The organism is Mesorhizobium sp. 113-3-3, assembly GCF_016756495.1.
Taxonomy (GTDB): domain Bacteria; phylum Pseudomonadota; class Alphaproteobacteria; order Rhizobiales; family Rhizobiaceae; genus Mesorhizobium.
In genome coordinates, this window is record NZ_AP023243.1 from 6,092,397 (window position 1) to 6,207,739 (window position 115,343).

Genomic DNA, 115,343 nt, shown 5'->3' on the forward strand with positions numbered 1-115,343 from the left:
ACAGAATGCCGAGATAGAGCGGCTTGGGCAGGATCGAAGCAGGCAGATAGCCAAGCGCAAAACCCAGCAGCGGGAACAGGCCAAAGGTCGTCAAAAGGATCACCAGGTGCAGGCGCCAATGCATCAGGCCGGCGACGACGACATCGCGCGAGAGCCTCGCGCCATGCAGGAAGAACAGCAGCGCCACGGCAAGATTGGTCGCGATCGCGAACCATCCCGCGAATGTCCCAGTCGCGGGCGCCACCGACGCAAGCGCGACTGTGCACAACAGGAGGATCAGAAAGGTGTCCGGCAGAAAGCGGCGCATGACATGTTTGCTCCAGAACGGCGGCGCCGTCTTCTCGCGCATTGCGAAACAGGATACAAGGAATAACAGTTATCGGTATCTGAGATATCAATGCTCGACCTGGTCCAACTGCGCAGCTTCGTCACCGTCCAGCAGATGGGAAGCTTTACCTTCGCGGCCGAGAGGCTGGGGCTCGGGCAATCCACCGTCAGCCAGCACATCAGCAAGCTTGAGGCCGCGCTTGGCAGGCAGTTGCTTGCCCGTGATACGCACAAGGTGATGCTGACGCCGGACGGCGAAGCCCTGCTCGGCCATGCCCGGACCCTGTTGTCCATAGAGGGGCAAGTGCAGGCGTTGTTCACCGCGCAGCGGCTGCGGGGCACCTTGAGGCTCGGCGTATCCGAGGACCTGGTGACGAGCCGGCTCCCGCTGGTGCTGGAGGATTTCGTCCGGTCTCACCCATCCGTCGATCTTGAACTGACCGTCGCGTTGAGCGGCGTGCTCTACCAGATGCAGGACAATGGCGAGCTCGATCTCGTTCTGGCAAAGCGCCGGCTGGGCGACAGCTGTGGCCGGTTCGTCTATCGCGAGCCGCTTGTCTGGCTCGCCCGCGATCCGGAACACGTCCTGTCGCTCGCGGCCTTGCCGTTGATTGCCTTCCCGGCGCCCAGCGTCACGCGCAGCATTGCGCTGGAAGTGCTCGAACGGCACCGCATGCCGTGGCGCATTGTCTGCACATGCGGCAGCCTGAGCGGGCTGACAGCCGCCGCCCGCGCCGGCATGGGGGTTCTGGTGCAACCGCAAAGCATGTCGCCCTCGGGTTTGAAAGAGATCCCATCGGGGCGCCTGCCGCCGTTGGAGGATGTGGAATTCGTCCTGATCCCCAGCAAGGGCGCCGACAAGGCACTCGTCTCGGCGCTGACGGAAGATATCCTGACCAAGGTGAGAGGCTTGCGCTGACCTTGCTAATATAATTTGGTGATCTCAGGCGAACGAAGATATGGATTTGACATGGACCTGGATCCTTCGACGCTAAATCGGGCGCTGCCGCTGCGCGATCAGATCTATCACAAGATCCGCAATCTGATCGTCGTCGGACAGATGAAGCCGGGTGAAGTCATCAACGAAGTGGCCATCGCCGAAGCGCTCGGAGTCTCGCGCACGCCGGTGCGAGAAGCGGTCAAGCGCATCAGCGATGAAGGCCTGGTGAAAATCCTGGCTCAGACCGGCACCTATGTCGCGCCGATCAGCCGCGCCGACCTGGAAGAAGCCTATGTCATCCGCAGGGCGCTGGAGATGGAAAGCGCCAGGCGCGCCGCCGCCAAGTTGACCCCGGCGTCCGCCGAACTGCTGGAGGACAATATGGCGGCGCACAAGCTCGCCATAGCGCGCGGAAGGTTTGCCACCGCGATCCAGCTCGACGACGTCTTCCATCGCACCATTGCCGAGATCTGCGGCCTGCCGATGATCTGGCGGGCGGTCGACATCTCCAAGGCGCAGATGGACCGCGGCCGCTATCTCGCCATTCCCAAGCCCGGCTATGGCGAACAGACGATCGAGCAGCACCAGGCCATTCTCGACGCGCTGAAGCTCCACGATGCCGAGGCCGCCGCGCGGGCGATGGAGAATCATCTCGAGACGTCACTTCGAAACACGCTCGAAGTCGCCGCCGAGCTTCTCGGCTGACGCTCGCCATTGATCTCAGAAGTCGCGTCGTCCCTCGTTCATCGCGTCGACGCGCGCTCAAGCACTCCTGCGCGTCCTCGGCATCCGAACGTCATTGAACGTGCCTACGTCAGTCGTGCTCGCGTCGTGCGCGGCGTGGCGAGGAGCAGGCTCGTTTCGCTGCCCGTGATTCCGGCGATCAATCGGATGCGCCGCAGCACGGCATCGAAATCGGTCAACGAGGCCGTCCCGAGTTCGACCACCAGATCCCACCGGCCATTGGTGGTATGGATGGTCGAGACTTCCGGGAAGCCGCCCAGTGCCCGGACCACGCGGTCGGCGGCGTGGCCCTCGATCTCGATGAGCATGATGCCGCGGATGCGCTGATCGACGGCGTCGGCGCGCAGGACCACCGTGTAGCCGATGATGTCGCCCGAACGTTCCAGCCGCTCCATGCGTGCCCGCACCGTGGCGCGCGAGACGCCGAGATCGACGGCGAGGTCGGATACGCTGCGCCGGGCGTCATGCCGCAGCAAGGTGACGAGCCGTTCGTCCAATGCATCCATCGGGATTACCATTTTGATAAATTCTTCCGCCATTATGATAGATGATGCTTCGCGGATTGCCAATTCTACCTGTTCATATTGCCGGCTCGCCATGGTCTGCTGTCGCCCATTCGAACTTTGGCCGCGGGAAAGACAATGCGTTGCAAGATCGTCGGGGCGCCGGTGCAGGACGGCGCTGGCAGAATGGGCTGCGAAATGGGGCCGAGTGCGCTGAGGACGGCAGGGCTTGCCGAGGTGCTGTCCGGCCTCGGCCATGTCGTCGAGGATATGGGCGCCGTCCAGGCCATGCCGGTGAAACGCGTCGTGCATGGCAACCTCGCCCTGAAGGCCTTGCCCGAAATATCGGCCTGGACATCAGCCATCGCAGCGGCCGCCTATGCGGCGAGCGAGGACGCCATGCCGATCTTTCTCGGCGGCGACCATTCGATCTCGGCCGGTACCGTGTCGGGTCTCGCCCGCCGCGCCGCTGAGGCCGGGCGTCCACTGTTCGTGCTGTGGCTCGACGCGCATCCGGACTTCCACACGCTGGACACCACCGCCAGCGGCAATCTGCACGGCGTTCCGCTCGCCTATGCCAGCGGCCAGCCCGGTTTCCATGGCTACTTTCCGGACCTGCCGGCGGCGGTCGACCCCAAGCGTATCTGCACCATGGGTCTGCGCAGCGTCGACCCGGCCGAGCGCAGCGCGCTCAACCAGGCGGGCGTGACCGTGCACGACATGCGCGCCATCGACGAGCATGGCATCGCGCCGCTGCTGCGCGCCTTCCTGGCGCGCGTGTCTGATGAGAATGGGCTGCTGCATGTCAGTCTCGACGTCGACTTTCTCGACCCGTCGATTGCACCGGCTGTCGGCACCACGGTTCCCGGCGGTGCGACGTTCCGCGAGGCGCATCTGGTGATGGAGATGCTGTCCGACAGCGGCCTCGTCTCCAGCCTCGACCTGGTCGAGCTGAATCCTTTTCTCGACGAGCGTGGCCGGACCGCGACGCTTATGGTCGACCTGACGGCGAGCCTGATGGGCCGCCGCATCATGGACCGCCCGACCCGCAGCCATTCCGGGAGCTTTTGACCATGACCACGGCAAAACTGAACATCGTCCCCTTCGTCAGCGTCGACCGCATGATGAAGCTGGTCATCACCATCGGCGTCGAGCGCTTCCTGACGGAGCTCGCCGGCTACATCGAGGAAGATTTCCAGCGCTGGGAGCTTTTCGACAAGACGCCTCGCATCGCCTCGCACAGCCATGACGGCGTCATCGAGCTGATGCCGACGAGCGACGGGCGGCTCTACGGCTTCAAATATGTCAACGGCCATCCCAAGAACATGCGCCAGGGTCTGCAGACGGTCACCGCCTTCGGCGTGCTTGCCGATGTCGGCAGCGGCTATCCGATGCTGCTCACCGAAATGACGATCCTGACCGCGCTGCGCACCGCCGCCACATCGGCCGTCGCGGCCAAGTACCTGGCGCCGCGCGGAGCGCGCACCATGGCCATTATCGGCAACGGCGCGCAGTCGGAATTCCAGGCGATCGCGTTCAAAGCACTGACCGGCGTCGACCGGCTCAGACTCTATGATATCGATCGGTCTGCTTCGCAAAAATGCGCCAAGAACCTGGCCGGCATGGGATTCGACATCACCATCTGCGAAACCGGGCAGGAAGCGGTCGAAGGGGCCGGGATCATCACGACCGTCACCGCAGACAAGCAATGCGCCACCATTCTCACCGACAACATGGTCGGCGCCGGCGTCCACATCAACGCCGTCGGCGGCGATTGCCCCGGCAAGACCGAACTGCACAGGGACATCCTGCTGCGCTCCGACATTTTCGTCGAGTTCCCTCCCCAGACACGCATCGAGGGCGAGATCCAGCAATTGGATGCCGACCATCCGGTGACCGAGCTTTGGCAAGTGATTGCCGGCAAGACGCCAGGCCGCCGGGACGCCAAACAGATCACGCTGTTCGATTCCGTCGGCTTCGCCATCGAGGACTTTTCGGCGCTGCGTTATGTGCGCGATCAGCTGCAGGCTACGGGCCTCTACGAGGAGCTCGATCTGCTGGCCGATCCGGACGAGCCGCGCGACCTCTATGGCATGCTGCTGAGAGCGGCCATGCAGACCGCGGCATAATAACAACCGGTGAGCTGCCGCAGGCGATCCCGCAGGCGTTGATAAGTGACTGCGCTCTTGTCGATCGTCCCTTCGACGAGATGAAAGACCATCGGCGTTGCCGTCATTCGTCGTGCTTGCGAAGTGATCCTGGAGAGCGTGCGTCCGGCGCTGGCGAGTCTGCGTCGTTAGCCGCGTGAAGCCCCCGACGAACAGTTCGTTCGAATGATGCGCTTGCGTCGGCCCGGGCGCATGTTGAGGCAGCCGGCAAACCAAAACACACCCAACAGCCGGTTAGGCCCGGCCGCCTGATGCCCCCCTACAAGAGGCTGTCGGGCCGCTTGATCTGTCTGAGGCTTGCACGCGAAAGCGCTCCTGACTGCCTCGCGTGCCGACAAGCGAGCGGCGCTGGGGTCCACGCAGCAAAAGACGTCAATATGAACACGAGAGGGACCATCCAACGCAAAAGCCATCCTCGGTGACCGGCGACCGCCAAACAGACGACTTGCTACCGCTTAAGCACTGAATTGCCATCAACTGGCATCGTTTGATTGCACGAAGACGCGGATCCGATCTCTCGATACAGAAGGAAGCTCAGTCCGCGCCTTTCTGGGTCCAGGCATGCGGAAAGGGGATGCAGGGCATGAAGTTCCGGGATCTGATCAGACGTGCCGACAACAATGTGGAGAGGTCATTCGAGGATCTCGAAGCTGACTTGGCTAATGCCGTCGACGAGTGCCTTGGTCTGGAGGACCTGTCAGCGCTGGCAATGGACGATGTCGCGGACGAGCCGCCAATCCCAGACGACAACAGCGAACAGGACCACGGTGCGCAAGCCGAGGACGATGCGGGCACCGACGACGCCCGCACTCCCGAACCCGTGCGACGGCTGACCTCTCATACGCAGAGCCGCATGGCTGCCTTGAGTTCCTTTGACGGGCTGTTTCGCGATGCGAAGCCCCATTTCGAGGAGATCAGCGCGAAGCTGTCCGAGATCGCGAGCACACATCAGCTGACCTTTGAATTCTTTCACATCCTTCATGCCGACATTCTCCGCGCCAACGAACTGGAGCTGGCGAATCTAAACCTGACGGCGGAGCAAAAGAGCCTGTCGGACAAGCTCAATGATCTGAGCCGGAAGCAGTATGAGCGTGAAAGCATGGTGGAGGCCTTGCAGCAGCGCGAGGCAAGCCTGGTTCAGGACGGCGAGGCGCTTCGTAGCGCCTTGGCCGCGGCAAGGCTGGAACTCGTGGAGGCTGCGAACACCAACGCAAAAAACGAAGCGGAATTCGGAGACCTCACAAACACGCTTGCCGCCGCAACCGTCGAGGCCGACAGGCGCGCGCGCGAGAACAGGCAGCTGCGTGAAAAGAATGTCAGCCTGTCGATCGACCTGGAAAAGGCGCTGAAACGGGAGGACGAGGCGCGGCACAGACTGGACGCCTTCTCCACGCTCCATGCCAACGAAGCCGCGCGAAATTCCGAAATGCTTGGTGCGCTCGGCAAGAGCGAAAAGGAAGCGACACGGCTCCACACCGCGCTCGAGGCCACCCAGGCGAAACTGTCGGAATTGACGGAAACCGCCAGGATCATGGAGGCGGACAAAGCCGCCGAGCTCGAACGCAGCCGTGCCGAGATACGAGGATTGCGTTCCGAAATTCAGAACCTCAATTCGCGACTGGAGCACGCATCGAACGCAAACAGCGAGGCCTCGGCCGAGATCGCCAGGCTCAAGCTTCAATGGAGCGACGCCGTGGCTGAAAAACAGGTGGCGGACGAAAGGTTGGCGGCACTCACCAAGGAGGCCGAAACCGACAAGCTGAACCTTTCGAAGATAACCGCCAATTTCTCACAGCTTTCGCTGCAGCGGGCCTCCGATCAGATACAGCTCGATATCCGCCGGCAGGAATGCGAAGATCTGCGGGCCGAAATTGCGTCAGTCAACGCCCGGATCCGGGAATTGCTGCCCTACGAGAGGCTCCATGGCGCCACGAACGCCTTGCCGCATAAGAATGATGTGGCCAAGCTACAGGTGACGGCGGAGCGAACCGCGCGTACGGCTCGCCGCGTTCGTCGGAGGGCGCTCACCGCGTCGTAGGAGGACGAGCCAGCCGGTCGTATTTGCGGCTTGCTTCCAACCGTTCGTCACGTCATTGGCGGAAAGCCCTGGACATCTGATCCGTGAGAGGCTTCAGCAGATAAGACCAGACGCTGCGTTCGTCCGTGCTTATGTGAACCTCCGCCGGCATGCCGGGTTTGAGCACCTTGGCATCGGTCAGGCAGGCCGCCTTGTTCTCGACGTTGATGCGCGCCGAGAAATACGAAAGCTGTTTTTGCTGGTCCTTGATCAGATCCGCCGAGATGCGCTTGACCGACCCCTGGCAAGCAGGCGTGGTGCCGGCATCGAAAGCCGGAAACCGGATCGAGACGCGCTGACCTGGACGAACGTCATCTATGCGCGACGGAGGGATCAGCGCGTCGACGACGAGGTTGTCGGTGTCGGGGACAATCATCATGATCACCTCTCCCGGAGCGATTACACCGCCGATTGTATGGATAGCCGATTCCTGCACCGTTCCGGATTGCGGAGCGCGGATGTTGGTTTTGGTCAGTTCGTCTTGAGCCACGACCTTGCGCTCGCTGAGTTCGGTCTGCTTGGCTTCCGTTTCACGAAGTTCGCTCGTGACTTCGCTGCGCCTTTGCTCATCCAGCTGAAGAATTTGCAGTTCGGTCTCGCTGACCCGGGCCTGTGCCTCAGCGACCGCCGCCGCGAGGCGTCCTGATTCTCCGTGCGCTCTGGTGGCATCCAGTCTGATGTTACTCAGTCGCTCCTTGGACACCAACTTCTTTGTATAAAGCGCCTGGACATCGCCAAGATCTCCATCCAGCAGGACCACGGACTGGTCTTCCGCGGCCTGCTGCGCCTTGAGGCCATCGATCTGGCGTTCGAGCTGCTTCGAGCGGCTTTGCAACTGCGCCTTCTGCCCCGTCAACGCCGTTGCGCGGCTTTCGAAGAGGGTGCGCTCTCCCCTCACCAGTGCAGCCAGTTCCGGGTCGCCCATCCGTGCTTGAAGGTCGGACGGAAGCTGCATTTCCGGCAGGCCTTGCCGCTCGGCCTCCAGCCGCGCAAGCCGGACGGTCGCACGATCAAGATCCTCACTGACTATTTGCAGGTTGGCCCGCGTCAGCGTGTCGTCCAGCCTGGCCACCACATCGCCAGCCCGCACGTGGTCCCCATCTTGCGCGAAGATGCCGCCGATCGTGCCGCCGGTCAGATGCTGGACCTTCTTTATGTTGCTTTCGACCACCACGGTGGCAGGCGCTATCACCGCGCCGGCGATCCTGGTCAAACCCAGCCAAAGCCCGCCGCCGACAACCAACATGGCCGTGACCGCCGCGCCCAGGATCAGGTTGGACCTGATATCATCCCGCGCCTCGGCCGCCTCGGCCCTTCGGCTCCCGTTGTCGATCGGAGCATATGAAACCATTGTGACGTCAGACACGATTCAACACCTTACGCATGGCCACTCACCCCTTTCTGCATCGGAACAACCGACGCCGGCCGTTCGGCAGGCGAAGGGAAGGGCCGGATCACATTGGCCAGGACCTCCTCGCGCGAGCCGAAGGAGTGAAGCATCCCGTTCGACATGACGAGCACCTTGTCGATATTGGTGAGGGCAGAAGGACGGTGCGCAACAATGATGACGATGCCTCCACGTCGGCGCACCCCCAGGATCGCGCCGGCCAGGGCGGCGTCGCCGTCGACGTCCAGGTTTGAATTCGGCTCGTCGAGGACGACCAGGAACGGGTCGCCATAAAGTGCCCTGGCAAGCCCGACGAGTTGCCTCTGTCCGGCCGACAGGGCTGCTCCTCCCTCGCCTACGCGTGTTTGAAACCCGTTCGGCAGCCGCATGATCATCTTGTCGACGCCGGCGGCCCTGGCAGCCGCCAGCACACCCTTGGCGTCGTCCTTGCCGCCAAATCGCGAAATGTTGTCGGCAACCGTCCCGTCAAACAGTTCGACGTCCTGCGGCAGGTAGCCGATATGGGCGCCAAGCTCTTCCGGGTTCCATTGGTCGAGCGAGGCTTCGTCCAGCCGAACCCTTCCGCGAGCTGGCTGCCACACTCCCACCAGCGCGCGCACAAGTGTCGTTTTCCCAGAACCGCTCGGGCCGACAATGGCCATTCCCGTGCCCCCGGACAGGCTAAAGCTGACATTGGCCACTGTCGGTTTTTGCTGGCCCGGCGGCGCTATTGCCAAGTCCTCGACCGCAAGCATCGCCTGCGGGCGCGGCAGTTCCATAGGTTCCTCATTTCCCCCGACGGCAGCCAGCGCCGTTGCCAGTTGGGAATAGCTTTGCCGGAAGGCCGCGAAGCCCCGCCAGTTTGCGAGCGCGGCGTCAACCGGAGCCAACGAGCGGCCCAGCAGTATCGAGGATGCTATGATGACGCCCGGAGACGCTTCCCCGCCGATCACAAGATAGGCGCCCAGTCCCAGAACAGAGGACTGCAAGGCCATGCGCAGCGCCCTCGAGAGCGCGCCGGTGGCACCGACAATGTCGGAAAGCCGTTCCTGGTGCGTGAGATAGGCGTGATTGATGTCGCTCCAGCGGCGGGCAAGCCGCCCGGAAAGGCCCATGGCGCGCACAACCTCCGCGTTGCGGCGCCCGGAATCGGCAAGATTGCGTTGCGACACCAGTGTCTCGGACGCGCGCGCAGCGGATGCGCGGCCAAGGACTTCCGCGATCACCGTGAGCAGCACGACAACAATCGCACCGCTTGTTGCCAGCAGGCCGAGCGCGGGATGCAGAAGATAGATGATCAGCAGATAAAACGGTATCCACGGCGCGTCGAAGATGACGGTCGGCCCCAACCCTGAAAGGAAGCCGCGGATCTGATCCAGATCACGCAGCGGCTGTATCCGGTTCGCATCCTGCCCGCCGATAAGCGGCAAGGACAGCGAGAGGCCAAACACCCTTTGCTGCAGATTCTTATGGAGACGATTGCCTATTCGAACCAGGAGGCGGAGGCGCACGAAATCCAGCAATCCGTAGACCGCGTAAAGGCCCAGCATTCCGATCGTAAATCCGACAAGTGTCGGAACGCTCTGCGAAGGCAAAACGCGGTCGTAGACCTGCAGCATATAGACGGAACCGGTCAGGGCGAGAAGGTTTATGACCGCCGAGAAGACGCCGACACCTACGAGCCCGGGTACCGCGCCCAGCATGGCGCCACGCAGATCGGGCGAACGTATCCCTCTGGAGCTCATGGCTTGCGACCTCCGGTGAGAAATCGTTGCGCAAGCTCGCTGGCCCCGTTGGCCACGGACAATTTTTGGGTTTTCAGGAGCGTATCCCTCTTTACCTTCTAATATTACGCCCCACTAACGTACTTGGCCTTCGTTCAAAATGTAGCGAAATCGTGACGCCAGCCCGGGAAACACGAATCTGACGCATTAATTCAGGGGAAAACCGCCGTTTCAGGGGATAACAAGAAGGTTCTGGCGGTCACGCTCCAGGCCGTGAGAGCGACGCCATGGCGTCGCTTTGGGGGTGAGTCGCGCCTTGCGCAAACGCCTCCGCGGCCGTTTTCACGGAGCCATTCGAGTGAGCGATCCCCTCTAGCGCTTCTTCGCGACAACCAGGAAATGTTGAGCCAGTTGTCCAGGAATGCGAAGGGTCCTGGACACCTTCTCGAAGGGTTCCATCAACGCTTCACAGACCCCTGGCAACAGGTTTCCCGGCCGAGGCAGATAGCCGTAAGGTATCATCTCCTCGACGAGAAACCCCGACGCGGTCAGGAGTTCGCTGAACCTCGCTACGCTTAGCGTGTGGCGAATTGTGCGTCTAAACGACCGATTGAGCAGCCGGCAAACCAGGCCGATGGGCGAAGTCGCATTCATGTGAACGTTGCACACGAGTCGCCCGCCATCCTTCAGATGCTCATTGATTGCCTTGAGCGCATCCCGCTTCAGCTGATCCTCTGCGTTCAGGAAGAAGCGAAACGCGGTTGTGACGTCGAAGGTCTCGCCGAGGGGCTGTGTTGTCATATCGATGTGAACCAGTCTCACATTGGGCGGAACCTGCGCGCAGTCGAGCATGGATTTGGAAACGTCGGCGCCGACCACCTCGCCGAAGAGCACGGCTGCAACGTTGGCGATGCGGCCTGTTCCGCATGCGAAATCGAGGCAGGTTCGGCCGGCCCCGCCCATTGGGCGAAGAACGTCCATGATCAGAGGCTTTTCGATTTTCTCCCAAAGCGCGCCATAATAGCCGGACTCATGCGTTTTGTTGTAATGCGCGCCGTAGCCCGGGGCGCAATGGCTGGCCCTGTAGTCGTCCGACACCCGGTCGCCCTGCGTGTGGATCTGCTGGTTGGACGTCAGTTCCCGCCAAATTCCAGGCTCACCGTTCCGCGGCTTGGCTTGCGAAAATCGCGCTGCCAAAGGCGTGTCGAAAGCGGACTGAGCCATTTGAGCCGCGTTCGTCGGCGGCACCGGCTTCATCCCTTGCCTGGAATTGAGCCTCACCTGTATCTCCCGTGCGGTTCTGTTCGACTGCCCGGTCGAACAGTAAGCACCCCCCATTCATTTTTTCGGACTGCGACTGAGCGGCCTATTCGATCGCCGCGCTTTGCAGATCGCTGCTGAACCTGGCTTCGACGGTGTCCCCAGGCATCACGACCGTATCTTCGTCAGCCGACAGCTTGCGCCATTCATCGCCGACCTTGCGGACGATCGTGACCTGAGCCCGGATTGTTTCGCCGGCAATCGGCAATGGCTGGGTGGATGCCCCGGTCGGTTGCAGCTTCTCGCTGGCGGCGTGGAGCCTGGCGGTGACATCGGCCAGCCGCGCGTTGGTTTCCTTCAGATCCGTAAGCAAGGCAATCTTCTTTTGATTGTCATTGCGTTCGTGCTGCCTGACATAGTCCTCCTGCTGGCGCCGCGCTCTCATGAGCTCGACCGTGGTTTGCAGTGCACCGCTCGACGACAGAAGCAAGGCGCGCCTGACATCGGCGAGCCGGGTGTTGGTCAGATTGCCTGCGTCAAACGCCTTGGTTACCTTCGCCAAATCTTCCTGATCCGCCTTCACGCTCTCGGCCTCGACCTGTTCGCGCTTCTGCAAAATCTCGATTTGATCAGCCGCATCTTTCTCGCCCTTCTCGAGAAAGGCCTGCTCCTGCTGGAAATCGCTCAGCGCAATCTTCAGCCCGTCAGCTTCAGCCTGGGCGATCGAGGCTCCGACGCTGGGCGACAGGGGCGACCCCTGCGGCGTCTGCTTGTCGAAATCCGCCTGCCCCTGAAGTTCGGCGCGGACACGGGCAGCGTGAAAATAGTCTTTGGTGTAATCCCCCCAAAGTGTCTCGTAATCGCGCCTGAGATCGACCGGATCGGGTCCGGTCTGGCCTGCGCGTGACCGCAAGAGGCTGAAGCCGCCGGAGACGGCAAGCGCCTGCCGTACCGTCATGAGCGGACGGTAGGCCTGTTGTCCCGGGGTGAGCACGTCGCCCGTGACGTAGATCGGGCGGTAGTCCACGATGATGGCGGTCACGTCGTCTGGCTTGACGACGACCATCTGCCCCCGCCCATCGGCCAGGCGCGCGTGAAAAATCTTGGTCGGCAAAAGCGCTTGCATGCGCGTCTGCAGTTGAGACGCCGTCAGGCCTGCGACCATGACCATCCCGACTTCGGGAAGAGCGATATTGCCGTCCATCTGGACCACGGCACGCTGGGTCCGATCCGGGATTGGCGCTATCCCTATCTCGACGGTATCGCCCGGTGACAGTTGATAGGGCTCGGCTTCGCCGGCGGCGGCCATCGATGTCATGGACATCGCGGCGATCGCAGCGAGAACGGTTCGTTTAGCGAAGGCCATTTGCGACAATCTCCTTCTGGTTCTGCACCGGCTCCAAAGGCCATCCGACACGGGTAACGAAATCGTATACCGGGCCACCGGGCACACCCCAATTGCTCGACCAGACCACCTGTGAGCCGTCTGGCGACGGCGAGCCATGCGTCTCGCTCCAGTAGTCGAAGTGGGCGTTCTGCGTGTCCACGATACGGCGGACCTCTCCGCTGCCGTCCAGACGCAGCGCAATGACCTGCTGCGCGTAAGGCGCCCAATCCGGGTGCTGCGATACTTCGGCTGGCGTGCCGCCATAGCTCAGAAACACCCAGCCGGGCCTGTCCAGGGACCTGAGCGACGCATGCATGGCCTCGCCATATTTCATCAGCGCGGTGACCTTGCCATCGGCCAGTCGGCGCTTGATCACCTGATATTTGTCGGGATCCGATTTGCTGATCCCGACAGAGATTTCGCTGCCGTCGGCATCGACCGTCATGTCGCCGTGACCGGGCCGGTGGTGCTCCATCCACTTCTGGCGCAAGACGCCGTCGATGGAGAAGATGAAGGTCGGCTCATGGTCGTCCGACAGAGCCTGTGTGCACACAATGTTGAGCCCGAGCGGGGAGATCGAGCAAGAGCCGGTGGTTCCTGGAAGCTGGGTAAGATCGATGTCCGGGAATTTCCGCCGCTCCTTGAGGTCGTAGCCAAACACCACCGCTTTGCCGTCATTGCGCGTTGCGCGCACCGCAATGCGGTTGCCGTCGCGGCTCGGATTGCCTTTGTTGGGCCCGAACTGAAGCTTGCTGTAGGCTGCCGAGGTGAACACGACGTCTTCGTGATCGGTGCGTGGCGCCCAGGTCGAGATCTGCCGGCCAGCAACGCAGATCATCAGCTCGGGATCTTTGGGATGCCATTCGCATTCGGTCGAGCGGTCGCGGTGGAACAATGGAACGTAGGTGCGCCCGTCGAGAAAGCACATGCCACCGCAACCATTGACGATCAGGAGAAGGCTCTGGTCGGCATTCCAGGCCTGTGCGCTCGAGTAACGGTGGGTGCAGTATTTCTTCCCGCAGACACCCGCGAGGCCGAGAATTCCGGGCTCGGTGATCCGTACGAGAACCATACCGGACCACGGATCCGTCGTTTCGCTCAGATAACCCGGCAGGTTTTTTGCCACCAGTGTGGCCGACGGTTGCGATGCGCTGCTTTCGCGACCGCCGGCCATATAGATACTGGGGAACATGGCACCGGCTATCAACAACAGTGCCAACATGTGTCGGCGGTGCAGGGTCATGTCATGTAGCCCATTTCGCGCCGCACCCGGCCTTCGCTAAGGCGCGCGCGCCACCACGCGATCGTTCGCTCCAGGCCATCGCGAAGGCTGGTCTGCGCCCGCCATCCGGTCTCGCCTTCAAAGCGCGAGGAATCGGCGAGCAAGGCGCGAACCTCCGAATTTTGCGGCCGCAGACGCCTTTCGTCACGATGGACCGGTTTCTTGGAACCGCTCAATTCCAGGACAAGGTCCAACACGTCGGAGATGGTCGCGGCGCGTTGGCTGCCGGCATTGTAGGCCTGGCCGAATTCGAGCCTGGCCAGGCCCGCGGTCAGGAACGCTGCCGCAGTGTCTTCGACAAAGGTCAGGTCGCGGATCGGGCTTGTATCGCCGACCATGATCGCCGGGCAATTCGCATCGAGGGCCTGCCGGATGATGGTCGGCACGATCGCGCGCTCACTCTGGCGCGGGCCATAAGTGTTGAAGGGCCGCATGATGACCACGGGAACATCGAACGACCTGGCGTAAGACTCGGCCATCATGTCTGCGCCGATCTTGGATGCCGAATAGGGTGACTGTCCCTGTAACGGATGCGCTTCACGGATGGGCATTGTCTGGGCGGTTCCATAGACCTCGCTCGTGGAGGTATGCACCACCCGCTCCGTCTCCCATTGACGCGCGGCTTCAAGAACGTTCACCGTGCCCAGGATGTTGGTTTCGACATAGGACTGGGCAGCCGCATAGGAATATGGAATCGCAATGAGCGCGGCCAGGTGAAACACGACGGCCTGGCCACGCACGATCCGGTTCAGGAACGCGCAGTCGCGCACGTCACCGCGGACAAGCTTCAGCTGGCTGCGGATCTTGTCCGGCAAATCGTCCAGCCATCCATGGCTGTCGAAGGAATTGTAGAGCGCCAGAGCCGTGACATCCGCGCCGTTGCGGACGAGCGCTTCAGTGAGATGCGAACCGATAAATCCATCCGCGCCCGTCACCAGAACTTTCTTGCCGTTGTAGCTCATGACTGCGCATTCCCTTGGCTGACTGGAGCGCTTTCCTTTTGGGGTTCATACGTCGATCGGCTGCGATGGAACCCAGCCGACAACCGCCAGCACGCCGCGCGCCATCCACACGATGTCGGAGACGATGGTACGCTGCGGATAGTAGGAGAGGTCGAGCCTGGCTTTGGCGGGGAACATAACCTCCCGATAGAACAGGATCGGATCCGTGGATCGGGGAAAGAAATGCGCCTCGTGCCGGAAGAGCACCTGGGTTGGCCCCAGCAGGCCAGGCTTGAATTGCAGGACGGCCTCGAGGCCGCCCCGGAAACAATCGGCGAAAGCCATGCTCTCGGGTCGCGGCCCGACGATCGCCATCTCGCCTTTGAGGACGTTCCACAGCTGCGGCAACTCGTCGAACTTCGTTGCCGCGAGGAACCGGCCCACCGTCGTCATGCGGCTGTCGCCCACGACGGTCAGTGCGAGGCCTTGGGGATCGCAGTTCACACCGAACTTGCGAAATTTGTACATGCGGAAGGGTCGGCCGCCAGCGCCCATGCGGGTCTGTGCGAACAAGATCGAGCCACCGCCTTCGAGCAGAAGCGCTCCGGCGATCAAAAGCATCAGCGGTGCAAATATGATGGTCGCGGCGCCCGCGACCGCGAGATCGATCGAGCGTCTTACAAAGCCGTGAGCGGGGCTTGAGACGAAGCTCCGCTGAAGGGAAACATCGAACGCGTTCATGCGGCAGTTCCTGTTTGGGCGCCGCCTTTGAGTGCGCTTGCGAGTGCAGCCACAACCGCTTCGGCGACCGGCGACGTGATCTGGGGATGCAGAGGAATTGTCAGCTCTCGCTGAGCAAAGTCCTCTGTGCGCGGCAAGGCAACGCCGGGGAAACGCTCGCGATAGTACGTCATTTGGTGCACCGGCGGATAATGAATCGTGGTCTGTATCCCCTGCTCCCGCAGTTCGTCGATAACCTCCTGCCGCCTCGCGTAGCGCGGCAGGAGAACCGGCATTATGTGGTGAGCCGACGTGCGGGGTTCGCTGAAGGGAATGGTCACGGCCGGGCAGTGTTCGGCGATGAGGCGCCGGTACAGGACGGCCAGGATACGCCTGATTTCGTTCCACTCCTGCAGGTTTTGCAGCTGGACCAGGCCAATCGCCGCCCGCATCTCGTCCATGCGGTAGTTGAACCCGAGCATCGTGACATCATATTGCGGGGTACGACTGTTCAGCCGCTGATGCGTCCCACTGGTCATCCCGTGGCCGCGGGCCTGGCGGATCTTGTCGAGCAGATCGGGATCACGGGCGATCACCGCGCCCCCTTCCGCCGTTGTCATGTTCTTGTTGCCGTAGAAGCTGAAGGCAGCCGCGGCGCCGAACGTTCCCACCTCCCTCAGGCCGGGCGCATGCGCGGCGTCCTCGATGATATGGAGCCCTCGAAGCCGGGCGAACCGCTGCCAGTGTTCCCGATTGGCGAGATAGCCCGCGAAGTGAACGAGAATGACCGCCTTTGTGCGTGGTGTGCACCGCGCTTCGGCTTCCGCGAGCGACATCAACGGTACGTCGACTGACTCGATATCGACAAAGACGGGGGTAGCCCCAACATAGAGCACCGCATTCGCGGTCGCCACGAAGGTCAGCGACGGGACCAGTACTTCGTCGCCCGGTCCTATCCCCAGTGCATGCAGGATAAGATGAAGTGCGGCGGTGCAGGAACCAACTGCCACGCAATCTCGCGCGCCATGCATGTCGGCAAAGGCCAGTTCGAATGCCCGCACCTGTTCCCCCATGGTAAGCCAGCCGCTGTCAATCACCTTTGACAGGGCTGCCTTCTCGGGTACGCCTAGGATCGGGGCGCTCACCAAGAGCATCTTGACCTCCTAAAAATCCTTACGGTGGGTTCGGCCTCTACATCCGGATTTTCATGCGGCCGCAGCCGCGACCTCGATCGAGGTCGACTGCTCTTCCCAGGCAATCGCCTGCGCATTCTGGAAGTCATCGACGCGACCGATGTCGAGCCAGAGACCGTCATGCTTGTACACGTGCACGGTCGTGCCGCCCTGCATCATCTGCAGCATCAGGTCATCGAATCCGAATGGGATGCCGGAAGGAATGAAGCGCAGGACATCCGGGTTCATGCAGTAAATTCCCATGCTGACGAGATGGGAAAGCGTCGGCTTTTCCCGGAAGAGCTGAACGGCATTGTCGATCTCGTCGATGACGCCGAAGTCCATCTTGATGAGACGGCAGGCCGTGGCGATCGTAACCGGGTCCTTGTGCATGCGGTGCGCGGCCACGAACCGGCTGAGGCTCAGGTCGGTGAGAACATCGCCGTTGAGCACGACAAATGTGTCGTTCAGTTCATCCCTGATCAGAGAGAGAGGCCCGATGGTCCCCAATGGCTCCATTTCCTGCGTGTACCTGATCTTCAGATTCCATTGCGATCCGTCGCCGCAGACGCTGCGGATCAGATGCCCGAGATAACCGGTCGTGATATAGACCTCTTCGATGCCGTTGCGCCGCAGCCACTTCAGAAGCAGCTCAAGAACAGGCCTGGCCCCTATCGGCATCAAGGGTTTCGGCAGGACCGACGTGAAGGGCCGAAGGCGTGTACCCATCCCGCCACATTGAATCACCGCTTTCATCCGATCCTCCCTGATTTGCAGTTGGCTGTGTCCGGGCATTTCGTGTTCGAGCTCATCTGGACCTGGCATCCGTCCAATCCGGCTCGACCCTCGGCGGCAATCCGAACATCATATTTGAAGCGTATGTGACAGCCGGGGCGGCTGTCGTCGTGCATTCGAATGGTACCGATCCAAAGCGTTTCCGGTATTAGATAACCGCTTGATCAAGGACCGACCCAAGCATCCGGACCTGGCCATGAGACCAATGAAGCCGAACGAATCTTGCGATCAAAAAACAGTGATCCGCCACGTGCCGGAACAGGCCTGCGCACCCGACGGGCACTCGATGTCGCTCGGCAGGCAGGCACGGGACGCCAGCGTTAAAAAAAATAACGACGCGTTTTCGAAAATTAGTATTATATTAGTCATTCGTGATGTGCGTGGGTTGGGACGCTGCGAACATCACGGTGATGCGATGACCAGCGGTAGGCCACGACTTCAGGGATCACCGCGGTTCCGACCATCACAAAGGAATGGGAGGTTCCAGCGGATATTCCCGTCGGGAACCGGGTAACGCGTTGGGGTAGTTCAATGTATCGGATCGTCATCGCCGACGATCACGGCTTGTATCGGCGCGGCCTCCGGCTGGCACTTATGGCTGGAATTCCAAGCGCCGAAATATTCGAGGCCGCGTGTTTCGATGCTGTGGTCAATCTTCTGGAGGAGCAGGCATCGATCGATCTCGCGATCCTCGACCTGAACATGCCTGGCCTGTTTAACCAGGAGGTGCTCAGCGACGTTCTCTCTGCGTATCCCGACACACGTTTTGCCATCGTTTCCGGGGACGATTCCCGCTCGGAAATCCTGACCGCTCTTTCGATCGGGCTTCACGGCTACATCGTCAAATCGCAGAAAGACGAAGAAGTCGTGCTGGCGGTGAATGAGATCCTTGCGGGGCGGATCTATGTACCATCACTCTTGTCTCGCACGTCTGCCGACCAGAGATCGTATGCCGCCCTGCCCTCGGCGAAAAATCCAATCCGTCAGCGCGTGGGCTCAAGCGATCTTGGCAGACTGACATCGAGGCAAAAGGACGTCCTCAAGCTGATGGCGGAAGGGTACTCGAACAAGGAGATCGCCCGCAATCTGGACATTGCCGAAGCGACAACGAAAATCCACGCCGCCGCCATTCTGCGCGAGCTCGGGGTGCGAAACCGGACTGAAGCAGCCGTTTTGCTGCAAAGCTGGCTGTCGAGAAATGTGAGTTGATGTTGCCGCCGAAGCAGGGTCGTTCGGGGCAGCATGCGCTACAATTCAATTTCCTTCCGCGATATCCGCAACGAATATCGCAGCCCATATTCCGATATTTCCAATTTCGGGGAATGCCCGACAAGCGGCGTGCCGTCCACGCCGATTATCATGGACCCGAACCCGTGGCGCACGACGTTTGCGTTCTTCCGACGTCCAGATTCCACCCAATCGAACATGAGATCGTCGCCTGCGCCGTCGGATGCGAATTGCCACTTGACCTCGACCTTGCCTTGAGAGTCACGCAACGCGCCGTGTTTCACCGAGTTTGTCGTCAGTTCGTGAAGGATCATCGCAAAGCTCTCGGCAACGCCACTTGGAACCGTGAGTGAGGGGCCGCTGATCGATATGTCCCGTGTCTCCTTGAAGGGCTGCAATTCCTGAGCCACGAGATCGTGGAGCATCCCCGACAGGCTGGTATGACGAGACAGGATGAGATGCGTCGCTTCCAGCGTTCTGATCCGATCGATCAGCATCTCCTTGTATTTGGCAACGTCGTTCTCGGGAACATTGATCATCCTTACCAGGGCCGTGATCACCGGGAACAAATTGCTGAACCGATGGCGGTCTTCGAGCATGATGCGCTCGCGCTTCTTTACGGCGGCGCGAAGAAGCGTGGTCTGCCGACGTTCGGTCAGGTCGGCCGCCACCCCGATGCGCACTGCGCGGTCGCCATGTTCTTCCTGCCGTCCGCGCAGAGCAACCCAGCGTACGTGCCCATCCGTCCGCCTGACACGAATCTCGACGTCGTAGTTCACCGCCGATGAGGGTTTTGCCGGGGCAGCCAATTTCGGCCAGTCGGCCGGATGGATCACGGCCGAGAGTTCCTCCAGAGGGCGGACGGGCTTGGAGGGCAGGCCAAGAATGTCCCAGAACTTGCCGGAGCCCGCGACTGTCCCCTCCTTGATATCTATTCGCCACGTGCCCAGGCGTCCGGCCGACAGAGCGAGATCGAGCCATTCCTTCTGAGCCCGAAGAGCCTCGCGCGCGGCTCGCCGCTCGGAAATATCGTCGACCACCACGAACACGCTCTCGGTGGATGCCTCGTCAGGCCGCGACGAGGACAGCGACATACGGGCCCAGAATGCCTTGCCGTCCTTGCGCAACACGCGAATATCGGCCGCGGACGACGCGGCGCCATTGTCCAGATCTTTCAACAAGGCCCGCACGGCATCTCGATCCTCGGGAAGAACGAGCCCTTCCAGCTTCAGCCGGGCAAGTTCCTTTTCTCCGTAGCCGGTCATCTCAAAAAGACGCCTGTTCGATTGCAACAGTTCGCCGCGTCGATTGGCATTTGCAAAACCCAAGGCCGCGCGCTCGAACGCCCAACGATAGCGGCTCTCGGCTGCGTCGATGGCGGCGAGCCTCGTTTCTGCAACCTCGAGCGCGCCTTGCAAATCCTGTCGCAAGCGGTGGAACACGGACGCGACCAGGCCGCCCGAGACCAAAAGGAAGATGGCGCCGGTCCAGTCTTCCGCGGAGAGTTGGCCATTCAGGACGCGTCGCATCCACAGACCGGCGGCGGCCATGAGAAGCGTTGCGGCGATGGCAACCAAACGTCCCTCAAGATAAACTATAACAATAATTATGGGAATTAGCGCAATAAATGTTACGCCCTGGCCAAAATATATTGTATTTATTGCCTCAAATACTACCGCCGCCGCAAGCACCAGTAGAGAAGCTACATGAGCCAACGGGGTGTTTGACATGTTCGATTTGAGCCAGCGCAGGTAGGAGCCCATACGCCAGACTACAACCTTCTATCTAGTTCGTCGAGACTAGGCCTCGCCGGGACAGCCTAATACCACTGCCGGATTGCCACGCCTTTGCCGGCGAGTAGAATCACGGTCGGCAGGGCTCTTCAGGAAGGCATATTCAACTAACGCTGCGGAACAGCCTTCCGCAGATCTCTCCAGTTGTGTCGAAATTTCAAACTAAGGGAGCGCGTTCCTCGTCGATATGTAGGGTTTAAATCAAGTAAATTACGCACAATTTACTTGGGTCGGTAGCAACTAGGGTTGGGGTAGAAGCGATGACACTGATCGAGAGGCGCAACGAGACCGTTGCGGCCAGCCAATACATTGTACTCAAAGATGTTCGTCACACACGTCCGATAAACCTGTCGGATCGACCGGACGCCAAACCTGGCGGACCACAGCGACGCAGTTTGGAATCCATAACCGGCATGCTTGACCGCATCGGCTGCGGCTATCTCGTGCTGGACCGCGACCGGAAAGTCATCGAATGGAACGCAGCCGCGCAGGACACGCTTGAGCGCCAGGGCGAAGCGGCCGACACGGCCGTCGAGCTGTCCGCGGGGCTAAGGCGGCTGGTCGCGAATGTTCCGGTCCATTTCCAGCCGGGCTCCCTCTCATGGGTGGTGATCCGCAGCAGAGGCGACAGGCCCGTGATCCTGAATGAGACGGGCGTCGTCACACCCGACGGCACGAGCATCGTCGCATTGCTGGACCGGGAGAACACATCGGCGGCCAACCCTCAGACCTTGCAAAGGATGTTCGGTCTGACCAGCGCGGAAACGCAGCTGGCGTTGCGCCTGGCGCAAGGCGATGCGCCCCTGGAGATCGCCCGCAGCTGGCATCTCAGCCGCACCACGATCCGCTCCCAGCTTGCCTCGCTGTTCGCCAAGACCGAGACAAGGCGTCAGGCTGAACTGGTGGCTCTTCTGGGGCGCATTTCGGTCCTGCCATGAAATAGCGATTTCGGCGGGCATCAGGACCCGCCAGAATTCATCAAACCGAGACATATGCCATGGCATCGCGGCTGCACATTCTGCGGCCGCGGTCGCGCTGATGGCAAAACTCGCGGTGCCATCTCCAGCCCTTCGACGCACCATCGAACTCAGGCGGAGCGCGGACTTTCGCAATTGGAGTAACTTGCCATGGGCGAAACAAATTCGGCGGTCCACGGGTTGGCGGATGCCGCGCGTACGCGGTCGGATGGAGCTGTCTTGAAACTTGCGCGCGCGGGGCCGATCATCGTCACAGGTGCCGCCGGATTCATCGGGTTTCATGTCGCGTCGCGGCTTTTGCGGCGCGGCCTTGTCGTCATCGGCGTCGACAATTTCACGCCCTACTACGACGTCGGGCTAAAGGAGGCGCGATTTGCGCAACTCTGTGCCGAGCCGAGGTTTACCCCCATGCGGATGGACCTGGCGGACCAGGCGCTGGTGAAAGCCCTGTTTTCAGACTTCAAGCCATCGCACTTCGTGCACCTCGCCGCCCAGGCCGGGGTGCGTTATTCGCTCGCCGACCCGCATGCCTATGTGCAGTCGAACATAGTCGCGTTTCTCAATGTGCTGGAGGGCTGCCGGCACGCCGGCGTCAGCCATCTCGTCTATGCCTCGTCGAGCTCCGTCTACGGCGCCAATCGAAACATACCGTTTTCCGAGCACCATGGCGCCAGCCATCCGGTCAGCTTCTATGCCGCGACCAAAAGCGCAAACGAATGCATGGCGCATTCCTACAGCCACCTGTTCGGCTTGCCGGTGACCGGATTGCGCTTCTTCACCGTCTATGGTCCCTGGGGCAGGCCTGACATGGCGGTCTATACGTTCACCCATGCCATCGCCGAGGGGCGGACGATCGAGATTGCCAATGCCGGCCGCGTATGGCGGGATTTCACCTATATCGACGACATCGTGGAGGGCGTGGTTCGCGTGCTCGCCGCGCCACCTCGTCCGGATCCGGACTGGGACAGCCGCGCGGCTGATCCGGCCACCAGTTCGGCGCCATATCGGATCTACAATATCGGCAATGACCGGCCCGAAGAAATCAACCGTCTGATCGCGATCATCGAGACCGCCCTCGGCCGCCGCGCCCTTCGCGTCAACGTACCTTTGCCTCCAGGTGACGTCCTGAAAACCCGCGCCGACGTCAGCGATCTCCGCCGTGCCGTCGGCTTCGCACCGGCGACGGCACTCGAGGACGGCGTGCAACGTTTCGTGGAATGGTATCGGGATTTCCATGCAAGCCCCCTCGACCGGGAACGACAAGCGTTCGTTCGGGCATAGGCGATGGCACGACGGCCGGACGACTGGCACAACACCGGTTCATTTGTCCGGGCTTACGGCTGAGGGCATGGGACCAGCGGCCGCGCGCCGATCGATACGCCGGCGCCGTCACGAAGACATCATCAATGGATCGGCCGCTTCATTTGCCGGCCCTCAACAGCCAGTTCCATTGTTGGCCGCCAATCGCGCTCAGCCTGATCGAGAGCACGGCAGACACCAGACCAGGCAGGATTTTCAGTCGCTTGCCGATATAGACGGCCATGGCAACGTTCCAGATGGCCAGGGCAAGCGCGACACCGACAGCGGCGCCAATTGGGCCGTATATCTCGACGCCCACGGCGCAGGCTATGATGTTGGCCGCCGCACCGGCGATCATGGTCGTTGCCGCGGCCCATTCGTTTCCGGTCATCGCCAGCAGATTCTGCTGAGGCCCGCACAGCGCAACAAAAACATAGCCCAAAATGAGAACCCGCGCGATCGGCGCTCCGGCAGCGAAGCCCTCGCCGAAGAAGGCCAGGAACGGCTCGGCAATCAACATCATCGGGATGGCCACCACGATGGCGCCGCCCGCGGACAGCAAAGTTGCCCGCGCGAACAGCTGCTGCAGGCCTTTTTGATCGCCCCTGGCATGCAGATCGGCTGCCGTAGGCGAAAACATGGTAGCGACAGCGATGCGGGAAAGTCCCACAAGCATCGCCACGTTCAACGCCAGGGCGAATATACCGGCCTCGCGAATATGGTTGGTCCAGCCCAACACCAGAACGCCGGCGCGACTGACGAAAACATCGAGACCGGTAATGAGCATGAGCGGCGGGACGGCAAGCCACCATCCCCTCGGTTCGTAAGCGGGCTGAGCCTGCCGCAGGCCAGGTGGCTCGAGCTTCCTGGCGGTGATGAACACCAGCCCGACCGTAATGGCGGAACTTGCCAGCACCGCCAGCATCACCTCCGGCGCGTGCACCGCCCACAATCCGGACTTGGCCATGATCGCCACCAGTATGAGCAGCAGCCCGTCTCGCACGATGCGCTCCGGCAACAGCGCCGAGACGACGCCGCCGAAGGCACGCACCAGCGTGGCGCCAATGGCATAGGCGGTAATCAAGGGCACGGCCGCCATGCCAAGCAAGATGCTTAGCTCAAGTCCTCTTTGCGTATGATCCGGTTGCGCCTGCTCTGAAAAGAAGAGGACAAGGCCAGCACCCGCCATCCCGAACAGCGTCGCCGCTAGAAGTGATCTCTGCAGGGCGAATTTTATCACCCCTCGCGCCAGATCAAGCCTGCCATTGGCTCTATAGGCGGGCACGAAACGCAACAATGACACATTGAAACCAAGCGTCGCCAGATAGGCGAGCACGGAGGTCCAGGCCAGAACGTAGGCATAGATGCCGTAGTCGCGAGGTCCGATGAGGCGAGCAATGGCCAGCTGTGCAAGGCTGGTCAGCCCGGCACCTCCGATATAGATCAAGAGGGCGAAGACGCTCGCCCTCGCGAGCCGCGAGCCGACGTCCTTGTTTCTCCGAGGTGTGGCCGTTGGAACACCACCGGCGGGATGGCCCGGAGACTTCCGAGACACGCGACTATCGATAAATCCGGCATGCGCAACGGGTGCGCTTTCCTGGTCTCGATTTGCGCATGCCTTATCCATCCGTGAAAGCGCGGAAATGACTTGCTTCTCGACCTTACAAATACTTTTGAGGCCTGATTGACTGTCGGCGTTCTCGGCGGAAAAGACTTTTCGGCCAGAAATCGCGAGGAGATCGTTTATGGATTCGAACACGCCGAAGGAGCTCATGTTGACGTTCAAGTCGGCCTCGAAAATCCGTTCCGCCGGCGGCTCGTTCTCCATCCGCTGCCGCAGGCGGCTCTCCACGACCGCGGACGGCACCACCAGCCTGACGGTTAGGTCGGCCGGCGGCGCGAGGCTGAGCGCCTTTTCGAGCGCTTCGCGGTCGGTGCCTCCATTGAACATCGCCAGCGATCCAATCGCCTGAACGTATCCTTGATCGAATATGACAATTTCCGGTGATTTCTTCGCGGCATTCCAGCGACGCGAGAGGTGCAGGATATATCGCCAGATTCGGGCGCGCCATATTCGCTTCTTTGGCGGTATCAGCCTCACCATCGACAACGAACCGGAAATATCGTCCAGTCGCCCGATTGACGAAAGCAATATTCCCGCGGTCGAAAATAGCGCCGATACTATTCTTGAGACGAACAGAAAGATGCCAAGATCGAAGCTCCCGGCCCTGGTGCTGGGCTTGTAGCTGAGAGCGACCTTGGCGTTATAGCCTTTCCCACGCAGCTGCTCGGCGAGCGTATGCGCAAATGTTGTTTTGCCGGACCCTGGCGGTCCGAAAAATTCAATGATCATTCTGAGACAGGCCGGGTTGCGGGAACGCAGTGGTTCCCTGTGGCATTTCTTTGAAGAGCGGAGACGACGGTCCTCATCAAACCCTCTCCAACAGAAGGTCTGCGTTGTCCTCGAACCTGGAACCGGCGTACCTCTTCAGGTTCACTTGGGTAAGGACACTCCCGACTGGAACGGTGACGGATCCACCGGCCCGGAGCGACTCCAGAACACCACGGGCGATGCTGCGCCTCGTCTTGGCCCAGCGAACGGCAAAAAGCACCGCATCGGCCCAGCGCTTCAGGAGCCTGGTCTCGGGGCCTCCAAGTCCCAGCGGCCCGTTGATGATGACGACGTCGTAGACCGAGAGCAGTTCTTCGGTGAACTGGGATTTGTCGACCGTGGACAGAAGCGTCAGCAGATCATCCGAAGGTGCTGGGGCAGCCATGAGATCGATGCCGATTTCCGGCATTCTCGTGATTGCGTCCTGGAGCACGCAGCGTTCACTCACATAGTCGCCAAAGGAGTTGTGAGCCTTGATGGTGCCGAATTCGCCACGAAACTCGTTCGTAAGGCGCGTGTCCTTGCGGTCGAGGTCGAGGAAAAGCACCCTTCCTCCCAGTCGCGTTGCCGCCAGCGCCAGGCTCCACGCCAACTCTGTCTTGCCGTCGTCAAGGATGCTGGACGTCACGAGGATCATATGCGGCGGCTGCCCCCTTCCCTGAGTTGGCGCCGCGGTGACCAGAAGGGATGTCGCGGCACGACTGAACGGCGAGTTCTGCTGGCCCAGAACCAGATGCCGCAGCTGTCTGGCATGGAGTCCCGAAACCTTGGGAAGCAGTCCTACGCACGGGATTCCAAGTTCGGCTTCGGCTTCGGCTTCGCCGCGCAAGGTCTGGTTGAACATGTTGCGGACCAGGACGAAGACCGCCGCCATCAGGCCAAACACGATCATGCCGGGTGGAACCAGGAAAATTCTCGACAGGGTCTTGGAATTTGACGGCGGCCATGCCGTCGACAGGACCGCTACACCTGGCGAGGGAGCGGCGATGCGCCGTATCAGATCCTGCTGCCGTGCAAGGAGTTCATTGTAGTGCTGCGTGACGATGGCCACCTGCGGCTCAAGGGCACGCAGGCCGGAAAGTTGATTCGCGGTGTCGGCGACGGCCGAATCTTGCACCCTCTTGCGGTCCTCGAGGGCCGCAACCTGGGCGCGGTAGACGTTTGCCTCGGCGGCGATGCGCGCGATGCCCTGTTCTATTTCAAGGGAGATCGCCTTGCCCAGAGCGTCGTCCGCAGTCGTGCCCGACTGGCGCGCCACGAGATCGGCCAACACGGGCGACCCGATTTCCTCGGCGATGGCCGAGACGGGCGCGCCCGCCTTTCGCAGATCCTCGATATGGCGAAGACGCGATTCCGATGCGGAAAGATTTGCCTTCGACAAGAAGATCTGTCGGCCTAGCTCCGCTGTCTCATTGGCTGCGTTGTTGGCCGCACTTTGATCGACAGCGCCATGCGTCAGCCGGTACGTCTCCAGCCGATCCGTCGCGTCGACCAGATCCCTTTGTACTTGCGGCAGGCTGGCGACCAGCGATTCCAGTTCGCGCTGATCCGATGCACGCCGTTTCTGTACGAGATCTTCGATGTAAACCTGAGCAAATATGTTCGCGACAAGCGCGGCACGCGCCGGACTGGCATCGGTGAAGCCAATGGTGATGACGCGTGAGCGCAGCTCTTGTCCGACCCTCATACCGCTCCACAGCGTCTTCAACGCGGCGGCATCCGCGGCTTCCGGACTTTCCGCCGCGGGCTTGCCCCGCGACCAGATCCGGTTCAGCAGATTGCCCACGAACGAGCTTCCGGTGGGTGGAACGGCACTGATGCCGCTTTTTGCGGCGATGTCGGCTGCCTGCGGTTGACGCAATGCCGCGAGAACCCGACGCAGATGGGCTTGCGACGAGAGCATCGTCAGGTGGTCATCGATGCTCGAATCCAGCGAGTCCTGAGCGGTCGCCGTGGCGTTCGAAGTGCCGGTGCTTGGGGCGTCGATGATGATCTGGGTCGTCGCCTCGAACAGCACCGGGCGAGCAAAGCCCGCGAGGCCGGCCAGTATGCCGCCCAGCAGGGCGACGGCAAGCAGGAGCCATTTTCTCGTCGCCAGGGTGACGACGAGTTGATGGAAGGGAGACGGCGGCTGCACGGGCTCGCGTGGCGGTCGCCTCATCCGCGGATTGGTGTCGAGCGTGGCGACGGCCATTTGCGTTGCACGCGGAAGCCTGGCGCGGCTGGCTATGGAACCTTCCATCTCAATCCCCTGTCAGTTCGATATCGTAAGAAGGACGGGTTGCCGGCACCGATGGCCGCATGGCTTCGTTGCGCCATGCTTGGAACATCAGCAGCGGCCACAAGTCGCGGAAATGATCCTGGTTTCCTTGCAGATGATCGCGCCAACATGCGTCGACCTTCGCAGAGTCGATGACCCCGTCTCCGGAGCGGCGTGTCGTGGCAATGATATCCGATGCCCAGTCGCGCAGGGGGCCTCTCAGCCAGGCTCCGACCGGAACGTCGAAACCCTGCTTGGGCCGATCCACCAATCGGCGCGGTACATAACGATCGAGGAGCTGGCGAAGTATCCATTTGCCCTTGCCGCTTCGGACCTTGGCATTGGTTGGCAGGCGCCAGGCGAATTCGACGACGCGATGGTCCAGAATCGGGCATCGCCCCTCGAGGCTGTTGGCCATGGTGGCGCGATCGAGCTTCACCAGGATGTCGCCGGGGAGATAGCCGGTCATGTCGTCAAACAGGAGGCGTGACAGCAGGTCGTCGAGTTGTGCCGCGCTGGCATTGGATGCCGCTGGCTTGTGATGAAGAAGCTTGTTGGTCGAAGATTCCGTCAGCCGCTGAAGCAGTTGGTCCTCGTTTGCCGCCTCGAACAGGCGGGCGAGGCGGTTCAACCGGTCGCCGCGCAATCCGTGCCGCATGGTCGCCGAAAGCGGCAAGCTGCCGAAGATGTCTTTCTGGGAGGCCTGGGCCAGCAATCCAGCCCCGGCCGCCAACATCCGGCGAAACGACGACGGCAACTCATGCTGCCTTCTGAGGCGGGTTGCGAGGAAATGGCGGGAATAGCCCGCGAAGCACTCGTCGCCACCATCGCCCGACAGAGCCACGGTTACATGTCGCCGGGCGAGGCGCGACACCAGCAGCGTCGGTATCTGCGACTCATCGGCGAACGGCTCGTCCCAAATTCGCGGCAGCTCCGGAATGACCTCAAGCGCCGCGGCCGGTGAAAGATGCAGTTCCGTATGATCGGTGCCCAGGTGCCGCGCGACCGCGGCCGCATGGGGAGCCTCATCGAACCCGCTCTCGCCGAACGCTATGGTGAACGTGCGAACGGGCGTCCGGGACTGTGCCTGCATCAGGGCTACGACCGCCGAGCTGTCAATCCCCCCCGACAGAAAGGCGCCGAGCGGTACATCGGCAATCATGCGTTCCTTGACGGCAAGGCGAAGCAGCCTGTCGAGCTCGGTCGTAAGGTCCTCGTCGCTGCCGGTGATCGGATCCCGCTGCGCCTTGCCGGCGACATCGGCCAGCGACCACCAGCGGCGAATGCGATGCGCGAGCGTTCCGGCACCGCGGCCATTGGCGAAATCCGCCGCCGTCACCGACAGGACCGAACCGGGCGGCAGCTTGAACACGCCCTCCCAGATGCAACGGTCATCCGGCACCCACCCTTTCGAAAGCATCATCGCAGCCGCATCGACATCGAGTTCAGGGCTGAAGCCCGGAAAACAAGTGATCGCCTTCAGCTCCGAGGCGAAGACGAGCGCTTCACGTGTCGAGGCGACATAGAGCGGCTTTTTGCCCATGCGGTCGCGGGCGAGGTGAAGAATCCGGTCCTTCAGATCCCACAATCCGAAAGCGAACATGCCGGCGAAGCGCTGGAGTGCCGCATCGAGGCCCCAGCTCTCGATCGCGCAGAGCATGACTTCCGTGTCGCTGGTGCCGCGGAATTGGTGGCCCGCCCCTTCCAGTTCGCGGCGCAGATCGCGAAAATTATATATTTCGCCATTGAACGTAATGACATACCGGCCGCTCGCGGAGTGCATCGGCTGGCGACCCGCCTCCGACAGGTCGACAATGGCCAGACGCCGGTGGCCGAAGGCGATCCCGGCTTCGCGGCTCGTCCAGAATGCCTCGCCGTCAGGCCCGCGATGACGAAGGGCCATCGTCATCGGCCCGATCGACCTGAGCGCGTTCGTATCGGCGGCATCGGGCGCCAAGAGAATTCCGGCGATCCCACACATTCTAATATCTCCTCCGGCGAACGATCGCGGGGATCGCCTGCGGCTTTCCAGCGACAAGGGAGAGGGTCAGACAGAACCACAGGATCGGATGACGGATGATCAGGTGCGGTGCACTGAAGACAGCGATCGATGCCACGAGCGCCACGAGGGCGTCCTGTCTCGCACGCCAGGCGGACCAGCCGGCCGAGCCGAGGATCCACAGCAGGGCCAGGACCGAAATCAGGCCGCCCTGAGTGTAGAGATCGAGGATCGTGCTATGGGCCTCGAAAGGCCGCGGCAGAAACTGCTGGTTGACGATGGGGGGACGATCAAGGTGCGGGCCTGGTCCGAGACCCAGCGACCCGGATCTTGCTCCCTTGTTCAATGCCTCGTCCCAAAGGTAGAGGCGAAGTGCGGCGGTTTCCGCGGTCGCTTCCCCGCCCTTGTCCTTGGTGAGGCTCTTGGCGAAGTCTTCGGCGCTGGCGGCCTCGCTGAGGGCGTAAGGCGCGATGGAGATTGCCAGCGGAACGAACGCAATCGTGAACAGGAGGGCAAGTTGCCGTGAAAGGCTGACCTTGCCGTCGCTTGTCAGCCATGCCCGAACCCGCAGTCCCAGAAGGATCAGGCAAGCCAGGACCGTCGTATAGAGATAGGTATCGCTCTTTGTCAGCCGACCGACATAGAAGGTGAGGATCAGGCTGCACAGCGCAAGGCATCTTCCCCAGTTATTGCTGGTGGTTGTGGCAAGATGCAGGGCCAAAGGACCGAGGAGCGCGCAGTAGAGCGCAAGCTGGTTCGGATTTTCAGACCAACCGGAGAAGCGGTCCCAGTACCAGGGGTGGACGCCAGACTGATGGATCCAGCCGAAACCAACCCCGACCTGAATGACAAAGCCAGCATTCGCGACAGCGATCATCCACCAGGCGATACGGCGCAAACGGACAGCCGCGTTGGGCTCCGCGGCAGCCAGGCAGGTGACGCAGGCCAGCAGCACGTAGGCCATCGTGTCATGCAACAACGGATCGAGGAACAGTGTGGTCGTCAGAAAGCCGACGATGGAGCCCACGCCCAGGGCAAGCGTCAGGATCACCCAGAAAAGGGCAAGTTTGGTGAGGGCCGGCGTAACCTCCAGTCGGCCGCCGGCAAGAACCCGCGTGATCGACAGCAATATCCAGAGCGAGAGGAACAGTTCGCTGTAGCCGAACGGCAGCCCCGGGATGCCGAGTTGCACCGCGTAGGACATCACGATGCCGATGGCCAGGATCGCGTCACGGATCATTGCCGCGCCTCACCCAGTCGAGGGGCCCGCGCACCCTCTTCCCTCACGATCGCGGGTGCGGGCCGAGCAAGACTGCCGCGGTATTTGCCACCGAGGACGGTCTTGTACAGATCGCAGTACTGGTCGACGACCCACGACAGCGAAAAGCGTTCCCGCACGAGGCCGACCGAACGGCTGCCCATGATCTTGCCGCGGGCGCGGTCGGACAGAAGATCGATTATTCTGGATGCCAGGCCATCGGCATCGCGCGGCGCGACGAGATAGCCATTCCAGCCATCTTCAACGACGTCATTGCAGCCGGGCATCCTCGAGGCGACGATTGGCAATCCCGACAATCCCGCCTCCAGCAGGACGCGCGGAACACCCTCGCGATACTGTGTTGGAAACGCGAACAGATCGGCCATGCCAAGGAGAGCTGGAACATCCCGCCTTGGTCCCAAGGCGACGACGTAAGGGGCATATTGCTCGATATCGGACCTGCTGACTGCGAACGGACCTTCGGAGTCCTGCGGACCGACAAGCACGAAACGTGCATTAGGCCTCTCGGAGAGGACGCGGGGAACCGCCTTGATCAGGGTCGGAATCCCCTTCTGGCGAGTCAGCCGACCGACAAAGATGATGACTTCGGCCGACTGAAGCCCAAGCGCCTCGCGCATCATGGCGGCCGAAGGGCCACGATACCTTGCTGTCGAGAATGCGCTCGGGTCGATGCCGGAGCTCCGGATCAGTCGCCCCTTGCCGCGGCCCAGCAGCCGATAGCGCTCGAAGAAGGCCTGGTCGTCGCGATTCTGGAAGACCGTCACGGCTGTCCAAAGCGACGCCAGTCCCTGCAGGCCACAAAAGACCGGGCGCAGCGCCAACGCCCGCGGTTGCCGTGACGAGAACGTCCAACCAAGCCCATTGATGGTGCGGATGACCGGAACCTGCCCGCGTACGGCCAAAGGGGTCAGGAGGTTGGGCTTGGTGTCGAAACTTTGAACAATGTCCGGACGCAATTCGGACATCAATTTACGGATCGCGCCGACAGCGCCCCATTCTCCACCGCCAGTGGCAAAGCGGTCGAACCCAAACCGCCGATGCGGAATGCCGTAAGGTGAAAAGGCGTCTCCGGCGTCGCTCGAGACGGCAGTGACCCGAAAGCCCCTTTCACGCAGTGCCAGAAGGAACGGAATTCTAAGCCGGTGATCCTCGCCTCCAATGCAAACCAGATGCGGACTCATCCTGTCCCTCCTGGATGCCGGCAGAATCCCAACCGCGCTAAACCGCTGGCCCTATGACCTGTTTTCATGGCCCGGTTTCATCGCCCCAGTACGCACAACACCCAGGTTTCACGCTAGGAGCAGGCTCACGCGTTGTCCTCGTCTGTTTAAATGAAGCAAGGGGTTGGGCGATGCGGCGATGTAGCGGCAACGGCCGCCGGATCGATGAGTTGAACTGGAACTCATTCGTTCTAACGATGCCACGGTCAACGGGGTCGCGTACGACACGGCAAATCCAGTCAGCAAACAAGGGGGCTGTGTTGGAAACGTCGGGGCACCCGCGTTTAGAGAGCCGTTTTCCACGCGCCTTGCCATCCGTTGGGGGACCGACAACGGATCAAGATGTTGTGATGGCCCGCAACATCAGCCCTCCAGACGGCTTCACATGGAAACGGGCCTCCACCCGCCCTCTGGACATGGACGGACCAACCAGCCGTCCCTTCCCGCGGATGGGCGACGACTTCTCCGAAAAGTCGGCGTTCTCGCACCTCGAGCGGACCGTCGAAAAATACCCGGACAAGATCGCGATCAGCGACGGCTCCACATCCCTCAGCTTTTCGGAACTGCTCAACGCAGTCCAAAACCTGGCAAGTGCGATTGCAGGTTCGGCCCCACCGGGCAAGGCGGTCGGTATCCTCATCGGAAATACACTTTGGTATCCGGTGGCCATGCTCGCCGCCATGCGTGCCGGCAGGCCCGCCGTGCCGTTGAACCCCCGGGATCCATTTCAGCGCCTCGCCGCGATTGCCACCAGCGCGCGGCTGGCTGCGATCATCAAGCCAGGGCCGGGCAAACCGGCAGACTGGCCGGATGCCCCCTCGCTTGAATGGATCGATGCGGCAAGTTGCATGGCCGCAACGCCGGATGGCAGCCTGTCGGCGTTGCCGTCCGACGTGTCGGTCGATGCTCCTGCAATCGTTCTGTACACCTCAGGCAGCACCGGGGCGCCGAAAGGCGTCGTGAACAGCCAGCGGGCGATCCTCCAACGCGTTCAGCAATATGTGGATGCCTGCCACTTCGGCCCCGACGACGTATTCATGCCACTGACTGGGCCTGCAACGATCGCCGGATGCCGCGAGATGATGACGCCGATGCTGTGCGGCGCCACATTGTACCTCTCGGATATCGAGAGCGCCGGTATTCGCGCCGCCCGCGACAATTTTCAGAAATGGCGGGTAACGGTCGTCTATCTCGTGCCAGCGCTGCTGCGTGTGTTGATGAATGGTTCCGCGCCCGACACATTCTCTTCCTTGCGGATCGTGCGGGTCGGCGGAGAAAAGATCCTATGGTCCGACATCGATCGGCTTCGCGGCAGCGTTCCCGAGTCCTGCCTCGTCCAGATCAGCTATTCGTCCACGGAAACGACCGGCACGCAATGGTTCCTGCCGAGGGGCTACCAAGAGCGCGGCGCAACGGTGCCCGTCGGCTTCGTGCTGCCCGGCATCGAATACACCATCGTGGATGAGGACGCATGCGAGGTCGCCCCGGGCGATGAAGGAGAGTTGCTGATCAGAGGCAACTACACCACGCTCGGCTACTGGGCGGATGGAGAAAACGTCCCTCTTCAGGCGAACTCCGGCAACCCCTGGCTTCGAACCTTCGCAACGGGTGATCTGGTCAAGATCGACGACACCGGAATGATGTGGATCGTCGGACGAAAGGGACGCCAGATCAAGATAAACGGGAGGCGGGTCGAACCTGCCGAACTGGAACTCGTCCTGCGCCGGGCGCCTCGGGTGGATGATGCTGTTGCGGTGGTGACGGACGCGAACGAACTGGTGGCCTTTGTCGTCCCCGCGAGACCGGCCGGAAGCGAGTTCATTGCCGGACTGCGCGACCTGATCAGGGCGGGCCTGCCGCCGGCTGTTCACCCGACGCGACTGCACAGTGTTGCCGAGATACCGCGGCTCAAAGGCGGCAAGGTCGACGGTGTCACGCTGCGGGAACTGGATCGCGCGCTGAGCGCGCAAGAGAACACGCCTATCGCCCGGCAAGCGGCCAACCCGCTCGATGTCGAGGGCACCGCGGCGGCCGTATGGGAGAGGATACTCCCGGGCAAAAGGGCGGCTGGCAGCCGCTGGGACGATGCCGGTGGCGATTCACTGAAGCTGCTGCAATTCGTCATGGAACTTGAGACGGCGCTGGGGCGGGAACTCAACCTGGACGCCTTCACCGTCGGGATGAGCTTCGCCGATGTCGTCCGGGCAGCGTCTCCAGGGCAAGACACAAGCAACTCGCTTGTCGAGGTTTCCGACCCGAGACCTGTTCTGTTCATCGTGCCCGGATCGATCGGCTATGGTCCGAGCCTGGCGGCCTTCGGTGCCGAGATGGGCGATGTCGCCAGGGTTGTTGCCGTGCGCTATGGGGATTTGAACGATCTGCTGAAGGGACATGGCACGATACCGCGGATGGTGGATGCGGTTGTCGACCAGATCAGCCAGGTCCAGCCCGATGGCAATGTGAAACTGATCGGTTATTCGCTTGGCGGCGGCGTCGCCTTCGAGGTTGCCGCCAAACTTGTTGCCGCCGGTCGGTCGGTCACGTTCCTGGGAATCCTCGACACCAATATCGGGCCTGGACAGCACAACTATCGTGAAAGACTCGCACGCACCGCCCAGCGCATCCGCACGCATCGAGTGACGGTGGATCGCATGATTTTGCGGGCTCTGGCAAAATTGTTCGCCCAATTTGGTGCCGAGGCTGTGCTTGCGAGGGGCATCGACTGGCTGAAATGGAGGAGCTTCGCCAGAATAAGATTCATCTTGCGCCTTGAGCTGGAAGAAATCCTGCGGATGCGTGCATTTGGTCAGTGGCTGGCGCAGCCGAAGCCCGCATTGCCGATTACCGCCACCCTGTTTCGGTGCAGGCGCACAGGCGTTCCGTCAGACCTTGGCTGGAGTGCTTTCGTCACCGGCCTGAACATAATTCCGATCGTCGGCGGGCACCTGGACATGCTGGTTGAACCCTATCTCAGCCACAACCGTCCGCTGATAGAAAGAGCGTTTGTGGTGAGCGGCGCATAGCCGATGATTCGCGCTCTCGGAGCTGAAATGGACAGGATGCTCGTGCATCCTCCTGACGGATCCACAACAAATCCGGCAGCGATACCGCCATGGCGACAACAGCCTGATCCTGCGTCGCCGTGCTGAAATATCCCTAAACAATCAACAAGTAACAGGACCAGGGCAGCCTTCCCGTCGCGTAGGCTCTCCTTGCCATGATCAAGGATTCTATCAAGGGGCACCGGTATTTGATTTGGCCCTAATATACCCTTTCCAATAGGCAGGCACGGGGCACCACCGAATTGGACGAAGGATATTTGCATGACAACCCTCCACTATGCCTCGGGTGGGTCGGCCTCCGAGGTCGCAACCGCCGGATTCAATCTTGTCGATGTTTCATCCGTGGACGAACTCAACGCTTTGCCGGATGGCACGAAAGGTCTGGTCTGGCTCGATGAAGCCAATGGCGCAACTTCGTCTTTCATTCAGAAAGTCACGCCCTTCATCGGCAATCCGAAGGTGTTCGGCTTCTTCCTCGTCGACGAGCCCGATCCCACGGGCAAATGGGGAACCTATGCCACGGCCGACAACCTGAAGGCGGAATCCGACTGGATCCACAACAACCTGCCCGGCGCCAAGACCTTCATCACCATGATGAACATGGGATCTTCGGAAAATCCAGATTTTTCAAACACTTATAATCCCGCCAACACGCATATCGACTATTACGGCCTGGATCCCTACCCAGTGCGCACCGGCACAAGCACCGTCGACTACAACATGATCGACAGGACCGTAGCCGCGGCGGTCGCCTCGGGCATCCCGCTCAGCCAGGTCGTTCCGGTCTACCAGACGTTCGGCGGCGGCAATTACACCACCGACACGGGCGGCCAATATGTCCTTCCCAGCGTCGCCCAGGAGCAGACCATGCTGGATCACTGGGCCAAGGTGGCGCCATCGCCCGCCTTCGACTATGCCTATGCGTGGGGCTCTCAACAGGGCGACACCGCGCTTGGCAACTCGCCGGAGCTGCAGGCCCTCTTCCTTCAGCACAACCAGAGCACCACCAGCGCGCCTTCGACCGGCGAAGTGACCCCGCCCACCAGCACCGTGCCTCCGCCCACCAGCACCGTGCCCCCGCCCAGCACGGTGCCCCCGACCAGCGACCACACTTTCTATGGCACGGGCGGCGCGGATGTGCTTCACGGCACCACCGGCGCCGACACGATGATCGGCGGTGGCTACAACGACACCTATTATGTCAACAACGCCGGCGACAAGGTGGTGGAACTGCCGGGCGGCGGCAACGATACCGTGCTGGCATCTGTCAGTTATGTATTGTCGGCCGGCTCGGAGATCGAACATCTCGCCACCACGAGCAAGTCCGGCACCCTCCCCCTCAATCTCAAAGGAAACGAGTTCTCCCAAACCATAGATGGCAATGCCGGCAACAACTTCATCAACGGCGGTGGCGGGAAAGACGTTCTCACGGGAAATGGGGGCACGGACGTCTTTGTCTTCAATTCCGCCCTCAAGAACAGCAATATCGACAAGATCACTGACTTCAATGTAGCCCAGGACAAGATCCTGCTCGACCACAATGTGTTTACCGGCCTTCAACCGGGCGCCCTTCCCACCTACAGCGCCCTTCCCACCTCGGCATTCCACGTCGGCAAGGGTGCGCATGACAGCAGCGACCACATTATCTACAACAGTTCGACCGGCGCCCTCTCTTTCGACGCGGATGGCGCGGGCGGCGCACCCCAGATCCAGTTTGCCACTGTTTCTCCGCACCTTGCGCTGACGGCGTCCTCGTTCATCGTAATGTGAGCCTTGGGGAACGTCAGGCCCGATCATGGGGGCCTGACGTTTTCTTGAACACATCCGGCGGAACGAAATCTCTCGAACGCTCGTTAGTCCATCATGAGCGCTCGGGGCATCGAATTCCTGCAGAAGTGGGTGGAGGACAATGTCCCACCCTATTCCAACTCCGATCCGACCCTGGCGGCGAGACTCGCCGACCAGGTGACGGCGGACGCCATCAAGGCGGGAATTCGCCTCGAGGAAATCTCGGAAGAAGTCGGAAGCATGCTGACCACCATGCTTGAAGTGCTCGACCAACGCGATACAAAATGATTGCTCGGCCGGTTGCATTGGCAACGCCGCAGAAGCCCATGGTCGACACACCTGCTGCTCACCGAAGTGCGGTGCCTACCAACTTCATGATTGCCAGCCAAGCCAGTGGTTTGGCCAGTGGCTTGGCTTTTGGTCAAACCGGGACGGTCTCGTGCTGTTCCAAGACCCGCGTGATGACCTTGTCGAGATCGTGAGGTTCAGCACCGTTGACTTGCATCAAGGGCCATCCATCCTGGCGCAAACACTTGCCGATCTCTCTTGAGATATCGGCCTGCCTCAAGCCTTTGTCCACGCCGAGTTCGAACAGGAGGACCTCCAGGAGCGGTTGCTGCGCATGCCGATCCATAAGACGGCGGCGCAAGGTTTCCTGCGGCGCATCGAGCTGGATAAGCAGGTCTGGCCGCGGCAGGAACGCCAGGCAGTCACGAACCACTTCGATGCTTGGAGTTCGCGCCAGCACAACCAGCGCACACAAAGCCTGGATCAAGCCCTCTTCGAAAATGAAATAACCTTCCGATTGCTGCGCCTGACGCCAGGATTCGCACAGCAGGGCGACGTCGACCTTCATGCGCCATGACCATGTGCGGCTTCGCAGCGGGATTGACGCCAGCAGCCTGGCCGCGACACCATCCTTCGGCAGGGTCGACAGCAGGACCGGGCCGGAGGTGGCAATCTTTTTGCCAATACGGCCAATGCCATGGCGTACTTCCGGACCGTCTTCCTGGGCCGACCCATATTCAATCAGGCGATACCCGTTCACTGTCTTCACGTTGATGCCGTGTTTCGCCATCCCCTGGCAGAGGCCGCGAAGAAGTGTGGTCTTGCCTGCACAAGGCGGTCCAAACAACTCGATGATCATGGCGGTATGCCCAACCGTCTCCCAACAAGCAGTCATTCGTCTGCGAATCAAAGCTTAGCCAGATTACAACCCACACCAACGTTCATTTGAATGACCTTTCATATCCGCTGCCGAAGGCACGCGGGATTGGCCCTTGGTAAGCGTTTCACGGTCGGCATCCCGGGCGAACGGCCGTCACAGCAGGGAAATCAGAGAACTTCCGGGAGGCCAAGGGCGGGAAAGCGCTGCCTGAACAAGATCGAGGCATCATCCGAATGATTGATGAAAATATTTCGGTGGCAAGTGATGGTCGACTTTCAGCTTGGTGGGGCCCTGAATGTCTTCAGCGTATTTGCAGTCTGAAGCGGTGGATCAAGATCGACGGTTGGATTGTCGACCGACGACGACCCGCGGATGGTCAGATATTCCCGAATATGCTCTTGACGATGGGGGCCCCCTCGGGCGCCGGTATCAACAGATGGGCGCCGGTTTTGCGGACATTCCCGTCTTCGATCACCTCAGAAACGTCGCCAGTCAATATCCCGACAAGCTCGCGATTGGCGACGGTGCCAATCGCCTGACTTATTCCGAGCTTTTCCGGGCTGTCGAGACATTATCGCACCGTATCGCCGCCGTCGTTCCCGAAAGACAGGCGGTCGGAATCCTTCAGGCCAATTCGACCTGGTACGCTGTGGCGATACTGGCAAGCATGGCGGCCGGGCGGCCTTCGGTTCCGCTGAACATGAGAGATCCGGGCTCTCGGATCATCGAGATTGCGAACGCCGCGCGGCTCGGCGCCATCATAGGCGCTGGAAACGTTCGCCCCATCGATTTGGCGCCGGAAGTCCTATGGATCGATATTGCCGCCGGCGTCGCACCGAACGGTCAGCAGGCATCACAGCAGCCGAAGCTCCCTTCCGTTTCCGTCGATGCGCCCGCGATGGTGCTTTACACATCAGGTAGCACGGGACGTCCCAAGGGCATCGTCAACAGCCAACGCAGCCTGCTGTGGCGGGTCCGGCAATATGTCGAGGCGTGCCATATCAACGCGGATGACGTTTTCCTGCCTCTGACCGGGCCTGCCACGATTGCCGGCTGCCGGGAGATTCTTACGGCGCTGCTGACAGGCGCCACGTTGCATCTTCTCGAGGTGGAAGCGGTCGGCCTGCGCGCGGTCCGCGCTCGGGTTCAAGCCGAAGGTGTGACGATCGCCTATCTCGTGCCGGCTCTGCTGCGGGCGCTGTTGACCGAGGCCCCCGCTGACGCCTTCCAGTCGCTCCGGGTGGCCCGGATCGGTGGCGAGAAGGTGTCCTGGACGGACATCGCGTTGCTGCGCAAGGCCGTTTCGGATCAGTGCCTGATCCAGATCGGCTACTCGTCAACCGAGACCACCGGCTCGCAATGGTTCCTGCCGCAGGATTGGCCGGAGCAGGACGCATCGATCCCCGTTGGCAGGCTGCTCCCTGGGATGGCATTCGCCATTGTCGACGAGGCGGGTCGCAATGTTGGGACAGGCGAGAGCGGGGAGCTTCTGATCAGAAGCCCCTATGTCCTGCTTGGTCATTGGGAGAACGGTGTCGTCGTTCCCGCGCGGCCCGACCCTGACGATCCCGGTGTTCGGGTTTTTGCGACGGGCGACCTCGTTCGGCTGGACGGTGATGGCCTGTTGCGCATCGTCGGCCGCAAAGGGCGCCAGATCAAGATCAATGGTCGGCGCGTCGAGCCCGCCGAGCTCGAACGGGTCCTGCGCTGCGCGCCTTCGGTGGCGGATGCCGTGGCAATCGTAACGCCGGCCGAGGAACTCATCGCATTCGCGGCTCCGCAGCACTTTGCCGGAGCCGCTTTTGCGGAGGAGCTTCGCCAACTCGTCAGAACGACGTTGCCGGCGCCGCTGCGTCCCTTGCGGTTGCACACCATCGCCGAGATCCCCCGCCTGCCGGGAGGCAAGGTCGACCTGGCAACGCTCACCGAAATGGATCGCTCGGAGAGAGAGACGGCGCCAGTCGCCCAGCCGACCACTGCCCGGCCGCTCCCCGTGGGAGGCGAACTGAATACAAGGCAAATCGTGCAGCACGCGTGGATGCAGGTTCTCAACACGGGCGCCGCGGCGGGGAACTGGGATGACGCGGGAGGAGATTCGCTGCAGCTGCTGCATTGCGTCATGGCGATCGAAAGCGCCATCGGGCAAGAGCTCGGCCTCGAGGCCTTCACCGTCGGCATGAGCTTCGACGAGATGGTTGAGGCGGTCGTGTCCGCACAGGCAGGGGAGCAGCGCGCCAAGAAGCTGCATCCTCCGATGCTTTTCCTGTTTCCAGGATCCGTCGGCTATGGTCCGAGCCTGGCTGCGTTCGCAGCCGCCATGGGCAAAGTCGCCCGGGTGAACCCGATCCGGTATCCTGGCCTCGCCGCGATATTGGACGGACACAACAGTCTCGCCGCCATGGCTGCCGCCGCGCTCGGGCAGATAGACCGCGCCCAGCCTACCGGCCCCGTGCGGCTTCTCGGCCATTCGCTTGGTGGCGCGGTTGCGTTCGAGGTCGCCGCGCGGCTTCTGGCAGCCGGCCGATCGGTAAGGTTTTTGGGTATCCTCGACACGAGCCTTCTGGACGAGCCGAGCAACCATTGGGGAACGCTCACCCGCACGTTCCATCGCATTCGCACGAACCGCATTTCCGCCCACCGCATGGCTTGCCGAGCCCTCGCGAAGATCACCGTTGCCATGGGCTGCGAGGCGTATCTCGCGAGGATTCTCGACCGCTTTGCCAAGGGAGAGTTCAGCCCGACAAGCTTCAGAACCAAGCTGGAACTGCAGGAAGTCATGCGGGCGCGGTCGTTCTTCCAGTGGCTGGAGGCACCCAAACCGGCGCTGCCCATCTCCGGCACCTTGTTCCGCTGTCGACGGGAGGGAATGCCCCGGGCCTTGGGCTGGGACAGCGCCCTGGCACATCTGGACGTGGTGCCGATCATGGGCAATCACATCGACCTTGTCATAGAGCCCAATCTTGCCACCAACCGTCCGCTCATCGAGACGGCCGTCGTGCAGACCTACTCCGCGGCCGAGTCTCGCAAAAGGGAGGATCTGTCATCGACGTGATCTCACACTTCAGCAAGGACGCGTTGCTGCTCGATGCCCGTGCGGAGGTCGATCGCATCGTCGACACCTTGCGCAAGCAGGTTCTTGGCACGCTCCATCGTCGCGGCGTGGTTGTCGGCCTTTCCGGCGGCATCGACAGCTCCGTCGTCGCGACCTTGTGCACACGCGCCTTCGGCAAGGACAAAGTCCTGGGGCTGTTCATGCCGGAGCGCGATTCCTCCGGCGACTCGCTCAGACTTGGCCGCCGTGTCTCGGCACAGCTGGGGATTGAGAACATCCTGGAAGACATAGGCCCGGCAGTAGAGGCCGTCGGCGCCTACCGTCGGCAGCTCGAGGCGATCCGGACCGTCGTTCCCGACTATGGGGACGGCTGGAAATGCAAACTGGTGATTGAGCCGGTGCTCGCCAGCAACGGCCTCAACATCACCCGGCTCACCGTCCAGGATCCAGAGGGCAAGGTCGACACGGTGCGTCTTTCGCCAGCCGCCTATCTGCAGATCGTCGCGGCAACCAACTACAAACAGCGCCTGCGCAAGATGACGGAATATTACCACGCCGACCGCCTCAAATACGCGGTTGCGGGGACACCAAACCGTTTGGAGTACGACCAGGGGTTTTTCGTCAAGCAGGGCGACGGAACCGCCGACGTGATGCCGATCGTCCACCTTTACAAAAGCCAGGTCTATCAGCTCGCGGAATATCTTGGCGTGGACGAGGAAATTCGCCAGCGGCCACCAACCACCGACACATTCTCCATGGCGCAAAGCCAGGAGGAGTTCTACTTCGCGCTGCCCTATCACCTGATGGATCTATGCCTTTACGGCCTGAACCATGGGATCGCCAGAGATGAAGTCGCGGCGGTTGCCGGTCTCACCGAGCTCCAACTGCAGAAAGTCTTCAAGGACATCGACGCGAAACGGCGGGCCGCCCACTATCTTCACGCGCGGCCTTTGCTGTCCATGGAAATTGGCGAGGATTGACCGGGGATGTGCGGCATCGCTGGAATTGTGGCGCTGAACGCCGCGGCGGCTTCTCCTTCGCGTGAGGCGCTGATACGGATGGTGGGCGCGCTGGCGCATCGCGGCCCGGACGAGCGCGGCCTTTACCGGGACAAGCGCGCGGGGCTGGCGCATGCCCGCCTGTCCGTCGTCGATCTCTCCAGCGGCCAGCAGCCGCTCGCGGACACAGGCGATACGACCTGGATCGTCTTCAACGGCGAGATATTCAACTATGTCGAGCTGCGCGAAAAGCTGATTGCGCTCGGTCACCGCTTCCGAACCCGCAGCGACACGGAGGTCGCGCTGCACGCGTATCGCGCGTGGGGCGAAGCGGCCTTCGAGCGGATGAACGGCCAATGGGCAATAGCAATCTGGGACTCAATGGCGGGTCGTCTCGTCTTGTCGCGCGACCGGTTCGGCATTTGCCCCCTGCATTTTTGCGAGCATGCGGGCCGGCTTTATTTCGCCAGTGAAGTGAAGGCTATTTTCGCCGCCGATCCGACCATCCCTCGCGCTCTTGATCCCGCCGGCCTCGATCAGACCTTCACGCTCTGGACGGTCGTTCCCCCGCAAGGGGTATTTCAGGGCATCCATGAACTCGTGCCAGGGCATGTCCGCACTTACCAGGACGGCACCGTTCGTGACCACGCCTTCTGGCAACCTTCCTATCCTGAAAATTTCGGATCGCCGCAGGGCGAGTTCACCGGATCGTGCGATGAGGCCGTGGACCGCGTGCGCAGCGCGCTCGAGGCCGCGACGGCGCTACGAATGGTGCGCGCCGACGTGCCCGTCGGCTGTTACCTTTCCGGCGGGCTGGACAGTTCGCTTGTGGCGACACTGGGAAGGCGCTTCGCCGGCCGGCGCTTCCAGACCTTCTCCTTGCGTTTTGCCGACGCCGAATACGACGAGACCCGCTTCCAGCGCCTGGTTGCCGAAGCAACCGGCAGTGAGCACCATGAGGTGGTGGTTTCGCGCAGCGATATCGCCACGATCTTTCCAGAGGTGATCTACCACACCGAACGCCCGATACTGAGGACCGCCCCGGCGCCGCTGTTCCTGCTTTCGAAGCTGGTGCGTGAGCGTGGCATCAAGGTCGTGCTGACCGGCGAAGGCGCCGATGAAATGTTCGCCGGCTACGACCTGTTTCGCGAAGCCAAGGTCCGCCGGTTCTGGGGGCACCAGCCGGCATCGACACGACGCTCGCGGCTGCTGGAGCGCCTTTATCCCTATCTCACCCGCTCGCCGGTGCAACAGCAGGCGATGGCGCGCAAGTTCTTCGGGCGCGGCATCGAGAGCCATGACGCCCCCGGCTTCGCCCACGACACGCGCTGGCGCGGCACCAGCGCCATCAAGCGCCTGTTTTGCGCGGAGCTGCGCGCCGAAACCCAGCGTCATGACACCGTTTCCGAATTGCTCGCCGGCCTGCCCGAGGCGTTCTCGCGCTGGAGCCCGCTTGCGCAGGACCAGTATCTCGAGGTCCAGACCTTGATGTCGGGATATCTGCTTTCCTCGCAGGGCGACAGGATGCTGATGGCCCACTCCGTCGAGGGGCGCTTCCCCTTCCTGGACGATGAGCTCGTGAGCCTCGCGAATTCGCTTCCGCCTTCCTACAAGCTGCGTGTCCTCGATGAGAAGCACGTGCTGAAACGCGTGGCGGAGCCGATCGTGCCCGCCGAGATCGTGACCCGCAAGAAGCAGCCATTCCGGGCGCCCAACGCGCTTTGCTTCGCCGACGAAACCGCACCGGAATATATTCGCGAAGCGCTTTCGGAGACGGCGATACGCAAGGCGAATGTTTTCGATCCGATTTCGGTCACGCGCCTGCTCGGCAAGTGCCAGGCCAGGACCGGCGACGGTGACCTTTCCAATGCCGACAACATGGCGCTCGTCGGCGTGCTGTCGACCCAACTCCTTCACCAGCAGTTTGTCGCAAGCTGTCCCAGTGCAGCGCGCGTGCATGGGCTGAGCGTCGATGTCGACCACGAACATCGGGAGGAGCGCTTGCATGTTGCATGATGCCGTACCCCTGCTGCATGACTATCTCGCGCACTCCGCCGGCCGGCTCGGCGACAAGGTGGCGCTGGTGTGCGGCAAGCAACGTGTCACCTATGGCGAGCTCGAGGCGCGCGCCAATGCGATCGCCGGGGATCTGGCCGCATCAGGGGTGGCACGCGGCGATCGCGTGATGATCTTCGCCGACAACACCGTCGAGACGGTGGTGAGCTTCTGGGCGGTGCTCAAGGCGAATGCTGTGGTGTGCATCGTCAACCCGCTGACCAAGAGCGACAAGCTTGATTATCTGCTCAACGACTGCCGACCGGCGGCGCTGATCACGGATGCGCATCTGCACTCCATCTTCCGCGAGCCGGCGCGCAATTGTCCGTCACTTCTGCGGACGATCGTTTCCGGATCGATCGACGACACCGAACTCTCCCGATTGCCGCAAGCCGTGCGCTGGGAAGCCGCGGTCGCCGCCGGCGACGCACCGCCGTCGCGGCGCTGCATCGATATCGATCTTGCCGCCATCATCTACACCTCCGGCTCGACTGGCGAACCCAAGGGTGTGATGCTGACGCACAGGAACATGATGACCGCGTGCACGTCGATCGCGTCCTACCTCGAGCTTGCCGAGGACGAGGTGATCCTCAATGTCCTGCCCCTCGCCTTCGACTACGGTCTGTACCAGATGATCATGGCGTTTCGCACCGGCGCCCGGCTGGTGCTCGAACGCTCATTCGCCTTCCCGGCGCAGGTGCTTGCGCTGATCAGGCAAGAGAGGGTTACGGGGTTTCCCGGCGTGCCGACCATCTTTGCGGCGCTCTCCGAACTCAAGTCCCTCAGGGACCAGGATTTCTCAAACATTCGCTACGTGACAAACACCGCGGCCGCGCTGCCCCTCAAGCATATTCTCATGCTTCAGGAGCTGTTTTCGAGCGCACGCATCTATTCGATGTACGGCCTCACCGAATGCAAGCGTTGCACCTATCTGCCGCCGGAGGATCTCAAGCGAAAGCCATTGAGTGTCGGGATCGCGATCCCGAATACGGAAATGTGGATCGTCGACGAACATGACAGGCGGGTCGGCCCCGGCGTCGTCGGCCAGCTCGTCATTCGCGGCGCAACGGTGATGAAGGGATATTGGGGCAAGCCCGAGCCTACGGCCAGGAAGCTCAAACCCGGCCCGCTGCCCGGCGAGCAGGTCCTGTACACCGGCGACTACTGCCGGATGGACACGGAGGGCTACCTCTACTTCGTCGGCCGTGGTGATGAGATCATAAAATCGCGCGGCGAGAAGGTGGCGCCGAAGGAAGTGGAGAACGTGCTGATGGATATTCCGGGGGTCCGGGAAGCCGCGGTCATCGGTGTTCCCGACGAACTCCTTGGGCAGGCGGTGAAGGCGTTTGTCGTGATGGAGAACGGAAGAACCATCGGCGAAAAGCAGTTGCAGATGGAATGCCAGAAACGACTGGAGAACTTCATGGTTCCGAAGTCCATCGTCGTCGTGGCCAGCCTGCCGATGACGGACACGGGCAAACTCAAGAAAACGGCCCTGTCATGAGGCGGGGTCGCTAAATCGGTGGTGTCGCCACGGAGGGTGAATTCATGTTGACTGTCAAGGACCGAACCTACAGCGAGCAGATCCGCAGTTTCCTGGTTTCGAATTTCTACGTGAGCGACGTGAAGGCGTTGGTAGACGACACGTCCTTGCTCGATCAAGGCATCGTCGACTCGACGGGAGTGCTTGAGATTATCGGCTTTATCGAGGAGACCTTTGGCATCACCGTCGAAGACAGCGAGCTCTTGCCTGAAAACCTCGATTCCATTCAAGGGATCGAGCAGTACATCATCCGCAAGATGAACTGATCGCCGGCGTAAAACCCGGAGCGGTCCCGCAATTGCTCAGCTGTCCGCACGCTCACGCCTGCGCCTTGGCTTGCCCCAGAACCACCCGGCCCTCGCCCGCTTCGTTCGATACAATGCGGATGTTCTCGTATGCCTTGCTGCGTTCCAGCAGCCCGATCACCTGCCGGTCCTGGCCTAGGCCGACCTCGAAGAGCAGGATGCCGCCAGGCCGCAAGTATCGCGGCGCGTCTTTCACCACCCGCATATGGATGCTCAGGCCGTAAGGGCCGGCCGCGAACGCTTCACGCGGCTCGAGTTCGACCAGATGCGCGCGGTCGCCCTCGAGCCGCTTTTCCGAAATGTAGGGCGGATTGCAGACGATCACGTCGATCGTCGCGTCAAGCTCGAGGCCCGAGAGCGCGTCGAACAAGTCGCCCTGAAGCACCGAAACACGGTCAGCCATGCCGTGATGGGCGGCGTTACGGCGTGCCACGTCGACGCATCCGTCGGTGAGGTCGCTCGCCCAGACACGCGCGGTGGGACTGCGGTGGGCGATGGCACACGCCAGATTGCCAGTGCCGCAACACATGTCGACGATGCGCGGCGCCGGCAGATTCATTTGATGCAAGACACCGAGGGCCGTCGTGCCCAGCAATTCCGTCTCTGGCCGGGGGACGAGCGCGCCGGGCGCGACGAGCAGCTCAAGTCCCATGAAGACGGCGCGGCCCGAGCCATAGGCGTCGGCGACACTGAACTCTTTGCTCATCGCGAACCCCTGACCTTCCCAGTATAGGCGTTCGGCATTCGCACGCCAGTCAAACCTGTCATTGGAGAACCCCGGCAAGCCGCCAGCCGATCAGTCTCTTACATCCATGTCGAGCGCGGCAATGACGGCATTCAGGCGCTCGGCTGTTGGATCGTTCTTCAATCGCCGCAGATTGAAATCGAGGTGTTCCTTCTTGAACATGGAGACCAACGTGATGCCCGCCGAATTCGATGCAAATGCGTAGTCGGCGAGAAACGAGACAGCAATTTCACGGGGACTGCCGCGGTATCCGAGATCGCCAAGAGCGACCAGTATCTCCTTTTGCGCGTTGAACTTCGCGACGATCCGTTCGAGGGCCGAGAATGTCCCGTGCGTTACAAACGTTCTGTGGCGGTGAGCACGCGCCTTCAACTTCCCGAGGTTTGGCTCCAGCGGGGTATTGGCAATCTGCACGAACCGATAAGGCAGCGATTCCTTGAAAGCCGTCATTCCAGCCTCGAGGTCTCCTGCGACCGAAATGGCCCGAGCCTTCCCGTCCTGAACCACGCGCTCCACAGCCCGGATGATATCCTCGCGAACAAGTTCCTCCGCGGTTGGACGGTGCAGCGCGAGGACATCGACATAGTCCGTGCGAAGGCGCCCCAGGCTCTCCTCGACACTTGATCTTATCAACTCCGCGGACAGCGGCACCTTGAAGGGCGTGGGGCGCACTTTTGAGGCATAGCGCTTGAGCGCCGGAGCCGCCGCAACAGCGATCCGCGACAACGGCTTCATCAGTCGCATGGTGGCGGAGGTCTTCGGCGGACGCATGCCAACCTTGGTGCAGACGCAGACGCGATCGCGCTTGCCTGATGCAAATTCGCCCCAGATAGATTCAGCCATCCCGTCGCCATAAGAAGGCGCTACGTCGTACCATGTTACCCCCGCTTCGTAGGCGCGTTCGAGCGTCTCGATCCCCTTGCGAACTCCGATGCGAGAACCAAGCGAAGCACAGCCAAAACCGATACTTGATACGTTGCTGCCGATGGCTTCGACAAAGACCCGCTTCATGGCTAAGACCCGTTTTCATTCCGGCATTAAGCCAGCTGGAATCTCAATGATCTTTTGTCTTTCTGTCAAAGACAGGCATGAAGCGCATCATTCATTTGCTGCTATTGCTGCTGGCGGTCTATCCAGCGCAAAGGCAGCATGGACAGGACTTTGATGATTGGCCCAAGGCCCTTTTGGTGTGCGACTAGGGCGCGCTTGTCACGACCGGCGAGCGGTCCTTCTGCGTCACCGGTGAATGGAACGACATGGACAGCCTCGCGGTGGCGAGAACCCGGTCTATTCAGATCTACAACTCCCTGATGCGAATATCCGTCGCCTCGAAGACGGCGTTGGCAATGGCCGCGGTCACGTTCAGAGCGCGCCGGTTGGCACCGCGCCTGCCGAAATGTCATCGCCGTCCCGGAGCCGTGCGAGTTGACCTGGACCTGTCAGCCGAAGTGCGCGGGAGCGAAGTTCTCGATATCGCCATTCACACGGGAAATGCGCCATGCGGGGGGTCGGAAATCTTGATGATATCGTCGACAGGCAGACCAGTGTGTGCCGCCTGGCGATCAAGCCGCAGTTATTTCCCAAGTGTCAGGTAGAGTTTAGGTAGCATCTCCGTCAATCGCTCGACCGTGGCAATGTTGATGGCATTCCTCTGCCCGAAGATGCGTTCCAAGGAGCCCTCCGGGGTGGAATCCAGGCCGACGCAGAACGTGTTTACGCCAAGGCGGCTCAATCCCTGAACAGCCCTGCGCGCGTCCTCGACGAGGTAGCGGCGGTCCTCGGTATCGATATCTGACGGCTCGCCGTCGCTGACGACGAGCAGCAGCCGTCTGTAGCTGCGCTGTTTGGCGAGGTCGGCGCCGGCGTGCCGGACCGCTGCGCCGAGACGAGTCGAAAAGCCGCTTTGCAACCCCGCCAGCCTTGCTTCCACGAGACCGTCATAAGGCTGAGCGAAATCCTTGATCCGGAAATAACGCACATCCTCGCGCCGGTCGGAACAGAATGCGGCAATGGCGAAAGGATCGTCGAGACCGGACATGGCCTGCGACAAGAGAGCCGCGGCCTGTCGCTCGACGTCGAGCACGGTGTGGCGCCGGTTTCCGACGAGATCGCTGGTGGATTGCGAGACGTCGAGCAGCAAAAGCACAGAGAGGTCACGGCTGCGGCGTTCGTAACGGCCATGGATGCGTGGGCTGGGCGGTTCGCCTATGCGCCGCGCGATCGCGGCGTCGATGCATGCGTCAATGTCGAGGAACTCGCCCTCGGACTGCCGGCGCAGGCGCTCGGCGCGACTCACCTTCGCGGAACGGATCAGCGCGGTGACCCTGTTGGCCAGATCTGTTCTATCGTCGCGCAGCCTTGCAACCTGCGCGGCTGAAGCGGCCTGCGCCGGATACTCCTTGACCGAAACCCAGTCCGGCTGTTCGCGACCGGTGACATAATCGAACTCGCCATAGCGCGCCACCGGCACGCCTTCCATGAGCGCCGGCTGGAGCTCGACACGCCCCGCCTCGCCGTCAGGCTTGTTCTCCTGCTCGGTGCGACCGGGATGTTCGTCGTTCTCCTCTCGCCGGATGCGCGCCGATGACAAGACCTGCTCGGCATCCTGCGCCTGGCTGTCGTCGTCGCCGAAATCCCAAAGGGCGAGATTGTCGTCGCGATAGGGCGGCTGCACGACATAGTTTTTGGGATCGAACTGGACGCGCATCTGGCCGAGGTCATTGCCCAACAGATTTCCGATGCGCCGACTGAGCTGCTGGTCATGAAGCTCTTCCCCGGCAAAGGCTTTGCGCGCTTTGGCGATCCACGGGTTTGGATCTGCATAGGATGGATCGGCCAGTGCTCGCGACAGCCGGGCGAAAAGCGCCGGTGCGGTGACGGCGCTGGACGGTTGCGCGCTGTGGAGGGGCAGGAACAGCCGCGCCAGTCCCGGCAGCTCGAGCATCGCAAGTTGCTCGACGCGAGCATCCTCGATCAGCGACACCAGAGCAACCTGCGCCGGCCTCAATCCACCGACCGGAAAACGGTCACGCGTGAAACGCAAATGCGCGGCTATGTGAGCCGCGGCTGCCCGGTACAGGTGTTCCGCATCGCGGGCTTGGAAGCCTGGGAAAGACGACGGCAGACGCACGATGCCGCCATCAAAGCCTGCCCGCCGACGTGCCTGCTCGGGGGCGTTGGCCGGCGTTTCGCGCAATGGCGGGCTGTCTCCCCACAAGGCAGTGAGGAACGGCCGCAGCCTGGACTCCATATCGGTGAAGCCGGTCTGTCCGCTCGCCCGCTGCAGCCACCGGACGGCGGAGGGGTCCTCCAGCCGGAAGAAGCGAAGGCGCCGCTGCTTATCTCCCTCGGCCATCCTTATGCCGATGCGCGTCCATGTTTGCAGACCTTCCAGGCCTATCTGGGTGAGAAGCTGCGGCGTCTGTTCAAGCAAATGCGCCAGCGACTCGGAGGCTTTTAAACCGACGTCCTCGACAAGTCGCAGCCATCGCAGAAACCCGTCTTCTCCGAGCATTACCGCGACCGAGACCGCTTGCTGCGGGAGCAGCTCAGCCGCGACCCTTCCGGCGCGGATGGCAACTCCCGAAACAGTGCCGGCAAGATCGACAGCCGCCTGCGGCGACACGAGCAGCGCAAGTCGCGGTGACGAGCGGACATAGGCTTTGGCCACCGCCTCGCCATAGCCGGCGCCGGCCAGCCGGCGACAGGCACGAATCCAGGCTGGGTGCAGGTCGCCGGGAAAAGCGTTCCGCGCTTCCTGGCTTAAAGCGTCCTGATGGGCCATGTCGCGTCTGTGCGCATGCTCGACCATCCTAGATGCAGGCCGCGACCGCGGCCTTGAGCGCGTCGCGCATGTCCGGATCGTCGGTTATGGGCAGCACCAAGGCGACTTCGCACGCTTCGGCCAAACCAATGCCGTGTCGGGCGAGCAGTCCGGCATTGATCAGCATGCGCGTCGATGCGCCCTCCTCCAGACCATGCCCTTTGAGATTGCGGGCCCGGTGCGCGATGCGCACAAGCGTCTGCGCGACGGCGCGATCGACGCCGGACTCGGTTGCGACGATCTCAGCCTCGATCGCTTCCTGCGGATAGGAGAAAGCGATGGCGGCGAAACGTTGCTTGGTCGATTCCTTGAGATCCTTCAGCACGCTCTGGTAGCCGGGATTGTAGGAGATCACGAGCTGGAAATCCGGATGCGCCTTCAGCACCTCGTTCCTCTTCTCCAGCGGCAGGATGCGGCGGTCATCGGTCAGCGAATGGATGACGACGGTGGTGTCCTGGCGGGCCTCGACGATCTCGTCGAGATAACAGATGGCGCCGGTGCGCACAGCAAGCGTCAGCGGCCCGTCATGCCACACCGTGCCGTCCGCATCGAGCAGATAGCGGCCGACGAGATCGGAAGCAGTCATATCCTCATGGCAGGACACGGTGATCAGCGGTCGCCCGAGCCGCCAGGCCATGTGCTCGACGAAGCGCGTCTTGCCGCATCCGGTCGGACCTTTCAGCATGACCGGCATGCGCGATGCGAACGCCGCCTCGAACAGCGCCACTTCGTTGCCTACCGGTCGGAAATAAGGCTCGGAAGCGATGCGAAAATCCTTCAGCGCATCGTCCTCGCGCGTTGCCGTCCCCCGATTCATGTCAGTCTCCAGATGCACGTCGCAAAGCCGGGCGCGCCGCGCCCCTCGTCAGGCCGCGGCACTTGGGATGAGCCATCGCCTCAGCGGTGGGCCGCCACTTTGTTGGGGATGCCTTCGATGGGGCTCTCCGGCGTGCCGACAGTCTGGCGGGTCATTGCCTCGACGCGCTCGCGCGTGCCTTCCGGATCCGTGATCCACTGCTTGTAGAAATTGTACGGACATACGGCGTGCCCGCGGGTGTCGTCGCCGGAGTTGATGAGGCCGGTGTAGCCACGATGCAGCAGCTTGAAGAGATGGTTCTGCGACTGCATGTTGCGACGTGCGTCGCGCAGCAGCGAGGTCGAAAGCTGCGCATACTGGATGCCGTTTTCCTCGGTGCCGCATTCGCCCAGCGTGCGTCCGTCGAAGCCGATGATCGCCGAATGGCCAAAATAGGAATAGACGCCGTCGAAGCCGGCCGCGTTGGCGACGGCGACATAGACGTTGTTGGCCCAGGCCATCGACTTCGAAATCAGGATCTGCTGCTCCTTGGCCGGGTACATGTAACCCTGGCAGCGGATGATCAATTCGGCTCCGCGCATGGCGCAGTCGCGCCATATTTCCGGGTAGTTGCCGTCGTCGCAGATGATCAGGCTGATCTTCATTCCTTTCGGGCCTTCCGAGACATAGGTGCAGTCGCCGGGATACCAGCCCTCGATCGGCACCCAGGGCATGATCTTGCGATACCTCTGCACGATCTCGCCCTTATCGTTCATCAAGATCAAAGTATTGTAGGGCGCCTTGTTAGGGTGTTCCTCATGCCGCTCCCCGGTCAGCGAAAAGACGCCCCAGACCCGGGCCTTCTTGCAGGCTTCGGCGAAAATCTGGGTCTCTTCGCCGGGGATGGACGAGGCGGTCTCATACATCTCCTTCTGGTCGTACATGATGCCGTGGGTGGAATATTCGGGAAAGATGACCAGATCCATGCCCGGCAGGCCACGCTTCATCCCTTCCACCATCTCGGCGATGTTGCGGGCGTTGGCGAGCACCTCGTCGCGCGTGTGCAGGCGCGGCATCTTGTAGTTGACGACGGCAACACCGACCGTGTCTTTGCTGCTCGAAATATCGCCGTGATACATGTCTTACTCCTCCTTGGGTTTGCCGGTGTCCGTCTAGACAACCAGATGCTGGTGGATCATCTCGTCGCTGAGCTGGCCGATCGGGCCACTGACAGCGACGCTGCCGCGATTGAGAATGGCGAAACGCTGCGACGCGCGGCGGGCAAAGGCGATGTTCTGCTCGACAAGCACGATCGTGAGCCCGCGCGTACGATTGAGGTCGATCAGCACGTTCTCGATCTGCTCGACGATGTTGGGCTGGATGCCTTCCGTCGGCTCGTCGAGCAGCATGATCTTGGGATCTGACAGCAGGGCGCGCGCAATGGCGAGTTGCTGCTGCTGGCCGCCGGACAGGTTGCCGCCGCGGCGACCAAGGAATTCCTTGAGGATCGGGAAAAGCTCGAGCACCCATTCCGCGATCCGCCCGCCGCCTTTGGCGGCGAACGTTCCCACCATGAGGTTTTCCCGCACCGTGAAGCCAGGCAGGATGCCGCGCCCTTGCGGCACGTAGCCGATACCGGCCAGCGCGCGCTTGTGCGTGGGTTGGTCGACCAGTTCCTCGCCGTCGAGTCGTATCGAACCGGTCGTGCGGCTCATCAAGCCGAGGATCGTGCGCAGCAGTGTCGTCTTGCCGACGCCGTTGCGGCCCAGCACGGAAAAGAAATCGCCCGCGCCGACGTTCAGCGACACCGACTGCAGCGCACGGCTGCGACCATAGAAGCCATCGACATTGGCAAGCTCAAGCATGGCCGATTCCTCCCGAGCCGAGATAGGCGTCACGCACGGCTTGGTTGGATTCGACCTCGGCGATCGTTCCTTCGGCGAGCAGCTTGCCCTGATGCATGACTGAGATGGTCTGCGCGATGTCGCGCACGAAGCCCATGTCGTGCTCGACCACGATCAGCGTGTGCTTGCCGCGTAGCCGGCAGAAGAGGTCGGCAGTCTTCTTCGTCTCCTGCTGAGTCATGCCGGCGGTCGGCTCATCCATCAGGATGAGCAAAGGATCCTGCGCCAGGATGAGTGCGATCTCGAGCCACTGGGTCTGTCCGTGCGACAGATGCGCGGCCGGCGTCGCCAGTTCCTCCTCGAGGCCGACAAGCTCGGCCAGCCGTTCGATTTCGGCCTTGTCACCACCCTGGCCGAAACTGAACAGATTCGCCAGAACGCCCGGCCTGCTCGAGCGACCGATATGCAAATTGTCGCGCACGCTGAGATCGCGAAATACGCTCGGCACCTGGAACTTGCGACCGATGCCGGTGCGGGCGATGGCGTGCTCGCTGAGGCGATGGATGGGCTTGTCGCGGAAGTACACCGCACCCGCCGCCAGCCGGGTCTTGCCGCAGATCAGATCCAGCGCCGTCGTCTTGCCGGCACCGTTCGGCCCTATGAGGCAGCGCAGCTCGCCCTTCGCCACGCGCAGCGTCAAGTCCGACACGGCGACGAAGCCGCTGAAGGTGACACGCGCCTGGTCGATCAGAAGCTGGGCCTCGGTCATGACAGGCTCTCCAGATGGCGGGGATTGCTTTCCACGTCCTTGCGCTCCGGCTGTTCGGTGGTTGCTAAGCGCTTGCGCTCGAAGCGGCCTCCGATTGCCTCCAGAGCGCCGGCGATGCCTTTCGGCAGGAACAGCACGACAAGGACAAAGAGCAGGCCCATGACGAGCGTCCAGCTGTCGAGGAAAGTCTCCGATTCGGACAGCGCGCCTTGCATACCGGCCACGACGAGCGCGCCGACCATGGCACCGACCAGGCTCTGGCGGCCGCCAACGGCAACCCAGATGACGACGGAGAGGGAAAGCGGCACACCCATGAAGGTCGGCGAGGCGAACTCCATGACGATCGTGTAGAGCATGCCGGCGAGGCCGGCGATGGCGCCTGAGACGGCGAAAATGAACATCTTGTAGAACGCGACGTCATAGCCGAAGAAGCGGACGCGATCTTCCTGATCGCGAATTGCTTGCACGATGAGGCCGGCTTTGCTCTTGGTCACCGCCAGGGCAATGAACAGCGAGGCTGTCAGGCAGATCGCAACGAGGTAATAGCTCGCCGAGCCATAGGCATCGAAGGCAAAACCGGCGACATCGAACTGGGCCAGATCGGTGATGCCGTTGAAGCCGCCTGTGTAGGCCTGCTGATCGATGATGACGAGTTGCACCACGACCATGGCGGCCAGCGTGATGATGGCGGCATAGACCCCGGTGACGCGGCCACGGAACATGAACCAGCCGAGAAGTGTCGCGAACAGCACCGGCACGACAATGCCGGCCGCCACGCCAAAGCTCATCGAATAGAAGGGCTTCCAGAACCACGGCAGTTCCGGAACATTGTTCCAGACCATGAAATCGGGCAGCCCGTCCGGACCGGTATGGACGGGGATGGTCTTCAGTTTCAGCGCCATTGCCATGCAATAGGAACCGAGGCCGAAGGTGGTGGCCTGGCCGAGGTTAAGGATACCGGCGTAGCCCCAGGAAAGGCTCAGCGCGATGGCGAGCATGCCGAGCACGAGATAGCGCGCGTATTTGTTGAGCAGGAACGCGTCGTCGAGGAAGACGGGCACGACCAGGATCGCCAGGCATACCAGCGCGCAGATCGCGATTTCTGTTTTTGTCTTGCCGGACACTATGCTGTTTCCCTGGTTCTGATCGGTAACGGTTCAGGTCCGCACGCGCGCGGTGAAGAGACCTTGCGGCCGGAAGCGGATGAGGACGACTATGGCGAGCAGGACGAGCGCCTTGGCGATCGTGTCGTTGGAGTAGAAGGCGAGGTAGCCGGAGAGCTCGCCAAGAATGCCGGAGCTTGCCAGCGTTCCCATCAGGCTTTGCGTGCCGCCGAGAACGACGACCATGAAGGCATCGACGACATAGCCGGTGCCCATCTCGGGTGAGACGCTCTTCAGCGGCGAGACCAGCGCGCCGGCCAGACCGGCAATACCCGCCCCGTAAGCGAAGGTCAGCCGATAGATACGGCCGGCGTTGATGCCGCAGCTCGAGGCGACGGAGCGGTTCTGGGTAATGGCCCTGAGCTTCAGACCGAAATTGGTGTAGCGGTAGATCCCCCAGGTCAAGCCGAACAGCGCAAGCGACACAAGCAGTATGAAAAGGCGATAGGCCGAGTCCGTCGCGCCGAGGATGGTGACACTTTTCGAAAGAGACTCCGGCATCTGCACGTAGCGAAGCTCGCCGCCCACGGCCAGGCGCACCGCTTGCTGCGCGATCACGCCAATGCCCCATGTCGCCAGGATGGTATCGAGCAGCCGGTCGTAGAGCCGGCTGATGACCAGCACTTCCACCAACCAGCCGACGGCAGCCATGATGATGAAGATCGGCAGCAGGCTGGCGATCAACCCCATGCCGAACTGGGTCTGCAGGGCCCAGGCGGCATAGGCGCCGAGCATCACGAACTCGCCATGCGCGAGATTGATGACGCCCGTGACGCCGTAGATGATGGCGAGGCCGAGCGCCACCAGCATCAGGATCGATGCGATGCTGAGGCCGGTCATGAGCTGCGATACGAGGATGTCCATTTCACGCCTTTGGGCACACCGTTGGAAAGGGCGGCGCCGCGGGTGGCGCCGCCAATGCGAGTTGCGGTCTCAGATCTGCTTGAGGCCTTCGGCCGTGCACTTCTGGTTCGGGTAGGCCTTGTAAGGCACCGGCTCCAGCCAGTCGGCGGACTGCTTCAGGATCTTGAACTGGCCGTCGGCCTGGCATTGGCCGATCTTCGGCCACAGCCAGGTGTGGAGGTTCTCCGGCTCGATGCGGACCTTGCCTTGCGGCGCCACCATTTCCTGGCCCTTCACAGCCTCGCGGATGGTGTTGGGCGTGATATCGCTGCCTGCCAGCTTCTCCACCGCTTGCTTGAACAGGTGGACCTGGAAGTAGGACGGTTCGGAGACGAAGTGCGTGACCTTGTCGGCGCCCCAGCGCTTCTTGTAGGCGTCGACGAATTTGTGGTTCTCGGGCGAGTCCCACACCATGAAATACGGCGCGGAGGTGAAGTGGCCCGCCGCCGCCTCGCCGCCCATCGCCGCCACTTCGTTTTCGGAGGTGGTGAGGCTGGCCATCGGCATGGTTGCGGGATCGAGGCCTGCGGCATGGTACTGGCGGTGCAGGGCAACGACGGAGTCGCCGACGACTGTCGAGAAGATGACGTTCGGCTTTTCGGCCTTCAGCTTGTTGATGACGGAAGAGAATTCCGAATGGCCAAGCGGAACATATTCCTCCGCCACGACCTCGGCGCCAAGCTCGGCCAGCAGCTTCTTGCAGTAATTGTTCTCTTCCTTCGGATAGATGTAGTTCGACCCGATCAGGTACCAGCGCTTGCCGAACGTCTTGACCAGCCAGGGAACGAAATCATCCTGCTGCTGATTGGGCACCGCACCGGTATAGATGACGTTCTTCGAGCACTCGCGGCCCTCATAAAGCGTCGGGTACCAATAGAGGTTGTTCTGCTTCTCGAACACCGGCAGTACGGCCTTGCGGCTGGCCGACGTATAGGAGCCGAACACCGAAACGCATTTGTCGGACAGCACCAGCTTGCGCGCCTTCTCGGCAAAGGTGGCCGGGTCGGACGCCGGGTCCTCGACCACTGGTACGATCTGCATGCCGTTGATGCCGCCGGCGGCATTGATCTCCTCGATGGCCATGATCGTCGCCTTGTTCAGCGATTCCTCGATGATGGCGGTCGTGCCGGTCAGCGAGAAAAGCACGCCGACCTTGATCTGGCCGTCGGCCGCGCGTGCCAGTGAAGCATTCTTGTTCCAGATATGCGGGAATCCAACGAGAGACACTGTGCCGAGCGCGGCGGTGGCCTTCAGAAAACTGCGACGGTCCTTGTTCATTTTTTCTCCCCTGAAAATGAAAAAAGGCCTCGAAGCGATCCGCCGGAGGCAGATCGTTTCGAGGCCTCATTGCCTTTGATGTGCGCGGCTGGACGCCGCTCGCGAACCCTGTCGTTCGCAACAAAAAACCCCACGTTCCGCTTCCGCGAATGCCGTGAGGTTCCGTTACCTGTATTTCGCCAGCGGCATCGTTGCCGCCAATTCAAAAACGCTAGCTGAGAAGATCGTGCGAGTCAACAATGGCATTGGCAACGGCGCCGATCGTGACGCGTCGCTCCATCGCTTGCCGGCGAAGATAGTTATAGGCCTCTTCCTCAGTGATGTTCTTCACGCGCATCAACACCGACTTTGCCCGCTCCACACTACGCATCGTACGCAGGCTCTCGTCGAGCTTGTCGATACGGCCGCGCAGGCGGCGCTCGTAGAGGAAATGGCTTCGCGCGAGTGATAGCACGGCCTGGACCGACCGCGCCGTGGTGGGATAGTGCAACACGCCATGCGCTGCGCAGTTGTGCAGAAGCTGCAGATCGAGCGGACCGTCGCCGCGGTCCACAACGACAAGCGCGGCGCCCGGCTCACCCGGTATCCAGGGCAGCCTCTGCGGCAGGTCCGCCGACAGAGCGCAGAAGACAGCATCGCAGTGCGCCGGTATCTGCGGTGGCATTGGCCATTCGTGGTGAATCTGGCAGCGCAGCCTTTGCAGCTCGCGTATCAGGCGCTCGCCATCATCGTCGCGCTCGACGACGACGGCGACCTTGAGATCCCAAAGCGACTTGGCCGCGGGGGATGCGACTGTCTGGGCGTAGACGCCGCCTTCTTTTCGCTGCGGCCCGCCCTGCCCCGACTTGTCGCGACTAATGTTCATCATGTCGACGGTTTCTTGCATGATGGTCCTCCCTTGCTGCCGTCGGTCAGGTCAGTTCAAGCGTTTGCTGGCGAAGGCTTCGGCCGTACCCCAGCAAATAAGGGTCGGACAGAACACAGCTCTGCGATTCATAGACGAGGTCGAACTGGCCCTTTCTGTTGGCACGACCGATGCGCGTCCACAGATCCGCGTGGCCCCAGAGCGGGTTGATGACGACATCGCCTTGCGGCGCTTCGAACTCGGAGCCCATCACCGACGCCCGCAGAATCTCGGTATCCATGGAGTCCGTCTGTTCGAGGGTCTTGGCGAAAACATTGACCTGGAAGTACGAGGCCTCCAGGCACATGTTGGTTGGCTCATCATCGCCATAGCGCTTCTGATAATGGCGCACGAAGGTCGAGTTGCGCTCGCTGCCAACGCCCTGGAAATAGGGAGCGGCGGTGATGTGGCCTTCGCCGACATCATGGCCCATGGCGCGGATCTCGGCCTCTGTCGTGGTCAGGCTGGCGATCGGCATCACCTTCGGATTGAGTCCGAGATCGGCATAGGCCTGGTAGAGATAGACAGTGCCGTCCCCGACCACGGTCGAAAAAATGACGTCAGGCTGAGCGCGTTTGACGTCGCGCATGACCGGCAGGAAATCGGCGCGCTTGGCGCCCATGCCTATATAGGATTCGCCGATTACGCTGCCGCCGCTGTTGCGGATCAACTCACGCATGATGCGATTGGATTCGCGCGGATAGATGTAGTCCGAGCCGATGAAGTAGAAGCGCGTGCCATAGGTCTGCATGAGCACGCGACAGAGCTCCACGCTGTTCTGGTTGGGCGTGGCGCCGGTGTAGATGACATTGGGAGAAAACTCGAAACCCTCATAAAGGGTTGGGTACCAAAGTAGACCATTGAGCCGTTCGACAACAGGCAGCACGGCCTTACGGCTGCTCGACGTGTAGCAGCCGAATATCGTGCTGACGCCGTCCTCCACCATAAGTCGCTTGGCGTAGCGGCCGAAGGCGCTGGCCTGCGAACCCGGATCGTAGCAGATCGGCTCGATCGGTCTGCCGTTCACGCCACCTGCGTCGTTTATTTCCTCGATCGCCGTCAGCGTGCCCCGCAACTGCGTTTCCTCGATGAGGGCCATGAAGCCCGAGCGGGAAAAGAGGACCCCGACGCGCCAAGGTTCGGAGGTATTGCTCGATCTGGTCAATCTACGCTCCCATGGTTCCCCAACATCATCCCGTGTCCCCAACGTCGTTTTTCTGATTGTGCGGACGCGGCCGCCCATATCCTGCGGGCGGCCGCGATCGCGGTCAACCGGCCAGCAATTCCTTCAGTTTTCCGTCGAGGAACTTGACATCCTTGGGGCTGGTGCCTGGGCCGCCGGCGAAATGACCCCAGACGGATTCGATCGGAATGAATTTCGCATTGGGCATGTTGGCGACCTCCATCTCGCTGTCTTCCGGTGGGAAATAAAGATCGGTACGACAGGGCATGACATAGGCTTTCGGCTTGATGGCGCCGAGCGCCTTCTTGAAATCGCCATGATAGACTTCGTTGTCGGAGATATCGCCGTTCTGCCAGGTCCATAGCATGGCAAGCAGATTGTTGGCATCGCGCGCCAGGAAATGTCCCTCCCAGAAGGCAACCAGGAAATCCTCCAGGCTGGAAAAGCCGAGATCCTTGAGATCGAGCTCCTGACGATAGAACGCTTGCGAGAAACCCCAGCCGGCATAGACGCGGCCGGCGGCACGCAGACCGCGGGTCGGGCGCGTGTCGTACCAACCTTCAGCCCACGTCCCGTCGGCGGTGAGCGCTGCCTTGACGCCCTCCAGAAAGACGAAGTTGTGACGCGAGCATTTGGCCGAGCCGCAGAACGGCGCGATGAGGTCGATCATATCGGGATAGAGTGCGCCCCACTGGAAGGACTGCAAGCCGCCCATGGACCAGCCGACCACCATCCTGATCTTCTTGATGCCGAACTTCTCGGTGATGAGCCGGTGCTGTGCGCGCACGTTGTCGTAGATAGTGATCTTGGGAAAGCGCGGTCCGTTGTAAGGTTCGGGCGTATTGCTCGGCGAGGATGACAGGCCGTTGCCGAACATGTTCGGGATGATGATGAAGTATTTGGCCGGATCGAGGGCCATGCCCTTGCCGATCAGCCATTCATTGTCCTGTTGCTGACCTGAATACCAGGTCGGATAAACAATGACATTGTCCTTCTTGGCATTGAGCTTCCCGAAGGTTTTGTAGGCAAGCTTGGCGCCGCGCAAGGTGGCTCCACGCTGGAATTTGAAATCGCCAAGGTCGAAGATCTCGTGGTCTGCCATTTTGGTTTCACTCTCTTTGCGTATGGGGCGGGACCGCCGGAACGCTCCCGCCCGGGTCAATTCAAGCTGCGGCGCGCACGGTCTGCGGCTGCCGACCGATGACTGCATAGGCGATACCGCCGGCCAGCATGGCGCTGATGGCAGTCGAGAAATGCGGCGCATAGAACTCGACAATCAGTGCGACGGCCGATCCAATTGCCCAGGCGATGAAGGCGTTTGGCCGCCAGTCTTCGCTGATCTCGGCGTTCTTGCGGTAAAGGTACTGGTCGACCAAGACGATGGCGCCGATCGGTGGCACCACGACGCCGAGCAGCGACAGCCACTGGATGAAGAAAGCCCAGACATTGCCGGCGGCAACGATGATGCCGATGACGCCCAGCACCACGGCCATGACGCGCATGCGTGTATGCAGAATGCGCGACCAACCCGTTGCCGAATTGTAGAGGCAATGCGCGCAGACCGAGCCGAGATTGCAGTAGAGGAACAGGAAAGCCAGCGCGCTAAGCCAACCGATCTGCCGCCCGTTCATGTAGCCGAAGATGTTGTCGGCGCCGAACGGATTGGCGTTGGGCACGGCGAGGGCTGCGGTCATCACGCCACCGACCAGCATCGCCAAGACGTTGGCGAACGGAAAGGCTGAAAAGGTCGCGATGATGGAACTGCGGGAGTCCTTCGCCCAACGGTTGAAGTCGGCAGTGACGGTGCCGGCATCGATGAAAAGCGCGATGACGACGGTGAGGCCGATGCCCATCGTCATGCTCGCGGCACCGTTGTTGCCCGGATAGTTCAGGATGGCAGTCCATCCTGACGTTGCCGCGGCATCCAGCGCAACCCAACCGCCGAGGATCACGAACAACGGAACCGACACCAGGCCGATGAGATGCAGGCCGCGCACGCCGATGAAGGTGATGCCGATATAGAGCAGTCCTGCGACGGTGGTCATGGCGACGTAGTTCAGCCCATAGGTCGAACTGATGAGGGCGCCGGTGATGCCGGTTTGAACGGCATACCAGCCGAGCAGCAACGTCGACAGCAGGCCGGAGGCGAAGACATAGCCCTTCTTGCCGAAGACAATGGAGGCAAGAAGCGCAAAGTTCATGCCGCGCCGTGTGCCCAGAACGCCGAGCGCGCCGACATAGGCAAACATGATGAGGTTGCCGATGATCATGGACCAAAGCGCATTTCGGAACCCCATGCCGAGCACGAGGATGGATCCGGTCATGGCGCCGGTGATGATCATCGGGAAGCCGATCCAAACGGTCGTCACAGAAAAAGTGCTTCGCCTGGCCGAAGCGGGAACGGGTTCGTGCTCGTATTCGTCGCCGAGGACGTGGTCGACTTCATCGAGCTTGTCGATGTCCGAGGTTTTCGTCATTGCACCCTCCTGGGTCAATCGCGTTGCGTGGAGGCCCGTCGTCGCGATGAGACGCCCTTGTCCGTGCCCGCGCTTCCTCGGTTAAGTGCCTTTGGCCATGAATTCGGAAACGGATCGCAGCAGGCTTATATGCCTTCCGCGCCTCTCCCCATTGTTCTGGCCAACCGGCGCCTGTTCCCCTTGGCTTCTCGGTCGGTATCGCACAAACGACAAAGGCCTCCCGATGGCTCCTGAAGCGGAGACAAAGGGAGGCCCTTTTGCCTTGATCTGAAACGGTGGCCTCGTTGCCACCTGCCTGCTCAACAGGCAAAACAAAAGCTACAGGCACTGCGGTTTCAAGTCAAATGCTATGTCCGGCGTGCCCGAATTGCTGCCGGAGCAAGCACATAGCGTTGGCCCGAAGCATAGTTCGACCTGGGCCATTCAGTGTCGGAGATGCAAGGGAGTTGGAGATGCAGGGGACTGGGCGAGGCGTTGTGCGCGGCAGGCCGCTCCACGAGCAGCGATCCGCAATTCGTCAGCCACAGCAACAACCCCTCGCCCTGAGGTTGGGCCGTCAAAACCGCTCGAACGGTCGCCGGTTCCTCTCCTGACTGAGCGGAGACCTAAACACCGAAAACAGGCATCCGGACATGCGATGAGGGTCGGTAGGAAACCCTTTCCTCAAGGCCTTCGCAAACGATGCCTCGATCAAGCAGATGGCTCAGGGCGATCTCGGTGATCGTCGTCGCGAGTACGGCGCTAGGGCAGGCATGCACGCCGGCGCCGAACTCCAGGTATCGTCTGTGGTCGCGAAATATATCAAAGCTATCCGGATCAGGGTTGATTGCCGGATCGCGGCTGGCCGCCGCCAGGGTTACGATGATCATGTCATTGGCCTGCATCTCTTGCCCAGCGACGAAGCCATCGCGGGCCACGAAGCGAAGGGTACTGTGTGTTATCGGATCGAACCGTAGCACCTCCTGAATGGCCAGCCCAAGCACGGCGCGATCGCGGCGGGCAGCCGCCAATACATCGGGATGGCGTGCCAACGCGATAAGGGTCGAGCCGATCAGGGCGGAGGTTCCGGCAAAGCCTTGCGCCATCAGCCCTATGCCGTTGGCGATCACCAAATCCGCATCCAGCCGGTTTGAACAGGCCGCTTGGCGCGACAGCATGGCAAACAGCGAGCAATCATCAACGCGCAGGGCTTCCACCATGCTGCGAAACAGATCGAGCAGCTTGGCCGAACTGTCAGCGCCGGCTTGTAAAATGGCAGCGGTGAGCGTCGGAACACCCGTAACCGCTGCCGTTGCCGCCGCGCCGTAGTCGCCCATCCAGCGTGAGACGTCCGAAAAGCTGTCGGCCGGAATTCCTAGCAGACTCATGATGACCTGTGCCGGCAAGGCAGAAACAAACTGGTTCAGCCGCTCGCCGCCGCTCTCCGGCATGATGGTTGCCGCCAGGTCCTTCGCCAGATCAGCCGTGAGATCTGCGATACGCCGTTCGCTCAAGCCTTCGAACGTAGCCGTCACCGCGCTTTTCAACGGACAATGAATTTCTCCATCATTCATCCGCACGAGGCGGCTGAAAATCTCGGCGACAGGCGTACCGATGAGCGGCTCGGGCACCCGGTTGACCGCCGGCCTCGTCAGACAAAGCGGGCTGGTCAGCACGGCGTTCACCGCTGCCGCGCTGACGACGACCCAAGCCTCGCCCGGCCCCTCTCGATAAATCGGCGCGCCAGAAAGCAGACGAGAATAGAAGGGATAGGGGTTGGCGTGTGCCGGCGCCGCCCGCACGTGAAGCGGTTCATCGGCGCCGCTCGGCATGAACTCGCCCAGACCTGTAGCGCTGGGCGCCTTGGATGTATCAGCATCGTCCTGCGGATTCGCCAAGTCAGATCTCCTTCACAAAAACCGATTGATCAATGCCGGGTTGGCCTGCGCGTGTTGCCGCTCTCAATCCACGCACCAAATCCTGCTTGAGGTCTTCGATGTCCTCGAGGCCTATTTGCAAACGGATCAGCGCCCCCTTTAAAGCGCCGGAAGCGACGGTCCGATCCGCGAGATCGACCTGCATGGCGAGGCTGCCATAGCCACCCCAGGAAAAGCCCAGGCCGAATATCGTCAGCGCATCGAGAAATGCATGCGCCTGCGGATCGCCTTCGAGAACAATCGAGAAGACCCCGCTCGCACCGGAGAAATCGCGCTTCCAGATGGCATGGTCGGGATGGCTCGGAAGGGCGGGATGGCGCACACCCGCAATGCCGGGCTGATGCTCGAGCCACGACGCGATTTCGATCGCGCTCTTCTGGTGGTGGGCGAGCCGCACCCCCATCGTGCGCAGACCACGCAGAACTTGATATGTGTCATTGGGCGCGGCGGGAATTCCGAGCGCCAGGAACATCGCCCAGAGCCTTGGCCAGGTTGCGGCATTCGCTGAGGCCGTGCCAAGCAACAGGTCGGAATGGCCAGCGGGATATTTCGTCGCCGCATGGATCGAGATATCGACGCCATGGTCGAGCGGCCGGAAGAACAGCGGTGTCGCCCAGGTGTTGTCCATCATCACGACAGCGTTGCCCGTGTGAGCGCCTCTGGCGATCGCGGGAATGTCCTGCACTTCAAACGTGTTGGAGGCCGGAGACTCGGTGAAGACGACTTTGCTGTTTGATTTCAAAAGCCGTTTGATGCCGGCACCAATGCGCGGCTCATAATACTCGACCTCTATCCCCATGCGGCTCAACACGGTATCCGCGAGTTGGCGGGTCGGTGCATAGACGGAATCGGTGATCAGCACGTGATCACCGGCCGAAAGAAAAGCCAGCAGCGATAGGGCGACGGCCGCCTGACCCGACGGGACCAGGACCGTGCCGGCCGAACCTTCCAACGCATCGATGGCATGGCAAAGTGCCTCGGTGGTTGGGGTTCCGTGTGTTGCATAGATGTACTTCTGGCCCCGCTCCGCCATCGTTCGAGCATTGGGGAAAAGCACGGTCGATGCATGCACCACGGGCGGATTGACGAACCCGAAATAGTCACTTGGCTCGTAACCGATACGCGCCAGCCGCGTGTTCATGCCCGTCTGTGTCGGACTCTTTCCGTCGGGCATCATGTGGTCTCTCGACAGCGGCGCAGTTTGAATTGGGTGTACGGCATCAGCGCAGGGGCGGCGCATATTGCAGACCGCCATTGGTCCACAAAGCGTTGATGCCGCGGGCGATCTTCAACGGGCTCCCGGCGCCGACATTGCGTTCGAAAACCTCGCCGTAGTTGCCGACGTGCTTGACGATGCGAGCAACCCAGTCGCTATCGAGACCAAGATCCGCGCCCAACTTGCTGTCCGCTTCCTGGCCGAGAACGCGTTTCACTTCAGGATTGCCATTAACTTTCATGTCCTCGACGTTGGCCTGGGTTATGCCCAGTTCCTCCGCAGTCACCATCGCGTAGTGGGTCCAGCTGACGATATCGAACCACCTGTCGTCGCCTTGGCGGACCGCCGATCCAAGCGGCTCCTTTGAAATAACCTCGGGAAGGACAATGTGGTCGGCCGGATTGGCGAGCGTCAGCCGGACGCTGTACAGCGCCGACTGGTCGATGGTGACTACATCACAGCGTCCGGAATCGTACGCGGACTGGATTTCCTCGAGCTTTTCAAAGACGACGGGATTGTACTCGATCTTGTTGGCCTTGAAGTAGTCGGCAACATTCAACTCACTGGTCGTGCCCGTCTGAATACAGACCGAAGCACCGTCCAGCTGCCGGGCAGATTTTACCGCCGGCAACTTCTTGGAATTGATCATGAAGCCTTGGCCGTCATAGTAGTTGACGGCTCTGAAGTTCAGGCCAAGGGCGGTGTCGCGGTTGAGAGACCATGTGGTGTTGTATTGAAGGATGTCGACCTCGCCCGACTGGATGGCCGTAAACCGCTCCTTGGCCGACAAGGGGGAAAATTTGACCGCATTGGGATCATCGAAAATTGCAGCTGCAACAGCGCGGCAAAGATCGACATCGAGACCGGACCACTCACCCTTGTTGTCGGGTGTTGAAAACCCGGTAACGCCTGTACTCACACCGCATTTGACGAAGCCGGCGGCCTTGACATTCTCAAGCGTGTCCGCCGCCGCCGCCGCGAATACAAGCAGTGGCACGGCGAGCACCAATCTCAGCAACTTGGTCACTTCCATTCCCCCTTTTTTGAACCCATGGATTCGATCGGAGCATCGGGGCCGCCGATCTCCGCATTCGTCTTGGTTTGCCTGCGTGAAATGGCGCCTGCGAACACGGCGACGCGCCGGCGATCCGATCACCTTGAGGCGGTCATCTTTGAGAAGAGAGCGTTCAGTTCCTGCTGGCCGATCTGGTCGGCCGCGAAATTGATGGTGCCCTGGTCACACAATTCGCGGACACTGCGGCGCACAAGGCCAAGCGCGGATCGTGCTATGCTGCCACCGAGACTGACCCGTTTCACACCGATGTCGAGCAACACCGGCACGCTCAGGGGCACGGTGCCCCAACCGATGACAATGTTGAGCGGACCATTGATTTCGCGGACCAAGGTTTGGATCGTGTCCAGATTGTTGGGACCGCAGGGATACACACAGTCGGCACCCGCCTCGAGGAACAGGTTCGCCCGCCTTATCGCTGTCTCCAGCGGATCAGGCACCCCGACAAGGAATGCATCGATCTTGGCGTTCAAGACAAAGGCGCCGCCGCTTGCCTCGATCGCACCTCTGGCCGCCCTTATGCGCTCGACGGCAACCTTCTCCTCGTAGAGGCCTTCGGTACGAGGGTTGTTGTCTTCAATGTTGCCGCCAGCAAGGCCCGCCGCGATGGCAAGGCTTATCGTTTCGGCAACCGATTGTGCATCGCGGCCGTAGCCGTCCTCGAGATCGCCGTTCACCGGCAAGACGACGGCGTCGACGATCTGCCGAAGCCGTTGGAACATCTCTTCGCGTGTCAGCACGCTGCTTGCATCTCGAATGTCAAAGTCGGGCTTGCCTAGCGAGAAAGCGATGCCAGCACTGGTGGTGCCGAGTGCCGGGACGCCGCCTTCGGCCAGGACGACCGCGCTTCCCGCGTCCCATGCATTGGGCATGACGAAACCACGTTCCGTCGAGTGCAGCGCCTTAAATGCTATCGCTTTCTCAACCTGGGTGGCCATGACCGTCTCTCCACTGGAATTTGCAGACGAGGACATTGCTATTTGGCTTGACCCCATTCGTCCAATTTCTAATATTTCTCTACCTCATAAATTCTATTTATAGGCGAAAATGGACGCTGAAGCACTGAACACCTTTCTGACGGTCTATCGGCAACGTGGCTTTTCGACAGCGGCTCGCGTTCTGAACCGGACACAGCCAGCCATTTCGCATCGTATCAGCCTGTTGGAGCAGGAGCTTGGCATGCCGCTCTTCGAGCGGATGTCCAATGGCATCGCGCTGAGCCAGGCGGGGCGCGTCCTGCTGCCCTATGCGGAGCGCGCGCTTGCCGCCCTGCAGGATGCCGAGGCCGCCGTTCGAGCACTCAAGACGGAGAACGCGGGTCCCGTGTCCCTGGCGGTCGTGGGCACTCTGGCCAGCACCCGCCTTACCGCCATACTGAAGCGCTTCGCAGCCGGTCATCCGTCCGTGGACCTGGCGCTGCAGACAGTCCGCAGCACCGAGGTCAGCGATCTGGTGCGGCGTGGCGAAGCCACAATTGGCATCCGCTATGACCGGGATCGCTCAGCTGACCTGCAGTATGATTGCCTCGGCGTGGAAGGATTGCAGGTCGTCTGCTCAACCGATCATGCCTTGGCTGGCGGGTCGATCCCGTCTCTCTCCGGATTGGTCGATGAGCGGTGGATCGCCTTCCCCGAGATCCCGGGGCAGCGCGAAATTTGGGCGTCGCACGTCTTCAGCATTTTCCAGACACTTGGGCTGGGCGACGTCGACTGGACGCCTGTCGACAGCCTGACCGCGCAAAAGCGTCTCGTCGAAGCAGGCTTTGGTCTCGCCTTGATGGCCGAAAGCGGTGTCGCCGAGGAACGCGCCGCCGGAACGCTCACCACGATCGACGTCAGGGATTTGACGCTTACCATTCCAATTTTCATCGTTACGCGTCGAGGTGGATTCCTGAGTGCGGCCGCCAACAGGTTGCACGAACTGCTTAGCACAGACTATCTCGGCCACGACCCGGCCAACCCGTCTTGAGAACCTCGGCGGCGGCTCCCGAGACCGGGGGGATGCATATGTGTACCCCTTCCTCTTCGGCAACGGGAATGATCTCGCCCCGCATCGGGCCGAAGATTCCGTCGCTGCGAGCCATTCGGCAGAATTTCTCGAGATGAGTGTTTTCAGTCTTCGATCAGGTTCAGTTTCCTGCGCCGCGGGGCTGTGATGACTGCTGTTTTCAATCTTTCCCAGATCAAGAACGTGCTCTCCGGCATCGATGTCGTGAGCGAAATGGAGACGGCATTCGATCTCTATTCAAAGGGTTTGGCAGTCGTTCCGCGGACTGCGCAGACCTTTGCTCTCGATCAAAGAATGCCCGGTTCGTTCTGCTAGGCTTTTGAACCAATTGAAGGGAGCCCTACGGCAAGGAGTGTTCGCGGCGAGGTCGACTATGGTTCAGCGAGATGCGTGGCTCAGTGCCGCCTCCTCTGAGTCTTCTGTCGAATTGACAGTGCACTGATTGAAGTCAGACCCTGGCACGACACCGGCGATAGTGCAGGAATTAAAGGAAAGAGTCCGGTTTGGGAGGATAGCATGGGCGGAAACCTATCCGGTCATCATGCCGATCGCATTCAGGCCGCCATCGCTTCGGATGCAGCGGCGAAGTCAGCACTGGTCGCATCTTGGCGGCGGTCTTCAAACTTGCATCGGCTCAACCCGGCCGACTGTAGTTCCCCACGCTACCTCACCGAGACCGAACTGGGACAGGCCCGACAGCGCGTCGAGTTGCTCGTCCGGGTTGCCCAATCGAGTCTCGACCGTCTCTATCTTGCTGTAGGCGGCGTCGGATGCTGTGTCCTGCTCGCCGATCGTGACGGTGTGCCGGTAGAACGGCGCGGCGCGCCTGTGGATGACGAGACGTTTCATTCCTGGGGCTTGTGGACGGGCTCCGTCTGGAACGAAGAAAGCCAAGGCACCAACGGGATCGGCACCTGTCTGGTCGAACGGCGCGCGCTGACAATCCACCGCGACCAGCATTTTCATACACGCAACACGGGGCTTAGTTGCACAACCGCTCCAATCTACGATCACCAGGGAGAGCTGGTAGCTGCGCTTGACGTGTCTTCCTGCCGGGCCGACCTGACCGAGGCCTTCGCCAATCTCATTTCGGTTGCCGTGGTCGACGCGGCGCGTCGGATCGAGGCGGAAAACTTCAAAATGGCGTTCCCGAAGGCGCGCATTCTGCTGGCGCCGGTGACTGACAAAGGTTCCGGCGCGCTGATCGCCGTCGGCGCCGATGACCTTGTGGTCGGCGCGACACGTTCGGCCCGGCTGGCGCTTGGCATCACGCAACAGTGTCTCGACAAGCCGATGCCCGCGACCGATCTACTCGGCTGGGGCGAAACCGGCCCGGAAATCCTCGCCGAGGCAGAGCGCGGGATGCTGCAGCGTGCGCTGGCGCGAGCGGGCGGCAATGTCTCGGCGGCTGCCCAGGCGCTTGGCATCAGCCGCGCGACGCTTCACCGGAAGCTCAACCGCCTGGATGTCCACCGGCCTCACTGACCTTCGACCTCCAGCATGAGTGTCGCAATTCTGCGACACATACTTGTCGCCCACGGTCCTCGGCACGGTGACTTGGTGGCGGAAATCGCAAAATCTCCTTTCCGAAACGTCGCATCCCGCGACGTCCGTTTGGGAGGAAGACACATGAACAAGGTTGAATTCTCACGCCCGGTGAAGGCGCCCTTCGACAAGCGTTACGGCAATTTCATCGGCGGCAAATGGACCGAGCCCCGCTCCGGCCGCTACTTCGAGAACCATTCGCCGGTGAACGGTCAGTTGCTGTGCGAGGTGGCGCGCTCGGATGCCCAGGACATCGAGGCGGCCCTGGATGCGGCCCATGCCGCCAAGGACGCGTGGGGACGCACCAGCGTGGCAGAGCGGTCGCTTATCCTCAACCGCATCGCCGATCGTATGGAAGAGAACCTCGATCTCCTCGCCTGCGCCGAAACCTGGGACAACGGCAAGCCGATCCGCGAAACGACCGCCGCCGACCTGCCTCTGGCCATCGACCATTTCCGCTATTTCGCCGGTGCCGTGCGCGGCCAGGAAGGCAGCCTTTCGCAGATCGACGACGACACCGTCGCCTATCATTTCCATGAACCGCTCGGCGTGGTCGGCCAGATCATCCCGTGGAACTTCCCGCTGCTGATGGCATGCTGGAAACTTGCTCCCGCGCTTGCGGCCGGCAACTGCGTGGTGCTGAAGCCAGCCGAGCAGACCCCGGCCGCCATCCTGCTCTGGGCCGATCTGATCGGCGATCTGCTGCCGCCAGGCGTGCTCAACATCGTCAACGGCTTCGGCCTCGAGGCCGGCAAGCCGCTCGCGTCGTCACCGCGCATCGCCAAGATCGCCTTTACCGGCGAAACCACAACGGGCCGGCTGATCATGCAATACGCCAGCCAGAACCTCATTCCCGTTACGCTGGAACTGGGCGGCAAGTCGCCCAACATCTTCTTCAAGGACGTTGTGGCCGAGGACGACGACTTCTTCGACAAGGCGATCGAAGGCTTCGTCATGTTCGCGCTGAACCAGGGCGAAGTCTGCACCTGCCCGAGCCGCGCGCTCATCCATGAATCGATCTACGACGGGTTCATGGAACGCGCGCTCAAGCGCGTCGAGGCGATCGTGCAGGGCGATCCGCTCGACCCGACGACGATGATCGGCGCCCAGGCTTCGTCCGAGCAGCTTGAAAAGATCCTGTCCTACATCGACATCGGCCGCCAGGAAGGCGCCGAGGTGCTGACTGGCGGCGCCCGCAACGTTCTGCCTGGCGACCTGGCCGGCGGCTACTACGTCCAGCCGACCGTGTTCAGGGGCCACAACAAGATGCGCATCTTCCAGGAGGAGATTTTCGGGCCGGTGGTTTCGGTTACCACCTTCAAGGACGACGACGAAGCACTCAGCATCGCCAACGATACGCTCTATGGCCTCGGCGCCGGTATCTGGAGCCGCGACGCGAACCGCTGCTACCGCTTCGGCCGCGCCATCCAGGCCGGCCGCGTGTGGACCAACTGCTACCACGCCTATCCGGCGCATGCGGCTTTCGGCGGCTACAAGCAATCCGGCATCGGCCGCGAGACGCACAAGATGATGCTCGACCACTATCAGCAGACCAAGAACATGCTGGTCAGCTACAGCCCGAAGAAGCTCGGGTTCTTCTGATCAGCTTCCTGTCGGCAGGCACGGCCCCGCGAGGGGCCGTGCCCAAGCCCTCGACGCCGCTCGCGCTCAACAGGCGGGTCCATTATGCCCACCGAAACGCGGAGTGGAATTTGCCGAAAGTGCAAGCGTCATAACAAACTCGGCAGCGCGATCATCCAACGCGGCCGTTGATGTCCCGATCGTGGGCCACAGCGCGCGCCAGATGATGCAGCAACCGGGTCCGCATAGCTCCGGTGGGATCATCGATCCCTGGCACCGTGTATCCTCGGCCAACGAGGAGCGGGATCGATCCGCGCTGGCATCTCACGACATCAAATCAACTACGCTTGCGTCATGCCCTGGCAGATCCCTCCCAGGGACAACCGATCTGACAGCCAGTTGTCAGCTTCGCTATGGGATATTGCGTTCGAAACCACCTTCCGGACTCTCGGCTCAACGTGGAATTGGACACCTATGAAACAGATTGCCTTATCGCTCTTTGTGCTCGCATCTTCAGGCGCCTACGTCTGGGATCAGGCGGGCAAGGGTCCTGCCGCCGACATGATCGACGCAGCAGGTGCCGCCAACGCTGCGGAAGACAGGGACAGCGTGTTGCAGCCAGTCGATCCGGCGCCTGCTCCGGCGGGTGCCATTGCGCCACCCGCCCTGCCGGCTTCTGCGATTGAAGAGCAGGGCCTGCGGCTCGAGCCGCCGGCAAGCCGACCAGCCGCGGCCGGCAGCGAAACCACCACCGCGATCGCCCAAGAGAAGCAAGCGGCAAAGCCGGTCGCCGCTGAGAAGCAGCCGCTTGCGGTCAGTCAGCCTCAGCTTTCGAAGGCACCCGCCCCACCGCCGAAACAGACGCCGACCCAATTCATCGCCGATGCCGCGCCCCAGGCAGCATCCTTCGCCATCACCCCGGCGGTCTACATACCCATTCCCCAGCCGAGGCCGAGTTATCCGCAGGCATCCGCCCACGTCATCAAGGCCGGCATGAAGCTCTCCGTGAATCCCAGCACAAAGCCGGCTGGTCACGGCTTTGCCGACGGGACCTACACCGGCCCCGTCACCGATGCATACTACGGCCTCCTCCAGATCCAGGCGTCCATCCAGGGCGGCCGTCTCACATCCCTCAAAATCCTGAAATACCCGAATGACCGCCGGACCTCGATCAACATCAACAGGCAGGCGCTGCCGATGCTGCGCGATGAGGCGATCAGCGCGCAAAGCGCCAACGTCGACATCATTTCGGGCGCGACACTGACCAGCAGGGCGTTCATCCAGTCGCTTGGCGGCGCGTTGAAAAAAGCATCGTCCTGATCCATGCGCGAGACCAGGATATTGATGGGGATGCCCATCACTGTCGACATCGGTGGCCCCACGGGCGCGGCACTTGTCGACACCGTCTTCGACTATTTCGGGCAGATCGACCAACGCTTCAGCACCTACAAGAGCGACAGCGAGATTTCGGCCATCAACCGTGGCGACCTTCCGGTCCGCGACTGGAGCGGCGGAATGATGGAAGTGATGGCTCTCGCCGAACATACCAAAAGTCAGACCGGTGGATATTTTGACATCCGTAAGCCCGACGGTTCGCTGGATCCGTCCGGCATCGTCAAGGGCTGGGCCATCCGCAACGCAGCCGAGATCGTCCAGCGGGCCGGCGTTGGCGATTTCTTCATCGAGGCCGGTGGCGATATCCAGTCCCGTGGCAAGAACGCTTCTGGCCTCGACTGGAGCGTCGGCATCCGCAATCCCTTCAAAGCCGATGAGATCATCAAGATCGTCTATCCGCGAGGACACGGCGTCGCCACCTCCGGCACCTACGTGCGCGGGCAGCACATCTACATTCCACCTGGGATTGGCGATTACGTTTCGCCTGGGATTGGCGATCCGGTCACCGAGATCGTCAGCCTGACCGTCATCGGGTCGGATGTGTTGGAAGCCGACCGTTTCGCCACTGCCGCCTTCGCCATGGGCCGGGAAGGCATTCTGTTTCTCGAGCAGGCGCCTGGCCTCGAAGGTTACGTCGTCGACCGAAACGGTCGAGCGACGCCAACGAGCGGCTTCGGAGCTTTCTGCCAGCCATGATCAAGACCGTCGACCGGCTTCTCGACCATCAGACCATGTACCGGCTGGTCCTCTACTACCTGATCGCCCTGCTGGGCTCGGCTCTCGTGCTCGATTTCTTCCAACTGTTGCCGCATGACCCTATCGCCCTCGCCTTCTCGACGGGATTGATCTTGGCCGTCTGCTGGATCACCAACAGGGTTTTTGCCGCCTTCTTCAAGGTTCCCGCCAACAACGAGTCGGTCTACATCACCGCCCTCATCCTGGCGCTCATTCTCGATCCGGTGGCCACCACGGACGTAAAGGGGATATGCGCGGTGGTGTTCGCCTGCGTCTGGGCGATTTCATCCAAATTCATTCTCGCCATCGGAGGGAAGCACCTGTTCAATCCCGCCGCTCTGGGCGTGGCACTGACCGCGCTGCTTCTCGACCAGCCGGCCAGCTGGTGGGTCGGAGGTAATTTGCAACTACTCCCAGTCGTGCTTGCCGGAGGCCTCCTGATCATGCGCAAGCTGCGGCGGCTCGATCTGGTCGCCACCTTCGTCGCTGTCGCGCTTGCGACAATCCTGGCGACCACCGACCCGTCGCAATACGCCTTCGCGCTGCAGGAGACGGTGGGCTCGTCGCCGCTGCTGTTCTTCGCCTTCGTGATGCTGACCGAGCCGTTGACAGCGCCGACGACGCGCTGGCCGCGCCTCGCCTTCGCCGCCATCGTCGGCTTCTTGTTCGCGCCCAACATCCATATCGGCTCGTTCTATTTCACGCCGGAGCTGGCGCTCCTGGCGGGCAATCTTTTCGCCTACGCCGTGAGCCCGAAGGGGCGCCTTGTGCTAACGCTCGAGCGCATCGAGCAATCGGCGGCCGACAGTTATGACTTCATCTTCAGGTCGCCGCGAAAGCTTGCCTTCCAGGCCGGCCAGTATCTTGAATGGACGCTCGGTCTCGACCGCTCGGACAATCGCGGCAATCGTCGCTATTTCACCGTCGCATCGGCGCCAACGGAGCAATCCATACGACTTGGCGTCAAGTTCTATCCGCAATCGAGCGCCTTCAAGCAGGCGCTGGGCACGATGAAGCCGGGTAGCACGATCCACGCCTCTCAGCTCGCCGGCGACTTCACCCTGCCGGCCGATCCTGAAGCCAAGATCGCCTTCCTGGCCGGCGGTATCGGCATCACGCCATTCCGCTCGATGCTGCAGTATCTCATCGACAGTCATGAAAGACGGCCGATCGTCGTTCTCTACGGAGCCGAGACCCAGCAGGACATTGCCTATCGCGATGTGCTCGGCGCGGCGAGACGGGAACTGGGCATCAAGACAGTCTTTGCCGTGGCCAGGGGCGCCGAACGCGGCCAGTATCCCGGCTATATCGACCAGCGGCTGGTGCGCCTCGCCATCCCAGACTACCTGGAGCGGACCTTCTACATTTCCGGGCCTCAGGCCATGGTCAAGGCAACGCGCGACAAGCTGCTGGCCATGGGCGTTCGCCGTTCGAAGATAAAGGTCGACTATTTCCCGGGCTTTGCCTGAGTCAGCCGTGGCGGGGCAAGGCTATGGTCACCACCAGGCCTGGATCGGCGTTGGTCATGGTCAGGCGTCCGCCATAGGCTTCGACAATGTCCGAGACGATCGCCAGGCCCAGCCCGCTGCTGCCGCCCTTGCTGTCCAACTGCACACCGCGCGACAAAGCGGATTCGCGATCCGCATCGGGAATGCCAGGGCCGTCGTCAGCGACGGCGATGGACACCTCGCTGCCGCTCGCCCACGCATTGACCTGGACCGAGGATCTTGCGAAGCGCGCGGCGTTCTCGACCAGATTGCCCAGCATCTCCGACAAATCACCCTCGTCGATCGGCGCCAGGAGATCCTCCTTGACGTCGATCAGGAATGCGAGCTGCTTGCCGCCGGGCGTGCGCTTGATGACGGCGATCACGCCGGCAGCGGCTTCCCTGACCCGGCACGATGCCTTGCCGGAAACGCCGGGCGCCAGACGGGCGCGAGCGAGTTCGCGCTCGACATGACGCCGGATCGCTCCGGCGCTCTTCTCGATCTCGTCGGCCAGCTCGGTTTCGCCCTTCGCGCGCAAGGCACGGATATCGGTGGACAAGACCTGCAGCGGCGTCTTGAGGCCGTGCGCCAGGTCGGTGGCGCGCGAGCGGGCGCGCGCAAGGGCTTTCTGCTGCGCATCGAGGAGGCGGTTGATTTCGTCGGCAAGCGGCTGCACCTCGCTCGGCGCCGTCACATCCAATCGTGCCGCCCGCTGCGCGATGACGTTTCGAACGGCGACCCTCAGGCTTTCCAGCGGCGCCAGGCCAACGGTGATCTGAATGAAGAATGCCACCATGAGGGATGCCGCAAGCACGACGAGCGCCGGCACGAGATCGCGGACATATTCGTGCACCGAGAGTTCGACGGTGCGATGGTCTTCCGCGACGATGGCGCTAAAAGACCGGCCGTCGGCATCGGTTATGGTGCGCACGACGGCTACGGTGAGTTCGCCACCCGGCCCTTTGAGCTCCTCGATCTTTCTCATTCCGCCGTTTGCCGCTCGGTCGGGCAATGCAAGCGTTGCGTCCCATAGTGAACGCGAGCGTACCAGGCTACGGCTAGCCCGATCTTCCACCTGCCAGTAGTGACCGGACAGCGGAATGGTGAAGCGCGTGTCGTTCAGGTCCGGTGCAACCGAAAGCCGACCGTCAGCCGCAAAGCTGGTCGCGCCGATCAGTTCGTTGAGATCGACGGTCAGTTCACTGACCATACGCCGCTCAACGTTCAGTTCGAACAGGTAGCGTAACCCGAATCCAGCGATGGCAAGGGCGACAACGATCGACAGGGTTGCGGCCAGCCAGAGTCTGAAGCGGATCGAATTGCCCATCAGGACGGTCCGTCGGGCACGAAATAGCCAAATCCACGCCGTGTCTCGATGACATCGTTGCCGAGCTTGCGGCGCAGGCGTCCGACGATGACCTCGATTGCGTTCGGATCGCGGTCATTTCCGGAATCATACAAATGCTCGGCAAGCTCGGTCGGCGCCACCACGCGCCCGGCATGATGCATCAGGAACGCCATCAGCCGGTATTCCAGCGGCGACAGCGCGACGGGAACGCCGCGCAGCGAAATGCGCATCTGGCGCGTGTCGAGAAGCAGCGGTCCGGATTTCAGCACCGGTGCCGCCTGGCCGGTCGAACGGCGAAGGATCGCGCGCAGCCGCGCCAGCAGTTCGTCCATTTCGAACGGCTTGGGCAGGTAATCGTCGGCGCCGGCGTTGATGCCTTCGACGCGCTCGGTCCAGAGGCCCCGCGCCGTCAGGATCAAAACGGGAAAGCGGCGCGTGTTCGCCCGCCAGCGCTTCAGCACCGTCAGGCCATCGAGTTTCGGCAAGCCGAGATCCAGGATCGCCGCGTCGTAATTCTCGACATCACCAGCGAACCAGGCGGCTTCTCCGTCGCGCACCGTATCGACCGCCATTCCCGCGGCCTTGAGCACCTCGGTGATGTCGCGTGCGATGCGCGGCTCGTCTTCGGCAAGGAGTATCTTCATCAATCGCCGCCCCTGCCGCGCATCAGCACTCCGGCGCCGGCGTCCACGTCAACGATCCTGCGGCGTCCGTCAGGGGCAACGACCTGGAACCGATAGACCCACCTGTTGCCCAACCGAATAAAATCGACCGCCACGATGTCGCCGGGAGCATCGGCATGAACCACGCCCAGGATGTTTGCCAAGCCTCTTATTTCACCACGCTCGTAGAGGTCCCGCGCCCGATCGTGATCGCCGTCACCATCCTCGTCCGCGCGGGCGTGGAGCGGTCGAAGCAGAACAAGCCCGACCAGGCTTGCCGTCGCCAAACGTTTCAATATCGGTTTCATCCAAGGGCCATACGGCAGTCCTTGTGTTTCGCTCCGGCGCCTCATCGGGCCAGCCTCCGGGTTCCGAAACACTCCAAAGAGCATCGGGGCTACCCACATTTGACTGAAATAGTCTGAACCGCGATCAAGAGCCACTTGTCCCCGGCAGCATTCGCTTGAGAACGTCGTCCCTGCGGACATAATGATGCCACAGCGCAGCCGCCGCGTGCAGTCCAGCAAGGATAAGGATCAGATTGGCGCAGAGGCTGTGCAGTTCCCTTATGGTTCGGGCCGTTGCGCTGTCCGCGGACACCGGAGCCGGGATGGTGAAGAGGCCGAAGAAACTCAAGGCGTCGCCCCTGTACCAGGTGAGCAGAATGCCAAGAACCGGTATAGCGACAAGCAGCGCGTAAAGCATGAGATGTGCGATCTTAGCCACCCATCTTTCCAGCTCTGACATTTCCTGCGGTAGCCCCGGCGTTCCCAGCGTGAGCCGCAGGCCGACGCGCATCACAACCAGCGCAAAAAGCAGCAGCCCAAACGAGACGTGAAACCACCAGACGAACGCGCGACCGGGGCTGGCGCGGGGGAAGATATCGGCGAGATAAGTCAGGACGTAAAGGCCGATGACCAGTACAAACACGACCCAATGAATGGCTTTCTGGGAGCTGGTATAGCTAAGGTTCATTGGAACATTCCAGTTCAGGCAAATCTTTACGCGGCAGCGATCTTGTCAGAGCCCTCGGGCGGACAGCTGGCGTATCGTGGTTGCGAAGACACCTTTGAGGACCAACGGCATGTGATAATTTCATTTGTCGACCACGCTTTCGGATAGCCAATCCTAGCAGCGTGGCGAACACTTGGCTCATCGAACCTGTCAGGACGCTGACAATCGTAGAGCCGGAATGCTTCAGCTACGGAATCAACGATCGGCGCGGGGGATGGCTTTGCGGCAATCAGGCAAGCCTCTGCGTCCAGTTCGGGCAGCATCGAAACAGGGACCTCGGCTCCCTTCGGTTGTCCGCAGTGCAATTCAGTTCACCCTGTTTGTCGGTCGGATGAAGTCTGCCCGGTCCGCCGTCCGAGCACCTTGCGCTAGCGCAAAGTTGCGCCGGGTCGTGGGCGCTATTTTGTAGGCCGAAGTCTTTCCAGGAAGGCAAGCAGGCAGAAAGGGAACGCGCATGCCATACAATCTCAAGGATGAACCTGCCGAAGCCTGGCGGTTCGCCATTTCCTTTCTTGTGGACCGAGAGCGGAGCAAAGCTGCCAAAAGAGAATTTTGGGCGCAGGGTCCGCACAAATGCGCGGGAATCTTGCACGACCTGGGTTTAACGCGAGCCGAGTTCGACGACGCCATGCGGCTCCCTTATGCCTCGGAAGACCTGCTTACGCCGGCCATGCGTTCGGTCGGCATTGATCCAGACAGCTTTCAAACCTTGGAGGCTACACGCGGCGGCATGTCGCGCACCTGCATGACCTGCCCACATCGTCGCGAGTGCCGTGGTCTGCTGGCCGTGTTCGATTTTGAAAACCACTATCAGGAATTCTGCCCCAACAGCCGGGGTTTCGCAAAGCTTCTGGAAGGAGGACGCACCTGATTTAGATGCGCGGTTGTTGGTGAAGGGCCTATGCCAGGCAGCAGCCGCAGTTCTTGCTTTCTCTTTGCCCCATCGCAACGAGCACTCCAGAAATTCAGGCAGAATATCCGCGACCAATGCGCGGATTAGCAGCCATGAAACGCAGATTCAGCGATGAGATGACGATGGACGAAATCATGCGGATGTCGCCCGCCGTCATCCGGATCCTGCTTCAAAACGGCATACTTTGCGTCGGCTGTCCGATTGCATCGTTTCACACGATTTCGGATGCGGCGCGCGAGCATGAGCTCGACGAAGAAAAACTGGGCTGCGAGCTGAGGACTGCGGTTGACGGTTCCGACTAGCCTTTCTGCGTCCTGCCTTCGGCGATCAGCAGGAGCTGATGCGGCGCGACCACGGTCACCTTCTGGCGTCCGCTTTTGACCAGCTGCTGGTCTTCCCAGGCTGATAGCAATCGGCTCACCGTGAACAGCGTCGTTCCGGTCATCTCGGCTATGTTCTGGCGGGTAATCGGGAAGTCGATCAGGATGCCTTCTTCCGTCTTCTTGCCCGCCTGCTTGACGAGTTTGAGCAGGGCATGGGCGACGCGCTGCTCCACCTGTTCCGTGGCCATCTCGATGACGCGTGTGTGTGCGTCCTGCAGCCTGCTGCCGACGGTCTTATAGGTATTGGTCCCAAAACGAGGATAATCGGCGGCAAAAGTCGGCCACAGGACGCTCGGCCAGGCAAGAACCACACAATCGACGGCAGCAATGGCATTTGCCGGATAGGTGGCTCGGCCCAGTGCGTGAGCGATCCCCATCAACTCGCCCGGACTGATGTAGCGTACCGTCACCTCCTGACCTTCCGGGGTCGATTTGACGACGCGCACATGGCCATCGAGTAACAGGAAAAACGAGTGCGCTTCCTGCTCCTGCTCAAACACAGGCTGGTCCTTGGCGATCCGCAGCGACCTGGCCTGGCCGACAATGCTCTCGAGATCCGCCGCGCGCAGCCCTTCAAAAACCGGAAGCCCGGCAATAAGCGATGGATCGAGGCTACCCACGTGCGCCTGCTTTGAAATCGAAAGGCATTCAATAGATCCATCGCTAACCGATCACCGACTGTGTCATGGGCGGCCGACGAGCAGCAAGAGGCATCCGCGTTTCCGGAAATTCTCATCCGTGTTTGCGCAACGGCAAATTGAGCTTGCTCCATTCAGGATAGAACCCCTGGATTGGCCGCCGCCGATCCATCCTTTCTCATCGGCCGGCCGTCGTTGTCTTAGGAGATGTCATGGCAATTCCACGCACGCGTCCGGGCGCCTACCCGGCCATTCTCTCCTACGGCTTCCGGCCATTCTTCTTGCTCGGCTCGCTCTTTGGCGGCGGGGCGATCCTCTTCTGGCTGCCATTGTATTACGGCAAGCTCGAGACCTTCAGCGCCTTCTCGCCAGTGGACTGGCATGTGCATGAGTTGCTGTTCGGCTATCTGGCAGCGGTCGTGACCGGCTTCCTGCTGACTGCAATACCGAACTGGACCGGTAGGCTGCCTTTGCAGGGGCTGCCGCTGCTTGCCCTGGTGGTGCTCTGGGGTACCGGGAGGCTGGTCGTCTTCTGTTCAGTGCAGACGGGCTGGGTGCTCGCCGCCGTCATCGACTGCGCCTTCCTTCTAGCGGTTGTTACCGCCGCCGCGGTGGAAATCGTGGCGGGCAGGAACTGGAGAAACCTCAAGGTCCTGCTCCCGGTGACGGTGCTTCTTGCGGCAAACATGATGTTTCATGCCGAGGCGCATTATCAAGGCGTGACGGACACCAGCCGCCGGCTCGCCCTTGGCGCCGCAATCGTGCTGGTCATGATCATAGGCGGCCGGATCATCCCCTCCTTCACCCGCAATTGGCTGGCGCGTGAGCGGCCGGGGCGGCTGCCGGTGCCGTTCGGCCGGTTCGATGCGGCGACAATTCTTCTTTCGGCTTGCGGCCTCCTTGGCTGGACGTTCTTTGCCGACCAGGCAGTCACCGGGTCGATCCTGATCGTGGCGGCGATCCTCAATGCCATTCGGCTTGCCCGCTGGGCTGGAGACCGCACACTGCGCGATCCGCTGGTGCTGATCCTTCATGCATCCTTCGCCTTCGTCCCGGTCGGGCTCTTCCTGGCTGGCCTCGCCGCTTTCCTTCCAGAGGAAGTGTCCGTGGCTGCGGGCATTCATGCGTTCGGCGTCGGAGCTTTGGCCTCCATGACGCTTGCGGTGATGTCGCGTGCAACACTCGGCCATACTGGCCGTGAATTGCGGGCGACAATCGGTACATGCGCGGTCTTCGCCGCGATTCTGGTAGCGGCAATGCTGCGAATACTGGCGGCGTTCGTGCCGTCTCCCGGGACGCTTCTGCACGTGGCGGCGGCGCTTTGGACAATCGCCTTCATCGGCTACGCGGTGCTGTTCGGTCCAATGCTTGTCAGGCCGCGTCTGCAGGCGCGTCGCCCTACGAACGCGGCCTGAGAAAGCTGCCGAGACTGCGACCGGCGACATGCTGCGAGGCAGCTTGAACATTCGCTGATCAATTTGCGCCAGCGCAAATCGCACAATCGCGACGCAGCTTATAAGGGATGCAACGGTCGAAGCCGTGAACAACTCAAGAAAGGATTTCCCGATGAAACTGCCTCTGATCGCCGCGGCCGTCGCGCTGCTCTCCCTTGCCGGCGCGGCAAATGCCGAAGAACACGTCGTTCAGATGCTGAACAAGGGAGAGAAGGGCGCGATGGTCTTCCAGCCCGCCTTTATCCGCGCAGCACCCGGCGACACGGTCAAGTTCGTTCCGACCGACAAGTCCCATGACGCCGAGACCATCAAGGACATGATCCCGGATGGCGCCGAGCCTTTCAAGGGAAAGCCGAGCGAAGAGATCACCGTCACCCTCACCAAGGAGGGCTTCTACGGCGTCAAGTGCGCTCCCCATTATGGCATGGGCATGGTGGCGCTGATCCTGGTCGGCAAGCCTGTCAATCTGGAGGCGGCGCAAGCCGTCAAGCAGATCGGCAAGGCCAAGCCGGTGTTCGCCGAACTGTTCGCTGAGGCCAGCAAGGCCGCTGCCAACTAGACGACGACCGTTTCATAGATACCCCCTCCGTCTTGGCGAAGTCCGGAGAGGGAAGGCCGGGCGGACCAGGGGAGAGGTCCAGTCCGGCCTGTTTCGTTTTGGGCTTGAACAAGCGGCCGAAGACATCGCCACGGCATAAAATGAAGTATTCGAAAAATCGAAGGACGCTCACTCATCTCGTTTGATTTGCGTTAGCGCAAAGAAATATGCGCCGTAGAGAGTAATCTGGAGGCATCAACGGGTTTGGAACCAAGGAGAAGACGATGCTTACCAGACGTGAAGCTTTGTTGGGATCTGTTCTCACGGCAGCAGCTGTTGCCACCATAGGCGCAATGCCGACAGCGGCGAGCGCGAAGGACGTCGCCGGACTTCCGCGCGAGAAGGTCACCTTGGTGGCGCCGCCTTTCGTGCATGCCCATGACCAGGTTGCCAAAGGCGGCCCGAAGGTCGTCGAGTTCACCATGAAGATCGAGGAGAAGCCTGTCGTCATCGACGCCGACGGCACCCAGCTCAACGCAATGACCTACAACGGCTCAATCCCGGGCCCGCTGATGGTCGTCCATGAAGGCGACTACCTCGAGCTGACGCTGATCAATCCCGATACCAATACGCTTGCGCACAACATCGACTTCCACGCCGCAACCGGCGCGCTCGGCGGCGGCGCGTTGACGCTGATCAATCCCGGCGAGCAGGTAACATTGCGGTTCAAGGCTACCCGGGCCGGCACGTTCGTTTATCATTGCGCGCCCGGCGGCGCGATGATCCCCTGGCACGTCGTGTCCGGCATGAGCGGCACCGTCATGGTCCTGCCCCGCGATGGCCTGAAGGACGACAAGGGCAGACCCGTTCGCTACGACCGCATCTACTATGTCGGCGAAAACGACTTCTACATCCCGCGCGACGACCAGGGCAAATTCAAGAAGTACGACTCGGCCGGCGACAATTACGACGACACGGTCAAGGTGATGCGCGGCTTGATTCCCACCCATGTCGTCTTCAACGGCAAGGCAGGATCGCTCACCGGCGAGCACGCGATGAAGGCGAAGGTCGGAGAGACGGTCCTTATCATTCATTCCCAGGCCAATCGTGATACCCGCCCTCACCTCATCGGCGGCCACGGCGACTTCGTATGGGAACAGGGAAAATTCGCCAATCCGCCGGCAAGGGATCTCGAAACCTGGTTCATTCGCGGCGGATCGGCGGGCGCGGCGCTCTATACGTTCCTGCAGCCGGGCGTCTACGCCTATGTGAACCACAATCTGATCGAAGCGGTCGAACTGGGCGCCACCGCGCACTTCACGGTGGATGGCGGCAGCTGGAACGACGACCTGATGATGCAGGTCGAGGCGCCCAAGGCGATCGCCTCCTGAGCGAACGGATGGTCGTGCAACCCTGCAGCTCGGCGGGGTTGCACCGGAAATCGGGTGCCGTGCCATGTCCTTCGATCCCGTATTCACTTTCGGCGTCATTGCGGCTGCCGCGTTGATCGGCCTGGGTATCGCCAATGAGGCCAACGACAGCCGCGACTTGACGCCTCCATCACCAGTGACGGCAATCCTGGAGCCCGGCACATTCGATCACTCCAGACCAGGCGAATTCCTCAAGGCCAATCACCCGGTCAAGGCGCCCGTCGTGCACGAAACAATCGCTGCGCCGCTCGAGATCATGAAATACCAGGTGAGTGTCTGGGAATACGCGCGCTGCGTTGCGGACGGCGCCTGCAAAGCGGCGGATCTGCGGAAGGTGGGCGACGCCCCAGTGACAGGTGTAAGCCACATCGACGCGGAAGCTTACGCAAGCTGGCTTTCAGAGCGCACCGGGGAAACGTGGCGCCTGCCGACCGATGTCGAGTGGGCTTATGCCGCCGCCGAACGTTTTCGCGGTGACATAGAGGCAAATGCAAATGACCCGAACAACCCGGCGCAGCGCTGGCTCGACCAATATCGTGCTGAATCGTCACTTGAGCGCGCACCAGATCCCGAGCCAAGGGCGCAAGGGGCCTTCGGATTCAACTCGAAGGGACTGGCCGACATTGCGGGCAATGTCTGGGAATGGACCTCGACATGTTACGTCCACACGACAATCGTCGGCGATGACGCGGAAACGGGAAGCTCGATCGACAATTGCGGCGTGCATGCCGTCGAGGGTTTCCACCGTACCTACATGTCGAACTTCATCCGGGACGGCAAGAGCGGCGGCTGCGCCGTCGGCACCCCACCTGACAATCTCGGCTTTCGCCTTATCCGCGAGCGGTCAAGCATGATGCAAAGCGCGTTGTGGCGCATTGGGTTGTCTTGACAGCGGCGCGATATCGCCGGCGCTCCGAACAGGGCACAAGCTGCTTCTCAAACAGGTCGAACGGATAACAGGATCGCTAGGTCTAGGGCTTAGGTCCTGGAACTCGCGGGCCAATAGTCCAACACTGTCGCGAAAGGGGTCCTGCATTCGCTTTCCCAGGGCTTTGCCGGGAAGATATCCGGCTTGCCTGCGTTACGCCAATGTGTCGAGAAGGAGGACCATGATGCAGAAATCAACCTTGAACCGCGTTTGCCTGCTTGCCCTGAGAGCCTCCACTGTACTGGCCTTGGTCGCCGCGCCCTATCACCTTAGCTTTACCAGCGGGGGCAAGGTCGTGCCGGCCGCCGCTCATGCCAAAAGCGAAGGCGGCGGCGGCGGGAATGGCGGGGGCGACGGCGGCGGAAATGGGGGCAACTCCGGCTCTGGCGGCGATGGCGATCACGGTGGCAACTCTGGGCCTGGCGGCAACTCTGGCTCGCGCGGTGGCGACGATGGTGCTGACCATGACGCCGGCGATGATCACGGACGGGAACATGTGAATGCGGCTGGCGACAAGGTTGAAATGTCCGATGACAAGACCGAGGTCACCCATGCCGACGGTACCAAGGAAGAGATTGAGAATGGCCGCCTTGAGGTGAAGGACGCTACCGGCCGCACGATCGTGGAACGACCGGCAACAGCCGAGGATATCGCGCGGCTGCAGGCGCTTTAGGGATAGGACCGGAGCCGACATCACCTCCGCCCGCTTCTAATCGGCGGAGGTGACTTTGAGGGGGCCGGGCCAGCAGGATAATCCGTTTCCGTAAGTCGTTCGCCGCAGAGGTTCAGAGGCTCTCGATCGCCCTCGATAGCGCCACACGAACATCCATTGCGGCAGGATCCGAAGCGGCCACTGAGGGTAGCGGGTCCACCGCGAGCACCTTGACGGCGTTGTCACCGCTTTCCGACAGGAACACGTTACACCAGACGGCGGTTGCCACGCCATTCTGCCCCGCGAACATGATGTCGGGGTTGGAGACGCCAAGCACCCTGAAGCCACCGGTTCTGGAACCGTCCTGAGCCCGCTTCTGGCTCCTCATGCCCACGGAGTGCACGACTGTGAACCCTTGACCGGCCAGTTTGTCACTCACGTAAGGCACAGCCTTGGCAAGTGTCATGCGGATCATCTTGCTGAGGCCTGCGGACATGAAACGATGCGCTCCGATGCTTGCTCATCGCGTCTCGCATGGAAGCGCCGTTTCAGCATTGATCTAGCGCAATCGTCGATCCACCGTAGTCGACGAAGCTTGCCGGCGATCCGCGCGGTCGGCGAGAACCCGCCTCCCCTCGAGCCAGCGATCAAGCGACGTAGCGCTTCTCGGCAGGGTCATCCGGATAGGCAGACTTCACCTCGAGGAATTCGTTGGAAGCCGCCAGCAGCGCCTCGACGCATCGCGGGTCGAAATGCGTCCCGGATTGCGCCTTGATATAGGCAAATGCCCGATCGGTCGGCCATGCCTTCTTGTATGGGCGCTCGGACGTGAGCGCGTCGAAGACGTCGGCCACGGCAGCAATGCGTCCGACCAGCGGAATGGCTTCGCCCAGCAAGCCGTTTGGATATCCGGTCCCATCCCAGCGCTCGTGATGCGTCTCGGCGATTTCGGCGGCGAGTTGGAGAAGCGCGCATGCGGATCCGGCCAGGATGGCCGCTCCGATGCGCGTGTGTTCGTTCATGCGCAATTTTTCGTCACTGCTGAGCTGATCCTGCTTCAGCAGAATCGCGTCGGGGATCCCGACCTTGCCGACGTCGTGCATCGGCGCGGCAAGCAGGATGTCGCGGCACTGGTCCGCGGAGAATCCAAGCTGGTTGGCCAGAACGGAACTGTAATGCGCCATCCTGGTCGTGTGCATGGCGGTTTCGCGATCCTTGTAGCCGGCGGCGAGTGTCAGCCGGTTGATGATTTCTTCCTCGCGATGGCGCAGTTCCTGCGTGGCTTTGTCCACTTCGATCTTCAGCCACTCCGCGCGATGAACAAGGTCCCGTTGCGCCTCGCACAATCTGACGAGGTTCCGCATGCGCGCCTTGAACTCCACTGGCTCGATAGGCTTGTGGAGAAATTCGGTGGCGCCGGCGTGGATGGCATCGATGCGCGTACCGGCGTCGCCATCGGCCGTCACCATGACAAAGGGCGTATCAGCAAAGCGTGGCTCGGAGCGGATGCGCTCGATAAGTTCGATGCCGTTGATTTCCGGCATCTGGTAGTCAACGATGGCGAGATCGAAGGCCAGCGTTGGCAAGTCGCGCAACACGTCAACCGGCGACATGTGGCTGATGGCTACGCAATTCGGGATCTGGCCGACCAGCATCTCCATCAGCATCCGGTTCGTCCGGTTGTCCTCGACGATCAATATTCTGGTGGCGTTTTTCATGGCTCAGGCCGCGCTCCTCTCGCTGCGGTCGATACGCGCCATTTCCCGCGCAATATCCTGGGTCACATCGGCGTCCAGCGGATGCGCACGCCCCTCCTCCGCCAAAGCCGCGAGGGCCGTCAGCCCGATATTGGCTGCGGCTCCTTTGAGCGAGTGGAGGGTGCGGTCGGCGAGCGCGCGATCGCTGGTCGACAATGCGCGATGCAAGTCACGCAGCAGTGCGGCCGAATCCTCCAGGAACGCATCCATGAGACGATCGAAGGCATCCTTTCCCAGGATGTCGATCAGTTCCCGGGCACGCGGATCTGCGGCAGCGCCATCCTCTTGGGATGTGGGACCGGGTGGGCAAATCGTTTGGGGCGCAGCGCCGGCGGGTCGGGCCAGCCCTGCCAGCAGCGCCTCGAGCCTTGCCATGGTGATCGGCTTGGCCTCGAACCCATTCATGCCGGCAGCTAGGCAGCGCCTGCGATCTTCGTCGGACGCATTTGCGGTCATGGCTATGATCGGCACAACGCAGCCCGCCGCCCTTATGGCCCTCGTCGCTTCGATACCGTCCATGACTGGCATCTGCATGTCCATCAGGACGAGGCCGAACTGCCGCTCGGACGCAAGGCGCACGCCTTCACGCCCGTCCATGGCAAAGGTCACGCGTTGGCCCAGCAACTCGAGAAACTGCTGCGCCACCTCTCGGTTTATCGGATTGTCCTCGACCACGAGGATGTCGAATGATGGCAGCACCACGGCCTGTGGCTTCGAGCCAAGCGGTGGATCGCTGCGCCTGGCCGGCACCTCGAACCAGAAGCAGGATCCAACGCCCGCAGCGCTGTCGACGCCGATCGTGCCGCCGAGCCCCTCGACCACTTTCTTGCAGATGGCGAGGCCGAGCCCCGTGCCGCCGAAGCGCCTGCTGATCGTGCCATCGACCTGACTGAAGGGCATGAACAGGCGATGGCGCGATTCCGTCGGGATGCCAATGCCAGTGTCGGAAACCTCGAAGCGCAGCCCGGTGCCATCCCCGCTCTCAGCCACGCTGAGGCGTATTAGGCCGTTCTCGGTGAACTTGACCGCATTGCTCAACAGGTTGAGCAGCACGCGCCGCAGGCGCGTCGGGTCGCCGACATACCATCCGGCATGGCCCACACAGCCATTCCTGATTTCGATGCGATCGTGCTGCTCTTCCGCCCTGCCCTCCATGACGCTGGCGACGTCCAGCAGCATTGCGGGCGCGTCGAAGGGGACTGCCTCCGCAGCGAGGTCGCCATGCTCGATCTTGGCGAAGTCGAGGATCTCGTTGATGACTTCGAGCAAGGCCTGGCCCGAACTCGTGACGATGCGGACACTTTCCCGGTCGCGAGGCGCGAGCTGCGATCGCGAGAGTAGCTCGGACATGCCGAGAATTGCGTTGAGCGGTGTGCGAATTTCATGACCGATGGTGGCCATGAACTCGGATTTCGCGCGGTTGCCGATCTCGGCCGCGCGATAGGCCGTCGCCAGTTCGTCGGCGGTGGCCTCGAGTTGGCGGCTGGTGACCTGGACGATGCGCAGCTGCCGCATGAGGTTGAGAATCAAGAGACCGATAGAGCAGCCAAGCGCCATAACGACGATCGCGGAGAGCTGCTGCAGCCGCATGACTTCGTCACGCGCATCGGCGCGCGCGGCCGAAACCGAGGCGTTGGTGTAGCTGAGCAGGGACTCGGTGATTGTCAGCAGACCGCCGAGCGTCTCGGCAGTCGCCGCCAGCGTGGCGTGATCGAGCGTCTCGTCGGCAGCGATCCGGTCGAACACCGGCGCAAGGCCAACGACAATATCACGCACCTGCACACGAACGTCGCGAAAGGTCTCGCTGGTTTCGAAGAATGACGCATATTTGGAGTTGTCCAGGATCGAGAGCCGCGAATAGAGGATGTCATAGCGCAAGCTGAGCGCCTTGACCTCGTCGGCCCTGACGCTGCCCTTCCCGGCCAGCCGGTCGGTCGCCTGAGCAAGCGTTCGCGCCTCGCGGTCGAGCTGGTAAACCGCCCATAGGGCATCCTCGCGAATGCCATCCTGCAGCGTGTTCTGACGGGCGGCCAGGTGGGCGAAGGCCCCACCCAGCGCAACCATCAGCCCGACGGAAACCGCGATCAGATAGCGTGTGGCCTTACCGGCCTTGCGAACCGCCTCGCGGCTCTCGAACAGATCGGGCGTCAATCGACGACCTCGATTTCCTTGATTTGCCAAACCGAGCGCGAGAAGTACTTCTCGTTGTAGAGTTCGTGGTTCTTGTCGAAAGGGTAGATCATGAAGAGCGGACCCTTGTCGCGAACCGACATCGGCCTGCCATTCATCTTGAGGGCGAGGATGGTTTCGTAGTCACTGGCATCGGTCATCGGCACATCGGCCGAATAGTCGTTGAGGGCTTTCACCCTCAGTGTTTTGCCGTGGGCGCCGGCCGCATCGAGCACTGCTTTCAGGTAAGGACCCTCGAATTCGGTGGCGCCGTTCGTCCATGGTGTGTCCATGACGGCTTGTCGGCCGGCAAGCGCCTGCAGCATCGGCAGATCGAAGGTCGCCGAATTCGCCGCGTTCGTATTCTGGATATCGCCGGTGATCGTCAATACGACAGCCCCTTTCGGCGCCTCCAGGGAGGCGCACATGGCGTCGGACACCGGCAGCGCGCCAAGCAGCGCAGCCGCAATCAGGAATTTCATCGAATTTGTCTTTCGGTTGCCGGCGCAGCGCGCGGCGGCAGGCACGGAATGCGACTGTGGCGTCGCTCTTGTGCAGTGGAGATCGCAACCGCCGGCTTCAAACCGGCACGGACAAAGCGGCATCATGCCTTCGCCTGATGGCGATCGTCCGAGGTAATGGCTCAGTCTTAGCGATGACAGATTTCAATTCGGTAAAAGCTAATCAAGAGATTGTGCATATTGCCGAATTTCAAGTATCGGCCGCGCAAATCCGTCTGGCCACGAATTGATTTCGCACAAGGCGGGCGGCCGTTGCGACGCTACGGTCGGGCGATGTTCGCAAACCTGCTTGTCGGCACAGTCGCCATCAGCCTGACGGTGCTTGTTCACACCTTCGGCCTCATCGGCGTCACCCGTGCGATGACCCATATGGTGGCGCGGTTCCGTATGCATGGCCGCCGCAGCCGCATTGTCGCGATGATCAGCGTCGTCATGGGCCTTTTCGCCGTCATGACTGTCGAGGTGTGGCTGTGGGCAGGCCTGTACCGTCTTCTCGGAATCCTGCCGGATTTCGAAACCGCCCTTTACTTCTCGACGACCACCTTCGCCACCGTTGGCTATGGCGACATCGTGCCTGCCCACGACTGGCGGATCCTGGCGGCGCTGGAGGGCGTGAACGGCTTTCTGCTGATCGGCTGGTCGACCGCCTATCTGATTGCGGCCGGGACCCGGATCGGTCCCTTCAGGGTTGGCGAGCACTTCTAGGCTGGCCTGAAAAAGCGTTTCACTCAAACGGCCAGCGAATGCTTGCCTGTTCCATTTTGAAGATACTTGTCGAACTTCGCCGCCACCACCCTGACAAGCGGCCTGCCATCGATGGGCACGACGAAATGGTCGCCCTCAAGCTGAAGTAGTGCGCCGGGGCCGTTCGCCAGACGGCTGGCGGTAAGCAGCAATTTCTGCCCGACATCGCCGAAGCGCTCTACGAGATCGAGCGCCGAGAACGCAAAATCGCACATCAGGCGCTCGATGATCCAGCCTCTGGCCAGATCGTCTGGGCTGAACGCGATGCCGCGCGCCGTCGCCAGCAGTCCCTTGTCCACCACCTTCTCATATTCGCCCGTTGCAACGATGTTCTGGGCATAGCCTTGGCGGAACCTGCTGATCGCCGAGGGGCCAAGACCGATCAGGGTTTCACACTGGTCCTCGGTATAGCCTTGGAAATTGCGCCGGATGATGCCGGTGCTGGCCGCGATGGCAAGCGTGTCGTCCGGCCTGGCGAAATGATCGAGCCCGACAGCGTGATAGCCGCGTTCGACGATCAGCCGTGCAGCGAGTTGCGACTGCGCCAGGCGCGCAGCGGGATCGGGCAGCCACGCCTCGTCGATCATCGTCTGGTGCTTCTTGAACCAGGGGACATGCGCATAGCCGAACAGTGCCAAGCGATCCGGATGCAGGCTCAAGGCCTGCGCGACCGTCGCGGCGACACTGTCAAGGGTCTGGTGCGGCAGGCCGTAGAGCAGATCGAGGTTCACCGACTTCACGCCTCGCGCGCGCACCGCCTCGACCACGTGCCTGGTCGCCTGGAAGCTCTGTTCCCGGTTGATGGCCTTCTGCACCTTGGGGTCGAAGTCCTGCACACCAAGACTCGCCCGTGTCATGCCGATTCCGGCGAAGGCGTCGAGACGGCCCGCATCCATATCATTCGGATCGATTTCGACACTGAGGCTGGCACCGTCGAGGAAGCCGAAGCTGTCGCGAAGCGCCGCTCCAAGCGCCACGATGTCCTCCGGCTTCAGCATGGTCGGCGAGCCACCGCCCAGATGTACTGCGCGCACTCTGCCCTTGCCGCGCATAATGGTCCCTACAGTCGCGATCTCCCTGTGCAGCGAGCGCAGGAAAGTCGCAACCGGGGCATAGTGTCGGGTCTGTTTGGTGTGACAGGCGCAGAACCAGCACAGTCTGTCGCAATAGGGGATATGCAGGTAGAGCGAGATTTCGTTCCTGGCTTCAAGCGCGCTGATCCAGCCGCGAACGGAGCCGGCGTCGATCCCCGGATGGAAATGCGGAGCAGTCGGATAGCTTGTGTAGCGCGGCACAGCCTCGGCCAGGCTGGCGACAGGTGTCGAGGGCATTTCTCTGGCGGCTGAAGATTGCATGGCCGCCAATTTGCCGGCGCCACGAAGACAAAACCTTGATTTCAATCAAGGCTCGCTGGAACCCGGACAAACTGCCGCAACAAACTTGCGAGGCGGTGGTGGTATTGTGGAGCAACACTCACTCCAGGCGACGAGATGACCATAAGACAGGACGTTCACAGTTCTGGTATCCCCGTGCTTTGCCAGTCATGCGAAGCGCGGCACCGCGGCGTGTGCGGGGCGCTCGACCCGGACCAGCTTGTCGGGCTCGCCAAGACCTCGTCGAAACACCAGGTCGCGGCCGGGGTTGAACTGGTCGGTGACGCCGAGACCGTCGGCAGCTATTCGAACGTGCTGTCCGGCGTCGTGAAACTGACGAAAAGCCTTTCGGACGGACGCCAGCAGATTGTCGGCCTGCAGTTCGCGCCGGACTTCCTTGGCAGGCCGTTCAAATCGGAAAGCGGCATCAATGTGGAAGCAGCGACGGCCGTCGCCCTGTGTTCATTTCCGAAGACGACGATCGAACGGATGATCAAGGAATCGCCGGAACTTGAGCATCGCCTGTTCAAGCAGGCCTTGAACGAGCTTGATGAGGCACGCGCCTGGATGGTAACGCTGGGCCGCAAGACCGCTTCGGAGAAAGTCGCAAGCTTCCTTGTCATGATAGCCAGGAACATCGATCCGGCGGCGGATTCCGATGCCCCATCAGCGCGCTTCGACTTGCCGCTGACGCGTTCCGACATCGGCGATTTCCTTGGCCTGACGATCGAGACGGTGAGTCGCCAGCTGACCCGACTGCGGTCCGAGGGTGTGATCCGCATCGAGAACTACCGGCACCTGATCGTGGACGACATGAAAAGGCTTGAGCAGCGCTGCGGCGACTGAGGCGCGCGAGCGATCTGATCGACGCCTCTAAAACGACAGCCTCAGCGGTCAACGATGCGCGGCAGGATGTGCTCGCGCTCAAAGGCGATATGCCGTCGCAAGCTCTCGAAGAACCCCCGGAGCATAAATCCCAGCGCCTCCGCATTCTCGACCGCACGACCGCGCCCGATCCCCAGAAGCTGTTCGGTCACCTCGTCCGCGAAACATTCGTCCTCGACATGTTCAGCGCGTAGCCGGCTGGTCGAACTGAAATCGGCACCCGTCAGGCTCGAGGCCGCCTCATAGGCGGGGAAAATGACGGTCTCCTCGAGCCTATGGCTGTCGCGCAGCAGCGGGACGATGCTGTTTGCCATGCCAAGGCAGCTGAAGCGATCGACATTGGGCAAAGCGTCGGCAATGCTTTCGAGTGCATCGCAAAGCCGCAGTTTTTCACCATGCAAGCGCGCCATCGTAGCGGCTGCTGTAACCTCGATCACGATCCCACGCGTCCGTTCCGGTTTTCCGCACCGCAAGCGATGCGATGGCAGGCCCTGCAATTTCCTCTTCAATCGCGACCTCCTGGCTAGACCGGGCTCGACGCTGCCCAAAGTAAAACCGCCCGGCTTTGACATGGATCAAGGCGACTGGCGGCCGGCTGCTGAATTCATGCATCGCGGATTTGGCATCCGCCGGAATTCGAGATCGGGGACTTGCGATGAAATTTGGCAGAGAGATCTTCCTTCTAAGCCTGTTTGCGTTCGCGGCGATTGTCGCCGCGGGCTTTGGAGTCGATGCACCGTTCCGTCAGCATATGTGGGTGCTGTTCCTCGTGCTGGCCGGCTTCACCGCCATTCTTCTGCGCAACACGAATTTCAAGCCGGAGGTTCCTGTCGACCCTTCGGCCTACATGGATGGGCCGATCCGCTACGGCGCCATCGCCACCATGTTCTGGGGCGTTGTCGGCATGCTTGTCGGGGTGGTCATTGCGCTGCAGCTGGCCTACCCCGACCTCAACATCCAACCATGGCTCAATTTCGGCCGCCTGCGGCCACTGCACACATCGGGCGTGGTCTTTGCCTTCGGCGGCAACGCGCTGCTTTGCACGTCTTTGTATGTCGTACAGCGCACCTGCCATGCCCGCCTCTTCGGCGGCAATCTCGCCTGGTTTGTGTTCTGGGGCTACCAGCTCTTCATCGTCATGGCCGCGACCGGCTACCTGCTAGGCATCACCGAAAGCCGCGAATATGCCGAGCCTGAATGGTATGTGGATATCTGGCTGACCATCGTCTGGGTCGCCTACCTCATCCTGTTCCTCGGCACGATCCTCAAGCGCAAGGAACCGCACATCTACGTCGCCAACTGGTTCTACCTGTCCTTCATCGTGACCATCGCGATGCTGCACGTGGTCAACAACCTGTCGATGCCGGCTTCCTTCCTGGGCTCGAAGAGCTATTCCGCCTTCTCCGGCGTCCAGGACGCGCTGACGCAGTGGTGGTACGGCCACAATGCCGTCGGCTTCTTCCTCACCGCCGGCTTCCTCGGCATGATGTATTACTTCGTGCCCAAGCAGGCGAACCGACCGGTCTATTCCTACCGGCTGTCGATCATCCACTTCTGGGCGATCATCTTTCTCTACATCTGGGCGGGGCCGCATCACCTGCACTACACCGCGCTGCCTGACTGGGCGCAGACGCTCGGCATGGTGTTTTCCATCATGCTGTGGATGCCCTCCTGGGGCGGCATGATCAATGGCCTGATGACGCTGTCCGGCGCCTGGGACAAGATCCGCACCGACCCGATCATCCGCATGATGGTGATGGCCATCGCCTTCTACGGCATGTCGACCTTCGAAGGCCCGATGATGTCGATCAAGACCGTCAACTCGCTGTCGCACTATACGGACTGGACCATCGGCCATGTCCATTCCGGCGCGCTCGGCTGGGTCGGCATGATCTCGTTCGGCGCGATCTATTACATGGTGCCGAAGCTCTGGAACCGTGAGCGTCTCTATTCGCTGCGCCTCGTCACCTGGCACTTCTGGCTGGCGACCCTTGGGATCGTCGTCTACGCCGCCGTCATGTGGGTGTCCGGCATCATGCAGGGCCTGATGTGGCGCGAATACGACGAGCAGGGTTTCCTGGTCTACTCCTTCGCCGAAACCGTGGCCGCCATGCATCCCTACTACGTCATGCGCGCCATCGGCGGCGCCATGTATCTCTCCGGCGCCCTGCTCATGGCCTGGAACATCACCATGACCATCCTCGGCCATCAGCGCGAGGAGCAATCATTGCCGGGTTCCGAGCCCGCCCTGCAGCCAGCCGAATAAGGAGCCAGACATGGCCTTGATGGACAAACACGCGATCATCGAGAAGAACGCCACGCTGCTTCTCGTCGGATCGTTGCTGGTCGTGACTGTCGGCGGCATCGTCGAGATCGCGCCGCTCTTCTACCTCGACAACACCATCGAGAAGGTCGATGGGATGCGGCCCTATTCACCGCTCGAGCTCGCCGGCCGCAATATCTACGTTCGCGAAGGCTGCTATCTCTGCCACAGCCAGATGATCCGGCCGTTCCGTGACGAGGTCGAGCGCTACGGACACTACAGTCTGGCTGCCGAGTCGATGTACGATCACCCTTTCCAGTGGGGATCCAAGCGCACCGGCCCTGACCTTGCGAGGGTCGGCGACCGCTATTCGAACGACTGGCATGTCCAGCATCTTAGCGATCCGCGCTCTGTCGTGCCGGAATCGATCATGCCGAAATACGCGTTCCTGAAGGACACACCAATTCAGGTGAAGGATTTCTCGACGCATCTGGTCGCGAATGCGCGCGTCGGCGTTCCCTATTCCGATGACATGATCGCCAATGCCAATGCCGATCTCATGGCGCAGGCCGATCCCAGTGCCAACACGTCCGGCCTGGAAAAGCGCTACCCAAAGGCCAAGGTCGGCGACTTCGACGGCAATCCGCAACAGGTCACCGAGATGGATGCCCTTGTGGCCTATCTCCAGATGCTCGGCACACTGGTCGATTTCAAGAATTACGACGAAGCCGCCGGCTACCGCTGAGGAGAACGACCCATGGAGTACAATCTGATGCGGGAATTCGCCGATAGCTGGGGTCTGCTCGCCATGGCGCTCTTTTTTGTCGGATGCATTGCCTTCGCGCTGCGACCGGGCGGTCGCAGCCAAGCCGATGAAGCCGCCCGCATTCCCCTCAAGGATGACTGATCATGAGCTCAGAACACATTGATGACGTGTCGGGCATCCCGACCACCGGCCACGAGTGGGATGGCATCAAGGAACTCAACAACCCGCTGCCTCGCTGGTGGGTGATAACCTTCTACATAACCATCGCCTGGGCGATCGGTTACATGATCGCCTATCCGGCCTGGCCATTGCTGTCGTCGGCGACGAAGGGCGTGCTGGGCTATTCTTCGCGCAACGAGGTCAAGAATGAGCTCGCCGCCGCGGAAGCAGCCAAAGGCGAATTTGTCACCGCGATCCAGGGCAAGTCTGTTTCCGAAATCCTCAGTGACGACGCGTTGCGCGAGTTCGCGATCGCCGCCGGCGCGGCCACGTTCAAGGTCAATTGCGTCCAGTGCCATGGCTCGGGCGCGCAAGGATCGAAGGGCTTTCCGAACCTCAACGACGACGACTGGCTTTGGGGTGGCAAGCCCGACCAGATCCAGCAGACGATCATGCATGGCATCCGCTTCACATCCGACCCGGATACAAGGCAATCGGCGATGCCCGCTTTCGCCGACATCATTACCCCTGACCAGGTCGCCCAGGTCAGCGCCTACGTCGCCAGCCTCTCGGGTAAGATCGGGGATGCGAGCCTGGTGACGCCCGGCGCCAAGGTCTTCGCGGACAATTGCGTGGCCTGTCACGGCGACAACGCCAAGGGCAACAAGGAGTTTGGCGCACCCGACCTGACCGACGCCATCTGGCTCTATGGATCGGGCGAAACAGCCATCGCCGAGCAAGTGCGTGCGCCCAAGCACGGTGTCATGCCTGCGTGGCTTGGTCGCCTGGGCGATACCAAGGTCAAGGAGCTGGCGGTCTACGTGCATTCGCTTGGCGGTGGAGAATAGATGGGGGTCTATTCTCTGGCCCTCACCGTACAGGCGACGAGGCCCGGCCAGCGCCGGGCCTCGATCTGTTTCCAGCCCCCACTTTGACCTGCATCAACGCGGTGCGGTGTGACCTGCGGCTAGAACCTACCAGGCAATGTCGTTGCGCCGGTGGAGAATGCAGGTGTTGGATCAAACGCAGGTCGAACGGCTCGAGGCTGAGGCGGTCAACTCGGCCAAGACGCGACAGCCCCTCTATGCAGCGCGCAAGAAGATATTCCCCAAGCGGGCCTCCGGGCGTTTCCGTCAGTTCAAATGGCTGGTGATGGCCATCACGCTCGGCATCTACTACCTGACCCCCTGGTTGCGTTGGGATCGCGGCGCCTTCGCTCCCCACCAGGCGGTTCTGCTCGATCTGGCCAACCGCCGCTTCTATTTCTTCTTCATCGAGATCTGGCCGCAGGAATTCTACTACGTTGCCGGGCTCCTGATGATGGCAGGCGTCGGCCTTTTCCTTGTCACCTCCACGGTAGGCCGCGCCTGGTGCGGCTATGCCTGCCCACAGACGGTCTGGGTCGACCTGTTCCTGGTTGTCGAGCGCGCCATCGAAGGTGACCGCAACGCCCGCATCAAGCTCGACGCCGCGCCATGGAGCGCGCGCAAACTCATGCTGCGTATATCCAAGCATGCCATCTGGCTGGTGATAGCCGTCGCCACCGGCGGCGCCTGGATATTCTATTTCGCCGACGCGCCAACGCTTGCGCTCGATGTCGCACGTGGCAGCGCCGCGCCGGTCGCCTATGTGACCATTCTTATCCTGACAGCCACCACATACGTCTTTGGCGGGCTCATGCGCGAGCAGGTGTGCACCTATATGTGCCCATGGCCGCGCATCCAGGCCGCCATGTTGGATGAAAACTCGCTGACCGTCACCTACAATGACTGGCGCGGCGAGCCTCGGTCGCGGCATGCCAAGAAGAGCCTCGCCGCCGGACAGTCGGTGGGCGACTGCGTGGACTGCAATGCCTGTGTGGCGGTCTGCCCGATGGGGATCGATATCCGCGACGGCCAGCAGTTGGAGTGCATCACCTGCGCGCTGTGCATCGACGCCTGCGACGGCGTCATGGACAAGCTCGGCCGCGAACGCGGCCTGATCGCCTATGCCACGCTCTCGGACTACAACGCCAACATGTCGCTCGCGACCGCCGGCGGCACCAGGCCGGTGAATCCGGCTCTGGTCCGGACGGCCACGGGTGCGTTCGCCGACGGGCTGGCACGCTTCCACCTGCGCAACATCTTCCGCCTGCGCACATACATCTATCTCGGCACATGGTCGGCGATCGGGCTGGCGCTGGTCTATTCTGTGCTGACGCGCGAGCGCCTCGAGCTCAATGTCCTGCATGACCGCAATCCGCAATTCGTCACTTTGTCGGATGGCTCGATCCGCAACGGCTATACCGTCAAGCTCTTGAACATGATCCCTGAGCCGCGGACGATCGAGGTCAGCTTGCAGGGCCTGCCGGGCGCCGAAATGAACGCCGTCGGTATCGACCTTCCGGCATCCCAGTCCTTTACCACCGTGGCCGACCCTGACCGGTTGAAGATGCTGAAAGTCTTCGTGCGCCAGCCCGCCGGGCAGATCGCGAGCGCCGCACAGACTTTCAAATTCCAGATCAGGGACCAGGGCGGCGTCGAGTCGGCCGAATACACCGCCACATTCAATGCACCGGAGATCGCCAAGTGAGCGCCCAACCGCAGAAAATCCGCGAGTTCACCGGCAAGCACATGCTGTTCACGATCGTCGGTTTCTTTGCCGTCATCATCGCCGTCAACGTCACCATGGCGACGCTGGCAAGCACAAGCTGGACCGGCCTGGTGGTCGAGAACACCTATGTGGCCAGCCAGCAGTTCAACCAGAAAGCCAAGGAGGGACGCGCCCAGGCAGCCCTTGGCTGGACAGCCAAACTGACGATCGCATCGGGCGAAGTCGGCTATTCATTGACCGATGCGACCGGCAAGCCGATCGCCTTGCACGCGGTCAAGGTGCTGTTTCGCCATCCCGCCTATGAGTCAGAGGACAAGGTTGTCGTTCTGACGGCAGGCTCAGGTCAGGAATTCAGTGCGCGGCATACCCCGAAGGACGGTGTCTGGATTGTCGAGATCGATGCCGATGCCGGCCTCGCCGAGCCCTATCGCGACGTTCGCAGGATCATGATTTCGAAGGGAACGATGCTATGAGCTGCTGTGCGCCCGGCGCGGAAATGGCATTGGACTATACCGCTGCCGTCATGCCGTCGAGCGCCGAGATAAAACTGGCAAGCCGAGCGCTCGGTGGCGACCTCCACCAGACTGACCTTTCGGTACCCTCCGTTCATTGCGCGGCTTGCATCCACACGATCGAAACGGCACTCTCCAAGCTCGATCACGTCGAAAGCGCGCGCGTCAATCTGTCGACAAGGCGCGTAACGGTGCGCTGGCACGGCGAGAATGTCCCGCCCTTGTTCGCAGCCCTTGGGCGCTCAGGGTACCCGGCGCATCTTTTTGATCCCGAGGTGCCCGGCAAGGACAAGACGCTATCCGAACTGATCCGCGCGGTCGCGGTCGCCGGTTTTGCCGCTGGCAACACCATGCTGCTGTCGGTTTCGGTCTGGTCGGGCGCCGAGGGCGCGACACGGGATTTGTTTCACTGGGTCTCGGCGCTGATCGCCATCCCTGCCCTGTTCTTTGCCGGTGGAATCTATTTCCGCTCGGCAGCCAATGCCCTTCGTCACGGGCGCATGAACATGGATGTGCCGATCGCGGTCGGCGTTTCGCTGGCTTACGCCATGAGCCTTTACGAGACGATCAACCACGGTGAGCACGCCTACTTTGACGCTTCCGTGTCACTGCTGTTCTTCTTGCTGATAGGCCGCACGCTCGACCACGTCATGCGTGAGCGGGCGCGAACGGCCGTCAACGGCCTTTCGCGGCTCGCACCGCGCGGTGCCGTCGTCCTGAACGGCGAAGGCGGCCGCGAGTATCTGCCCGTCAGCGAGATCGTGCCGCATATGCACCTGCTGATCGCGGCCGGCGAGCGTATCCCGGTTGACGGCACCATTGTCAGCGGCACCTCGGATCTCGACTGCTCTCTGGTTTCCGGTGAGAGCACGCCCAGAACCGTGGGGGCTGGCGCGCCCATCCAGGCCGGCATGCTCAATCTCACCGGTCCCCTCACGATGGAAGCGACCGCCGCCGCGAAGGATTCCTTCCTGGCGGAAATGGTCCGGTTGATGGAAGCCGCCGAAGGCGGTCGGTCGAAGTACCGCAGGATTGCCGACCGGGTCTCGGCCCTCTATGCGCCGGTTGTCCATCTTGCCGCCTTGCTGACATTTCTCGGCTGGATGGCGGCCGCCGGTGACTGGCATCGGGCAATGACGATTGCGATCGCGGTTCTCATCATCACCTGCCCCTGCGCGCTGGGGCTCGCCGTGCCGATCGTGCAGGTCGTCGCGGCGCGGCGCCTGTTCGAAGCCGGTGTGATGGTCAAGGACGGCTCGGCCATGGAGCGTCTGGCCATGGTCGACACCGCGCTGTTCGACAAGACCGGAACGCTGACGCTCGGCCAGCCGAGACTGATCAACGCTTTGTCCATCGACCCGACCATGCTGGCGATCGCGGCCGACATGGCTGCGCATTCCCGCCATCCATTCTCAAAAGCGATAGCCCGCTTTGCGACTTCACCCTCGCAGCTCAGGCTCGAGGCTGTGAGCGAGCACCCGGGCTTCGGCATGGAGGCTGTCGCCGAGGGCAACACCTGGAGGCTTGGCCGCCGCGGCTGGGCCGGCTGGAAGGCGAGGACGGGCGGCGAGGGCAAGGCTGGTGGTTATGGCGGGACAGTCCTGACCAAGAACGGGATGATCGTCGCCACATTCGCGTTCGAGGATGCCGTGCGCGCCGATGCCAAACTGGCCTTGAGCACGCTGCGCGACAGCGGCGTGTCGATCCAGATGCTCTCTGGCGATACCGCCAAGGCCTGCCGCGAAGTCGCCGGTGCTTTGGGCATCGAGGACTACGCCCCTTCTCTCCTGCCCGCCGGCAAGGTCGAATGGGTCGAAGCCCTGACCAGGCAGGGACACAAGGTGCTGATGGTGGGTGATGGCCTGAACGACACGCCGGCGCTTGCGGCAGCTCATGTCTCGATCGCGCCGGCGACGGCCGCCGATGTCGGCCGCAATGTTGCTGACTTCGTCTTCCTGCGCGAGAGCCTTCTCGCCGTGCCGCTCGCCGTCGAAGTCTCGCGCAAGGCCGGGCGACTGATCCGTCAGAACCTTGGTATCGCCATCGTCTACAACGCGATTGCCGTTCCGATCGCCATATCAGGGCATGTGACGCCGCTGATCGCCGCGATCGCCATGTCCGCCTCTTCCTTGCTGGTGATTGGAAACGCCATGCGTCTGCAAGGCTTCTCAAAGGGTGTGTCGTTTGCAGGCCCGTCAAAGGGAGGGCGCGGCGGCGCCGACGCCGCCGCCCGGCCGTCATGACAACGCTCGTCTACCTCATCCCGGTGGCGCTGTTCTTGGGCGCTCTTGGACTTGCCGGCTTTCTGTGGGCCCTGAGAAGCGGTCAGTATGAGGACCTCGATGGCGCCGCGGAGCGGATTCTCCTCGACCGCGACGAGCTGCCTAAGTGACCGGGGTGCCGGCGGAAATGACGCAGATCAATGCTGGCTGTTCCGTTTCATCCGAGAAGGGGTTGGATAGACACCAGGAGGCGGGTATGCGGGCCGAAGCCATAATGACCAAACCGGTCGTGACCGTGGGCCCAGGCGCTTCGATAGCCGATGCGGCCGAACTCATGCTTTCGGGAAAGTTCGGTTGCCTACCGGTGGTCGGTGACGACGGATCCGTGGCAGGTATCCTCAGCGAAGGCGATTTCCTGCGTCGCAAGGAGCTTGGCACCCAGCAGGTTCGCCCACGCTGGCTGGAGCTGGTCGCGGGTCCCGGCAAGATCGCCAAGGACTACGTTCTGGCCAACGGTCGGCGCGTGCACGAGGTGATGACAAGGCAAGTCGTGTCAGCGCCTCCGGAGGCCACGCTTGCCGAAATTGTCGGACTGATGACGGCAAACAACGTCAAGAACATCCCCATCATCCGGGCCGGAAAGCCCGTGGGAATCGTTACGCGGACCGACCTGATGCGCGCGCTGGTTCGCGCCCTGCCGCAATCGGGCGCGACCACCGCTGATGACGAATCCATTCGCAGGAATGTCTTGCAGGAGCTGCGGGGCCAGGCCTGGAGCGGCGGCGACTTGATCGGCGTAAAGGTCGATCACGGCACGGTCGAGCTAAGTGGCGCAATTTTTGACGAGCGTCAGCGCGAAGCGGCCGTGGTGGCGGCCGAGAATGTGGCAGGCGTCAAGGCGGTAAAGGACAGCCTGTTCCGCGCTGGACCATTTTCGGTGTTGCTCATCTCATAGTGGGCGACGCCGCCGAATGGGGATCGCGCCGGCCTCCGCCCCTACACACCACCCTTTCTCAGGTCGCGATCGAAGCAATGAACGGCCGAAGCAGCAGCATTGCGAACGCAACAAGCGCCGCGCCGGCGACCCGGTCTGCCAGTCTTCCGTCGTCGCCAAGCCTGCTGCCAAGCAGCACCCATACCGATCCTGTGGCAGCTGTGATCACCAACAGCACGATCCAGTATATCGCCTGCGCGCGCGGCCCAATATCTGCCGGCACGATCGCCAGACAATAGACAAACGCCTTTGGATTGAGGGCACTCGTGGCGAACACGGAAATTCCGTCAGCCTCACCAGACGGGTCAATCCGGGCACTCATCAGCAGGCGCACGCCAAGGACCGCGAGCCAGAGCGCCGCGATGAGCTTGAGGGGTTCGATGGCCCCGGGCGGCATCAAGGGATGCAGGGAGAACCAGAAGCCGCCCGCGATCCCGTATCCGCATGCCTGTGCCGTCAGCAGCATCAGCGTCCTGTGTCGCTTGATGCCTCCCGCCAGCAAGAGGGCGTTGGTCGGTCCCGGTGCGACAAACAGCACGAAAGCTTCGAGAAGAACGAGTGTTTCCAAACGGCCTGATCCTATGGACGCAGAGTCATCGACTGCAAGAGCAGCGGTTGCGTTGATGCGTGTCAATCCAAAGCGCCAAATGCTTTACGCTCGGGAGCACGGCGGCGCGGATTGCGACCGCTAACGTTTGCCGACGCCCGAAGGCCAATAGCGGCTCGAGGTCTACCGGGTTTTGCTTTGCTCCCAAACGCCCCGGGCCTTCAGGCCATCGGCGACGTCCTTGGGCATGTAACGCTCATCATGCTTGGCCAGCACGCTGTCGGCGATGAAGACGCGATCCGGACCGAAGGTGCCTTCGGTGATGACGCCCTGCCCCTCGCGAAAGAGATCAGGCAGAATGCCGGTACAGGTAACCTTCACCGACCTCTGCTCGTCGGTGACGAAAAAGGCGACGCTGGCGCCTCGCCCGTGCACGATGGTTCCCTTCTCGACAAGACCGCCGAGCCGGATGCGCTGGCCAGGCTGGACGATGGCCGTGGCGAGCTCGGCGGGCATGTAGAAATAGGAAGCCTTCTGGCCAAGCGCGTAGAAGCTGAAACCGGTGGCTGCGCCCAGAAAGGCCAGCCCGGCCGCGATCACCGACAATCGCTTTTGCTTTCGCGTCATCTTTCACTCCGTCGCCGCTACGCCGAGCGCGGCGGCAGCGGTGGTGACCTGTTTTGCTTCATTGCTGCCATCGCCAAAAGCAGCGATGGCCCGCTTTAGCGCGTCGCGCGCCTGCACTGGCTTGCCGAGCACGGCATAGGATCGAATGAGCTGCGTCCAGCCTTGCAGGTCGCGTGGGGACTGCTTCAGCCGGCTATCGAGGCCGGCGACCATGGTTTCAATCATCGCCTGGCGGTCCTGCGGCGGCATCTGCTGCGCCGCTACCATTTGCTGGACGTCGGGACCGTTAGCCTGCGCTTCGGCCGAAACCGACGCCTCACCTCCCTGGCCGAGCGCTTGCTGGACGGCGCCAAGCCAGGGAGAATCGGGTGGCAAGGTCTCAAGCATCTTTTGCCAGGCCGCAGTCGCCTGCGCCTTCTTGCCTTCCTGCGCCAAGCCCATTGCCAGGTAGAAGCTTGCCTTGGCATTCGTCCGCGCCGCATGATTTGTCGGCGTTCCGCCGGAATTCGGCGAGCAAGCCTACACGACTTTCCGGCTTTCTTGACCGCCTGGAGATGCCCGCCTTAGCGATGGTCCGAAACGGACTGCAAGCGCGCGATCAGGCCACTGTTGCGGCAATAGGCAGGAGGATGATCCGCGTGCTGCGTTTCGTCGAGCCATGCCGCACATTCCTCCTGATGGCCGCAAGACCGGCATCTGTCCACGGCACGATTCGAGACGGCAACGTGATCGGCCACGACCTTCAGCTGCCTGTCGACGCCCAGCTTGCGCATCATGCGGTCCATCAAGGCCGTTCTCGCGTCAACCGTGATCAAGTAATCGAGAAGACTCATGTCGTTCGCTCCTTGCCTTCGGTTGTAGCCAATTTGTGGTGTTCGGCATTGATCTGGATCATTTGGCGAGCGCTAAGCTTTCTCCGGACCCGATGCCGGTGCGGCAACCTTTTTTGCTGTCTTCGGCCGGGCGCTGCCACGGCTGCCCTTATCGAACAGCCAACGCTTCGTGAGCTCGGACGCGACGACATAAAGAGCCGTGATCCCCACCAGACCCACGAGCACGGGCAGGGGCAGCGCGACGAAGCCGAACCACGGAGCAAACGGGCTATACGGAACAAGCACGGCTACGACGGCAATGCCGAGCGTAAGGCCGGCAAGCAGGCGGCTCGGGTGGCTCACCCAGAAAGCCTTCTGTGTGCGTACGATCAGCAGGATGGAGAGCTGGGTAAGCAAGGATTCGACAAACCAGGCTGTCTGGAATGTGGTCACGGCGGCGTGCACGATAAGGAGAAGAAAGGCAAAAGTCACAAAGTCGAACAGCGAGCTGACAAGCCCGAAACTTATCATGAACCTGCGCACGAAATGGATGTCCCAATGGCGGGGCCGCCGCAGCTGATCCGCATCGACATTGTCGCCGGCTATGGACAAAGCGGGGATGTCGGAGAGGAAATTGTTGAGCAGGATCTGCTTTGCCAGGAGCGGCAGGAAGGGCAGCACCAGCGAAGCGGCAGCCATGCTGATCATGTTTCCGAAATTGGCGCTGGTTGTGATCGATATGTATTTCATCGTGTTGGCGAAGGTCTTTCGGCCATCGTCGACGCCGCGCACCAGGACAGCGAGATCCCGCTTGAGCAAGATGATGTCGGCGGCTTCACGCGCAACATCGACGGCGGTGTCGACCGAGATGCCAATGTCGGCCTCATGAAGCGCCGGCGCGTCGTTGATGCCGTCGCCGAGATATCCGACGACATGCCCATTTCTGCGGAGCGCTTCGACGATTCGCTCCTTCTGGTTGGGGTCTATCTCAACAAAGAGATCGGTAGCCCCCACGCTGGCGAAAAGACCATTCTTCGTCAGTTTTGACAGGTCCTCGCCGGTCATGATCTTGTCGGCGCGAAGACCCACGGCTTGCGCCAGATGCGCGGCAACGTAGCGGTTGTCGCCGGAGATGACTTTTACCGCGATTCCGCGACGGGCAAGTGCCGAGAGCGTTTCCTTCACGCCCTGTTTCGGTGGATCGAGGAAAAGCAGAAAGCCGGCAAAGCCCAGGGCGCATTCGTCGCTCCTGGTGAACTTCGACTGGCCGACGAAACGCCGGACCGCGAGCGCAAGCACACGGTAGCCCTGCGCGCTCCAACGCCGGAACTTGTCGTCAATCGCAGCCCGTTGCCGATCGTCCAAAGGGCCAAGCTGCCCATCGGCGCCGAGGACGAAGTCGCAAACCTCAAGAATGTTCTGCACAGCGCCTTTGCTGATCAGAAGCCGTTCGGCCTTGTTGTTGAGGACCACGACGGACAGACGCTTGCGAATGAAGTCGTAGGGAATTTCTTCGACCTTGGTGAATGCCGACGGATCGAGGTCTCCAAGCGGAGTGGTTGCGATTGCCTCGTCGAGCGGGTTCTTCAGTCCGGTCTGAAGCGTTGCATTGAGGTGGGCCCACAGCAGGATACTGCCTGACGGGTTGCCTTCGACATCGAGGCATCCGTCGAGATGAATAACGCCCTCGGTCAAGGTTCCTGTCTTGTCCGTGCAAAGAAGGTCCATGCTCCCCAGATTCTCGATGGCGTCGAGACGACGCACGATGACGCCGCCCGCCGCCATGGTCCGAGCCCCTCGGGCAAGTGTTACGCTGATGATTGCAGGCAGCAGTTCCGGCGTAAGCCCGACGGCGAGCGCCAGGGAAAACAGAAGCGATTCAATCAGCGGCCGTCCAAGCATCAGATTGGCGAAGAAGACCACGATGACGATAGCCAGCATGATTTCGGTCATCAGGTAGCCGAACTGCCTGATGCCACGGGCAAAACCGGTTTCTGGGATGCGGCGTTCGAGAGCGCTCGCGATAAGCGCGAACTCGGTGGTCGATCCCGTGGCCACGGCAAGCACCCTCGCCGTGCCGCTACGAACCGAAGTGCCGGTAAAGACGGCGTTGACCCGCTGCGCGATACCTGCCTCGGGGGCGGAGCGTCCCGCCGACTTCATTACCGGGAAGGTCTCACCTGTCAGCACGGCTTCGCTGACATTGAAATCCTGCGATTCCAGAACGACGCCGTCGACCGGGATGAGATTTCCAGCCGAGAGGCTAACGACGTCGCCTGGGACGATATCCTGAGCGTCGATTGAACGTTCAAAGCCATCCCGCAACACGCTGGCCTTGCGGGAAATGCGCTGCTGAAGCGCTTCCATGGCGCGTGATGCACCATACTCTTGCGTAAAGCTCAGGATGCAGCTCGCCAGCACGATCACGCCGATGATCGCGGCTTCATTGCCTTCGCCGACGAAGCCCGACACGGTCGCTGCAAAAATCAGGATGAGAACCAGCGGGCTGCGGAACTGGCCGGCGAAAACAGCCGCGGCCGATCGTCCAGACCGCGACGTCAGCGTATTTCGACCGAATTTTGCCAGCCGGGCCGCCGCGTCCGCACCGGACAGCCCGGACTTGGACGTCTGCAGTTGCTTCACCAATTGCCCTGCATCAAGCGACCAATAGGCATCCGGCAAGCGACGAGCGGGCTGCGTGTCGCCTGCTTCGTATCTCGAGTGTCGCGCCAGATCGATCTTGCCGATCGACATGACAGCCTCAGTACGACATCAGACGATTGATGCCGCTCTCCCGCACAAGCGTCCGGGTCATGCCGCCGAACGCCCATTCCCGCAACCGGCTGTGACCATAGGCGCCAGAGACGACCAGATCCGCGTGGATAGAGCGCGCAAACGCCAGGAGCTGCTCTCCATTCTCCTCGCCCTTGAGGATTTCGGTCCTCGCCAGGATGCCATGATGCTCGAGATAAACCGCGACGTCCGCGAGGCTGTCACGGACACCGTCGTCGGGATTGCCATCGATCGTGACGACCACGACCTCGTCCGCCTTCGACAGAAAGGGCAAGGCATCGGCGACGGCCCTGCGCGCCTCCCTGGTATCCTTCCAGGCGACGAGCACGGTCTTGGCCAGGACATGTTCGAAATTGGTGGCTGCAACGAAGACAGGCCGACCGCAAAAGAGCGCCAGGCTACCGATATCGACGGCGCGGAATACATTTTCGCCCTCCTCTCCGCCGGTCACGATCAGGTCGCAAGCGCGGGCGGCTGTGCTGAGCAGGCGGGTCGGACTGCACACTTGCTGCATCCATTCACTACTGATTGAGGACGGAACCAGCCTCTCGAAGGCGCCGCGCAGTTCGGCAAGCCTCTTCTCGATTTCGGTGCGCTGGATCTGCATGACCTCACCCTCGTAGACCAAGCCCTCGCCGGTCGAGACCAAGGGGGGAACATCCGCCGCCGCAAGGCCGATCAGATGAGCGCCGAAGCGCCCGGCAAGGCCGGCGGCAAGCTTCACGATGGGTGCGGGATCGGCATCCACGGCGAGATTGACGATTATTGACTTGTAGGACATGAGACGCCTCGCGCTTACGATGGTCGGTGCGCCAAACTTTGCATCGGGCGGCCGCCACCGCCTTGATGCGGGTCAAACGACGCTGGCTGGCCTGTTCCACAGGCCATGGCTCTTGGATCGGTTTGCGTGCGACGGGATGGGTGCTACATCAGCCGGCATTGCCGGTTCTCAACTCAAGGGTTGCAAGTGAGCAAGAAGGCGCCGCCAGTCTCATCCGACCGCGATACCGCGCCGCCAGTCCTTTCCGAGGGTAACCGGAAGGAACCGCGCGGGGCCGCGGAACATGAGCTTCTGGCCCTGATGTTCGACCAGGCGCCCGGTTTCATGACCTTGCTGAGCGAACCCGGCCATATCTTCCAGCTGGCCAATGCCGCCTATCAAAGCTTGATCGGCCATCGCCAGGTCATTGGCAAATCGGTGCGCGAGGCCTTGCCCGAGCTTGAGGGTCAGGGCTTCTTCGAACGGCTCGATCAGGTAAGCGAGACTGGTGAGCCCTATGTCGGGCGAGGCATCAAGGTCGTCCTTCGAAATGCGCAAGATGGAACCGCGGAGCAACGCATCCTCGACTTCGTCTACCAGCCCATCAAGGCTGAGGACGGTCACATCACCGCGATCTTCGTCCAGGGCACGGATGTCAGCGACCTTTCCTTCGCCAATGCTGCCCTGCAGTTGCGCGAGGACCATCTGCGCTCAATTCTGGCGACGGTTCCCGACGCAATGGTGGTTATTGACGAGCAGGCGCGTATCCAGTCCTTCAGCACCGCTGCTGAGGCGCTGTTCGGCTATAAGTCAAGCGAAGTCATCGGCGCCAATGTCAGCATCCTCATGCCGTCACCCTATCGGGAGGAGCACGATGAATATTTGCACCGGTATCTGAGTACCGGCGAGCGCCGGATCATTGGTCTGGGCCGAACCGTAACAGGGATGCGCAAGGACGGCTCGACGTTTCCCATGGAACTTGCCGTCGGCGAGATGCACCCGGGGACGGGACGCTTCTTTACCGGCTTCTGCCGCGATCTCACTGAGCGGCACAAAGCGGAGGCCAGAATACAGGAGCAACAGCAGGAGCTGCTTCATATGGCTCGCTTCACCGCGCTGGGCGAGATGGCTTCGACACTGGCCCATGAGATCAACCAGCCTCTGACGGCAATCACCAACTACCTCAAAGGCAGTCGCCGGCTTCTCGAAAAGAGCAAGGACGACAATGCCGACATGCTGCGAGAGGCCGTGGAACGGGCTGCCGAGCAGGCCTTGCGCGCCGGAGACGTCATCCGGCACCTGCGGGATTTCGTCGCCAGAGGCGAAAGCGAGCGTCAGGTCGAGCGTTTGACGACAATTATCGAGGAAGCCTCGTCCCTTGCCCTGGTGGGTGCCAGGGAAGCCGACGTGCGCGTCAGCTATGAGCTCGACCCGGCAGCAGAACTTGTCTTGACCGACCGTATCCAGATCCAGCAGGTTCTGCTCAACCTGATGCGCAACGCGGTGGAAGCCATGCAGGGAGCGCCCCGTCGTGAATTGCGAGTGGTCACCAAGACACGCGCCGACGGTATGGCGGAGGTCAGCGTGAAAGACACGGGACCGGGCCTGGCACCTGAGGTTTCGTCACAGCTCTTCCAACCGTTTGTCACCACCAAGAAACAGGGCATGGGCGTGGGCCTGTCCATTTGCCGCACTATCGTCGAATCGCATGGCGGTCATATCTGGGCAGAGGCAATGCCTGGGGGTGGAACCGCGTTCCGGTTCACCCTGCGCATTGTCGAGAAGGACGAGGTCGCTCATGACAGGCAATGAAGTCGTGCACGTGGTCGACGACGACGTCGATGTTCGTAAGTCGCTGGGATTTCTTCTCGCTACGGCCGACTTTGCCGTGCGCCTGCACGAGTCGGCCACAGCCTTCTTGGCCACAGCGACGAAGGATATCGAAGGCTGCATCCTTACCGACGTGCGCATGCCAGGCATCGATGGCATCGAATTTCTGCGACAGCTGAGAGCGCGCGGACATACTGTCCCTGTGATCGTCATGACGGGTCACGCCGATGTTGCGCTGGCTGTCCAGGCGATGAAGGAGGGAGCCGCCGATTTCATCGAGAAGCCATTCGATGATCAGATCCTGATCGACGCAATCCGCCTGGCTCTGGACAATCGCAGCCAGGCGGCTGTCGCCCACCCGCAAGCCTCGGAGATCCATAAGAGCCTGTCCAGCCTTTCGGAGCGCGAGCGGCAGGTGCTTGACGGTCTGGTCTCGGGCCTGCCGAACAAGACAATCGCCTACGACCTTGGGATAAGCCCGCGCACGGTCGAAATCCATCGTGCGAATGTCATGAGCAAAATGGGCGCCGGCAGCCTTTCGCATCTGGTGCGGATGGCGTTGATTGCCGATTCCAAACATTAAGATGAGGCAGGTCGGGGATCCGCCTGCCTGTTGCCTGGCTCCCAGTCGCGCCAATGGGTCGGACGGATGTCGACGCGAGCGCCAGTCGTGGCGTCTTTCCAACCCTCCCGTCCTTTCTCACACGGAAATACGAGAGTGTGCGGGCCGTCTTCATCGATGACGGCCAGTTCGAGGCTGCGGCCATATGGGGCGCTTGCGATCGGATTCCACATCGCGGCATTGTGACCGAATGGCTTTTGCCACGCTTTGATTTGAATCATTTTTTCGGCCGTCAAATGCCGTCCAGGGCGCTATAGCCGCCGTCGACCAGGTGATAGCTGCCTGTGATGAAGCCGGCATTGCTCGACAGCAGGAAACAGGTCAGCGCCGAAACTTCCTTTGGCGTTCCCAGGCGGCCAGCCGGGTGCAGGCTTGAGAGCTGTCCGATCGCTTTATCGTCCAGATTCTTCGCCAGCAGCGGAGTGTCTATACCCGAGCCAGCGCCGGTCACGATTGCGGTTCTTCCTGAAAATTCCTTCATGGGCTGGCTCCATCAATCAGAGCCGAACTCCTAGCGCCTCCTGAAACGCTGGCGTTGATTGACGTCAAACAGCGCGACGAAACCGCCGGCCCATCTTTGATCGTGATCAAAGACCTCGCTCGGATTGCGAATACCGTTGCGACTCGGACAGCGCTTGTGACCAAGCCGCAGCAAAAGGATAGTTTTCCATGCAAACGCAACATGCCGTCGCCTGGTTGGACCATTGCGAGGCGAAGGTTTTCTTTTTTGATCGCGAGGGCTTTGAGAGCGTAGAGCTCTCCGCCACGCTGACACATCACCAGACCCACAACAAGGCAGGAACTGTCGATGGCAAACGCGCCCCTGAAAACCAGGCTTTCTACCGCAACATTGTCCTTGCCCTGCAATCGGCGAAGGAGTGGCTGATCCTCGGGCCCGGGTCAGCAAAGGACGAATTGGCAAAACATGTTCGCGCTCACTTCCCACAGTTGGAAAATCGGATCATCGGCGTCAAAACCGCCGATCACCCGACGGAAGCCCAGATCGTGAAGTATGCGCGGCTGTTCTTCAGGGCCGCCGATCGCATGTTGTCCGGGATGCGACTGGATTGAAGCGATGGCTCTCAGAACGGTCCTGGTCCAACTGGAGATCGATGCCGCCACCAGACCCATCGTGTCGGCGGCATGGGATCTTGCTCGAAGACATGGGGCCGACCTTATCGGCTTTTGTGCCGCCGAGCCCCATCTTGTCTTGCCGACCGGCACCGATGACGGGGCGGTCTCAAAGGCGATGTGGTCTCAGGTTGAAGACATAGAGGCGCGCCTTGATGACTTGAAAGTGGAATTCTTCACTGCCGTGGGGGGCGACAATCGCGCTTCGTGGCGCGGAGAGATCGGGAATCCGACCCTTCAGCTTGCGCTCAATGCACGCGCTGCCGATCTGATTGTCCTGGGCGCGCCGGCACGTGGCATCTTGCCTGATCGCCGCCGCGCCGTTGATCCCGGCAGTCTCATCCTAACGGCGGGACGTCCGCTTCTCGTTGCTTCCGATAAGCCGGGGCCGATCAAAGCGGAAACAATTTTGATTGCGTGGAACGACACGCGCGAGGCCAGACGCGCGGTGGTCGACGCGCTGCCCTTGCTCGTTGAAGCGCGCGATGTGGTCATTGCAACCGTCCACGATGGAGAGTTGCCACCTTGCGAGAACGTAGCCGACGTCAAGCTCTTCCTGGGACGCCACGGCGTCAAAGCCCGCTCGGAGCTATTGGAAAAGCGCCTTGGCGAGCCTTCGGAAGCGCTCCTTCAATTGGCCAGCAATATTGACGCCGATCTCATCGTGCTGGGTGGCTATGGCCACAGCCGTGTGCGGGAAAGGACGTTCGGCGGCATGACGCATTCAGTGCTGAAGGCGCGGTCCTTCCACAGGCTGATCTCCAACTGAGATAGGCCGCGTTGGTCAGTGACTTAAATTTACACCTCAAGCCGTCGATCGTTTCCATATACGTTTGATCTGACCGCCTTCAATCCGATTGGTCGTGAGAATCTCCGGGTTTCGGAGGTTGCACGGTTTTGGCGTTCTTTTCGGCCTCGCGCTCCGCTGCCTCCAGTTTTTGCCTCTCAAGGACCAACAAGCGTTCGATGGTCTGCCGCTTTTCGGGATCTGTTTCCCTGGCCAGCAAATCCTCGAAATGGGCAATATTGGAGCGCGCAACGAACCGGTCCACGACAAACCCTCAATGTCGAGGTGGGTCCTCAACTGGACGGACCCTACTCCCAATACGCCGATCGCAAAAGCGTGTGCGAGCAAAACCGGCCCGATTGGGACACCATGTCGATCGCGTCAATTGACCTGGCGCAATGCGCGCCTGGCCGCCAGGCGCGAAGGTCAGGCTGCGAGCCTCGACAGTGTGTCGCGGCCATTTCGCCCTGCGGGAGACTGTGACATGAACTACCAGCGGTTCTTCGAAGAAGCGATCGACCAGCTCCATGCGGAGCGTCGCTATCGTGTCTTCGCCGACCTCGAGCGCATCGCGGGCAAGTTTCCGCGCGCCATATGGCGTTCCAACGGCCGCGCCGAGGAAATCACCGTCTGGTGCTCCAACGACTATCTCGGCATGGGCCAGCACCCCGACGTCATCGCCGCGTTCCAGGACGCGGCCGGCAAGATGGGGTCGGGCGCCGGCGGCACCCGCAACATCTCCGGCACCTCCAACCCCCTGGTGGAACTCGAGCATGAGCTTGCCGACCTGCACGGCAAGGACGCGGCCCTGGTCTTCACCTCCGGCTTCGTCTCCAACGAAGCCTCGATCTCGACCATCGCGCGGCTCTTGCCCAATTGCCTGATCATCTCGGACGAACTGAACCATGCCTCGATGATCGAAGGCGTGCGCCGCTCGGGCGCCGAGAAGAAGATCTTCCGGCACAATGACGTCGCGCATCTGGAAAGCCTGCTTCAGGCGGCGGGCCGCGAACGCGCCAAGCTGATCGTGTTCGAAAGCGTCTATTCGATGGATGGCGACATCGCGCCGATCCGGGAGATCGTCGAGCTCGCCGAGCGCTACAATGCCATGACCTATATCGACGAGGTCCATGCTGTGGGCATGTACGGGCCGCGCGGCGGCGGCATCACCGAGCGCGAGGGCCTGGCCGACCGCATCGACATCATCGAAGGCACGCTCGCCAAGGCGTTCGGCACGCTGGGCGGCTACATCACCGGCACCAGTGCGGTGATCGACGCGGTGCGCTCCTATGCGCCGGGCTTCATCTTCACCACGGCGCTGCCGCCGGCGATCGCCGCCGCGGCCACCACCTCGATCCGCCATCTCAAGAACTCTCAGGCCGAGCGTGACGCCCAGCAGCAGCAGGCAGCGCGCACCAAGCAGATCCTGTCTGCGGCCGGCCTGCCGGTGATGGAGTCTCCGACCCACATCGTGCCGGTGCTGGTTGGCGACCCGGAACTCTGCAAGATGGCCAGCGACCGCCTGCTCGGCGTGCACGGCATCTACATCCAGCCGATCAACTACCCGACCGTGCCGCGCGGCACCGAACGCCTGCGCATCACGCCGACGCCATTCCATTCCGACACGCTGATCGCGGGACTGCAGGACGCGCTGGTCGAGACCTGGGATGCGCTCGGCATCCCCTACGGCTCCGCAGGACGGCCCGCCGTGGCCAAGAGCGATCGGATCGTTCCGCTCCTGGTGGCGAAAGCAGGCGGCTGAAACCGACCCCGATGCTTCCGCAGCCTGGCAGCGGCGAGGGAATTGGAACGTTCTTCGGAGGAATTTGATCCGGCTCAATGCTCAACGCTTCCCGGCGCCCAAGAATGGATATCAGATCTCCGAGGAGCAACGCCATGGGTCATTGTTCTCACACGTCCTTCGCCGACTTCACGCACGCCGGCCAGCAGGCGCAGCAATGGGTCAAGGAACTTGCCAAGGACCTGTGCTGGAGCGAACCGAGCGCGTGCCGCCTCCTGAGATCCGTTCTGCACACGCTGCGGGACTGGCTATCGCAAGCGGAAATGGCCGATCTCGCGGCGCAATTGCCTGTCTTGGTACGCGGCATCTATTTCGAAGGTTGGAACCCATCGGCGCCGGCCCGAGAGCACAGGAAGCGCGACTTTGTCCTCAGCGTCAGAAACAGTTTCGGCTATGATGAGGAGATAGATTTCGACCTCGCTATCAACGCGGTGTTCAAGCTTCTGGACCGCCATATTTCGCATGGCGAGATCGTGCAGGTCAGAAACTCGATGAAGAAATCGCTGCGAAAACTGTGGCCAGTGGATTGAGCGATGTTCCGCGACCGTCAAGAGGCTGGAATGAAGCTCGGCGTTGAGCTGGGAAACCTTCAACTGCATCAGCCTGTTGTGCTGGCGTTGCCGCGTGGCGGCGTGCCTGTCGCGGCGGAAGTGGCCAAGGCTCTCAATGCGCCTCTTGACGTACTTATCGTCCGTAAGGTCGGCGCGCCCGGCAATCCCGAGTTGGCTGTTGCCGCAATCGTCGATGGCGACCCTGGGGAGGTCGTGTTGAACCGGGAAATTGTCGAGACCTACTCGCTCGACGAAGGCGAACTCCGTGTCCTGATTGCAAACGAGCGTCCAGAACTCGAACGCCGGCGCGTTGCCTATCGAGGCAAGACCAGACCAATCTCGATCGCGGGAAAGACCGCGATCATCGTCGATGACGGGGCCGCGACCGGTACGACCATGAAAATCGCGATCCGCGCCCTCAAGCGTCGGTCACCACGGGAGATCATCGTGGCAATTCCTGTCTCACCACAGCAGACACTCTACGAACTGGCACAGGAAGCGGACCGTGTGGTCTGCCTTAGCCAACCAGGACAGTTTCGCGCCTTGGGGCACCACTATCTGCGGTTCCCGCAGCTTTCTGACAACGACGTTGTCTGCGCCATGGATGAGGCTGCCCAGCGCTACAAGACCAGCCAGCGGCACGTTGCCGGCCACAGTTCAAAAGCCGAGAAAAACAGGAGATCGCACTGATGCTGATCCGCACGCTTTCTGCCTTGGAGTGTACCAAACTGCTGACAGCCAATCGTGTTGGCCGCCTCGCATGCGCAAAGGACGGGCAACCATACGTGGTACCCCTCTATTACGCTCATTCGGATGCTCATCTTTACGCGTTTTCAATGCCGGGAAAAAAGATCGAATGGATGCGGGCCAATCCGCTGGTGTCCGTCCAGGTTGACGAACACGGCCAAGGGCGAGGATGGAGAAGCGTCGTGGTTGATGGCCGATACGAAGAACTGCCTGACCGGATCGGCCACAAGCTTGAGCGAGATCATGCCTGGTCGGTCTTGAGCAAGCACTCCGACTGGTGGGAACCTGGCGCGCTCAAGCCCATCGTTCCTCCCACAGCCGACAGTGCACCGCACGTTTTCTTTCGGATCCTGATCCAGCAGGTATCCGGACGAGAGGCGAGCGAGTAGTCATCCCATCAAGTCTTGCGAGAAATGAAAAAGGGCCGGCGCACGATGTGCACTGGCCCTTTCTCCTCCCGTTGATTTGCTATCGCGCCATCAAGACCGGCAGCGATTGACGCTCAAGCATCGACTTGGTGACACCGCCGAACATGCGCTCGCGCAAGCGGGAATGACCATAGGCGCCCATCACCATCAGTTCAGCCGCAACGTCACCGGCATGCTGGCGAAGCACGTCGGCGACCGAATGGCTCGAGCTTGAGAGCCGTTCGACAACGACCTTCACACCATGCCGGGCAAGATAGGTCGCGGCGTCAGCTCCCGGCTCCGCACCATGATGGAATTCGTCCTCGAT

At 61.6% G+C, this 115,343-nt stretch carries 105 protein-coding genes and 1 pseudogene (2 of these 106 cut by a window edge); 50 read left to right on the top strand and 56 right to left on the bottom strand.

The annotated features are described in order from the left end of the window. On the bottom strand, nt 1-349 hold the 5' end (the start) of the coding sequence (locus tag JG746_RS29585; protein WP_202355950.1) for a bile acid:sodium symporter family protein. The gene continues 695 nt to the left of window position 1, outside the view; only the first 349 of its 1,044 coding nucleotides appear in the window; its start codon is at nt 347-349; its stop codon lies beyond the left edge, outside the window. A 48-nt stretch (nt 350-397) separates the two neighbouring features. Between JG746_RS29585 and JG746_RS29590 the strand changes: the two genes are divergently transcribed. Beyond that, nucleotides 398-1,246 carry a LysR family transcriptional regulator gene (locus JG746_RS29590; RefSeq protein ID WP_202355951.1) on the top strand — a complete coding sequence of 283 codons (849 nt, stop codon included), beginning with the start codon at nt 398-400 and terminating at the stop codon, nt 1,244-1,246. Nucleotides 1,247-1,297: 51 nt separating this feature from the next. Next, nucleotides 1,298-1,972, top strand: a complete 675-nt coding sequence (locus JG746_RS29595; protein WP_202355952.1) for a GntR family transcriptional regulator — start codon at nt 1,298-1,300, stop codon at nt 1,970-1,972. Nucleotides 1,973-2,076: 104 nt separating this feature from the next. Here the strand turns inward: JG746_RS29595 and JG746_RS29600 are convergent, their stop codons facing one another. Then, complete coding sequence (locus JG746_RS29600; protein ID WP_031261243.1) at nt 2,077-2,517, bottom strand: Lrp/AsnC family transcriptional regulator; 441 nt, start codon at nt 2,515-2,517, stop codon at nt 2,077-2,079. Nucleotides 2,518-2,652: 135 nt separating this feature from the next. Between JG746_RS29600 and rocF the strand changes: the two genes are divergently transcribed. From rocF to JG746_RS29615, 3 genes are all read left to right on the top strand, one after another. Further along, nucleotides 2,653-3,585, top strand: coding sequence for an arginase (rocF, locus tag JG746_RS29605; RefSeq protein WP_202355953.1), 933 nt, complete (start codon nt 2,653-2,655; stop codon nt 3,583-3,585). Between the two features lie 2 nt (nt 3,586-3,587). Further along, on the top strand, nt 3,588-4,643 hold the full coding sequence (locus JG746_RS29610; protein WP_202355954.1) for an ornithine cyclodeaminase: 1,056 nt from the start codon (nt 3,588-3,590) through the stop codon (nt 4,641-4,643). Nucleotides 4,644-5,256: 613 nt separating this feature from the next. Next, nucleotides 5,257-6,720: a hypothetical protein gene (locus JG746_RS29615; RefSeq protein ID WP_244730530.1), complete on the top strand. Its 1,464-nt coding sequence runs from the start codon at nt 5,257-5,259 to the stop codon at nt 6,718-6,720. 52 nt (nt 6,721-6,772) lie between these two features. Here JG746_RS29615 and JG746_RS29620 read toward each other — a convergent pair whose 3' ends face one another. From JG746_RS29620 to JG746_RS29660, 9 genes are all read right to left on the bottom strand, one after another. After that, the gene (locus tag JG746_RS29620; RefSeq protein WP_202359525.1) at nt 6,773-8,110 is read right to left on the bottom strand and encodes an HlyD family type I secretion periplasmic adaptor subunit; all 1,338 of its coding nucleotides are present in this window, start codon (nt 8,108-8,110) and stop codon (nt 6,773-6,775) included. 26 nt (nt 8,111-8,136) lie between these two features. Further along, on the bottom strand, nt 8,137-9,849 hold the full coding sequence (locus tag JG746_RS29625) for a type I secretion system permease/ATPase (RefSeq protein WP_244730532.1): 1,713 nt from the start codon (nt 9,847-9,849) through the stop codon (nt 8,137-8,139). A gap of 393 nt (nt 9,850-10,242) precedes the next feature. Continuing rightward, nucleotides 10,243-11,151, bottom strand: a complete 909-nt coding sequence (locus JG746_RS29630) for a class I SAM-dependent methyltransferase (protein ID WP_244730533.1) — start codon at nt 11,149-11,151, stop codon at nt 10,243-10,245. Nucleotides 11,152-11,236: 85 nt separating this feature from the next. Next, complete coding sequence (locus tag JG746_RS29635) at nt 11,237-12,496, bottom strand: polysaccharide biosynthesis/export family protein (RefSeq protein WP_202355956.1); 1,260 nt, start codon at nt 12,494-12,496, stop codon at nt 11,237-11,239. After that, on the bottom strand, nt 12,483-13,760 hold the full coding sequence (locus JG746_RS29640; protein WP_202355957.1) for a hypothetical protein: 1,278 nt from the start codon (nt 13,758-13,760) through the stop codon (nt 12,483-12,485). Before JG746_RS29640 ends, JG746_RS29635 begins: the two co-directional genes overlap by 14 nt. Further along, nucleotides 13,757-14,761: an NAD-dependent epimerase/dehydratase family protein gene (locus tag JG746_RS29645; protein WP_202355958.1), complete on the bottom strand. Its 1,005-nt coding sequence runs from the start codon at nt 14,759-14,761 to the stop codon at nt 13,757-13,759. Before JG746_RS29645 ends, JG746_RS29640 begins: the two co-directional genes overlap by 4 nt. A 45-nt stretch (nt 14,762-14,806) precedes the next feature. Further along, entirely contained in the window at nt 14,807-15,481 is a 675-nt protein-coding gene (locus JG746_RS29650) for a sugar transferase (RefSeq protein ID WP_202355959.1), read from the bottom strand. Next, on the bottom strand, nt 15,478-16,614 hold the full coding sequence (locus JG746_RS29655) for a DegT/DnrJ/EryC1/StrS family aminotransferase (protein WP_202355960.1): 1,137 nt from the start codon (nt 16,612-16,614) through the stop codon (nt 15,478-15,480). The genes JG746_RS29650 and JG746_RS29655 overlap by 4 nt, the downstream gene beginning before the upstream one ends. A 51-nt stretch (nt 16,615-16,665) precedes the next feature. Then, the gene (locus JG746_RS29660) at nt 16,666-17,388 is read right to left on the bottom strand and encodes a nucleotidyltransferase family protein (RefSeq protein WP_202355961.1); all 723 of its coding nucleotides are present in this window, start codon (nt 17,386-17,388) and stop codon (nt 16,666-16,668) included. 570 nt (nt 17,389-17,958) lie between these two features. Here JG746_RS29660 and JG746_RS29665 point away from each other — a divergent pair. Beyond that, nucleotides 17,959-18,636, top strand: a complete 678-nt coding sequence (locus JG746_RS29665; RefSeq protein WP_202355962.1) for a LuxR C-terminal-related transcriptional regulator — start codon at nt 17,959-17,961, stop codon at nt 18,634-18,636. A 38-nt stretch (nt 18,637-18,674) separates the two neighbouring features. Here JG746_RS29665 and JG746_RS29670 read toward each other — a convergent pair whose 3' ends face one another. After that, complete coding sequence (locus tag JG746_RS29670; protein WP_244730534.1) at nt 18,675-20,231, bottom strand: sensor histidine kinase; 1,557 nt, start codon at nt 20,229-20,231, stop codon at nt 18,675-18,677. Nucleotides 20,232-20,707: 476 nt separating this feature from the next. Between JG746_RS29670 and JG746_RS29675 the strand changes: the two genes are divergently transcribed. Both JG746_RS29675 and JG746_RS29680 read left to right on the top strand, forming a co-directional pair. Further along, nucleotides 20,708-21,385: a helix-turn-helix transcriptional regulator gene (locus tag JG746_RS29675; protein WP_202355964.1), complete on the top strand. Its 678-nt coding sequence runs from the start codon at nt 20,708-20,710 to the stop codon at nt 21,383-21,385. A gap of 258 nt (nt 21,386-21,643) precedes the next feature. After that, entirely contained in the window at nt 21,644-22,705 is a 1,062-nt protein-coding gene (locus JG746_RS29680; RefSeq protein WP_202355965.1) for an NAD-dependent epimerase, read from the top strand. Between the two features lie 139 nt (nt 22,706-22,844). Here the strand turns inward: JG746_RS29680 and JG746_RS29685 are convergent, their stop codons facing one another. From JG746_RS29685 to JG746_RS29705, 5 genes are all read right to left on the bottom strand, one after another. After that, nucleotides 22,845-25,076 (bottom strand): oligosaccharide flippase family protein, encoded by a 2,232-nt coding sequence (locus JG746_RS29685; RefSeq protein WP_202355966.1) that lies wholly within the window; start codon nt 25,074-25,076, stop codon nt 22,845-22,847. 76 nt (nt 25,077-25,152) lie between these two features. Next, on the bottom strand, nt 25,153-27,357 hold the full coding sequence (locus JG746_RS29690; protein WP_202355967.1) for a GumC family protein: 2,205 nt from the start codon (nt 27,355-27,357) through the stop codon (nt 25,153-25,155). Nucleotide 27,358: 1 nt separating this feature from the next. Next, nucleotides 27,359-29,356, bottom strand: coding sequence for an asparagine synthase (glutamine-hydrolyzing) (asnB, locus tag JG746_RS29695; protein ID WP_202359527.1), 1,998 nt, complete (start codon nt 29,354-29,356; stop codon nt 27,359-27,361). A 1-nt stretch (nt 29,357) separates the two neighbouring features. Beyond that, nucleotides 29,358-30,614: an O-antigen ligase family protein gene (locus tag JG746_RS29700; RefSeq protein ID WP_202355968.1), complete on the bottom strand. Its 1,257-nt coding sequence runs from the start codon at nt 30,612-30,614 to the stop codon at nt 29,358-29,360. Further along, a complete protein-coding gene (locus JG746_RS29705; RefSeq protein WP_202355969.1) occupies nt 30,611-31,834 on the bottom strand; it encodes a glycosyltransferase in 1,224 nt (407 codons plus the stop codon). Before JG746_RS29705 ends, JG746_RS29700 begins: the two co-directional genes overlap by 4 nt. A 389-nt stretch (nt 31,835-32,223) precedes the next feature. Here JG746_RS29705 and JG746_RS29710 point away from each other — a divergent pair, with 389 nt between their 5' ends. The 3 genes from JG746_RS29710 (at nt 32,224) to JG746_RS29720 (ending at nt 37,011) form a co-directional block, all read left to right on the top strand. Beyond that, entirely contained in the window at nt 32,224-34,896 is a 2,673-nt protein-coding gene (locus tag JG746_RS29710) for an AMP-binding protein (protein WP_244730536.1), read from the top strand. Between the two features lie 300 nt (nt 34,897-35,196). After that, nucleotides 35,197-36,705: a calcium-binding protein gene (locus JG746_RS29715; protein ID WP_202355971.1), complete on the top strand. Its 1,509-nt coding sequence runs from the start codon at nt 35,197-35,199 to the stop codon at nt 36,703-36,705. Nucleotides 36,706-36,798: 93 nt separating this feature from the next. Beyond that, a complete protein-coding gene (locus JG746_RS29720) occupies nt 36,799-37,011 on the top strand; it encodes a DUF768 domain-containing protein (RefSeq protein WP_202355972.1) in 213 nt (70 codons plus the stop codon). Between the two features lie 133 nt (nt 37,012-37,144). Here JG746_RS29720 and JG746_RS29725 read toward each other — a convergent pair whose 3' ends face one another. After that, on the bottom strand, nt 37,145-37,870 hold the full coding sequence (locus JG746_RS29725; protein WP_202355973.1) for a sulfate adenylyltransferase: 726 nt from the start codon (nt 37,868-37,870) through the stop codon (nt 37,145-37,147). 316 nt (nt 37,871-38,186) lie between these two features. Here JG746_RS29725 and JG746_RS29730 point away from each other — a divergent pair, with 316 nt between their 5' ends. Genes JG746_RS29730 through JG746_RS29750 form a run of 5 tightly spaced genes read left to right on the top strand, consistent with a single transcriptional unit; the run spans nt 38,187 to nt 45,805 of the window. Continuing rightward, entirely contained in the window at nt 38,187-40,943 is a 2,757-nt protein-coding gene (locus tag JG746_RS29730) for a non-ribosomal peptide synthetase (RefSeq protein WP_202355974.1), read from the top strand. Beyond that, nucleotides 40,940-41,923 carry an NAD(+) synthase gene (gene nadE, locus JG746_RS29735; protein WP_202355975.1) on the top strand — a complete coding sequence of 328 codons (984 nt, stop codon included), beginning with the start codon at nt 40,940-40,942 and terminating at the stop codon, nt 41,921-41,923. The genes JG746_RS29730 and nadE overlap by 4 nt, the downstream gene beginning before the upstream one ends. A gap of 6 nt (nt 41,924-41,929) precedes the next feature. Next, nucleotides 41,930-43,957 (top strand): asparagine synthase (glutamine-hydrolyzing), encoded by a 2,028-nt coding sequence (asnB, locus tag JG746_RS29740; protein WP_202355976.1) that lies wholly within the window; start codon nt 41,930-41,932, stop codon nt 43,955-43,957. After that, entirely contained in the window at nt 43,947-45,500 is a 1,554-nt protein-coding gene (locus tag JG746_RS29745; protein WP_202355977.1) for a class I adenylate-forming enzyme family protein, read from the top strand. The genes asnB (JG746_RS29740) and JG746_RS29745 overlap by 11 nt, the downstream gene beginning before the upstream one ends. 44 nt (nt 45,501-45,544) lie before the next feature. Next, entirely contained in the window at nt 45,545-45,805 is a 261-nt protein-coding gene (locus tag JG746_RS29750) for an acyl carrier protein (RefSeq protein ID WP_202355978.1), read from the top strand. 52 nt (nt 45,806-45,857) lie between these two features. On the opposite strand, the gene JG746_RS29755 is transcribed toward JG746_RS29750, so the two are convergent. Both JG746_RS29755 and JG746_RS29760 read right to left on the bottom strand, forming a co-directional pair. Next, entirely contained in the window at nt 45,858-46,550 is a 693-nt protein-coding gene (locus tag JG746_RS29755; protein WP_202355979.1) for a N5-glutamine methyltransferase family protein, read from the bottom strand. A 90-nt stretch (nt 46,551-46,640) separates the two neighbouring features. Further along, a complete protein-coding gene (locus JG746_RS29760; RefSeq protein ID WP_202355980.1) occupies nt 46,641-47,600 on the bottom strand; it encodes an aldo/keto reductase in 960 nt (319 codons plus the stop codon). Here JG746_RS29760 and JG746_RS29765 point away from each other — a divergent pair. Beyond that, nucleotides 47,599-47,754 carry a hypothetical protein gene (locus tag JG746_RS29765; protein WP_202355981.1) on the top strand — a complete coding sequence of 52 codons (156 nt, stop codon included), beginning with the start codon at nt 47,599-47,601 and terminating at the stop codon, nt 47,752-47,754. The genes JG746_RS29760 and JG746_RS29765 overlap by 2 nt on opposite strands. Before the next feature lie 408 nt (nt 47,755-48,162). Here the strand turns inward: JG746_RS29765 and JG746_RS29770 are convergent, their stop codons facing one another. The 16 genes from JG746_RS29770 to JG746_RS29845 form a co-directional block, all read right to left on the bottom strand. Further along, nucleotides 48,163-50,373, bottom strand: coding sequence for a nitric oxide reductase activation protein NorD (locus JG746_RS29770; RefSeq protein WP_202355982.1), 2,211 nt, complete (start codon nt 50,371-50,373; stop codon nt 48,163-48,165). A gap of 28 nt (nt 50,374-50,401) precedes the next feature. Further along, nucleotides 50,402-51,229, bottom strand: a complete 828-nt coding sequence (locus JG746_RS29775; RefSeq protein ID WP_202355983.1) for a CbbQ/NirQ/NorQ/GpvN family protein — start codon at nt 51,227-51,229, stop codon at nt 50,402-50,404. A gap of 80 nt (nt 51,230-51,309) precedes the next feature. Further along, a complete protein-coding gene (locus tag JG746_RS29780) occupies nt 51,310-52,347 on the bottom strand; it encodes an aliphatic amidase (RefSeq protein WP_202355984.1) in 1,038 nt (345 codons plus the stop codon). Between the two features lie 33 nt (nt 52,348-52,380). Further along, the gene (gene urtE / locus JG746_RS29785) at nt 52,381-53,073 is read right to left on the bottom strand and encodes an urea ABC transporter ATP-binding subunit UrtE (RefSeq protein WP_202355985.1); all 693 of its coding nucleotides are present in this window, start codon (nt 53,071-53,073) and stop codon (nt 52,381-52,383) included. Beyond that, the gene (gene urtD, locus JG746_RS29790) at nt 53,066-53,821 is read right to left on the bottom strand and encodes an urea ABC transporter ATP-binding protein UrtD (protein WP_202355986.1); all 756 of its coding nucleotides are present in this window, start codon (nt 53,819-53,821) and stop codon (nt 53,066-53,068) included. Before urtD ends, urtE begins: the two co-directional genes overlap by 8 nt. Next, on the bottom strand, nt 53,818-54,945 hold the full coding sequence (gene urtC, locus JG746_RS29795; RefSeq protein WP_244730537.1) for an urea ABC transporter permease subunit UrtC: 1,128 nt from the start codon (nt 54,943-54,945) through the stop codon (nt 53,818-53,820). The genes urtD and urtC overlap by 4 nt, the downstream gene beginning before the upstream one ends. Nucleotides 54,946-54,978: 33 nt before the next feature. Beyond that, complete coding sequence (urtB, locus tag JG746_RS29800) at nt 54,979-55,848, bottom strand: urea ABC transporter permease subunit UrtB (protein WP_202355987.1); 870 nt, start codon at nt 55,846-55,848, stop codon at nt 54,979-54,981. A 69-nt stretch (nt 55,849-55,917) separates the two neighbouring features. Next, nucleotides 55,918-57,165 (bottom strand): transporter substrate-binding domain-containing protein, encoded by a 1,248-nt coding sequence (locus tag JG746_RS29805; RefSeq protein WP_202355988.1) that lies wholly within the window; start codon nt 57,163-57,165, stop codon nt 55,918-55,920. Between the two features lie 211 nt (nt 57,166-57,376). After that, nucleotides 57,377-58,051 carry an ANTAR domain-containing response regulator gene (locus JG746_RS29810; RefSeq protein ID WP_202355989.1) on the bottom strand — a complete coding sequence of 225 codons (675 nt, stop codon included), beginning with the start codon at nt 58,049-58,051 and terminating at the stop codon, nt 57,377-57,379. Between the two features lie 25 nt (nt 58,052-58,076). Beyond that, nucleotides 58,077-59,234 (bottom strand): transporter substrate-binding domain-containing protein, encoded by a 1,158-nt coding sequence (locus JG746_RS29815; protein WP_274609314.1) that lies wholly within the window; start codon nt 59,232-59,234, stop codon nt 58,077-58,079. Between the two features lie 103 nt (nt 59,235-59,337). Beyond that, nucleotides 59,338-60,354, bottom strand: coding sequence for an alpha/beta fold hydrolase (locus tag JG746_RS29820; RefSeq protein WP_202355991.1), 1,017 nt, complete (start codon nt 60,352-60,354; stop codon nt 59,338-59,340). Nucleotides 60,355-60,415: 61 nt separating this feature from the next. Beyond that, nucleotides 60,416-61,729, bottom strand: a complete 1,314-nt coding sequence (locus JG746_RS29825) for a purine-cytosine permease family protein (RefSeq protein ID WP_202355992.1) — start codon at nt 61,727-61,729, stop codon at nt 60,416-60,418. Nucleotides 61,730-62,334: 605 nt separating this feature from the next. Beyond that, nucleotides 62,335-63,606, bottom strand: coding sequence for a cytochrome P450 (locus JG746_RS29830; RefSeq protein ID WP_202355993.1), 1,272 nt, complete (start codon nt 63,604-63,606; stop codon nt 62,335-62,337). A gap of 1 nt (nt 63,607) precedes the next feature. Beyond that, nucleotides 63,608-64,822, bottom strand: a complete 1,215-nt coding sequence (locus JG746_RS29835; RefSeq protein WP_202355994.1) for a cystathionine beta-lyase — start codon at nt 64,820-64,822, stop codon at nt 63,608-63,610. A gap of 43 nt (nt 64,823-64,865) precedes the next feature. Beyond that, nucleotides 64,866-65,894, bottom strand: coding sequence for an amino acid ABC transporter substrate-binding protein (locus JG746_RS29840; RefSeq protein ID WP_202355995.1), 1,029 nt, complete (start codon nt 65,892-65,894; stop codon nt 64,866-64,868). Nucleotides 65,895-66,013: 119 nt separating this feature from the next. After that, nucleotides 66,014-66,907, bottom strand: a complete 894-nt coding sequence (locus tag JG746_RS29845) for an isocitrate lyase/PEP mutase family protein (protein WP_202355996.1) — start codon at nt 66,905-66,907, stop codon at nt 66,014-66,016. A gap of 73 nt (nt 66,908-66,980) precedes the next feature. Here JG746_RS29845 and JG746_RS29850 point away from each other — a divergent pair, with 73 nt between their 5' ends. From JG746_RS29850 to JG746_RS29880, 7 genes are all read left to right on the top strand, one after another. Continuing rightward, a complete protein-coding gene (locus tag JG746_RS29850) occupies nt 66,981-67,901 on the top strand; it encodes a LysR family transcriptional regulator (RefSeq protein WP_202355997.1) in 921 nt (306 codons plus the stop codon). Between the two features lie 186 nt (nt 67,902-68,087). Next, on the top strand, nt 68,088-68,255 hold the full coding sequence (locus JG746_RS29855; RefSeq protein ID WP_202355998.1) for a hypothetical protein: 168 nt from the start codon (nt 68,088-68,090) through the stop codon (nt 68,253-68,255). Between the two features lie 201 nt (nt 68,256-68,456). After that, the gene (locus JG746_RS29860) at nt 68,457-69,425 is read left to right on the top strand and encodes a GAF domain-containing protein (RefSeq protein WP_202355999.1); all 969 of its coding nucleotides are present in this window, start codon (nt 68,457-68,459) and stop codon (nt 69,423-69,425) included. 144 nt (nt 69,426-69,569) lie between these two features. Continuing rightward, a complete protein-coding gene (adh, locus tag JG746_RS29865; protein WP_202356000.1) occupies nt 69,570-71,087 on the top strand; it encodes an aldehyde dehydrogenase in 1,518 nt (505 codons plus the stop codon). A gap of 333 nt (nt 71,088-71,420) precedes the next feature. Further along, nucleotides 71,421-72,386, top strand: coding sequence for an FMN-binding protein (locus JG746_RS29870; RefSeq protein WP_244730538.1), 966 nt, complete (start codon nt 71,421-71,423; stop codon nt 72,384-72,386). A 30-nt stretch (nt 72,387-72,416) separates the two neighbouring features. Then, nucleotides 72,417-73,157, top strand: coding sequence for an FAD:protein FMN transferase (locus JG746_RS29875; protein ID WP_244730539.1), 741 nt, complete (start codon nt 72,417-72,419; stop codon nt 73,155-73,157). Then, entirely contained in the window at nt 73,154-74,665 is a 1,512-nt protein-coding gene (locus JG746_RS29880) for an RnfABCDGE type electron transport complex subunit D (RefSeq protein ID WP_202356002.1), read from the top strand. Before JG746_RS29875 ends, JG746_RS29880 begins: the two co-directional genes overlap by 4 nt. 1 nt (nt 74,666) lies before the next feature. On the opposite strand, the gene JG746_RS29885 is transcribed toward JG746_RS29880, so the two are convergent. The 4 genes from JG746_RS29885 to JG746_RS29900 all read right to left on the bottom strand — a co-directional run bounded on the left by JG746_RS29885 (nt 74,667) and on the right by JG746_RS29900 (nt 77,668). Continuing rightward, nucleotides 74,667-76,010 carry a sensor histidine kinase gene (locus JG746_RS29885; RefSeq protein ID WP_202356003.1) on the bottom strand — a complete coding sequence of 448 codons (1,344 nt, stop codon included), beginning with the start codon at nt 76,008-76,010 and terminating at the stop codon, nt 74,667-74,669. Continuing rightward, nucleotides 76,010-76,675 (bottom strand): response regulator transcription factor, encoded by a 666-nt coding sequence (locus JG746_RS29890; RefSeq protein WP_202356004.1) that lies wholly within the window; start codon nt 76,673-76,675, stop codon nt 76,010-76,012. Before JG746_RS29890 ends, JG746_RS29885 begins: the two co-directional genes overlap by 1 nt. Continuing rightward, complete coding sequence (locus tag JG746_RS29895; RefSeq protein WP_244730540.1) at nt 76,675-76,989, bottom strand: PepSY domain-containing protein; 315 nt, start codon at nt 76,987-76,989, stop codon at nt 76,675-76,677. The genes JG746_RS29890 and JG746_RS29895 overlap by 1 nt, the downstream gene beginning before the upstream one ends. Nucleotides 76,990-77,125: 136 nt before the next feature. Beyond that, on the bottom strand, nt 77,126-77,668 hold the full coding sequence (locus JG746_RS29900) for a cytochrome b (RefSeq protein WP_202356006.1): 543 nt from the start codon (nt 77,666-77,668) through the stop codon (nt 77,126-77,128). A 493-nt stretch (nt 77,669-78,161) separates the two neighbouring features. Between JG746_RS29900 and JG746_RS29905 the strand changes: the two genes are divergently transcribed. After that, entirely contained in the window at nt 78,162-78,578 is a 417-nt protein-coding gene (locus JG746_RS29905; protein ID WP_202356007.1) for a hypothetical protein, read from the top strand. A 134-nt stretch (nt 78,579-78,712) separates the two neighbouring features. Beyond that, entirely contained in the window at nt 78,713-78,922 is a 210-nt protein-coding gene (locus JG746_RS29910; RefSeq protein ID WP_202356008.1) for a DUF1858 domain-containing protein, read from the top strand. Here the strand turns inward: JG746_RS29910 and JG746_RS29915 are convergent. Next, nucleotides 78,919-79,623 carry a Crp/Fnr family transcriptional regulator gene (locus tag JG746_RS29915; protein WP_202356009.1) on the bottom strand — a complete coding sequence of 235 codons (705 nt, stop codon included), beginning with the start codon at nt 79,621-79,623 and terminating at the stop codon, nt 78,919-78,921. The genes JG746_RS29910 and JG746_RS29915 overlap by 4 nt on opposite strands. A 230-nt stretch (nt 79,624-79,853) precedes the next feature. Between JG746_RS29915 and JG746_RS29920 the strand changes: the two genes are divergently transcribed. The 5 genes from JG746_RS29920 to JG746_RS29940 all read left to right on the top strand — a co-directional run bounded on the left by JG746_RS29920 (nt 79,854) and on the right by JG746_RS29940 (nt 84,664). Beyond that, entirely contained in the window at nt 79,854-81,056 is a 1,203-nt protein-coding gene (locus tag JG746_RS29920; RefSeq protein WP_202356010.1) for an NnrS family protein, read from the top strand. Between the two features lie 151 nt (nt 81,057-81,207). Continuing rightward, nucleotides 81,208-81,654, top strand: coding sequence for a pseudoazurin (locus JG746_RS29925; RefSeq protein WP_202356011.1), 447 nt, complete (start codon nt 81,208-81,210; stop codon nt 81,652-81,654). Nucleotides 81,655-81,917: 263 nt separating this feature from the next. After that, on the top strand, nt 81,918-83,024 hold the full coding sequence (gene nirK / locus JG746_RS29930; RefSeq protein ID WP_202356012.1) for a copper-containing nitrite reductase: 1,107 nt from the start codon (nt 81,918-81,920) through the stop codon (nt 83,022-83,024). Nucleotides 83,025-83,088: 64 nt separating this feature from the next. Beyond that, the gene (locus JG746_RS29935) at nt 83,089-83,952 is read left to right on the top strand and encodes an SUMF1/EgtB/PvdO family nonheme iron enzyme (protein ID WP_202356013.1); all 864 of its coding nucleotides are present in this window, start codon (nt 83,089-83,091) and stop codon (nt 83,950-83,952) included. Between the two features lie 223 nt (nt 83,953-84,175). After that, a complete protein-coding gene (locus JG746_RS29940) occupies nt 84,176-84,664 on the top strand; it encodes a hypothetical protein (RefSeq protein WP_244730963.1) in 489 nt (162 codons plus the stop codon). A gap of 112 nt (nt 84,665-84,776) precedes the next feature. Here JG746_RS29940 and JG746_RS29945 read toward each other — a convergent pair whose 3' ends face one another. From JG746_RS29945 to JG746_RS29960, 4 genes are all read right to left on the bottom strand, one after another. Continuing rightward, the gene (locus JG746_RS29945; protein WP_202356014.1) at nt 84,777-85,139 is read right to left on the bottom strand and encodes a hypothetical protein; all 363 of its coding nucleotides are present in this window, start codon (nt 85,137-85,139) and stop codon (nt 84,777-84,779) included. A gap of 151 nt (nt 85,140-85,290) precedes the next feature. Next, on the bottom strand, nt 85,291-86,361 hold the full coding sequence (locus JG746_RS29950) for an HD domain-containing phosphohydrolase (protein WP_202356015.1): 1,071 nt from the start codon (nt 86,359-86,361) through the stop codon (nt 85,291-85,293). Nucleotides 86,362-86,364: 3 nt separating this feature from the next. Next, the gene (locus JG746_RS29955) at nt 86,365-88,551 is read right to left on the bottom strand and encodes an ATP-binding protein (RefSeq protein WP_202356016.1); all 2,187 of its coding nucleotides are present in this window, start codon (nt 88,549-88,551) and stop codon (nt 86,365-86,367) included. Next, nucleotides 88,548-89,051 (bottom strand): molybdopterin-dependent oxidoreductase, encoded by a 504-nt coding sequence (locus tag JG746_RS29960; protein WP_202356017.1) that lies wholly within the window; start codon nt 89,049-89,051, stop codon nt 88,548-88,550. The genes JG746_RS29955 and JG746_RS29960 overlap by 4 nt, the downstream gene beginning before the upstream one ends. A gap of 312 nt (nt 89,052-89,363) precedes the next feature. Between JG746_RS29960 and JG746_RS29965 the strand changes: the two genes are divergently transcribed. Then, complete coding sequence (locus tag JG746_RS29965; RefSeq protein ID WP_202356018.1) at nt 89,364-89,795, top strand: potassium channel family protein; 432 nt, start codon at nt 89,364-89,366, stop codon at nt 89,793-89,795. A 23-nt stretch (nt 89,796-89,818) separates the two neighbouring features. Here JG746_RS29965 and hemN read toward each other — a convergent pair whose 3' ends face one another. Then, nucleotides 89,819-91,165: an oxygen-independent coproporphyrinogen III oxidase gene (gene hemN, locus JG746_RS29970; RefSeq protein ID WP_202359531.1), complete on the bottom strand. Its 1,347-nt coding sequence runs from the start codon at nt 91,163-91,165 to the stop codon at nt 89,819-89,821. 159 nt (nt 91,166-91,324) lie between these two features. On the opposite strand from hemN, the gene JG746_RS29975 reads away from it, so the two are divergent. Continuing rightward, on the top strand, nt 91,325-92,053 hold the full coding sequence (locus JG746_RS29975) for a Crp/Fnr family transcriptional regulator (RefSeq protein WP_202356019.1): 729 nt from the start codon (nt 91,325-91,327) through the stop codon (nt 92,051-92,053). A gap of 41 nt (nt 92,054-92,094) precedes the next feature. Here the strand turns inward: JG746_RS29975 and JG746_RS29980 are convergent, their stop codons facing one another. Next, nucleotides 92,095-92,640 (bottom strand): hemerythrin domain-containing protein, encoded by a 546-nt coding sequence (locus JG746_RS29980; RefSeq protein WP_244730543.1) that lies wholly within the window; start codon nt 92,638-92,640, stop codon nt 92,095-92,097. 107 nt (nt 92,641-92,747) lie between these two features. Here JG746_RS29980 and ccoN point away from each other — a divergent pair, with 107 nt between their 5' ends. The 9 genes from ccoN to JG746_RS30025 all read left to right on the top strand — a co-directional run bounded on the left by ccoN (nt 92,748) and on the right by JG746_RS30025 (nt 101,561). After that, a complete protein-coding gene (gene ccoN / locus JG746_RS29985) occupies nt 92,748-94,358 on the top strand; it encodes a cytochrome-c oxidase, cbb3-type subunit I (protein ID WP_202356020.1) in 1,611 nt (536 codons plus the stop codon). Nucleotides 94,359-94,368: 10 nt separating this feature from the next. Then, the gene (gene ccoO, locus JG746_RS29990) at nt 94,369-95,100 is read left to right on the top strand and encodes a cytochrome-c oxidase, cbb3-type subunit II (protein WP_202356021.1); all 732 of its coding nucleotides are present in this window, start codon (nt 94,369-94,371) and stop codon (nt 95,098-95,100) included. Nucleotides 95,101-95,112: 12 nt separating this feature from the next. After that, complete coding sequence (locus JG746_RS29995; RefSeq protein WP_202356022.1) at nt 95,113-95,262, top strand: cbb3-type cytochrome c oxidase subunit 3; 150 nt, start codon at nt 95,113-95,115, stop codon at nt 95,260-95,262. 2 nt (nt 95,263-95,264) lie between these two features. After that, nucleotides 95,265-96,128: a cytochrome-c oxidase, cbb3-type subunit III gene (gene ccoP / locus JG746_RS30000; protein ID WP_202356023.1), complete on the top strand. Its 864-nt coding sequence runs from the start codon at nt 95,265-95,267 to the stop codon at nt 96,126-96,128. Nucleotides 96,129-96,285: 157 nt separating this feature from the next. Continuing rightward, on the top strand, nt 96,286-97,851 hold the full coding sequence (ccoG, locus tag JG746_RS30005; RefSeq protein WP_446721124.1) for a cytochrome c oxidase accessory protein CcoG: 1,566 nt from the start codon (nt 96,286-96,288) through the stop codon (nt 97,849-97,851). After that, the gene (locus tag JG746_RS30010; RefSeq protein WP_202356025.1) at nt 97,848-98,345 is read left to right on the top strand and encodes a FixH family protein; all 498 of its coding nucleotides are present in this window, start codon (nt 97,848-97,850) and stop codon (nt 98,343-98,345) included. Before ccoG ends, JG746_RS30010 begins: the two co-directional genes overlap by 4 nt. Continuing rightward, entirely contained in the window at nt 98,342-100,627 is a 2,286-nt protein-coding gene (locus JG746_RS30015) for a cation-translocating P-type ATPase (protein WP_202356026.1), read from the top strand. The genes JG746_RS30010 and JG746_RS30015 overlap by 4 nt, the downstream gene beginning before the upstream one ends. Next, on the top strand, nt 100,624-100,776 hold the full coding sequence (gene ccoS, locus JG746_RS30020; protein ID WP_202356027.1) for a cbb3-type cytochrome oxidase assembly protein CcoS: 153 nt from the start codon (nt 100,624-100,626) through the stop codon (nt 100,774-100,776). The genes JG746_RS30015 and ccoS overlap by 4 nt, the downstream gene beginning before the upstream one ends. A gap of 17 nt (nt 100,777-100,793) precedes the next feature. Beyond that, the gene (locus JG746_RS30025; protein ID WP_342216519.1) at nt 100,794-101,561 is read left to right on the top strand and encodes a CBS domain-containing protein; all 768 of its coding nucleotides are present in this window, start codon (nt 100,794-100,796) and stop codon (nt 101,559-101,561) included. Nucleotides 101,562-101,619: 58 nt separating this feature from the next. Here the strand turns inward: JG746_RS30025 and JG746_RS30030 are convergent, their stop codons facing one another. The 6 genes and pseudogenes from JG746_RS30030 to JG746_RS30055 all read right to left on the bottom strand — a co-directional run bounded on the left by JG746_RS30030 (nt 101,620) and on the right by JG746_RS30055 (nt 107,160). Continuing rightward, nucleotides 101,620-102,168 carry a hypothetical protein gene (locus JG746_RS30030; RefSeq protein ID WP_202356028.1) on the bottom strand — a complete coding sequence of 183 codons (549 nt, stop codon included), beginning with the start codon at nt 102,166-102,168 and terminating at the stop codon, nt 101,620-101,622. A 162-nt stretch (nt 102,169-102,330) separates the two neighbouring features. Next, the gene (gene ccmE / locus JG746_RS30035; protein ID WP_202356029.1) at nt 102,331-102,774 is read right to left on the bottom strand and encodes a cytochrome c maturation protein CcmE; all 444 of its coding nucleotides are present in this window, start codon (nt 102,772-102,774) and stop codon (nt 102,331-102,333) included. 3 nt (nt 102,775-102,777) lie between these two features. Then, a pseudogene (locus tag JG746_RS30040) lies at nt 102,778-103,242 on the bottom strand (c-type cytochrome biogenesis protein CcmI); the annotation flags it as partial. A gap of 95 nt (nt 103,243-103,337) precedes the next feature. Then, nucleotides 103,338-103,607 carry a DUF6455 family protein gene (locus tag JG746_RS30045; protein ID WP_202356031.1) on the bottom strand — a complete coding sequence of 90 codons (270 nt, stop codon included), beginning with the start codon at nt 103,605-103,607 and terminating at the stop codon, nt 103,338-103,340. A 72-nt stretch (nt 103,608-103,679) separates the two neighbouring features. Further along, complete coding sequence (gene mgtA, locus JG746_RS30050; RefSeq protein ID WP_202356032.1) at nt 103,680-106,340, bottom strand: magnesium-translocating P-type ATPase; 2,661 nt, start codon at nt 106,338-106,340, stop codon at nt 103,680-103,682. A gap of 7 nt (nt 106,341-106,347) precedes the next feature. Next, entirely contained in the window at nt 106,348-107,160 is an 813-nt protein-coding gene (locus JG746_RS30055) for a universal stress protein (RefSeq protein ID WP_202356033.1), read from the bottom strand. A gap of 300 nt (nt 107,161-107,460) precedes the next feature. Here JG746_RS30055 and JG746_RS30060 point away from each other — a divergent pair, with 300 nt between their 5' ends. Next, nucleotides 107,461-108,951 carry a PAS domain-containing sensor histidine kinase gene (locus tag JG746_RS30060; protein ID WP_202359534.1) on the top strand — a complete coding sequence of 497 codons (1,491 nt, stop codon included), beginning with the start codon at nt 107,461-107,463 and terminating at the stop codon, nt 108,949-108,951. Further along, nucleotides 108,938-109,552 carry a response regulator FixJ gene (gene fixJ, locus JG746_RS30065; protein WP_202356034.1) on the top strand — a complete coding sequence of 205 codons (615 nt, stop codon included), beginning with the start codon at nt 108,938-108,940 and terminating at the stop codon, nt 109,550-109,552. Before JG746_RS30060 ends, fixJ begins: the two co-directional genes overlap by 14 nt. Nucleotides 109,553-109,823: 271 nt before the next feature. On the opposite strand, the gene JG746_RS30070 is transcribed toward fixJ, so the two are convergent. Further along, nucleotides 109,824-110,072: an SDR family oxidoreductase gene (locus JG746_RS30070; protein WP_244730547.1), complete on the bottom strand. Its 249-nt coding sequence runs from the start codon at nt 110,070-110,072 to the stop codon at nt 109,824-109,826. Between the two features lie 188 nt (nt 110,073-110,260). Here JG746_RS30070 and JG746_RS30075 point away from each other — a divergent pair, with 188 nt between their 5' ends. Further along, nucleotides 110,261-110,662, top strand: a complete 402-nt coding sequence (locus JG746_RS30075) for a translational machinery protein (RefSeq protein ID WP_202356035.1) — start codon at nt 110,261-110,263, stop codon at nt 110,660-110,662. 4 nt (nt 110,663-110,666) lie between these two features. Next, complete coding sequence (locus JG746_RS30080) at nt 110,667-111,491, top strand: universal stress protein (protein WP_202356036.1); 825 nt, start codon at nt 110,667-110,669, stop codon at nt 111,489-111,491. A 79-nt stretch (nt 111,492-111,570) separates the two neighbouring features. Here JG746_RS30080 and JG746_RS30085 read toward each other — a convergent pair whose 3' ends face one another. Next, nucleotides 111,571-111,774 carry a hypothetical protein gene (locus JG746_RS30085; protein ID WP_202356037.1) on the bottom strand — a complete coding sequence of 68 codons (204 nt, stop codon included), beginning with the start codon at nt 111,772-111,774 and terminating at the stop codon, nt 111,571-111,573. 219 nt (nt 111,775-111,993) lie between these two features. On the opposite strand from JG746_RS30085, the gene hemA reads away from it, so the two are divergent. The 4 genes from hemA to JG746_RS30105 all read left to right on the top strand — a co-directional run bounded on the left by hemA (nt 111,994) and on the right by JG746_RS30105 (nt 114,997). After that, nucleotides 111,994-113,271, top strand: a complete 1,278-nt coding sequence (gene hemA, locus JG746_RS30090) for a 5-aminolevulinate synthase (protein WP_202356038.1) — start codon at nt 111,994-111,996, stop codon at nt 113,269-113,271. A 134-nt stretch (nt 113,272-113,405) separates the two neighbouring features. After that, on the top strand, nt 113,406-113,840 hold the full coding sequence (locus JG746_RS30095) for a DUF2267 domain-containing protein (RefSeq protein ID WP_202356039.1): 435 nt from the start codon (nt 113,406-113,408) through the stop codon (nt 113,838-113,840). A 3-nt stretch (nt 113,841-113,843) separates the two neighbouring features. Further along, on the top strand, nt 113,844-114,551 hold the full coding sequence (locus JG746_RS30100; protein ID WP_202356040.1) for a phosphoribosyltransferase: 708 nt from the start codon (nt 113,844-113,846) through the stop codon (nt 114,549-114,551). Further along, nucleotides 114,551-114,997 (top strand): pyridoxamine 5'-phosphate oxidase family protein, encoded by a 447-nt coding sequence (locus tag JG746_RS30105; RefSeq protein WP_202356041.1) that lies wholly within the window; start codon nt 114,551-114,553, stop codon nt 114,995-114,997. The genes JG746_RS30100 and JG746_RS30105 overlap by 1 nt, the downstream gene beginning before the upstream one ends. 79 nt (nt 114,998-115,076) lie before the next feature. Here JG746_RS30105 and JG746_RS30110 read toward each other — a convergent pair whose 3' ends face one another. Continuing rightward, nucleotides 115,077-115,343, bottom strand: the 3' portion of a protein-coding gene (locus JG746_RS30110; protein ID WP_202356042.1) for a universal stress protein. It continues 570 nt past the right edge of the window; 267 of the gene's 837 nt are visible here — the last part of the coding sequence; the start codon falls outside the window, past its right edge — the gene reads right to left on this strand; its stop codon occupies nt 115,077-115,079.

Excerpts from the sequence above, each read along its gene's own strand:
- JG746_RS29590 (WP_202355951.1), top strand. The coding sequence starts at position 398 with ATGCTCGACCTGGTCCAACTGCGCAGCTTCGTCACCGTCCAGCAGATG.
- JG746_RS29595 (WP_202355952.1), top strand. The coding sequence starts at position 1,298 with ATGGACCTGGATCCTTCGACGCTAAATCGGGCGCTGCCGCTGCGCGAT.
- JG746_RS29600 (WP_031261243.1), bottom strand. The coding sequence starts at position 2,517 with ATGGATGCATTGGACGAACGGCTCGTCACCTTGCTGCGGCATGACGCC.
- rocF (WP_202355953.1), top strand. The coding sequence starts at position 2,653 with ATGCGTTGCAAGATCGTCGGGGCGCCGGTGCAGGACGGCGCTGGCAGA.
- JG746_RS29610 (WP_202355954.1), top strand. The coding sequence starts at position 3,588 with ATGACCACGGCAAAACTGAACATCGTCCCCTTCGTCAGCGTCGACCGC.
- JG746_RS29615 (WP_244730530.1), top strand. The coding sequence starts at position 5,257 with ATGCAGGGCATGAAGTTCCGGGATCTGATCAGACGTGCCGACAACAAT.
- JG746_RS29620 (WP_202359525.1), bottom strand. The coding sequence starts at position 8,110 with ATGGTTTCATATGCTCCGATCGACAACGGGAGCCGAAGGGCCGAGGCG.
- JG746_RS29625 (WP_244730532.1), bottom strand. The coding sequence starts at position 9,849 with ATGCTGGGCGCGGTACCCGGGCTCGTAGGTGTCGGCGTCTTCTCGGCG.
- JG746_RS29635 (WP_202355956.1), bottom strand. The coding sequence starts at position 12,496 with ATGGCCTTCGCTAAACGAACCGTTCTCGCTGCGATCGCCGCGATGTCC.
- JG746_RS29640 (WP_202355957.1), bottom strand. The coding sequence starts at position 13,760 with ATGACCCTGCACCGCCGACACATGTTGGCACTGTTGTTGATAGCCGGT.
- JG746_RS29645 (WP_202355958.1), bottom strand. The coding sequence starts at position 14,761 with ATGAGCTACAACGGCAAGAAAGTTCTGGTGACGGGCGCGGATGGATTT.
- JG746_RS29650 (WP_202355959.1), bottom strand. The coding sequence starts at position 15,481 with ATGAACGCGTTCGATGTTTCCCTTCAGCGGAGCTTCGTCTCAAGCCCC.
- JG746_RS29655 (WP_202355960.1), bottom strand. The coding sequence starts at position 16,614 with ATGCTCTTGGTGAGCGCCCCGATCCTAGGCGTACCCGAGAAGGCAGCC.
- JG746_RS29660 (WP_202355961.1), bottom strand. The coding sequence starts at position 17,388 with ATGAAAGCGGTGATTCAATGTGGCGGGATGGGTACACGCCTTCGGCCC.
- JG746_RS29665 (WP_202355962.1), top strand. The coding sequence starts at position 17,959 with ATGTATCGGATCGTCATCGCCGACGATCACGGCTTGTATCGGCGCGGC.
- JG746_RS29675 (WP_202355964.1), top strand. The coding sequence starts at position 20,708 with ATGACACTGATCGAGAGGCGCAACGAGACCGTTGCGGCCAGCCAATAC.
- JG746_RS29685 (WP_202355966.1), bottom strand. The coding sequence starts at position 25,076 with ATGATCATTGAATTTTTCGGACCGCCAGGGTCCGGCAAAACAACATTT.
- JG746_RS29690 (WP_202355967.1), bottom strand. The coding sequence starts at position 27,357 with ATGGAAGGTTCCATAGCCAGCCGCGCCAGGCTTCCGCGTGCAACGCAA.
- asnB (WP_202359527.1), bottom strand. The coding sequence starts at position 29,356 with ATGTGTGGGATCGCCGGAATTCTCTTGGCGCCCGATGCCGCCGATACG.
- JG746_RS29700 (WP_202355968.1), bottom strand. The coding sequence starts at position 30,614 with ATGATCCGTGACGCGATCCTGGCCATCGGCATCGTGATGTCCTACGCG.
- JG746_RS29705 (WP_202355969.1), bottom strand. The coding sequence starts at position 31,834 with ATGAGTCCGCATCTGGTTTGCATTGGAGGCGAGGATCACCGGCTTAGA.
- JG746_RS29710 (WP_244730536.1), top strand. The coding sequence starts at position 32,224 with ATGGCCCGCAACATCAGCCCTCCAGACGGCTTCACATGGAAACGGGCC.
- JG746_RS29715 (WP_202355971.1), top strand. The coding sequence starts at position 35,197 with ATGACAACCCTCCACTATGCCTCGGGTGGGTCGGCCTCCGAGGTCGCA.
- JG746_RS29720 (WP_202355972.1), top strand. The coding sequence starts at position 36,799 with ATGAGCGCTCGGGGCATCGAATTCCTGCAGAAGTGGGTGGAGGACAAT.
- JG746_RS29725 (WP_202355973.1), bottom strand. The coding sequence starts at position 37,870 with ATGATCATCGAGTTGTTTGGACCGCCTTGTGCAGGCAAGACCACACTT.
- JG746_RS29730 (WP_202355974.1), top strand. The coding sequence starts at position 38,187 with ATGTCTTCAGCGTATTTGCAGTCTGAAGCGGTGGATCAAGATCGACGG.
- asnB (WP_202355976.1), top strand. The coding sequence starts at position 41,930 with ATGTGCGGCATCGCTGGAATTGTGGCGCTGAACGCCGCGGCGGCTTCT.
- JG746_RS29745 (WP_202355977.1), top strand. The coding sequence starts at position 43,947 with ATGTTGCATGATGCCGTACCCCTGCTGCATGACTATCTCGCGCACTCC.
- JG746_RS29750 (WP_202355978.1), top strand. The coding sequence starts at position 45,545 with ATGTTGACTGTCAAGGACCGAACCTACAGCGAGCAGATCCGCAGTTTC.
- JG746_RS29755 (WP_202355979.1), bottom strand. The coding sequence starts at position 46,550 with ATGAGCAAAGAGTTCAGTGTCGCCGACGCCTATGGCTCGGGCCGCGCC.
- JG746_RS29765 (WP_202355981.1), top strand. The coding sequence starts at position 47,599 with ATGGCTAAGACCCGTTTTCATTCCGGCATTAAGCCAGCTGGAATCTCA.
- JG746_RS29760 (WP_202355980.1), bottom strand. The coding sequence starts at position 47,600 with ATGAAGCGGGTCTTTGTCGAAGCCATCGGCAGCAACGTATCAAGTATC.
- JG746_RS29770 (WP_202355982.1), bottom strand. The coding sequence starts at position 50,373 with ATGGCCCATCAGGACGCTTTAAGCCAGGAAGCGCGGAACGCTTTTCCC.
- JG746_RS29775 (WP_202355983.1), bottom strand. The coding sequence starts at position 51,229 with ATGAATCGGGGGACGGCAACGCGCGAGGACGATGCGCTGAAGGATTTT.
- JG746_RS29780 (WP_202355984.1), bottom strand. The coding sequence starts at position 52,347 with ATGTATCACGGCGATATTTCGAGCAGCAAAGACACGGTCGGTGTTGCC.
- urtE (WP_202355985.1), bottom strand. The coding sequence starts at position 53,073 with ATGCTTGAGCTTGCCAATGTCGATGGCTTCTATGGTCGCAGCCGTGCG.
- urtD (WP_202355986.1), bottom strand. The coding sequence starts at position 53,821 with ATGACCGAGGCCCAGCTTCTGATCGACCAGGCGCGTGTCACCTTCAGC.
- urtB (WP_202355987.1), bottom strand. The coding sequence starts at position 55,848 with ATGGACATCCTCGTATCGCAGCTCATGACCGGCCTCAGCATCGCATCG.
- JG746_RS29805 (WP_202355988.1), bottom strand. The coding sequence starts at position 57,165 with ATGAACAAGGACCGTCGCAGTTTTCTGAAGGCCACCGCCGCGCTCGGC.
- JG746_RS29810 (WP_202355989.1), bottom strand. The coding sequence starts at position 58,051 with ATGCAAGAAACCGTCGACATGATGAACATTAGTCGCGACAAGTCGGGG.
- JG746_RS29820 (WP_202355991.1), bottom strand. The coding sequence starts at position 60,354 with ATGGCAGACCACGAGATCTTCGACCTTGGCGATTTCAAATTCCAGCGT.
- JG746_RS29825 (WP_202355992.1), bottom strand. The coding sequence starts at position 61,729 with ATGACGAAAACCTCGGACATCGACAAGCTCGATGAAGTCGACCACGTC.
- JG746_RS29835 (WP_202355994.1), bottom strand. The coding sequence starts at position 64,822 with ATGATGCCCGACGGAAAGAGTCCGACACAGACGGGCATGAACACGCGG.
- JG746_RS29840 (WP_202355995.1), bottom strand. The coding sequence starts at position 65,894 with ATGGAAGTGACCAAGTTGCTGAGATTGGTGCTCGCCGTGCCACTGCTT.
- JG746_RS29845 (WP_202355996.1), bottom strand. The coding sequence starts at position 66,907 with ATGTCCTCGTCTGCAAATTCCAGTGGAGAGACGGTCATGGCCACCCAG.
- JG746_RS29850 (WP_202355997.1), top strand. The coding sequence starts at position 66,981 with ATGGACGCTGAAGCACTGAACACCTTTCTGACGGTCTATCGGCAACGT.
- JG746_RS29855 (WP_202355998.1), top strand. The coding sequence starts at position 68,088 with ATGACTGCTGTTTTCAATCTTTCCCAGATCAAGAACGTGCTCTCCGGC.
- JG746_RS29860 (WP_202355999.1), top strand. The coding sequence starts at position 68,457 with ATGGGCGGAAACCTATCCGGTCATCATGCCGATCGCATTCAGGCCGCC.
- adh (WP_202356000.1), top strand. The coding sequence starts at position 69,570 with ATGAACAAGGTTGAATTCTCACGCCCGGTGAAGGCGCCCTTCGACAAG.
- JG746_RS29870 (WP_244730538.1), top strand. The coding sequence starts at position 71,421 with ATGCCCTGGCAGATCCCTCCCAGGGACAACCGATCTGACAGCCAGTTG.
- JG746_RS29875 (WP_244730539.1), top strand. The coding sequence starts at position 72,417 with ATGCCCATCACTGTCGACATCGGTGGCCCCACGGGCGCGGCACTTGTC.
- JG746_RS29880 (WP_202356002.1), top strand. The coding sequence starts at position 73,154 with ATGATCAAGACCGTCGACCGGCTTCTCGACCATCAGACCATGTACCGG.
- JG746_RS29885 (WP_202356003.1), bottom strand. The coding sequence starts at position 76,010 with ATGGGCAATTCGATCCGCTTCAGACTCTGGCTGGCCGCAACCCTGTCG.
- JG746_RS29890 (WP_202356004.1), bottom strand. The coding sequence starts at position 76,675 with ATGAAGATACTCCTTGCCGAAGACGAGCCGCGCATCGCACGCGACATC.
- JG746_RS29900 (WP_202356006.1), bottom strand. The coding sequence starts at position 77,668 with ATGAACCTTAGCTATACCAGCTCCCAGAAAGCCATTCATTGGGTCGTG.
- JG746_RS29905 (WP_202356007.1), top strand. The coding sequence starts at position 78,162 with ATGCCATACAATCTCAAGGATGAACCTGCCGAAGCCTGGCGGTTCGCC.
- JG746_RS29910 (WP_202356008.1), top strand. The coding sequence starts at position 78,713 with ATGAAACGCAGATTCAGCGATGAGATGACGATGGACGAAATCATGCGG.
- JG746_RS29920 (WP_202356010.1), top strand. The coding sequence starts at position 79,854 with ATGGCAATTCCACGCACGCGTCCGGGCGCCTACCCGGCCATTCTCTCC.
- JG746_RS29925 (WP_202356011.1), top strand. The coding sequence starts at position 81,208 with ATGAAACTGCCTCTGATCGCCGCGGCCGTCGCGCTGCTCTCCCTTGCC.
- nirK (WP_202356012.1), top strand. The coding sequence starts at position 81,918 with ATGCTTACCAGACGTGAAGCTTTGTTGGGATCTGTTCTCACGGCAGCA.
- JG746_RS29935 (WP_202356013.1), top strand. The coding sequence starts at position 83,089 with ATGTCCTTCGATCCCGTATTCACTTTCGGCGTCATTGCGGCTGCCGCG.
- JG746_RS29940 (WP_244730963.1), top strand. The coding sequence starts at position 84,176 with ATGCAGAAATCAACCTTGAACCGCGTTTGCCTGCTTGCCCTGAGAGCC.
- JG746_RS29945 (WP_202356014.1), bottom strand. The coding sequence starts at position 85,139 with ATGTCCGCAGGCCTCAGCAAGATGATCCGCATGACACTTGCCAAGGCT.
- JG746_RS29950 (WP_202356015.1), bottom strand. The coding sequence starts at position 86,361 with ATGAAAAACGCCACCAGAATATTGATCGTCGAGGACAACCGGACGAAC.
- JG746_RS29960 (WP_202356017.1), bottom strand. The coding sequence starts at position 89,051 with ATGAAATTCCTGATTGCGGCTGCGCTGCTTGGCGCGCTGCCGGTGTCC.
- JG746_RS29965 (WP_202356018.1), top strand. The coding sequence starts at position 89,364 with ATGTTCGCAAACCTGCTTGTCGGCACAGTCGCCATCAGCCTGACGGTG.
- hemN (WP_202359531.1), bottom strand. The coding sequence starts at position 91,165 with ATGCCCTCGACACCTGTCGCCAGCCTGGCCGAGGCTGTGCCGCGCTAC.
- JG746_RS29975 (WP_202356019.1), top strand. The coding sequence starts at position 91,325 with ATGACCATAAGACAGGACGTTCACAGTTCTGGTATCCCCGTGCTTTGC.
- ccoN (WP_202356020.1), top strand. The coding sequence starts at position 92,748 with ATGAAATTTGGCAGAGAGATCTTCCTTCTAAGCCTGTTTGCGTTCGCG.
- ccoO (WP_202356021.1), top strand. The coding sequence starts at position 94,369 with ATGGCCTTGATGGACAAACACGCGATCATCGAGAAGAACGCCACGCTG.
- JG746_RS29995 (WP_202356022.1), top strand. The coding sequence starts at position 95,113 with ATGGAGTACAATCTGATGCGGGAATTCGCCGATAGCTGGGGTCTGCTC.
- ccoP (WP_202356023.1), top strand. The coding sequence starts at position 95,265 with ATGAGCTCAGAACACATTGATGACGTGTCGGGCATCCCGACCACCGGC.
- ccoG (WP_446721124.1), top strand. The coding sequence starts at position 96,286 with ATGCAGGTGTTGGATCAAACGCAGGTCGAACGGCTCGAGGCTGAGGCG.
- JG746_RS30015 (WP_202356026.1), top strand. The coding sequence starts at position 98,342 with ATGAGCTGCTGTGCGCCCGGCGCGGAAATGGCATTGGACTATACCGCT.
- ccoS (WP_202356027.1), top strand. The coding sequence starts at position 100,624 with ATGACAACGCTCGTCTACCTCATCCCGGTGGCGCTGTTCTTGGGCGCT.
- JG746_RS30025 (WP_342216519.1), top strand. The coding sequence starts at position 100,794 with ATGACGCAGATCAATGCTGGCTGTTCCGTTTCATCCGAGAAGGGGTTG.
- ccmE (WP_202356029.1), bottom strand. The coding sequence starts at position 102,774 with ATGACGCGAAAGCAAAAGCGATTGTCGGTGATCGCGGCCGGGCTGGCC.
- JG746_RS30045 (WP_202356031.1), bottom strand. The coding sequence starts at position 103,607 with ATGAGTCTTCTCGATTACTTGATCACGGTTGACGCGAGAACGGCCTTG.
- mgtA (WP_202356032.1), bottom strand. The coding sequence starts at position 106,340 with ATGTCGATCGGCAAGATCGATCTGGCGCGACACTCGAGATACGAAGCA.
- JG746_RS30055 (WP_202356033.1), bottom strand. The coding sequence starts at position 107,160 with ATGTCCTACAAGTCAATAATCGTCAATCTCGCCGTGGATGCCGATCCC.
- JG746_RS30060 (WP_202359534.1), top strand. The coding sequence starts at position 107,461 with ATGTTCGACCAGGCGCCCGGTTTCATGACCTTGCTGAGCGAACCCGGC.
- fixJ (WP_202356034.1), top strand. The coding sequence starts at position 108,938 with ATGACAGGCAATGAAGTCGTGCACGTGGTCGACGACGACGTCGATGTT.
- JG746_RS30070 (WP_244730547.1), bottom strand. The coding sequence starts at position 110,072 with ATGAAGGAATTTTCAGGAAGAACCGCAATCGTGACCGGCGCTGGCTCG.
- JG746_RS30075 (WP_202356035.1), top strand. The coding sequence starts at position 110,261 with ATGCAAACGCAACATGCCGTCGCCTGGTTGGACCATTGCGAGGCGAAG.
- JG746_RS30080 (WP_202356036.1), top strand. The coding sequence starts at position 110,667 with ATGGCTCTCAGAACGGTCCTGGTCCAACTGGAGATCGATGCCGCCACC.
- hemA (WP_202356038.1), top strand. The coding sequence starts at position 111,994 with ATGAACTACCAGCGGTTCTTCGAAGAAGCGATCGACCAGCTCCATGCG.
- JG746_RS30095 (WP_202356039.1), top strand. The coding sequence starts at position 113,406 with ATGGGTCATTGTTCTCACACGTCCTTCGCCGACTTCACGCACGCCGGC.
- JG746_RS30100 (WP_202356040.1), top strand. The coding sequence starts at position 113,844 with ATGTTCCGCGACCGTCAAGAGGCTGGAATGAAGCTCGGCGTTGAGCTG.
- JG746_RS30105 (WP_202356041.1), top strand. The coding sequence starts at position 114,551 with ATGCTGATCCGCACGCTTTCTGCCTTGGAGTGTACCAAACTGCTGACA.